Raw genomic sequence first — 111,861 nt, 5'->3', positions numbered from 1 at the left:
GGCCGAGTCGTTGAAGGAGCGGTCGCCGCGACCGCCGACGTCGTAGGCCAGGCCGACCTGGAGCTCGGAGGCGGACTCCTCGCCGCCGCCCTCGCCGCCACCGCCCTCTTCGGCCGCGCTGTCACACGCGGTGAGGGCGAGCACACCGGCCGCCGCGGCCGCGGCGAACCTGACTGTGTTGCTGCGCTTCACTTCTCACTCCTCTTACGCCCTCTCAGCGGCCAGCATTCGCTCGCGACCGACCTGAGTTCTGCAGCCGGACGATATCCGGTGGCCGAAAGTACATCTAACCAACGGGCGGAGTTGTTATGAAGGCGAGAGCGTAGCGACACGGGTCCTTACCCGAAAGTCGACAAGCGTGCGCCCGAAGCGGTCGGCGGTGTTTCGGGATTGTGTTGCGGAGGAGGCGTACCCCGCCCCGACACGGCATTACCACGCATGGCTGCGCTTCCTTCACCGGTTGTCACACCGGCACGTCGGAGGGGCCTGGTCTAGACCGGACTAACCGCGTCGGGCGGCGGGGCTCCGCACGGCGTCAGTCGGCCAGGAAGTCCAGCACGGCCTGCCGGAAGCGGCGGGAGGAGACGGCGTTGGCGTGGTCGCGCCCGGGGACCTCCACGTGCGTGCCGCCGCAGCGCTGGGCCAGGGCCGCGGCGCCCTCGGCGAGCTGGTCCCCGGCGCCCGAGACCAGCAGCACCGGAAGTCCGCTGAGCGGGGGCTCGGCGTCGAAGGGGCGCGAGGCCTGGCCGCGCGCGCAGGCGGCCAGCGCGGCGGGCTCGTTGGAGGGCAGGGCGGCCACCGTGCGGTAGACGCGGTCGAAGGGCGCGTCCCCGGAACCGGGGTCGGACATGTCCGTTCCGGCGAAGGCGTTTTTCGGCCCGAAACCACCGAGAACGACCCGCCTGACGCGTTCGGGAGCGGTCAGCGCGAGTTCCCAGGCCAGGCGCGAACCCATGGAGTAACCGACCACGTCGACCTTGTCCACCGCCAACTCGTCGAGCATGGAGACGAGGTCGGCGACGAAGTGTCCGGGCAGGTAGAAAGCGCTGTCGGTCGGTTTGTCGCTGTTTCCGTGACCGCGCAGATCCGGCCCGATCACCCGTAGCCCGGCCGCCTCCAGGGCCTGCGTCCACCCGGCGGCCCGCCAATTCATGCCGAAGTCGGTGCCGAAACCGTGCAGGAGAAGCACGGGGACCCCGCACTCGCGGCCCTGCGGACGCAAATCCGCATAACGCATTGTCACGCCGCCGGTGAGATCCGCGGACATGAAACCACCCACCATGTTTTCGAAAAGAAAAGGGAAAAACGCGGGTCCCGGCCGGATTTTCCTCCAAATAAGGCGCGCCGGGGGGCGCCCCCGTTCGTGCCTTCCTCCGAACGGGACCCGCGGTCGGCCGCCGTCAGTCCGTCGGGGGCTTGAGCCGCACCCGGCGGGCGGGCCGGGCCTGCTCCTCGGGGACGCGACCCACGATGCCCGCCCGGGGCGCGTCGCCGGAGGCCTGGACCGCGAAGGTCACCAGGGGCGCGCCGACCGGGACCACCTGGTCCTCCTCGGCGTGCAGCTCGACGACACGGCCCGCCTGGGGCGAGGGGATGACCACCGCGGACTTGGTGGTCTCCACCTCCACCAGCGGGGCGTTGCGCTCGATCTCCTCGCCCACGGCGACCTGCCACTCCAGGACGGTCGCCTCGACCAGTCCCTCGCCCAGGTCGGGGAGGGAGAAGGTGATGTTGTCTTCTGCCATGGTCGCTCTAGTACTCCAGGGTCCGTTGCACCGCGAGCAGGACGCGGTCGATGGTCGGCAGGTACTGCGGCTCCAGGGGACCCGCGGGGTAGGGCACGTCGAACCCGGTGACGCGCTGGACGGGGGCGGACAGGTCGCGGAAGCAGTGCTCGGTGACCAGGGCGGCCACCTCCGCGCCGAGCCCGGCGGTCAGCGGCGCCTCGTGCACGACCACGGCCCGCTTGGTGCGCGCGACCGAGGCGGCCATCCCGGCCGCGTCCAGGGGCTTGAGCCAGCGCAGGTCCAGCACCTCCAGTTCCACGCCGTCCTCGGCGGCCAGCTCGGCCACCTGGACGCAGCGGTGCACCATGGCCCCCCAGGCGATGAGGGTGGCGTGCCTGCCCGGACGCACGACTCGGCTGGCGCCGATGGGCTCGCTGGGCTCGCGCAGTCGCACGGGCCTGCGGTCCCAGTAGCGGGCCTTGGGCTCCATGTAGACGACCGGGTCGTCGGAGCGCACCGCCTGGAGCAGGAGGCCGTAGGCGTCGGCGGGGTCCGAGGGCGCGGCGACCTTGAGGCCGGGGGTGTGCGCGAAGAGCGCCTCCAGGCTCTCGCCGTGGTGCTCGGGCGCCTGGATGCCGCCGAAGGAGGGCAGGCGCAGGGTGATCGGCATGGGGGCCGCGCCGCGGGTGCGGTAGTTCATGCGCGCCACCTGGTTGACGATCTGGTCGATCGCGGGATAGGCGAAACCGTCGAACTGGAGCTCGGGGACGGGCCGCCAGCCGTTCATGGCCAGGCCGACCGCCATGCCCATGATGGCGGACTCGGCCAGCGGGGTGTCGAAGACACGCGTGTCCCCGAACTCCTTCTGGAGCCCGTCGGTGACGCGGAAGACCCCTCCCAGGGCGCCCACGTCCTCGCCGAAGACCAGCACGTCGGGGTCCTCGGCGAGCAGGTCCCGCAGGGCGCGGTTGATGGCCTGCTGCATGGACAGCTCGACCTCGGGGGCCTCGGCCGCGGTGTCGGCGCGTTCGATCAGCTCGGTCACAGCTCGACCTCTTCCTGCCAGGTGCGGCGCTGCCGGGTCAGCTCCTCGGTGGTCTCCCGGAAGACGTGGGTGAACAGCTCCGAACCGTCCGGTTCGGGTGCGCTGGCCACCCCGTCGCGGATGCGCTCGGCCTCCTGGCGGGCCTCGGCGTCGACCCGGGCGAGTTCCCCCTCGTCGGCGTGCCCGGCGGCGAGCAGGGCCTCGCGCAGCAGGGTGACGGGGTCGCGCTCGCGCCAGCGCCGGGCCTCGGCGTCGTCGCGGTAGCGGCCGGGGTCGTCGGAGGTGGAGTGGGGCTCCACGCGGTAGGTGAGCGCCTCGATGAGGGTGGGGCCCTCGCCGCGGCGGGCCCGGGCGACGGCCTCGGCGGTGGCCTCGTGGACCGCGCCCGCGTCGTTGCCGTCCACCAGCACGCCGGGCATGCCGTAGCCCTCGGCGCGGGCGCTGACCGAGCCGCCCGCGACCTGTCGGTGGTTGGGCACCGACAGCGCCCACTGGTTGTTCTGGCAGAAGAAGACCACGGGGGCGCCGAAGACCCCGGCGAAGTTCATGGCCTCGTGGACGTCGCCCTCGGAGCTGGCGCCGTCGCCGAAGTAGGCCAGGGCCACGCCGTCGTCGCCGCGCAGCCGCTCGCCCACGGCCCAGCCGACCGCGTGCGGGACGGGGCCGCCGACCACGGCGTTGACGGCGCCGAACCGCGAGGCCGCGACGTCGTAGAGGCCGCCGTGCCACAGGGCGCGGTGGGTGGCCATGTAACCGACCATCTCCACCCCGTAGGCCAGGGCGGAGGCCATCTCCCGGTAGGTGGGGAAGACGAAGTCGCGCGCGGGGTCCAGGGCCGAGGCGCTGGCGACCTGGGCGGCCTCCTGTCCGCGCACGGACACGTAGGCGGGGAAGACGCCCTGGCGCTGGAGGGCGATGGCCTCGGTGTCCAGGTCGCGGGCGGTCCTCATGTGGCGGTACAGGGCACGGGTGAGGTCGGGCGGCAGGTGGCCCACGGTGATGGCGCCCCGGTCCGCCGGCTCGTGGGGTGAGGCGTCCGGACGCACGGCGCCTGCGTCGGGGGCGGTGGCCCCGCGACTTCCGCGAAGCGGGTCCTGGGGCGAGGGCGGGCGGCTGGCGGGCATGTCGAGCGGCTCCCAACGTGGCCCTGCCCCGCGCGGTGGCGCGGTCCGGGCTCCGGGCGGTGTCTGTCCTGTACGCAGATTCTCCGCAAGACTCGACACTTTCGCTAGATATCCGCCGCTAGTTGATACATATGAGGACGAAAATCTACATATAGTCCCCTATCGTCCAGCGCGAACCCCGTTCCACTCGAGAAAACGACACACGGGCCTGTACACCTCACGAACGCCGTCGGACCCCGAGGGGGTGCGAGCCGCGACCGGGAGCGCACGCGGGGTCGCGGCGAGGGGGGTCCACGGTCACGGAACAGCCGCGATCGGCCGCGGCGGGCGCACTTCCCGGCGCCGAGCGCATACGTTCGAGGCACCGGTCATCCGGTCAACGAAACCCCCCGATTCCCCGACACTTGGACCCCACGCAACCCCGCGACAAGAAGTTCTGTCGTGTTCCGGGCCGCGCGGTGTAGGCGCCGCCGGTCCGGGAAACCACCCCATCCAACGACCGCGTCGACCACGAGTACAGTCGGACTCCCGACGCGCCTCCCCCGCCCGTCGGACCCCGCGCCAGGGTCCCCGCTCCCGTCCTCCTCCGGCGCCGCCCCGCGGCGGCCGGAGGAGGTGCCCGAACGCCGCGCATCTCGCCGACTGAGATTCCGATAGACGGAAACAACGTTTACCTGGTAACTCGTTAGCCCCGGTCAACGACGACAGTGAGGGGCTTCGTCCTGAAACAAGAGCACACGAGGAGCACGCACATGGCCATGGGCGACCAGCGGAGGAACGGCCGGCGGCCGGACACGACCGACCAGACGATCCTGAGCGCGCTCGCCAAGGACGCGCGGACCGGGATCACCGAGATCGCCGCACTGGCCAACGTGTCCCGCGCGACGGCCTACAACCGCATCAAGCGGCTCACCGACGAGGGCGTCATCCGCGGCTACTCCGTGGTGACCGACCACTCCAAGATGGGGCTCGGCGTCACAGCGCTCGTCCTCATCTCGGGCAGCCAGCCGGACTGGCGCGCCAACCGGGAGATCCTGTCCTCCTACCCGGAGATCGAGTACTGCTGGTACGTCGTGGGCTCGGCGGACATCGTCCTCCTCGTCCGCGTGGCCAACACCAACCAGCTGCGCGACCTGATCCTCACCCGGCTGCAGTCGCTTCCCGGTGTGACGTCCACCCAGACGCTCACCGTCATCGACGAGGTCGTGCACCGGCCGGTCGTGGAACCCGCCGACGGCGACTGAACGGCGCCCTCAACCCCCGACAGCCACGGTGACCGAGGCCATCAGCTCGGCGAGCAGGTCCGAGCCCAGTGCGCGGGTGGCCGCCACGTCACCGTCCACATCCAGCACCACCTCGACGTAGGCCTTCAGCTTGGGCTCGGTCCCCGAGGGCCTGAGCGTCACACGTCCCCTGCCCTCCAACCGGAAGCGCAGGGCGTCCGTCGGCGGCAGACCCGCGTGTCCGGCGGCGAAGTCGTCCACCCCCACCACCCGCAGGGGACCGAACGCGGCGGGCGGTTCGGCGCGCAACCGCCGCATCGCCGCGGAGATGACCGACAGGTCCTCCACCCGCACCGACAGCTGGTCGCCCAGGTGCAGGCCGTACCGGCGCGCCTGGTCGTCGAGCAGGTCGAGCAGGGTCTGCCCCTGCCGCTTGGCGCGGGCGGCGAGCGCCGCGGCCACCAGGGCCGCGCTGATCCCGTCCTTGTCCGCGACCGGACGGCCGCCGTCGGCGCCCACGCAGTAGCCAAGCGCCTCCTCGAAGGCGAAGACCCGCCGCTGCCCGGGACCGCCCGCGCGCGCCAGCCACTTGAAGCCGGTGAGGGTCTCCTCGTAGTGCACGCCCCGGTCGCGGGCGATCTTGCCGAGCAGGCTGGAGGAGACGATCGAGGCGGCCACCACCCGGTCGGACCCGCTGGTGTGGTCGAGGACGTACTCGGCCAGCAGCCCGCCCACCTCGTTGCCGGTGAGCAGACCGTGCCCGGGGACCGCGAGCGCGAGCCGGTCGGCGTCGGGGTCGTTGGCGATGACCAGGTCGGAACGGTCGGCGGCGCCGGTGGCCAGCGCCATGTCCATGGCGCCGGGCTCCTCCGGGTTGGGGAAGTCCACGGTCGGGAAGTCGGGGTCGGGCTCGAACTGGGCGGCGACCACGGACGGACGGGGGAACCCCGCCCGCTCCATCGCCGCCAGCAGCACCCGGCCGCCCACGCCGTGCATGGCTGTGTAGGTGGTGGCCAGGTCGCGTTCCCCGCCCGGTACCAGCGCGGTGACCGCGTCCAGGTAGCGCTCCACCGCCTCCTCCCCCAGCACCGTCCACCCCTCGCCCAGGGGCAGTCCGTCGACCGGGCCCACCGCGTCGATGGCGGCGGAGATCTCGGCGTCGGCCGGGGAGACGATCTGGGTTCCCGCGTCGGCGCCGCCGCCCGCCTTGGCCGCCCCCGCGTAGACCTTGTAGCCGTTGTCCCGGGGCGGGTTGTGGCTGGCGGTGACCATGATCCCGGCGTCGGCGCCCAGGTCGCGGACGGCGAAGGCCAGGACGGGGGTCGGCAGCGGTCCGGGCATGAGGGACACGCGGTGCCCGGCGCCGGTGAGGACGGCGGCGCTGTCGCGCGCGAAGTCCGCCGAGCGGTGCCGGGCGTCGTAGCCGACGACCACGTGCCCGGGGCCCTCGCCGAGCCAGGCGGCGATCCCCGCGGCGGCCCGCATGACCACCACCCGGTTCATCCGGTTGGGGCCCGCGCCGAGGGCGCCGCGCAGCCCGGCGGTGCCGAACTCCAGGCGGGCTCCGAAGCGCGAGTCCAGGTCGGCCAGCGCGTCGGACCCGCCCCGGCCGGCGCGCTCCACCAGTCCCGCCAGCTCCGCGCGCGTGTCGGGGTCGGGGTCCTGGGCGATCCACTGCCTGGCCCGGGCGAGGTCGGTCATGGGGTTCCCCTCAGAGCTTGGCGGTGATGTCGGCGAGCAGGCGGCCGACCGTTCCGGCGGCGTCGCGGCCGGTGGCCAGCACGTCCTCGTGGTCGAGGTTGGCCCCCGTGAGCCCGGCCGCGACGTTGGTGACCAGGGACAGGCCCAGCACGCGGGCGCCCGCGGCGCGGGCGGCGATCGCCTCCAGCACGGTGGACATGCCGACCAGGTCGGCGCCCATGGCGCTGAGCATGCGGATCTCGGCGGGCGTCTCGAAGTGCGGGCCGGGCATGGCCGCGTACACGCCCTCGGGCAGCGAGGGGTCCACCGAGCGGGCCAGCTCGCGCAGGGCGGGGGTGTAGGTCTCGGTGAGGTCGACGAAGGTCGCGCCGGTCAGCGGGGACCGCGCGGTCATGTTGAGGTGGTCGGCGATGAGCACCGGGGACCCCACCGCGTAGGCGGGGTTGATGCCGCCCGCGGCGTTGGTCAGCACGACCGTGGTGGCCCCGGCCGCCACGGCGGTGCGCACGCCGTGCACGACGGCGTCTGTTCCGTGGCCCTCGTACAGGTGGGTGCGGCCCAGGAAGGCGAGCAGGGAGCGGTCGCCCGCCCTGATGCTGCGCACGGTGCCGCTGTGCCCCTCCACCGCCGGGGGCACGAAGCCGGGCAGGTCGGTGGTGGGCAGCTCCTGGCCGGAGTCGCCGAGCAGGTCGGCCGCGGAGGCCCACCCCGATCCCATGACCAGGGCGACGTCGTAGGCGTCCACGCCGGTGCGCGAGCGCAGTTCGGCGGCGGCCTCCTCGGCGGCTGCCTGGGGTGTGCGAGTCACAGCGGGTCTCTCCGTTCGTTGGCGCCCGGCAAGGGTGCGCGGACGCGGTGCCGTACGCGTGATCCTGCTACCCGCGGCGCGTCCGGGCGGCCCGGACGCGCCGCGGGTGCGGGATCTTCACCGGCGGAACCCCTGTGTCGCACCGGCGGCGGCCTCGGTGCCCCCTAGATCCCCACGGGGTGCCAGACCGTCTTGGTCTCCAGGAAGGGCTTCAGGCGCGCGGTGCCGGGATCGGGGTCGAGCCAGGCGTCCTCGCCGCCGTCGGAGCAGGGGCCGGGGCGCAGCACCCGGGTGAGGGTGTCGGCGGCGGCCCTCTCGAACTCGGCGGCCAGGTCCCCGGCGCCGGTCAGGTCCAGGGCGTTGACGTCGGCGTGCGAGGCCAGGTGGGGTCCCAGTTCCGGCACGCGTCCGGTGAGCAGGTTGACCACGCCGCCCGGCAGGTCGGAGGTGGCCAGCACCTCGGCCAGGTCGATCGCGGCCAGCGGCGCGTCCCCGGAGGTGACCACGACGGCGGTGTTGCCGGTGGCGATCACGGGGGCGAGCACGGAGGTCAGGCCGAGCAGCGGCGCGTTCTGGGGGGCGAACACCGCGACCACGCCGGTGGGCTCGGGCGCGGATTGGTTGTAGTAGGGCCCCGAGACGGGGTTGGCGCCGCCCAGGACCTGGGCGACCTTGTCGGTCCAGCCCGCGTAGTACACCCACCGGTCCACGGCGGCGTCGACCACGCGTTCGGCGTCGGCGCGGGAGAGCCCCTGCGCGGCCACGGCCTGGGCGGTGAACTGGTCGCGGCGCCCCTCCAGCATCTCCGCGACCCGGTACAGGATCTGGCCGCGGTTGTAGGCGGTGCGGCCCGACCAGCCGCCGAAGGCCTTGCGCGCGGCGGCCACGGCGTCTCGGGCGTCCTTGCGGGAGGCGAGCGAGGCGTTGGCCAGGTGCTGGCCGCTGGCGGAGGTCACGGGGTAGCTCCTGCCCGATTCGGAGCGGGGGAAGGCCCCGCCCAGGTAGAGCTTGTAGGTCTTGCGGACCGCCAGCCGGGCGGGCGCGGCGGCGTCGGCCGTGCCCCGCGCGGTCCCGGCGGCCCTGGCCGCGCTCTTGGCGGTCTTCCGGTTCTCGCGCCGCTCAGCCAAGGTAGGCCTCCAATCCGTGCCGCCCGCCCTCGCGGCCGTATCCCGACTCCTTGTAGCCGCCGAAGGGGCTGGTCGGGTCGAACTTGTTGAACGTGTTGGACCAGATCACCCCGGCGCGCAGGCGCTCGGCGGTCCAGAGCATGCGCGAGCCCTTCTCGGTCCACACCCCGGCGGAGAGGCCGTAGGGGGTGTTGTTGGCCTTGGCCACGGCCTCCTCGGGGGTGCGGAAGGTCAGCACCGAGAGCACGGGACCGAAGATCTCCTCGCGGGCCACGCGGTGGGACTGGCTGACGCCGGTCAGGACGGTGGGCGCGAACCAGTAGCCGCTCGCGGGCAGCTCGCAGGCGGGCGACCAGCGCTCGGCGCCCTCCTCCTCACCGGTGCCGGTGAGTTCGCGGATGCGCTCCAGCTGCGCGGCGGAGTTGATCGCGCCGATGTCGGTGTTCTTGTCCAGCGGGTCGCCCAGGCGCAGCTTGGCGACGCGCTCCTTGAGCCGGGGCAGCAGTTCCTCGGCGATCGACTCCTGGACCAGCAGCCGCGAACCGGCGCAGCACACGTGGCCCTGGTTGAAGAAGATCCCCGAGACGACGCCCTCGACCGCCTGGTCCAGGGCCGCGTCGTCGTAGACGATGTTGGCGCCCTTGCCGCCCAGTTCCAGGGTGAGCCGCTTGCCGGTGCCCGCGACCGAGCGGGCGATCTGGCGGCCGACCCCGGTGGAGCCGGTGAAGGCCACCTTGTCGGTGCCCGGGTGCTCCACGAGGGCGCGTCCGGTCTCGCCCGCGCCGGTGAGGATGTTGACCACGCCCGGGGGCAGGTCGGCCTCCTGGCAGATCTCGGCGAAGGCCAGCGCGGTGAGCGGGGTGGTCTCGGCTGGCTTGAGCACCACGGTGTTGCCGGTGGCCAGCGCCGGGGCGACCTTCCACGCGAGCATGAGCAGCGGGAAGTTCCACGGGATGACCTGGGCGGCCACGCCCAGCGGGCGCGGGTCGGGGCCCAGTCCGGCGTGGGCGAGCTTGTCGGCCCACCCCGCGTGGTAGAAGAAGTGCGCGGCGACCAGGGGCAGGTCGACGTCGCGCGTCTCCTTGATGGGCTTGCCGTTGTCCATCGACTCCAGCACCGCCAGTTCGCGCGAGCGCTCCTGGATGATGCGGGCGATGCGGAACAGGTACTTGCCGCGCTCGGCGCCCGGCATCGGCCCCCAGACGGTGTCGAAGGCGCGGCGGGCGGCGGCGACGGCCCGGTCCACGTCGGCGGGTCCGGCGACGGCGACCCGGGAGAGCTCGGTCTCGTCGGCGGGGTTGAGGGTGGTGAGGTGCTCGCCGCCCTCGGCCGGGGTGAAGGCGCCGTCGACGAACAGCTCGTAGTTCTCGCGCAGGGTAACGACGGAGCGGGACTCCGGTGCGGGCGCGTACTCGAAGATCACGGCTCTCAGTCCAGCGTGTAGTAGTCGGGGCCCGGGTAGGTGCCGGTGGACAGCCTGGTGCGCTGCATGAGCAGGTCGTTGAGGAGGCTGGAGGCGCCGATCCGGAACAGGTCGGGGGTCAGCCAGTCGGGACCGGCGACCTCGTTGACCAGGACCAGGTTGCGGACGGCGTCCTTGGTGGTGCGGATGCCGCCCGCGGGCTTGACGCCCACGCGCCTGCCGGTGGCGGCGTGGTGGTCGCGGACCGCCTCCAGCATGACGAGGGTGACCGGCAGGGTGGCGGCCGGGGACACCTTGCCGGTGGAGGTCTTGACGAAGTCGCCCCCGGCCCGGATGGCCAGGTGGGAGGCGCGGCGCACGTTGTCGTAGGTGGCCAGTTCGCCGGTCTCCAGGATGACCTTGAGGTGGGCGGTGCCGCAGGCCTCCTTCACGGCGGCGATCTCCTCGAAGACCTTGAGGTAGTCGCCGGACAGGAAGGCGCCTCGGTCGATGACCATGTCGATCTCGCCGGCGCCGTCGGCGACCGCGCGGCGGGTGTCGGCGAGCTTGACCTCCATGGGCGCCCGGCCGGAGGGGAAGGCGGTGGCCACCGAGGCCACGCCGACCCCGGTGCCGCGCAGCGCCTCGACGGCGGTGGCGACCATGTCGGGGTAGACGCACACGGCGCCCACGCGGGGCACGGTGGTGTCGGCGGGGTCGGGGTGGGCGGCCTTGGCGCACAGGGCCCGGACCTTGCCGGGGGTGTCGGCGCCCTCCAGGGTGGTCAGGTCCACCATGGAGATGGCCAGGTCGATGGCCCGGGCCTTGGCGGTGGTCTTGACCGACCGGGTGGACAGGTCCTGGGCGCGGGCTCGCGCGCCGACCTCGTCCACGCCCGGGAGGCCGTGCAGGAACGCGCGGAGTTCGCGGTTGGTCGCCGCCTCGGGCGCGAATGCGGTGTGGGGCACGGGCACCTACAGCTCGTCGGGTTGCTGGCCTGCCCGTCCGCTGTGGCCAGCGGAAACGGGGCTCGCGGCGCGGCGCGCGGGGAGGTCTTCCCCCAAGGCCGGGCCGTCAGGCAGTCACCCTAACGCCGGGTGGGGCCGCCGTCAGCACCCGTCCGGATCGAGCCGCCCAAGGTTGGAGGAGACTCCAACTCAGCCGAGGAGTTTTCGTCGTCCTTTCCTCCAATCCGGCACGGAGAACCCCCAGAAAAGGGCGTCGGTACCGCTCTGTCGGCTCGGGGACGGACACGTGCGGTCTAGACCGGACCACTCCCTTTTCGCTGCTGGGCCAGATGCGAGACTGGTCCGAATCCTCCCCCCTGCCCGCACCCCGGGCCCGGGAGCCGGAGGAGCGGACCCCGAGGCGACGGGAGCGGTGATGTCGGCCGGAGAGCGGAGCGAGCCACGCGCGGGCGGGGCGGAGCCGGTGCGCCTGGTACGGCTGGACCGGGTCACACCGGAGGCGGACCTGTTGCGGCTGGCCGTGCTGCGCCACCGCCTCCCGCCCGGACAGCGCGGACACGTGCTGCTCCCGGTGACCACCCTGCCCGCCGCCGACGCCGACCCGGCGCGCACGCCCTTCGCCGTCGTCGGTCCGGGAGCCGTCGCCGACGCCGCCGGGGCGCGGGCGGCCTGCGCGGGCTTCGGCGTGCTGGACCGGGCCGTGCACGCGCGCGACCTGGTCCCCGAGCCGGCGCGTGCGGTGCTGCTGCGCGCCTTCTACGTCACCACCGCCTGGCAGAACCGGGGCGTGGGGCGGACCGTGTGCTCCCCTCCGCTGCTGGACCGGTTGGCCGCGCAGGTGGCGCCGGACGCGGCCGAGCTGGTGCTGTGCGTGGACGAGGCCAACCACGCTGCGGCCCGCGTCTACGGCCGCGCCGGGTTCGCCTTCACCGGCCGCCGCTTCGTGGACGCGGCGGGGGGACCGCAGCTGGTGATGGTCCGCCCGCTGGAGCCGGGTTAGGGCGTATGGCGTAGGTGTCCGCTCCGGGTGCGCCCCTGTCCCCGGGATCTCGTACTTATAGCGAGTCCCGACCGTCGAACCTCGCTATAAGTACAAGATCATCGCAGCTCAGAGCTCTTGCGTCACACCAGCGACGTTTTCGGCCGGGCCGTGTCCGGTGCCCACCGGCGGACGCCCTTAGGCTGGGCGCATGGCGGAGTTCCGGATCAGCAGCGACGACGAGCGGGTCGACCTGCGCAGGATGGCGGTGGCCCTGGCCGAGTCCCAGGGGTGGGCGCGCGAGGAGGTCAGCGTCTGGGACAACCGCCGCGGGGAGGTGATCGTGACGGTGGACGACTCCCTGCTGCGCAGACCCGAGGCCGACCCCCTGCACCGCACCCGGCACACCCCCCGCGACGTGCACGACGCCTGCGAAACGCTGCGCCGTGAGGAGGCGTCCCTGCGCCGCGTGGACTTTCGCGCGCTGCGCGACGAGACCGCGCGCTTCTTCTCCGCCGGGTGGACCGTCGCCGACGCGCTGCACGCGCTGGGGCACCGCCCCGACGGCGTGCCGTGGCCGAGCGGCCCCGACTACCAGGGCACCGACTGGCTGCACGCCCGCCTGAAGGCGTGGCGCACCCCCGACGGCGACATCCGGCCCTCCAAGTCGCAGGAGGACGCACAACTGCGGGTGATCAGCCGGGCGGGCCTGCCCATGGACATCGGTCTGCCCGAGGACGCCGAGGTCGCGCAGCGCCCCGTGGCCAGTCCGGCCGTCGCGCGGTCGGCGGCCGACGACGCGCGCAGGCTCATGCGACAGAACGCGCGGACCACCACCGACTCCCTGGCCCACCGGGACCGCACCTCGGCCAGAATCACGCGGGGGGACCGTCGCTAGGACGGCCGGGAGGGCCTCCGTCGGAGGCGGACCTCCGCTCCTCCACCAGGGCGACCATGCCGTCGGCGGCCTCCCCGAGGAGCAGTTCGGCCGGTCCCCTGCCCGCCGTCAGCCGCCACAGGGTGGCGAAGACCAGTGCCCCCAGGACGAAGCCCTCCAGCAGCCACGGCTGGTGCCAGCCGATCCCGCCGGAGGCGGCGATGACCATCGCCAGGGCCAGGATGTGCCCGGTGTAGACGGTCAGCGGCATCCGGCCGACCGAGGTCAGCGGGTACATGAGGACCCGGAAGCGGTCGCACAGGAACATGCACACCACCAGCACCACGAGTCCCTGGCCGACCGCCTCGGCGATCTCGAAGGTGGTGCCGGTGTGGGGCGTGCCGACCGCCAGCCACCACCAGGAGTCGGTGGGCACCTGGCCCGAGAGCGACTGCGTCTCCTCGACCACCGCGGCGCGCACCAGGGCCGCCGTCGCCTCGTCGGTCACCTCCCCGGAGGGAAGGCCGGTCAGTGCGGGGCCGCTGGCCCACACCAAACGGTCCATGCCGCCCATCGGTTCGAGCAGGACCCAGGAGCCGAGGTGGCCGAGCAGGAGCAGGGCCGCGCCGGAGGCCAGCAGGCGCAGCCGCACCGCGGTGGCGGCCAGGTCCAGCCGCCCCAGCGCCATTCCCGCGGTCACGAAGGCCATGAAGGTGATCGCCGGGTAGTAGCCGGTCAGGAGGAACTCGCTGAGCGAGGACAGCGAGGACGTGCGCGGTGAGGGCGGGAAGACGTCGTCGCGCAGCAGGAACGAGAGCGGCGGGCCGAGCACGGCCAGTGCGCCCGCCACCGTCCACAGCGCGCCCGAGCGCAGCTTGACCAGGGGCAGGGCCAGCACGAAGAAGCCCGCGTAGTAGGTCAGGATGATGGCGACCGGGACCCCCATGAGGTCCAGCACCAGGCCCAGCACGCCGATGAGCGCCGCGCGGGTGAGGATGCGCACCGCGGCCCCGCGCAGGCGGTCGCCGCCGACCGGGTCGGTGCGCCCGGTCATCATGGCCAGGGAGGTTCCCGCCAGGAGGGCGAAGAGCGCCGAGGAGTTTCCGCGCACGACGCCGTGCACGTCCCAGGCGTAGCCCTCGGGCGACAGCAGCCCCATGGACTCCACGCCGAGGTGGACGACGAACATCCCGAACACCGCGAGGGCGCGTGCGGCGTCGATGCCGTCGATCCGGCCCCGGCCCGAGGACGGGCCCGCGGGGGCGGCGGAGGTCTCGCCGGACTGGTTCTGTGTCACGCCCGTCAGGCTATGCCGTCGCCCGCTCGGCAACAACGGGCCGGGGCACGTGGCCGGTGGCGGCCACGTGCCCCGGCGCGGTCGCCGTCAGCCCGCGCCCTCGCGCTCCCCGGCCAGGGTGCTGAAGAAGTCGAGCGCCTCGGGGTTGGCCAGGGAGTCGCGGCTGGCGACCCGCTCGGGCCGCTCCCCCATGAGGATGCGCTTGACCGGCACCTCCAGGACCTTGCCCGACAGGGTCCGGGGCACCGCGCCGATGACGCGGACGCGGTCGGGCACGTGGCGGGGCGAGCAGTCGGTGCGGATGCGGCGGGCGATCTCCCGGGGCAGTCCGCCCTCCAGGTCGGCGCCCTCCCGCAGCACGGTGAACAGCTCGATCCGGGAGGAGCCGTCGGCCTGGGGCACGTCCACGACCAGCGCGTCGACGACCTCGTCCAGGGCCAGGACCGCGCGGTAGATCTCACTGGTGCCCATGCGGACGCCGCCGCGGTTGATGGTGGAGTCGGAGCGGCCGTAGATGACCGCGGTGCCGCGGTCGGTGATCGCGATCCAGTCGCCGTGCCGCCAGACGCCCGGGTAGACGGAGAAGTAGCTGTCGCGCAGCCGCTCGCCGCTGTCGTCGCCCCACAGGAACAGCGGCATGGACGGGGCGGGCTCGGTGACGACGAGTTCGCCGACCTCGTTGACCAACTCCCGGCCCTCGGGGTCCCAGGAGGCCACGGCCATGCCCAGGGCCCGGGACTGGATCTCGCCCTCGTGGACGGGCAGGGTCGGGGTTCCGCCGACCAGGCAGCTGCACACGTCGGTGCCGCCGGAGGTGGAGAACAGCCACAGGTCCTCGCCGAACTCCTCGTAGACCCAGGAGAAGGCCTCGGGGCTGAGCGGCGAGCCGGTGGAGCCGATGGCCTTGAGCGCGGACAGGTCGCGGCCCCGGCGGGGGTGGACGCCCTCCTTCATGCAGGAGGAGAGGAACCCGGCGCTGGTGCCGAAGACGGTGACCCCGGCCTCGGCGGCCAGGTCCCACAGGGCGCCCAGGCCGGGGGCCGCGGGGCTGCCGTCGTACAGGACGATGGAGGCCTTCGTCAGCAGCACGCTGACCAGGAAGTTCCACATCATCCAGCCGGTGGTGGTGAACCAGAAGACCCGGTCGTGCTCCCGGGCGTCCAAGTGCAGGTGGAGGTTCTTGAGCTGTTCGAGCAGGATGCCGCCGTGCCCGTGGACGATGGCCTTGGGCAGGCCGGTGGTGCCCGAGGAGTAGAGCACCCACAGGGGGTGGTCGAAGGGGACGGGGGCGAACTCCAGCTCGGCCCCGGCCCCGGACTCCTCCAGCCGGCCCCACGGCAGGGTGCCGTCGAGGGACTCCCCGGGGTGGAGGTAGTCGAGCAGGACGGTGTGCTCGACGGTGGGCAGGGCCGCGCGCAGCTCCTCCACGACGGGGCGGCGGTCGAAGTCCTTGCCGCCGTAGCGGTAGCCGTCCACGGCTAGCAGGACCTTGGGCTCGATCTGGGCGAAGCGGTCGATGACGCTGCGCACACCGAAGTCCGGGGAGCAGGAGGACCACACCGCGCCCAGGGAGGCCGCGGCGTAGAAGGCGGCGGCGGTCTCGGGCAGGTTGGGCAGGTAGGCCACGACGCGGTCGCCGGGGCCCACCCCCAGTTCGCGCAGTCCGGCGGCGATGGCGGCGGTGCGGCGGCGCAGGTCGCCCCAGGTCCACTCGCCGAGGCCGCGCAGTTCGGTGGCGTGGCGGATGGCCACGCGGTCGTCGTCGCGGCCCTCGAAGAGGTGCCGGGCGTAGTTGAGGGTGGCACCGGGGAACCACTCGGCTCCGGGCATGGCGCGCTCGCCCAGGACCCGCTCGTAGGGGGTCTCGGAGCGCACGCCGTAGTACTCCCAGACCGACTCCCAGAAGCCGTCGACGTCGGTGACCGACCAGCGCCACAGGGAGTCGTAGTCGAAGGACGCGGCGGAGGCGTCGCCGAAGGCCCGGACCCCCTTCTCGCGCTCGGCCCATCGGGCGAACGCGACGATGTTGGAGGACGCGGCCCTCTCCTCGTCGGGCTTCCAGAGCACCCGGGGCACGCTGTTCTCCGTCATTGGCCCGCCTTCCCATTCGCACTGTGTTCCGCACGGCGTGTCGCCGACCGTGTGTTGCTGTGAGACCCATCTAACAACACCCCATGTCGGCGGCCACGGCCCGGCCCCCGGGGTGACGGGGGCCGGAAGGCGCGTCGAGTGCGCAGGTCACCGGTGGGGGAACCTGTGTTCGGGACCGACCGCCGGGCGGCCTCGCGGGCGTGGGCGGCCCCCGTTGACAGGGGCCGGAGGCGGGCGGGAGAGCCGGTGACCGGACCTTTGCCGCGCCTTCCGCGGGCGCGGCCCCGGGGGCGCGCCTCAGTCGCCGCGCAGCGCGGCCACCGCGGCCGCCGGGGAGTCGACCACGGGGGAGCCGGTGGCCTCCAGGCGGGCGCGGGACATCAGACCGCTGGTGACGAGGATGGAGCGGGCCCCGGCCTCGCGGGCGGCGCGGGCGTCGTCGTCGATGTCGCCGATCAGCACGACCCGGGCCGGGTCGATGCCCTGGTGTTCGAGGTGGCGCACCAGGTGCTCGGCCTTGGAGTCGTCCTCGGTCTGGAACTGGCGGCCGTCCACCCGGGTGAAGTGCCCGGTCAGGCCGCGCTCCTCGATCAGGGGCACCAAGTGCTCGTGGGAGGCCATGGACAGCAGGGACTGGGTGCCGCCGCCGCGGGTCCACTCCCGCAGGACGTCGGGGACGCCCGCGGTGAGTTCACAGGAGGGCAGCAGCTCCTGGTAGCTGCTGTCGTAGTGCCTCTCGGCCCGCTCCCACTCGCCCTCCTCGAAGACCCGGCCGAGGAGCTCCTCGTAGCAGGGGATGAGGGGGCGGCGGAAGACGGAGCGCCAGTGGTCCAGCTCCACGGGGTCGCGGCCGAACAGCTCGCAAACGGCGTTCACCGCGGCGAGGTTGGCGTGGTTGTCGTCGAGGAGGGTGCCGTTCCAGTCCCAGACGATGTGGGTGCTGTCGTGTCGGTCGAAAGTCGTCTCAGCCATTGACCGCACTTTACGGGCACCGGCACCGGTCGGGGAATGCGTCGTGCGCCACCCCCGGTCCGGCTCCCGCGCCCGCCGTGCGCCTCACCCGGGGCGGGACTCCCCCGCCGGGCTGCCGCCCTCCGCGTCGGCGGGCGCGCCCGTGTCCGTCCCCTGCGGCCCCGCGCCCCGCGCCCCGCAGCGTTCCCGGCGCAGCCGCCGCCCGCGCCGGACCGCCCATACGCCCGCCGCCACCATGAGCGGGAACACGACGAGGACGAGGACGGGCACCAGGAGGGCCAGCAGCGAGGTGACGAAGCTGACGACGTCCTCCAGGAAGGAGGCCACCGGGGCCGCGCACCCCAGGGACACGGAGTTGGCCACCGGCCGGGCCAGGGACTTGACCGCGTGGAAGGCCAGGGAGACGACCACGCCCGCGACCACCGCCCACCAGGAGACCCCGTCCCCGCCCGCGGCGGCGCCGGAGGCGGCCCCGGTGATCTCACCGAGCTCCACCGCGGAGGCCCCCGCGCCGAAGGTGATGCCGCCGGAGGTGGGCCGCACCACGGTCTGGAGGGCGTCGTTGAAGCTGTCGACCGCGGGGATCTTGTCCGCCGCGAACTCCACGACCAGCAGCACGGTGAGGACCACGAGGGTGACGGGGTGCTCGATCCACTGCCAGGACTCCCCCAGCGGGACCAGGTCGGTGAAGCGTGCGAGCAGTCCGACGAGGAGGAGGGGGATGTAGGCGTTGAGCCCGGCCGCGGAGGCCAGGCCCAGCCCGGTCAGTGTGGTGAGCATGCGCTTCCTTCTGTGCTCCCGGGGTGGGACGCCGTGCGGTCGTGCGGTCATCGCCCGGCGCCGCTGTACCCGTGTTGACGCTCGCGGAGCACGCGGAGTTCTCGGTTCGCCCCCCTACTGCCGGTAGTCCTCGACCTCGGAGACCGGACGCGGCTCGGCCTGGTCGGGGTCCTGGTCGAACTCCCTGCGGGCCCTGCGCTGGCGGAGCAGGTCCCAGCACTGGTCGAGCGCCTCCTCGACCCGCTTGATGCGGGCGCGCTCCTGCGGGTCCAGCCCTCCGGCGGTGGAGCGGAGCGCGTGCTCCTCGTCGATCAGTCCGCGGATGGTGGCCATGATGTCGTTCTCGGCGCTGTCAGTCATATCGCCATGGTCGTTTCGGGGCGGGGCCGCGGGCAAGGCCCCCACCCCCGCGTTGCCCAGAGCGGACCGGACGTTTACGCGCGGTGACGGGCCCCGCGCGCGGCACGCACGCCCGCGGGCGCGGCGACCGGTCCCCGTTCGTCTGGGAAACTCCTACTACGGCCGCGTTGGCGGTGAGACGCGCGTCCACGGGGGGCGCACCGGCGGAATGCGTTCCCGGCCCCCGCCGTTGGATACCGCGAGGGGGTATGGTAATGGCATCTGAGCAGGAACGACACGGAAGCGGGAGCATGGCTGCGACCCACGGTTACAGTAACGACAAGCAGAGCCACATCAACCGGCTGCGCCGTATCGAGGGCCAGATCCGCGGGTTGCAGCGGATGGTCGAGGACGACCAGTACTGCATCGACATCCTGACCCAGACGTCGGCGGCCAACAAGGCGCTGCGGTCCTTCGCGCTGTCCATGCTCGACGAGCACCTCAAGCACTGCGTGTCCAACGCGGTGGCCAACGGCGGCGAGGAGGCGGACGCGAAGGTGCGCGAGGCCTCCGAGGCGATCGCCCGCCTGGTCCGTTCCTGACCCCGCCGCTCCCGCCCCCGCGCCCCACCTGCCGCGGCGGGGCGTCGCGGCAGGTCGGCGGGGCACGGCGGTCCGGACCCCGGGGAGTCCGGACGGCCCCCGGTCATTGCACGCCGTAGCGCGCGTGCAGGTTCTCCAGCAGGCGCGCGCCCTCCCGGCGGGAGGTCTCCGCGTCCAGGTAGTCGACCGACTCGTTGGCCACGAACGAGGACGGGCGCCCGCCGTCGGCGAACCCCAGGCGCGAGGTGTCGCCGCCGGTGGCCTTGCGGATCCCCCAGTTGGCCAGGATGCGCGCCCGCGCGGTCGCGGAGGGCACCGCCATCAGGTGGTACCCGCGGGTGACGCCCAGCGCGGGCAGTCCGCTCAGCTCCATCTGCATGACGCGCGCCAGCGCGTCGTTGCCGCTCAGGTCCACGACCAGCCCCATGTCCCGGTGCCGGAACTCCTTCATCGGTCGCCCCAGGACCGACGAGACCACGTTCTCGGCGACGGTGGCCGCCTGGCGCGTGGCGTACTGGGCGGTCGGCGGGCAGTAGTCGCTGTCCTCGTGCGAGAGGTTGGGCACCGCCGCGGCGTCGCCGACGGCGAAGACGTCGTCGAGCCCGGGGACCCGCAGGTCGGCGCCCACCTCCAGGCGCCCCTTCTGGGTGGGCTTGTCCAGTGTCGACATGAGCGGGCTGGGCGAGACGCCCGCCGTCCAGATGAGGGTGCGGCAGGGCAGGGCGCGGCCGTCGGTGAGCACCACCTTGTCGTCGGTCACCTCGCGCACGCTCACCTTGAGCTTGACCTCGACGCCGATGGAGCGCAGCAGGTCGAGCGCCTTGCGGCCGAGGCGGTCGCCGAGCTCGGGCAGCACCTTGGGCGCGATGTCCACCAGGTGCCAGCGGATCACCGAGCGCAGGTCCGGGTAGCGCTCGGCCGCCTCCTGGCACAGGCGCATGAGCGAGGCCGCGGTCTCGACGCCGGTGTAGCCGCCGCCGACGACGACGAAGCGGCAGCGCTCCTCGCGCTCGACCGGGTCGCGGCTGTCGTTGGCCAACTCCAGCTGGGCCAGCACGTGGTCGCGCAGGAGCACCGCCTCGGCCAGCGTCTTGGCGCCGTAGGCGTGCTCGGCCAGGCCGGGGATGTCGAAGGCGCGGGTGACCCCGCCGGGCGCCAGGACCAGGCGGTCGTAGCGGACCGGGGCGAGTTCGCCGGTGGGGCGCCGTACGACGACCACGCGGTCCCCCGGGTCCACGCCGACGGCGTGCCCGGGGACGAACCGGGTCCGCCGGGTCAGCCGGTGCACCGACATGGCGACCGACTGCGGTGTGAGCAGCCCGGAGGCCACCTGCGGCAGCAGGGGGCTGTAGAGCATGTAGTCGTGCGGTGCGACGAGGGCGATGTCCGCCGCGCCCGCCGGGATGCGGCGTTCGAGGTGGCGCAGGGTGTGGAGACCACCGAAGCCCGCGCCGACCACCACGATACGAGGCCGAGACATAGACAGCGCTCCTTCTGACGTGTCGTGGGGCGGGACGGCTGAGTGCGTCCGTTGGGCCGTTGGACGCAGCACTACCCACAAGACCGCGGCCAATGTATGGCCGGGTCGGCGGATCCCGGAGCCGCCACCCGTGACCTGCCGGGGACTTTGCCCGCCGTTGGCGGCTCCTGGGGAGGACGGGGCGGCTCCCCGGACCGGTCCGAAACACCCGTGCGCGGTAGTTCGTGATTTCCGTGACTTTCTGTAACAAGATAATCACGTCACGTACTGACGCTCGACACGAAGGGAGTCGTGAACGCGTATGCGTACGTTCACCAGGATCACCGCCGCGGCGGTACTGGCCGCCGGACTGACCGCCGCCGGTACGGGGGCCGCCGCGGCCGCCGCCGCGGACCAGGACGACTCGCGTCCCGGGGGAGTGCTCGGTTTCCTCTTCGACGGGGTCTTCGGGGAGAACGCCGACCCGCCGGTGGTCGGGGAGGACGACGGCCCGCCGGAGGTCAGCGGGGCCCCGGGGACCACCGCCGAGGAGGCCCCCGTTCAGGAGGCACCCGCCGAGGGGGCCCCGGCGGCTCCGGCGGAGCAGGGCACGGACACGGGCGGCGCCACGGGCGGCATGTAGGACGCGGGCGTGGTGCCGGGGCGGGCCCGCGTGCCCGCCCCGGCCCCCGTCAGGGCCCGAGGCGGATCCGGACGACCCCGGTGCCGCCCAGGTCCAGCCACACGCTGTCGGGTGTGCGCACCAGCCGCAGGACCAGGGTCCGGCACCGCGGGCAGCTCGCTACCAGACCGGGCCCGTCCGTCGTCACGTACAGCTCGGCGAAGGTCCCGCACGCCCCGCACACCGAGCAGCGGCGCTCGGCCGAGGTCAGGTCCACTGACATGATCTCCGAGAGCGGTCCGGCCAGCACGTTGGCGTCCAGGTGCTCCGGTTCCCTCATCCGCCACCTCCACCCGAGCCGAAACGCTCGGTACGCACCCGCCGGGGGTCGTGCCCCAGCGCGACCAAGGCGTCGGCCACCGTCTCCACGAAGCCGGTGGGCCCGCACACGAAGCACACCGGCGCGAACTCAGCGGGGAAGCCGTGCGTGTTGAGCTCGGCCACGCCCAGCCGTCCCGGCCCCCGGAGCGCGCCCTCGGGCGCGCGGCGCGTGTAGGCAAGGAACACGTCGACCCCTCCGTCGCCCGGCCTGTGCGCGCCCAGCTCGTCCCGGTAGTAACGGTCCTCGGGGGTGCGCAGCGAGTACAGCACACGGAACAGGGCCCGGCCGCCCGTCCGGCGCCGCTCGCGCACCATGGCCATCAGCGGGACCACGCCCGAACCGCCGCCCACCAGGACCGCCGGGTCGGGCGACGCGGCGTCCCACACGAACCAGCCGCCCAGCGGACCGCGGACCTCCACCCGGTCGCCCGGCGCGAACACGTCCACCAGGTAGGGGGAGACCTCCCCGCCCGCCACCCGCTGCACGGTCAGCTCGACGCGCTCGCCGTCCGCGGCCGAGGCGATCGAGTAGCCGCGCTGGGCGGTGTAGCCGTCCTCGGCGGTCAGGCGCACGTCCACGTGCTGGCCGGGCCGGTGCCCGGGCCACCCCGGGACCTCCAGGACCAGGGTCCTGGCGCTCGCGGTCTCCCACCGGTCGGCCACCAGCTCGGCGGGCCGCCAGCCCGCCATCAGTCGCCCTGGTAGCGCTGTTCGCGCCACGGGTCGCCGTAGTCGTGGTACCCGGCCTGCTCCCAGAACCCGGGCTCGTCCTCGTCGAGCAGCCGCAGCCCGCGCACCCACTTGGCCGACTTCCAGAAGTACAGGTGCGGGACCAGCAGCCGGGCGGGGCCGCCGTGCTCGGGGGCCAGCGGTTCCCCGCCGAAGCTGTGCACCACCCAGGCCCGGCCGTCGGTGAGGTCCTGGAGCGGCAGGTTGGCGGTGTAGCCGCCGTGGCTGACCGCCAGGGCGTACTCCGCCGCGGTCTCCACCTCCTCCAGGAGGGTGTCCACGCTCACGCCCGCCCAGTCGGTGTCCAGCTTGGACCAGCGGGTGACGCAGTGGATGTCCGCGCGGGGCCGCTCCTGGGGCAGGTCCAGGAACTCGTCCCACGTCCAGGAACGCGTGCCGCCCGCCTCGTCGGCGATCGCGAAGGTCCATTCGGCCGTGTCCACGTGCGGTGTGGGACCGGCCGACAGGACGGGGAAGTCGTGGGTCTCGTACTGCCCCGGGGGCACACGCGAGGGGTCGCCTCCCCTGCGCCCCTGGAAACCCCTGCTCACCACGTTCATGGCGGTCCTCCTCTCCGGTGCCTGGCGCCCTGTCTACCCGGCGGCGGGTCAGCGCAGGGCATGACAGGCACCAAATCCCGGGATGGGCCGACGGGGCACGGCGGGCGCGGAGCACCCGGTACCGGAGGAGCGCTGGGAACGGCGGCCGGAACGGGCTCGGGGCGAACCCTCAGTCGGACTCGGCGGCGGGGACGGTCAGAGCGGCCCGGCCCATCTCCAGCAGCAGCCCCGCCATGTGCCGCCGCGACAGCTCGCCCCGGCTGTGCGGGGTGGAGTTGAGCAGCCCGAACACGGCGTGCACCGCGGCGCGCAGGACGGTGGCCGAGGCGTCGGGACGCAGCTCGACCAGCACCCCCACCCACTGCTCGACGTAGCCGCGCTGGAGGCGGCGCACCCGGCGCCGGTCGGCGTCGGTGAGGTTTCCCAGCTCCCGGTCGTGCACCGTGATCAGGTCGGGCTCGTCCAGGGCGAAGGCGATGTGCCCGCGCAGCAGGGCCTCCAGCGCCTCCTCGGCACCCGACGCCCGCGCCACCAGCTCGCCGCCCCGGCGCGCCAGGCGTTCGCTGACGTCCACCAGCACCGCGCCGAGCAGCTCCTGCTTGCCGCGGAAGTGGCGGTACAGGGCGGGCCCGGTCGTGCCGACGGCGCGGCCGAGGTCGTCGATGGACACCCCCCGGTAGCCGCGCTCGGCGAAGAGCCGCGCCGCCGCGCCCAAGAGCGCCGCGCGCCGCTCGCCCGCGGGTCTGCCCCCCATCCGGACTCCTTCCCCTCCCCCGGTGTCGCGCCGGGCCCTGGACACCCATGTTAGTAGTCACTAACATCCCAGATGTTAGTGAGCATTAACACCCCTCCACGAGAGGACACCATGAGCAGGGCATCTGTGCTCGGCACGGCGGTGGACACCGCCGGGCCCGCGTTCGCCGCCAACGACGCGGCGAACCGCGCCCTCGCCCTGGAGCTGCGCGAGCGGATCGCCACCGCGGCCCTGGGCGGCCCGGAGAGGACCCGGACACGCCACGTCGAGCGGGGCAAACTGCTGCCGCGCGACCGCGTCGACCTCCTCCTGGACCCCGGCTCCCCCTTCCTGGAGATCGCCCCCCTGGCCGCGTACGGGCTCTACGGCGTGGACGGTCAGGACGCTCCCGGCGCCGGGATGATCGCGGGCGTGGGCCGGGTCATGGGCCGCCCGACGGTCGTGGTCGCCAACGACGCCACCGTCAAGGGCGGCAGCTACTACCCGATGACCGTCAAGAAGCACCTGCGCGCCCAGGAGGTGGCGCTGCACAACCGGCTCCCGTGCGTCTACCTCGCCGACTCCGGGGGCGCGTTCCTGCCCATGCAGGACGACGTCTTCCCCGACCGGGAGCACTTCGGCCGGATCTTCTACAACCAGGCCACCATGTCGCGGATGGGCATCCCGCAGATCGCCGCGGTGCTGGGCTCGTGCACGGCGGGCGGCGCCTACGTCCCGGCGATGAGCGACGAGGCGGTCATCGTGCGCGAGCAGGGCACGATCTTCCTGGGCGGCCCGCCGCTGGTCAAGGCGGCCACCGGAGAGGTCGTCACCGCCGAGGAGCTGGGCGGCGGCGACCTGCACTCGCGGGTGTCGGGGGTCACCGACCACCTGGCCGACGACGACGCGCACGCCCTCACCCTCGTCCGGCGCATCGCCGACACCCTCGGCCCGCCCGAACCGCCCGCGTGGGAGGTACGCGAGCCCCGTCCCCCGGTGCTGGACCCCGGGGAGCTGTACGGGGTGGTGCCCGCCGACACGCGCACCCCCTACGACGTGCGCGAGGTCATCGGCCGGATCGTGGACGGCAGCGAGTTCACCGAGTTCAAGGCCGAGTACGGCACGACCCTGGTCACCGGTTTCGCTCACCTGCACGGCCACCCGGTCGGGATCGTCGCCAACAACGGCATCCTGTTCGCCGAGTCCGCCCTCAAGGGCGCCCACTTCATCGAGCTGTGCGACCGGCGCGGCGTGCCGCTGGTCTTCCTCCAGAACATCTCCGGGTTCATGGTCGGGCGGGACTACGAGGCGGGCGGCATCGCCAAGCACGGTGCGAAGATGGTCACCGCCGTGGCCTGCGCCCGCGTTCCCAAGTTCACTGTGGTCGTGGGCGGTTCCTTCGGCGCGGGCAACTACAGCATGTGCGGGCGGGCCTACTCCCCCCGGTTCCTGTGGATGTGGCCCAACGCGCGCATCTCGGTGATGGGCGGCGAGCAGGCCGCCTCGGTGCTCTCCACCGTCCGCCGCGACCAGATGGCCGCGCGCGGGCAGGAGTGGTCCGCCGAGGACGAGGAGGCCTTCAAGGCGCCCGTGCGCGACCAGTACGAGGAGCAGGGCAGCCCCTACTACTCCACCGCGCGGCTGTGGGACGACGGCGTCATCGACCCCGCCGACACCCGCGACGTGCTCGCCATGGCCCTGTCCGCCGCCCGCCACGCCCCGCTGGAGCCGGTGGGCTACGGCGTCTTCCGGATGTGAGGAACCCTTGACCACAACGCCACGCACGAACCCGGGCGTCCGCGGGCCCGCGCGCATCATGGTCGCCAACCGGGGCGAGATCGCGCTGCGCGTCATGCGCACCCTGCGCCGTATGGGCATCAGCCCGGCCACCGTGTACACCGACGCCGACGCGAACGCCCCGCACGCCCTCGCCGCCGACATGGCGCTGCGGGTGGAGCACTACCTGGACGCCGACGCGATCGTCGCCCTGGCCCTGGACTGCGGCGCCACCGGCGTGCACCCCGGCTACGGCTTCCTGTCCGAGAACGCCGGCTTCGCGCGCGCCTGCACCGACGCCGGGCTGGTCTTCATCGGCCCCCCGGCCCCCGCGATCGAGGCCATGGGCGACAAGATCCGCGCCAAGGACACCGTGGCCGCCGCGGGCGTGCCCGTCCTGGGCGGGTTCACCGAGAAGCCCGGGCGGCCCCTGGGCGACGACGAACTCCTGCGCGCCGCCGAGGAGACCGGCTACCCGCTGCTCATCAAGCCCTCCGCCGGGGGCGGCGGCAAGGGCATGCGGTCCGTGCGCTCCCCCGACGACCTGGCGGCCGGTGCGGCGGCCGCCCGGCGCGAGGCGCTGGCCTCCTTCGGGGACTCAACCCTGCTGGTGGAGCGGCTGGTGGAGCGGCCCCGCCACATCGAGGTGCAGGTCGTGGCCGACGCCCACGGCAGCGTCCTGCATTTGGGTGAGCGCGAGTGCAGCCTCCAGCGCCGCCACCAGAAGGTGGTGGAGGAGGCGCCCTCCCCGCTGCTCACCGACGCCCAGCGCGCCACCATGGGCGAGGCCGCCGTGGCCGCCGCCCGCTCGTGCGGGTACGTGGGCGCGGGCACGGTGGAGTTCATCGCCGAGGCGGGGCCGGGCGGCGACCTGTCGTTCTCGTTCCTGGAGATGAACACCCGTCTTCAGGTCGAGCACCCGGTCACCGAGGAGGTCGTCGCGGTGCGCGGCGAGCGCGGCGTGGACCTGGTCGAACTCCAGGTGCGGGTGGCCTACGGGGAGGCGCTGCCCTTCGCCCAGTCCGACGTGTCCTGGATCGGGCACGCCGTGGAGTCGCGGATCTACGCCGAGGACGCCGACCGCGGGTTCCTGCCCACCGGCGGGCCGATCCTGTCCCTCGCCGAACCCCGGGGGCACGAGGTCCGGGTGGACTCGGGCATCGCCCAGGGCGGGCGGATCACCTCGGACTTCGACCCGATGCTCGCCAAGGTGATCACCTGGGGCGCGGACCGCGCCGAGGCCCTGAACCGGATGGACTCCGCGCTGGGCTCCTACCAGCTGTTGGGCTGCGTGACCAACACCGCCTACCTGCGCCGTCTGCTGCGCCACCCGCGTGTGGTCGCCGGGGACCTGAGCACCGACCTCATCGCCTCCGACCCGCCCGCGCCGGCTCCCGAGCGGATCCTCGACGAGGTGTACGCGGCCGCGGCCCTGGACCACCAGCTCGACCTGGAGTCGGAGCCGGGCGCCGACCGCTTCGCCGTGCCGGACGGCTGGCGGATGGGCGGCCCCGCCTGGACCCCGTGGCGGCTGCGGCTCTCCGGGCGCGAGGCCGTCGCGGTCCGGGTGCGCCGTGACGGGGAGCCAGGACGCTACCTGGTGAGCGTGGCGGAGGGGGAACCCGTCGCCTTCGGGGCCCGGCGCTCCGCCGACGGCACCAGGCTCACCGTCACCGACGGCCGCGCCACCCGCACCTACGCGCGCGCCGACGACCCCGGCACCGCGCACCGCTGGCTGGGCTCGGGCGGCGCCGCCTGGAGCCTGCACGAGGAGCCCGTCGCGGCCGCGCTGCGCGAGGACGACGCCGCCGCCGACGGGACCGTGCGCAGCCCCATGCCCGGCACGGTGCTCTCCGTCGCCGTGCGGGTGGGGCAGGCGGTGAGCGCGGGGAGCCCGCTCGCCGTCGTGGAGGCCATGAAGATGGAGCACTCCGTCACCTCACCCGTCGACGGGACCGTCGCGGCCGTGGCGGTGCGCCCCGGCGCGTCCGTGCCCATGGACGCCGTCCTGGTCACCGTCGAACCCGTCCCGAACGCGTCCGCCGACACCCCGTCGGACGCGCCCTCCCCCGCCACCAGCGAGGAGTCGCACGCATGAACCGTCACCAGCTCTCGACCGAACACGCCGACCTGCGGGCCGCCGTGGAGGAGTTCGCCCGCGGCGAGGTCGCCCCGGTCATCGGCGACTACTACGAGCGGGAGGCCTTCCCGTACGAGATCGTCGCCAAGATGGGCCGGATGGGCCTGTTCGGACTGCCCTTCCCCGAGGAACACGGCGGCATGGGCGGCGACTACTTCGCCCTGTGCCTGGCCCTGGAGGAGCTGGCCCGGGTGGACTCCTCGGTGGCGATCACACTGGAGGCCGGGGTGTCGCTGGGCGCGATGCCGATCTTCCGGTTCGGCACCGAGGACCAGAGGAGGGCGTACCTGCCGCGGCTGACCTCGGGTGAGGCGCTGGGCGCGTTCGGACTGACCGAGCCCGACGGCGGGTCCGACGCGGGCGCCACCAGGACCACGGCCCGCCTGGAGGACGGCCAGTGGGTGATCAACGGGACCAAGTCCTTCATCACCAACTCGGGTACCGACATCACCGCGCTGGTGACCGTCACCGCCGTGACCGGGCGCCGGGAGGACGGGCGGCCGGAGATCTCCTCGATCCTGGTGCCCGCGGGCACACCGGGCTTCTCCGTGGGCCAGAAGTACTCCAAGGTGGGGTGGAACGCCTCCGACACCAACGAGCTGGTCTTCGAGGACTGCCGGGTGCCCGAGGCGAACCTGGTCGGCGAGCGCGGGCGCGGGTACGCCCAGTTCCTGCGGATCCTGGACGAGGGCCGCATCGCCATCGCGGCGCTGTCCGTGGGCCTGGCGCAGGGCTGCGTGGACGAGAGCGTGCGCTACGCCCACGAGCGGCACGCCTTCGGCAACGCGATCGGCAGCTACCAGGCGATCCAGTTCAAGATCGCGGAGATGGAGACGCGTGCGCACACCGCGCGGCTGGCCTACTACGACGCGGCCTCGCGCATGCTGGCGGGCGAGCCCTTCAAGAAGGAGGCCGCGGTCGCCAAGCTGGTGGCCTCCAACGCGGCCATGGACAACGCGCGGGACGCCACGCAGGTGTTCGGCGGGTACGGGTTCATGAACGACTACCCCGTGGGCCGCTTCTACCGGGACGCCAAGATCCTGGAGGTGGGCGAGGGCACCAGCGAGGTGCAGAAGATGCTCATCGCCCGCGAGCTGGGCCTGCCCGCCTAAGGTCTGTTTTTTGCACCGGTCTCGGCTTGTGGGGGTCGGTTCGGGCGCCCACGGGGTTCCGGAGGTGCCGGAGACGGGTTCCCGTGGCGGAACCGCGCCGTAGGCGTCGGTTGAGGGTGGTGGCGGGCGACGGGTGGGACGAAGCGGAGCGGAAGGTCCAAAAAAACACTGCCTAGAACCCGTCCGCGGACCCGGGCGCGTGCGCCCTCACGCCCGGGTCCGGTCGGCGGCGTACGGCCTGGCGCGGCCCGGGCCGGGTGATGGAGGGCCGAGGACTCGGGTGGAGCGCCGCGTCGGCGGCTGACGTGCGAGGAGCGGCTGCGGCACGGGCGGGGCGAACGGTGGCCGGTTCCGGACACCCCTCACCCTCCGTGTCCGTCGCATGACCGCGCACCGCCGGGGCCTCGGAGGCGGGAAGGGCCGTGTGGCAGGCGAAGGAGGACCCCCGAGCCGCGCGGAGGAAGGCGTTCGCGCAGGTGGTGACCGGGTGGGGACGCGCGGTGACGGTGACGCCGCGCCCGTTCCGGGTACACCGTGGGCGGACACCGAGAGGCCGCGAACCCCCAGCGTCACCGCGGAACAACAACAAGGGGTGACAAGCACCCGAAATCAACACAGAATGGACCCATACGGCCAGCGCGGGTCCCCGACTTTCCCGACCCGGCCCGCTCAGGACGGGCTCTGCGCGGCCCACGGCCACCTCACATCCCCCAGCCGGAGGAGACATGGAAGGCGTCCTGTCTGTGATCGCGCTGGTCGCCGTCGTCATGTCGGCCGGCACGATCGCGGTCGCCGCGCACTTCCGCAAGGAACGCTCCACCGAGCTGCGCCGATGGGCGCGTGAACGCGGATGGACCTACACCGAACAGCTCCCCAGTCCGCTGGGAGAGGCCGTACTTCCCCGTGCCGCCCTCGGACCGCACCCGCGCGCACAGCACGTGCTCACCGGCCGCCGGGGCCAGCACCTGGTCGTCGCCTTCGAGCAGACCCACACGGCGGGCAGGGGCGCGGAACGGGTCCGCCGCGTCCACCGCGTGGTGGCCGTGCGCACCCCCGGACCCAACGCCGAACTACAGATACTGCGCAGGCGCGACCCGGACGCCTCCGACGACGACTTCGCCGGAGCCTTCCACGCGACGGGCAACGACCCCGCGTTCACCGGGGCCGTGCTCGACAACGTGGTCACCAAGTGGCTGCTGACCGATCCCAGGTCCCGGTCCCTTCCCGTACGCTTCAGCGGGGACTACGTCCTGACGTGGGCGGCCATGCGACTGGATCCCGATCGGGCCGTGACCGCCGCCGACTACCTGATCGCCCTCGTGGAGCGGGTCCCCGCCGAGGCCTGGAAACGGCGCGCCCCCGGCCGCTGAACGGCCTTACGCGCAGGTCCGGGCATCCGGTCCCGCTCCGTGAGGCGGATAAAATTCGCCTTGCCCCCGTAGCAACAAGGAGTACCGCCCTCATGAGTGACCCCAACGCGACGCACCGCATCTCGCGCGCGGACCTGTTCCGCGACGACGAGGAGGAGACCAACGCCCCGGACCCCAACGCGACCGCGCGCATCTCCCGTGCGGACCTGTTCCGCGACGAGGAGGAGTTCCAGGCGCCCGGCGAGCGGCGCTGACCCGAGACGGAGGAGCGCCCACCCGGTCACCCCGGATGGGCGCTCCTCTCGTGTGCGGTTCGGGCACCCACGGGCTTCCCGTTCTCCGGGCGCCCGAACACGGTCCGAAGAGGCCCCGAAGGACCCCGTCTAGCGGCGCTCGCGGACGGCGGCGACGATCTCGGCGACCGCCTCGTCCAGCGGCACCCCGTTGTTCTGCGAGCCGTCCCGGTAGCGGAAGGACACCGCGTTCTTGCTGACGTCCTCGTCACCGGCCAGCAGCATGAAGGGCACCTTCTGCTTCTGGGCGTTGCGGATCTTCTTCTGCATGCGGTCGTCGCTGGCGTCCACCTCGACGCGGACGCCCTCCGCGCGCAGCCTGGCGGCGAGCTCGCGCAGGTAGGGCACGTGCTCGTCGGCGATGGGGATGCCGACCGCCTGCACCGGCGCCAGCCAGGCCGGGAACGCGCCCGCGTAGTGCTCCAGCAGGACGGCGAAGAAGCGCTCGATGGAGCCGAACAGGGCGCGGTGGATCACCACCGGGCGCTGGCGCGAGCCGTCGGCCGCGGTGTACTCCAGGTCGAAGCGTTCGGGCATGTTGAAGTCCACCTGGATGGTGGACATCTGCCAGGTGCGGCCGATGGCGTCCTTGGCCTGCACCGAGATCTTGGGGCCGTAGAAGGCGGCGCCGGCCGGGTCCAGAACCAGCTCCAGGCCCTGCTTCTGCGCGGCCTCGCGCAGGGTCTCGGTGGCCTCCTCCCACACCTCGTCGGTACCGACGTACTTCTCCGGGTCCTTGGTGGACAGCTCCAGGTAGAAGTCGTCCAGGCCGTAGTCGCGCAGCAGGTCGAGCACGAAGGTCAGCAGCGAGTCGAGCTCGTCCGCCATCTGCTCCTTGGTGCAGTAGATGTGGGAGTCGTCCTGGGTGAAGCCGCGGGCGCGGGTCAGGCCGTGCACCACACCCGACTTCTCGTACCGGTACACGGTGCCGAACTCGAACAGGCGCAGCGGCAGCTCACGGTAGGAGCGCCCGCGCGCGTCGAAGATCAGGTGGTGCATCGGGCAGTTCATCGGCTTGAGGTAGTAGTCCTGGCCGCCGTCGAGCTGCATGGGGGGGTACATCCCGTCCGCGTACCAGTCCAGGTGCCCCGACTTCTCGAACAGGGTCCCCTTGGTGGCGTGCGGGGTGTAGACGAACTCGTACCCGTCCTCCTCGTGCCGCCGACGCGAGTAGTCCTCCATGACCCGGCGGACGGTGCCGCCCTTGGGGTGGAAGACCGCAAGGCCCGAGCCGATCTCGTCCGGGATGGAGAACAGGTCCAGCTCGGAGCCGAGCTTGCGGTGGTCGCGCTTCTCGGCCTCCTCCAGGAAGGTCAGGTGGTCCTTGAGGGCCTCCTTGCTCTCCCAGGCGGTGCCGTAGACGCGCTGCAGCTGCGGGTTGGTCTCCTTGCCGCGCCAGTAGGCCGCGGCGGTGCGCATGAGTTTGAACGCCGGGATGACGCGGGTGGTGGGCAGGTGCGGCCCGCGGCACAGGTCCTTCCAGCACAGCTCGCCGGTGCGCGGGTGGACGTTGTCGTAGATGGTGAGCTCACCGGCGCCCACCTCCACACCGGCGCCCTCGGCGGCCTCGGTGGCGCCGCCCTTGAGCCCGATCAGCTCCAGCTTGTACGGCTCGGTGGCCAGCTCGGCGCGGGCCTCCTCGTCCGAGACGACCCGGCGGTCGAAGCGCTGCCCCTGCTTGACGATCTGCTGCATCTTCTTCTCGATGCTCTTCAGGTCGGCGGGGGTGAAGGGCTCGGCGACGTCGAAGTCGTAGTAGAAGCCGTTCTCCACGGGCGGGCCGATGCCCAGCTTGGCCTCGGGGAAGAGCTCCTGGACGGCTTGGGCCAGCACGTGCGCGGTGGAGTGGCGCAGGATCGCCCGCCCCTCCTCGGAGTCGACGGCGATCGGCTCGACGGTGTCGCCCTCGCGCAGTTCCCGGGCGAGGTCGCGCGGCTCGCCGTTGACCAGCGCGGCGATGACGGTCCTGCCGTCGGCCTCCAGAGCCTGGCCCGCCGTAGTGTTCGCCGCCACCGCACGCGGGGTTCCGGCGAGGGTGATGTGCAGCTCAGGCGCGGCGGACAAGGTGACTCCTAGGAAGACGTGGAAGATGTCGAACGCGGACCGGCCGCTGTGCGCGGCCGGGCGTGTACTCCCTCCCGATGCTAGCGGCTTCGGGACGGGGCCGCCCCGGTTGTACACAGGCCGCGCGGCCGGGCTGGTGACGCGGAGGACGTGGTGGGACGGTGGGATTCAGGCGCCGCGGGCCCGGAGTCCGGCCGGGGATTCGGTCAGGGATTCGGACTCTTCTGGGCGTACCCGCGTGAACCGCCCACAGGAGGGGCAGGGGACCAGACAGGGACTGATCTGTCATGGAACGTCACCTTTCGTGGGCCTGTCCACACCCTTACGAAAGGCCATTGATCCCGCTGTCAGGATCGGTGAGAATCAACAGATGCCCTGGCCATCGCCCCCAGTCGACCCGAATGCATCCACTCGCTTCGACCGAATACTGTGAGCGCATGTCACCGAGCCCCACCAATGACCCGTCGGCCCCGGAGACATCCCCCACCCGCCGCACCCGCGCGCGCAGGTGGCGGCGGATGCGGGCGCGGCTGCGCCTCTTCCGCAGGCGCATGCACACGCACCCCGCGCTGCGCCTGCCCTGGAGCGTGCTCGTGGGGACCGTCGGCGTCGTCGTGGTCCTGGCCGGGCTGGTGATGATGGTCGTCCCGGGTCCGGGCCTGGCCTCGGTCGTTCTGGGGCTGGTCATCCTCAGCACCGAGTTCCGGTGGGCGCAGAAGGTGGTGCGCCCCGCCCAGGTGTGGTTCCGCCGCGCCGAGCGGTACGGGATGCGCCTCAAGGAGGAGTTCTTCCGGCGCCTGCGCGCGCGCAGGGCGGTGCGGCGCGGACGCCCCCTGCCGGACACCCCGTCCGACTAGCCCCCTCAAGCCGACCGGGCCCCGGGGGCGGTGACGGCGCGCGGGCGCCGAACGCGAGGGGGTTCGCCCCAGCCGACTGCGCCGGAGCACCCGCGTGAACGGGGCGGGGCCCCGAACCGGAGGGACGGAGCCCGGCGCGAACGAGACCGCGCCCCACACATACGAGAACGGTCCCACCGGGGTACCTACCCCCGAGTGGGACCGTCTCAGAGCCGTGTGGGCGATACTGGACTCGAACCAGTGACCTCGTCGGTGTGAACGACGCGCTCTAGCCAACTGAGCTAATCGCCCTGAGCTTCCTGCCCGCCCTGTCGGCCGGACAAGTAAGACTCTAGCGCACCTTCGGGGGTGCTCGACGCACACGGGAGCCCTCGGCGGACGCCGTTCCATGTGGCGGAGGTCACATTAACCTTTCGAGGGACTCGCGGGAGTGTCCGCACCCACCCCCGATCCCCGCAGTGATAAGGAGTTCCCGCCCCCGTGGACCCGTCGAACACCACCCCTTCATTACCTCCGCGTGACGTGGGACACCCAACATTGGGAAATCTTTGGTTTGTCCTGGTCATTACAGTGACGAAGGATCGTGGCGCCGCACCGCGGCACGCCGGGTCCGTCGCACGGGCGGCGAGACCTCCGGTCCCACCCACCAAGAAAGCCTCCGTACTCACGTCATGTTCCGCGGGAAGCCGCGTTGGAGCCCGTGAGACGGCAACCGACCCGCGCCGCAACAGCAAGGCCGGACGAGAAAAGGTTTGGCGAACATGAACAGTAGCGACACCACTGCCACCGCCGAGCTGGGCCTGCGGCTCGTGGTCCCCGAACGCACGGCGGTCCCCCTGGTCGCGCGCCTGGACTACAGCGCGGACGACCCCTACGCCATACGGGTGGCCTTCCACACCGGCGAGGACAACCCCGTCGAGTGGATCTTCGCCCGCGAGCTACTGACCGTCGGCATCGTGCGGCCGGTCGGCGAGGGCGACGTCCGCGTGTGGCCCTCCAAGGACGACAACGGCGACCGCAGTGTGAGCATCGCGCTCTCCTCCCCCTTCGGCCAGGCCGAGTTCGACACCCAGGTCTCCCCCCTGGCCGAGTTCCTCCACCGGACCTACGAGATCGTTCCGGCGGGCCAGGAGGGCCAGTTCGTGAACCTCGACGAGGAGATCCAGCAGCACCTGCACTCCTGATCGACCTGCGGGCCCCGGGCCCTTCGCGGAGCACTCCCGACGTCTGAGGGGGCGGCGCACCACGCGCCGCCCCCTCAGACGTGTCCGTCCCCGGCTACCGGGATCAGGGGTCGATGTCGGCCGCGGAGCGCTCCGCGAACACCGACGCGGCCTTGGCGGTGACCGGTCCGGGCTCGGCCGACACCGCGCGGCCGTCCACGTGCAGGATCGCCTGCACGTCGCGCCCGGTGGAGGTCAGGAAGGCCTCGGTGACCTCGGGGAGGCGCTCCATGGGCACGTCCTCCTCCTCGCCCCCGAACCACTCCAGGACGAGTTCGCGGGTGATCCCCGCCAGCGGGCCCGCCGACAGCGGCGGGGTGACCAGCCTGCCGTCGAGCACCACGAAGACGTTGCTGCCGGTGCCCTCGCACAGATTGCCGCTCACGTTGCGAAAGAGCGCCTCGCTGGCGCCTCGCTGCTTGGCGTAGGCCAGGGCGCGCACGTTGTCGGCGTAGGAAGTGGTCTTGAGCCCGGCCAGGGCCCCGAACTCGTTGCGCGGCCAGGGGACCGTCGCCACGTCGGCGTGCGGGGCGATCCCGGGGAAGGGCCCCAGCGCCACGATGGCGGTCTGCTCGCCCGGGGCGCGGTCCGAGCCCAGCGGCCCGGCTCCGTCGGTGACCGTGATGCGCACCCGGGCGTCGGACAGCTCCGGGTTGGCCGCCACCGCGCGGGCGACGCCGTCGGCGATCAGCTCCAGGTCGGGTTCGGCCATGCCCAGGCCCTCCGCGGAGCGGGCCAGGCGCCTGAGGTGGCGGGTGAGGGCGAAGGGGCGGCCGCCGCGGGCCCGCACCGTCTCGAAGACCCCGTCACCCACCGTGATCCCGTGGTCGACCACGGGAATGCGCGCCTCGCTCTCGTCGACGACGGTGCCGCGACCGTACCCGGCACCCGCGATCCACACCTTCATCTGCCACCCCCACGTTCTCAAGAGCCCAGGTAGGGCCGGTGTCTGCACGATCCTCCCACCTCGTCGGCGTGTCACGACCCGCTCCTTCCGTAACCTCCGTACGGCGGGTTGACAAGTCCCGTGACCGGCACCGGCCGATGGTCTAGCACCTATGCCCGTTTTGCGGAGGTATCGCGACTGGTCACACGGCTCGACGGCCTGGGCGGCCCACCCGGAATCCACCGTGGTGGCCGGACAGATAAGTTACGAATGACTATCATCTGGGCAACGCTTATGCGGGACCGGTGGCAGCCGAGTTCGGAGCTTTCCCCCAAGGCACCCCGGCGGCGGCCCGCAGTGCGCGTGTCCCACGTCACGCACGACCACTGACAGAGCAAAGAGAGACATGACCCCACCGAGTACCGCCCGCGGAGAGCTCAGCTGGTTGCTGGACGATCTCCTCACGCGTGCCTCCGGTACGCAGCACGCCATCGTCCTGTCCACCGACGGGCTCCTCATGGCCACCTCCAGCGGACTGGACCGTCCCGCCGCCGAGCACCTGTCCGCGATCGCCTCGGGGCTGCACAGCCTCGCGGGCGGGGCGAGCAAGCAGTTCGCCGCGGGCGGCATCCGCCAGAGCATCATCGAGATGGACCGCGCCTTCCTCTTCGTCGCCGCGGCCGGAGAGGGCGCCTGCATGGCGCTGATGTCGGACTCCGACAGCGACGTGGGCCTGATCGCCTACGAGATGAACAAGGTGATCGAGAGGGTCGGCCAGTACCTCTCGGCGCCTCCCCGACCCGACATGCCCTCCTCTCCGGCCCACGTGGAGAAGTAGCTCCCGCCGCCTCGGCGGGTCGGCGGGACCTGCCACGGCGGGGCACGGGTGTGCCCGGTGCGCCCGGCCGATTTCGCGCTTGGCCGGGAATCCGCTAGAGTTCTTAACGCAGCGAGGGGCGCTGACGGGGACAAACCCCGGAAGCCGGACTCGCCGCGCGGACGTGGCTCAGCTGGTAGAGCATCACCTTGCCAAGGTGAGGGTCGCGGGTTCGAATCCCGTCGTCCGCTCGAACGGAAGCGTTCCGCGTCCTCAGGGTCGCGGAGCGGTTCCGGCTCCGGAGTCCGCTCCGGGGCGCACGCGGACGTGGCTCAGCTGGTAGAGCATCACCTTGCCAAGGTGAGGGTCGCGGGTTCGAATCCCGTCGTCCGCTCGGAGAGGCCCGCATGGGTGTCACTCGACAGCCCCCCATCGCGTTCCGGCGGAGTGGCCGAGTGGTTGAGGCAAGGGACTGCAAATCCCTGCACACGGGTTCGATTCCCGTCTCCGCCTCGCATCAAGCTTCACCTCATCCCCCGATGAGGGCGGTTAGCTCAGTTGGTTAGAGCGCTACCTTGACACGGTAGAGGTCACAGGTTCGAATCCTGTATCGCCCACCAGCATCACCGCAGGTCAGAGAGTTTATCTGACATGTGAGTGAAGACCGGTCAGCCCAGACTGGGAGATATCTGGGAGATCGTCTTCGAAGCGGGTTCCTCTCGGAGCCCGCTTTCGCTGTTTCCACGGTAGTGCTCTTCGAGCGTCGGCGCCACGGTGAAGAGCCACTCGCGATCCCGGTCCGTGAGGGCCGTCACGCTCCCCCGCCACCGGTTCTCGAGCACGCTGAGTACACGCCGCTTCATCTCCGGGGTCACATGCTCGTAGACCCGGGCCATCCCCGGCACCCGGTGTCCCAGCCGCGCCGCGCGGGCCACCTCGGGGATCTCGTCCTCGGCCAGCCACGTGCGGTGGGTGTGGCGTCCCTCGTTGAACGTGAACCCCGGCAGCAGCGGACGCCGCCACCGGGCCTCACCGCTGCGGGGGTCACCGTCCCAGACCGGACGCCAGAAGCGGGCCCGGAAGTTGCCCCGGCGCAGCAACCCGCCCCGGGGGCCGCTGAAGAGGTAGTCGTCCTCGCAGTCCTCGATCAGCTCCGTGTAGAGGGTGTCCAGGAACGGCGGGAGCTGGATCCACCGCTTGCCCGCCGGGGTCTTGGGGCTCGGGGCCCTCTCCAGCCTCCCGCCGACCTCGCGCAGCGGTGTGCGCACCGGGACGGCGTGGTTGATCTCGTCGTAGTCGTGCGGTCTCAAGGCGACCAGTTCCGACCAGCGTGCGCCGGTGTAGCCGTTCATCAGCGCCAGCACGAACCCCGCCCTGCCGAAGGTCTCGTGCAGCCGCAGGGCAGCGCGCAGGAACTGGGCCGGGGTGGCCACCTGGCGTTCGGCCTCGTACTCGCCGCTGGTCACCCGGACTCCGCGGGCGGGGTTGGCGGGGATCTTGCGGGCCTTGACCGCGACCTCCAGCAACCGGGAGAAGTAGGCGAAGATCGACGCCACCGAGGGCTCGGCCAGCTCCTCGTGCAGGTCCCTCACCCAGCGTTCGATCTCCAGGTAGTCGTTGAAGACCGCGCCCAGGGGCCAGTCCTCCCACTGGGGCAGGATGTGGCGGTCCAGGTAGGAGCGGTACTTGGCCCGGGTGTTGCCCGCCAGCCGGGCGGCGTCGAAGACCTCCTCGGCGAAGACGCCGAAACGGACCTCGGCCCGGGCGGGGTCGATCCAGGTGTGGCGGCGGATGTCGGTCTCCTGGTCACGGCCCCAGGCCAGGGCCGCTTCCTTGGTCGCGAACCCCGACTCCGAGGCCCAGTCGCCGTTGGGTTTCTTGTACTTCACGCGCCAGGTCCTGCCCCGGCGTTCTGCGTACGCCATGCGTACTCCACTTCTCCGGTGTGTTTCAGGTGGTGCGACGAGCGCGTGGAGGGCCGGTGACGGGGTCGCGGTGGCCGTCGCGGATGATCTGCTCGAGGTCGCTGGAGCTGAAGCGCAGGTGCTTGCCGATGAAGGTGCAGGGCACCTGGCGCGCGGAGGCGCGCCTGCGCAGCCAGGACTCGGGGACTTTGAGCAGTGCGGCGGCCTCTGCGGGAGTGAAGACCTCCAGCTCCGGTCGGCCGCGCTCGTCGCAGCCCGCACGGTAGTGGCGTTTTCCCTGGTGGGGAACGCTTTCGCGGTAGCGCTCTACGTCTTGCCGTTCGGTGCCGATGCTCTGGCGCGGCATGCCGCCTGGTGTGGAGACGTCCCGGTTCACCGACACCCCTCCCCGCCCGGTTCTGCTTCGGTGAGAGCGGTCTCAGTGAGCAGGTGCCGCACGGCAGCGCGCGCCTGCTGCGGCACCACCCCGTTGCCGAGTGCCTGGAGTTGGGCGGTGCGCGGCAGGGCGAGACCAGGGTCGGTGACCCAGCCTTCGGGCAGGCCCATCATCCACTCGACCAGTGCGGCACTCAGCCGGGGCTGCCCCCGATTGCCGGGTTCGGTGGGCGGGGGCGCCGCTCTGCCGAGCACCTTCTCCCACCGTTGGATGGCGGGTTCGTAGGCGCCCCATGCGTACGCGAAAGGCACCGCTGCGGCTTCGGGGTGGGGTCGCTGGTGTGGGTAGCGATGGCCGCGGAGGGCAGTGTGCGGTGCCCGCGTGAATCCCTCTGCCCAGGACTGCCTTTGGTGCCGTCGCTGGCCAGGGGTGTGGGCAGCAGACACTCCGGGGTGCGGCTCCTGGTGTGCGCAGTGCGGATGCGTGCGTACGCGGGGGTGTGGGGCGGGTGGCACAGCACATCGCCGACCCGCACCTGACGTTTCTGTCGCGTGTGCTGATGCGGATCGGAGGAGCCCCGGTGACCGTCGCTGGCGCACGGGGTGGGCAACAACGAAGACGCGTTCGCGGCGGTGGCACGCGCCGATGTCGCAGGCGCGTACGCAACACCAGCTCGCGTCATACCCCGCGCGGGCCAGGTCCGCGAGTACGCGGTCGAGTCCTCGGCCTTTCCAGCGCAGGGCGGCCACGTTCTCCAGCACGAGCAGGCGGGGTCGTAGGTGGCGAACGGCGTCCATGACGTGGTGCCAGACACCAGAGCGTGTTCCTTTCTCGATTCCGGCGCCGCGGCCGGCTGCGCTGACGTCCTGGCAGGGAAACCCGGCGGTGAGCACCTGGGGAGGTTCCACTCGCGTCCAGCGCACCGTTGCCAGGTTTCCGAGGTTGGGGGCGTCGGGGAGCCGGTGCGTGAGCAACCGGGTGACGTGGGGGTCGTTGTCGGCTGTCCAGAGCAGCCGGGCGTTGCCGTTCAGCGCCGCGGCCACGCCCATGTCGAGCCCGGCATAGCCGGTGCACAGGGAACCGATCGTCACCGTGGTGGAACCAGGGGCGGCAAGCTGGTGCGGCGGCAGCGTCGCGGTCATCGGGTGCCGCCTCCGTCCGCTGTGCCGCCGCTGGCAGGACCGTGGCATGCCCACGGCACGCACCCGTCCGGCGCGGCATCGGTGTCGGCGCTCAGATCAACCTGGTCCAAGGGCGTCCGGGAGGGGTGGAGGAAGAAGGTGGTGCCGGGCGGCATGCCGTGCGTTGCCACCTGGGGGCGGCCGTGCCGGACCAAGGTGTCCACCGCGACCGCGTCGGCGAACACGTCCGGCTCCGTTCGCCTCAAACGCGCCCAGGACCGGTTAGAGCGGTGGGGGCATGCCGTACACGACATGTCCGCGGCCGGGTCCAGGCCGTGGTGGAACAGCAGCGCTTGGCAGTCCTGCGCGCTCCAGCCGAGGTCGGCCAGAGGTCGGTGCAAGCGCACGAACGAGGGACCGACGGCAGGCCCCTGATGAGCTTGGCCGGTGCCGGTTCCTATCGCGCACTGGGCCACGATGCCGTCGGGGATCGGGGTGGGGCGGGGGTAGCCGAGCAGGCGGCGGATGCGCTGGGTCAGGGCCATCGCGGTGCTGCGTGCGCACCCTTGGGGAAGGCGTCCCGAGGTTCCGTCGGGGTGGAGGGTGAACAGGGGGAGCAGCGGCATGGGGCTGCGGGGGTTGAGGGTGCGGTGGGCGATCGGCGCGATCTTGACCGCTTCCCAGCCGATGGCGGCCTCGGAGGCGATACCGCGCAAGCGGTCCAGGATGTGGTAGCCGCTGGCCGGGTACCACCCGGTGTCGGGGACGAGCACCGCGTCGAAGGGAGGCAGTGCCCGGTGAGCAGCCAGGAGGAGCAATGCTGCGGCTCCGGGGCTGCCGTCCAGGAGCAGCAACCGCAATCGTGGTTGCGGAGTGGGTGTTCTCATCGCGTGGTCGGCCGGTATCGAACGCCTCTACCCGTCAAGAGGACCGAGGGACCCGATTTCGCTCACTAGCAGTGCACGTAATGCGCACGCAAGGCTATCGCTGGCTGAGGTTTCAGAAGAACAGCGCCGCCGTCAACTCAGACGGCCTTTTCGACCACGAAGAGAGATCGCCGATGGACGAGAGCTACGTGCGCCTGTCAGTGCGTAGGGACCATGTGTGGGTACGCAGTAGAGGTTGCCTGAGGTGGTAGGAACTGCACCTTCCTCCTAAACTCAGAAAACCGCGCCTCCATCGAGGCTCTGTTAGACGAGCGCGACTGTACCGACGCTGAGTCCCTGCTACGCAGACGCAACGGCAGTAAGGCACTCATCGGAGTCATGAACGCGGTGTTGCACAGACTCAGCGACCGAGACCTCAGGCCTATGCCTAGGCAATACAGTCAAGTTGTCCAGTTGTTCGAGCCTAGGAGCCGGGATGTCGGGACACGCCAGCACTGCGCTCACCGACCGTGCTGGCACGGCAATCGTGGAGTTGATCGTCACCCAGGATCTGGGCTGGATCTTTCGGGAACAGACGGTCGTGGACCAAGGCGTTGACGGCCATGTCGAGGTTGCCGTCGAGGGTCACGGGACAGGGCGCTTGATCGCTGTGCAGATCAAGTCGGGCCCCTCATATTTCCGGCGCGTCAAGGGCGGTTGGGCCTTCTATTACTCCGCACGCGAGCGGCAACTGTGGCTCGGCCACGCCCTACCGGTGATGGTCGTCATGGTCGATCTGGACAGCCGGAAAGCTTACTGGCAGCGGATCAGTCCTTCGACGGAGCGGCAGACCAAGAAGGGTTACGCGGTGACGCTCCCCGTGGACCAGACTTTGGACACGGCTGCGGAGGCGTGGGAGCTGGCCGCGAGCGGCTTGGAGCAACGTGCTACCGAGAGGTACGAGGCGAATCTCGAAGTTCTCCCGCCTCCAGTTCGCGGATTGATCGAGACCGAGGGCGCAGGTGGTGCGCAAAGTGAACTCGTCGCGCTGCACCTTGCCGAAGGCCGTGCAAATCCAGCCGGTACTGCACAAGCGCTCATGACCGCACGACCGACGTGGATGCGCACCCAGACTTCCTGGGCCTGGCGCGCGTTGGCCTCTTACTGCGCTAACCACGACGCCATGCGCGAAGCCGCGGACGCACTGGAGATCGCGGCGGAGTCCGGTGGTGATGCATGCGGCGAACGCCTGGCTGCCGCTGCCATTTACAGCGCCGTCCAGGACAGGACCAGAGCAGGCGAGTTGGTGAAGGCGGCCCGAGAACGCGGCGGCGCAGACTTGCTCGTAGCAATCGTCGAGGCCGGGCTTGAACACCCGGAAGGTGATGCCTCTTCGCTGCGTATCGATGCAGTCCTCGCCGCCGGAGGGACGGACATCAGCACGAACGCGACTGCGCAGGCCTTCCTCGCCGAACAGGCGCTCCGAGCTCGTGACTTGGACAGGGCAGCCCGTCATGCCGAGCGCGCGTTGACGCTGGGACCAGAGGCAACCGAAGTCATGGCCCTCGTCGCGCAGATTTACGTACAACGTGCCTTGACCACTGATGCCCAAGTCAACGACATGACACGGGCAGTGGAATTGTTGAGTGCCGCTGTTGAGCAGCGTCGCCAATGGGCGGGGCCCACGCTCGATCTGCTGGTCAGTCTCGCGCGAGTGCTCACGCTACGTGGCGAGCACGGCGCTACACTGCGCTGGCTGCTTCCGCCACCGTATGGAACAGCCAGCTCTGGGGAGGCCAACGATCCGGTCCTGTTGCGGTACGCCCTAGGGGCGGCGCACTGTCACGGTTCCTCTGAACTTGTCGATTCGGTGACGGCTCAGATGACGGGCAGTTTCGAAGATCGGGTTGCACAGGCGCAGCTCGGTCTCCTTAAGCTGACCGAACCAGAGACGAAAAAGTTGTGGTCTGAAGAGCTTTCTCGAGCCGAGGCCGACCAGGATTGGGAAGCGATCGCTCAGGTAGTACATCGTCTTGCCACGTTGGGCGTCGATGTCGTTGATCGTCTCGATCCACTGATGCGTAACGGCATCCTCCCATTGGGCACTCAGCGGTTGCCGAAGGCGGTCCTTGTCCTTCAGCAACGCCCCGAGGAAGGGATAGCTCTGCTGCGTTCCCTGGCTTCTGAGGATGTCAGCGCGGCTGAGTACTTGGTCCAGACACTGGTGTCCATGGGCTATGTCGATAATGCTGCTGAGGCCTGTTCTGCAGCCTTCGAACGGTTCCGAAGTTCTCAGTTCCTGACACAGCGTGCCTTGATCATTTTTGACAAAGACCCGGAGCAGGCTGAAAGTGCCCTGCGGGAGGCATTGAGGATTGAAGAAGCACCTTTTGAGCAGCTTATGCTCGCCACTCGCCTGGCAAAAATCGCGACCGATGCTCATCGGTGGTCAGAAGCAGAGTCAATCCTGTCGACCGCGCTCACATACCAAGATCCTCCTCCGGACGCACTGGTATGGAACCTCACCGAAGTTCAGATCTTCGGAGCTGCTGGGGATCGGGCCGCAGCGACTATTTCCCGTCATCGCCCCCAATGCCGTTCCGAAGCCGAGGCGCGCCTGTGGGCGACTGCGATGATCAACGTCGCATGGGACGACGCCATCGCCTCGGAAGCAATCGCTTTGGCCTCTCGATTCTCTGACACTCCCGATCTGGCAACGGGTCTGCTGACGCATCTCGTCACAACGACCCGCACCGCTACCGATGAAGACACGACTGAACCAGATAGCTCCTACGACGAGAGCAACGTCCTGGAGACGACTCCTACTGATGACCGCCCCATGGTACCTACTGATTTGCACCGACGTGCATTCGAGGTACTCCAAGAGCTGATCGAGACCCACGGCGCGGCCACCGGGGCACAGGTCATCCAGGGCTCCTCGTCCGAAGAAATGATGGGAAAGGTCATTGAGCTGGCTCGAAGCTCCGCGCCACCGGACCTCACCGATCTGCTGAACAAGATCGCTCGCGGCCAATTTCCCGCAGGCGTAGTGGCATTCGTGGCCCGCACCACCTACACCGCAGTGCTAGTACGTCGGGCTGCGGGGCAGCTCGTCGCTGTCGCCGTCAACGACGATGAGCACCAGGGTGAGATTGAGGCTGCGACCAAGGCGAGAGAAGGTCCAGCAGTCGTGGATCTCTCAACTCTGCTCGTGCTCTCCCAGCTCTCAGATGCAGACATCCTCACTGGTCAGGTTTCCGCCATGCTTCTGCCTCGCATGGCTAAGCAAGATGTGCTGCGAGCATCAGTCGAAGCGCAGAGCCTGGGAGCAAGTACGGGCAGGCTGGGATGGGACGGTCGTTCCGGGCGTCCAGTCTTCTACGAACAAACTGGTGAGGAATACCGCCTTGTGCGCGAGCGCACCGAGGCGATGGAAGCTATGGTCCGGCGTACATTGGTCAAGGACGTAACTCCGTCGACGTTGTTCGGGGACGTGTCGGACATGATTCGAAATGCACCATGGACGGCCGCGATCGAGCTGGCAGCGCAGGAAGGTGTGCCTCTGTGGTGCGACGACCTCGCGGTGCGTCAACTTGCTCGGAGTATCGGTGTTATGGCCTTCTCCACTATGGCTATGGCCGAAGTGCTACGTGACTCGCGACTTCAGTCAGCAGCAGGGACTGATGAGATCGACGGGGCAGTCCAATTCGCAGCACGTGTCACGGAAGAGCTGCTGGCTGAGTACGTAGTCGACATCCCAGTCACCTTCGAGCAACTTACCGCTCAGGCATCAGCAGACGGCTGGGTTCCTGCAGCAGCTGCTTGGGCGATCTCTCGACCCGCTTGGTGGGGATGGCAGGAGGATCCGATCAATGAACTCCTGCAGCTGTATGCGACTATCAGAGAATCTGATGCGACACAACTTCCTGAATGGCAGTATGCCGCAATGTTGGGGGCCGCTCGATGGAGGTCAACCCCTGAGGAAATTAGCCGCATTTTGGCAATCCTTGCACTTCTCGGATGGGACCATAATGTCAACGACGAACCGGTTTTCGAAGATCTCGCCAAGAGCTGCCGCAACGCCCGTCGCGTCGCCAGAGATTTCGAAGATGCCGGCGATCCAATGCTAGCCCTCCCCGCAGCTCGTGCATTTTTAAGCGAGGCTGGAGTCGTCAGGTCTGAGGAAACTGTGCGTGCACTTATTGCTGAGCTAGGCTCTCCCCAATTTGAAGCCTGAGCGTTTCACGCTGAACCAATTTGAGACCAACCTGCACCATGGAAAAATTCTATGCATATTCAGCACCCAGAAGACCAAAAGACGATCAATCGCGCAGCAATAATTAACAAAAACGTGATGCACCAACAAAGACTAAGTCGAGGATAAAGCTAAAAATTCTTCCCTTCTTGGCGCCCTCACAGGACTCCTTTACGCAGGCCAGGGTGCTAATATCCTGCTGATTTTCTGCTCATTTGTTGCGAATCAAGTTGTGCTCCATGGAAACCCCGACACGAAGGGAGTTGCCATGCTGCACGACCAAGAGCGGCCCTTTGAGGTGCTGCGGCGTTCGGTGGAACTGATCACCTGCGGCTCTGGGCAGCCGACACTGCCGACCTGGGATCTGGACGAGGTCGACGCCCGGCAAGTGAGCGCTGCCCAGGTCATAGAGCTGTTGCGTCACGCCCCTCAGGAAGTCACTGACGCCCTCTGGCACCGCCTTTTCGCCCGTTCCCGGGCAGGCGAGGCGACCTGGACGGTGATCGCGGCCGGAGCGATGCTGCCGCGCATGGTGGTGGCCTGTTCCCGGTACGCGCGGGTTTCCTCCCAGCACATCCCCGACGTGGAGGCGGAGATGCTGACCGCGTTGCTGGAGCAGGTACGGTCCCTACCCCTTGAGGCAAGCGATGTGGGAGCGCGGCTGTGGTCGGCGGTGGCCAACACCGCCAACCGGTACGGCTACCGCCACGCCCGCGACGTGTACCGGTGTGTGGAGTACAACCCCAACGCGCACGCCACCGACCAGGCCGCCGACGGGCGAGGGCCGGTGACCGTCTTGGCCGATGCCGTTCTCACCGGAGCCCTGTCCCCGGTGGAGGCCGACCTGATCGCCCGCACCCGGCTGGAGCGCAGCACCCTGGCCCGAGTCGCCGAGGAACTGGGGTTGACCTACATCACCGCACGTCGCTGGCGCCGCTCGGCCGAGGAGAAGCTGACGGCCGGCCTGGAAGAAGAGAAGTCCACGGAGACGATGAGCGCTATCGCACCCTGAATTCCTCTTGATGGGTGAGGAGGGATCTCTCCTCACCCGCAGAGGAAGCACGGCAGCCGGGGCGGAGCAGGTATCGAGCGCCTACCGATACAGCCTTTGAGTGAAAGGAGGGATCGGCCCTCCGCCCCGGCCCTTTGGTTCGCGTGCCTTCCCTGCTTTCTGCGGGGTCTCACCGAATCGAGGTGGCGATCATGAAAGCTCTCAGGAGATGTCTTCGCCCAGTCCTGGTGGTCGGCGTGGTGACCGTGAGCGTCGTCCTGGCCTCAGCCGAGTTGTGGCCCGCATGGGCGCAGGAGGCCGAGGATCCGGGTGTCACTGACCTGGACGCCGTCATCACCAACATCCGCAACTGGATCGTCGGGTTGCTGGTGGTGCTGGCCACGCTGCTGCTGACCATCGGCGGGCTGCGCTACCTGCTCGCCGGCGGTGACCCGGGTGAGGTCAACAAGGCCAAGGACACCCTCAAGTACGCCGCGCTGGGCTACCTGGTGGCGATCCTCGCACCGATCCTGGTGCAGATCCTGCGCGGGTTCGTGGGGCTGTGATGAGACCGCGCCCGTGGGCTGTGGCGGTCCTGGTTCTCTCCCTCAGCGGCGTGGTCCTGGTCGGATCACCGACAGGCGCCGAGGCCGCACCGGTCCCCGCAGACGTCCCCGAAGAGCCGGGTGAGTCCGCGCCGACCGACCCCGAGGAGTGCGGAACCTTCGACTACGGCTGCCGGGTCTCGGTCGGCTTCTACGTGTGGGTGGCCGACTTCGTCGCGGAGAGCGTGGAGTTCACGATCACGCTGGCGGCACTGCCCGCGCTGTCCACCCCTGCCCCGACCGACGGGGTCAGGACCGCGTGGAGTGAGGTGCTGGCCGTCACCAACAGCCTGTACCTGCTGGTGGTCGTGGCTGCCGGGGTTTTGCTGATGAGCTACCAGACCGTGCAGACCTCGGCCGGGCTCAAGGAGCTGCTGCCCCGGGTGGTGTTGGGCTTCGTGGGCGCGAACACCTCGTTCCTGCTCACCGAGATGATGCGTGAGCTGGCCAACGGCATCGCGGTGACCATGCTCGATGGGGCCGCCACCGTCGACAACATCACCGAGACGCTCGCCCGGGTGCTGGGTGATCCCGGTGGTGAAGCACTCCTCGTGCTGCTGTTGATGCTGATCGGTTCGTTGCTGGTCTTCTTCTTCATGCTGGCGGCGATCGTGCGGATCGTGTTGTGGATCCTGCTGACCGCCATCGCCCCGCTCGCGCTGGCCTGTCACGCGCTCCCCCAGATCGACGGCCTGGCCCGCCTGTGGTGGCGGGCGATGGGCGCCCTGATGGTGATCCAGATCGCCCAGGCCCTGGTGCTGCGCCTGATGGTGGTGCTGTTCCTGTCGCGAGACGCCGCCCCGGACTTCGTCGAGGCGGCCCAGGGCGTCATGGACGTCCTGTTGATCATCTGCTGCATGTACGTGCTGGTGCGCATCCCCTTCTGGGCGTTCAAGCAGGTGTTCAACTACCAGAAGTCGCCCCTGGTCAAGGGGACCAAGCTCGCGGCCAGCCTGCTGGTCTTCCGAGGCCTGGGCAGGGCGTTCGCCGCGAAGAAGACCGCCGGGACCGCTGCCGCCTCCCGGGCAGCGAGCCGCGCACCCGCCACAGCGGCAGCGCCCGCCCCCACCCGTGCGTCACCGCGGTGGCGTCAACCCGAGCTGTCGAACTTCTCCGCACGGTTGCCGTATCGGCAAGATCCGCTGCCCGGGATCGACCGGCGGATCGACCGCCCTCAGCAGGCGCGGCTACGGGAGCGGCGCCGCTACCACCAGCCCGAGCTGACCCCTCCCCGGCAGATGCCGCCTCCGCGGTGGCGTCAGGAGCCGTTGCCGCAGTGGCAGGAGCCCACTCCCCGGCAGGAGATGTTGCCCGGAGCCCGCAACCTGCCACCGCCCCGGCCGCGACCACGCCCTCGGCAGCCCGCGTTGTTCGATCCCCCAACCCGTTCCCGCCCTCGGAGGAGGCCCTGAGTGTCACGTGTACGTATGCCCGCCGATGTGGAGCGCGAGGACAAGATCCTCGCCGGACTCACCGCCCGCCAACTGGTGATCATCGGCGTTCCGGGGATCGGCCTGTGGGCCGCCTACTCGGTGCTCGGCCACCTGGTGTCCCCGATCGTGGTCGTGGTCGTCGCGGTTCCGGTCATGGGCGCGGCGGTGGCCGCGGCACTGGTCCAGCGCGACGGGTTGAGCCTGGACCGGCTGATGCTGGCCGCGTTCCGGTTCGCCCGCTCCCCCAAACGCCGAGCAACCGGTGCCGCCCCCGCAGCGCCCCTGCCCTCCTGGGTCGGCGCCACCACACCACCGTTGCCCTCACCGCTGAACCTGCCCCTCCGGTCCGTCTCCGACGACGGTGTGGTCGACCTGGCCGAGCACGGCTGCGCCGTATTGGTGTCGTGCTCGACGGTGAGTTTCGCCCTGCGTACGCCCTCGGAGCAGAACGGGCTGGTGAACGGTTTCGCGTCCTACCTGAACTCGCTCAACACCCCGGTGCAGTTCCTCATCCGGGCGGAGTCGATCCGTCTGGACCCGTTGGTGGACGCGCTCGACCAGGCCGCGCCGAACCTGCCGCACCCGGCGCTGGAAGGCGCCGCTCGCGACCACGCCGACTACCTGGCCGTGCTGTCCCAGTCCCAGGACCTGCTGCGGCGCCAGATCGTCCTGGTGCTCACCGAGCCCGGGGATGCCTCCCACGGGGCCGTCTCGGTGCGGCGCCGTGCCGAGGACGCCGTGCGTGGCCTGGCCTCCGCTGGTTCACGTGCTCGTGTGCTCACTGGGCCGGAGGTCTTCGCTGTGCTCGCCTCGGCTGCTGACCCTTCCAGCCGTCACGTACCACCCGCTGGGCTGGCTGGCTTGGACACGGTCATCACCGGCCCCGCCACCGCTCAGGAGCCGTAATGCGTAACCGCCGGAAGCCCCAGACCTCGGCAGGTGGGCCTGTACCCGCTGAGGTGGAGGTCGCCGTCCGCCATCTGCGTGTGGGAGGCGGGGTGAGCGCGTCCTGGGCGATCACTGGCTATCCCGCCGAGGTGGGTCACGGGTGGATGGAGCCCCTACTGACTTACCCGGGGCGGCTTGACGTGTCCTTGCACATCGAACCGATCCCTGCGCAGACCGCCGCCGACCGGCTCAGGCGACAGATGTCGAAGCTGGAGGCTTCCAGCCGCACCACGGCGGAGAAGGGGAAGCTGGAGGACTTCGAGGCGGAGGTGGCCGCCGAGGATGCCCGGGAGATGGCTGCCTCGTTGGCCCGAGGTGAGGGCAAGCTGTTCCGGGTCGGGCTCTACCTCACCGTCCACGCTCGCACGGAAGAGGAATTGGCGGAGGAAGTCGACCACGTCCGCTCCCTCGCCGCCTCCATGCTGCTGGATGCCCGCCCCGCCTCCTACCGCCAACTCCAGGGGTGGATCTCCGGGCTGCCCCTGGGTGTGGACCTGCTGGACCAGCGGCGCAGCATGGACACCAGCGCTCTGTCGGCCGCGTTCCCCTTCGCCAGCCCGGACCTGGCCGTACAGACCAGCGAACGGGCGGTGCTCTACGGGCTCAACGCCACCTCCTCGGGCGTAGTGGTCTGGGACCGGTGGGCGTCCGACAACTACAACTCGGTCGTGCTCGCACGTTCCGGCGCGGGCAAGTCCTACTTCTGCAAACTCGACCTACTGCGCTCCCTGTACACCGGGGTCACCGCCGCGGTCATCGACCCCGAGGACGAGTACACCCGTCTCACCCGCGCCGTGGGCGGAACGGTCATCAGCCTGGGAGCACCGGGTGTCCACCTCAATCCGCTCGACCTAGCCCTGGACGCCTCCGCGCGACGCGACGCGGTATCCAGGCGTGCGCTGTTCCTGCACACCTTGATGGCGGTGATGCTCGGCGGTGCTCTGTCCGCACGGCAACGTTCCGCGCTGGACCGGGCTCTGGTGGCCGCCTACCGAGCTGCTGGGATTACCGCTGACGCCTCCACCTGGTCCCGGTCCGCGCCGCTGCTGGCGGATCTGGTGGCCGCTCTGGAAGCCGACTCCGACGAGCACGCCCAAGACCTGGCGATTCAGCTCCAGCCATTCGTGAACGGGTCCTACTCCGAGCTGTTTCGTGCTCCCACCACCCAGCGCCCGACCGGCCACCTGGTGTCGTGGTCGCTGCGTCAACTACCCGACGAACTCAAAGCGGTCGGCACACTGCTGGCGTTGGACTCGATCTGGCGGACCGTGGCCGATGCCACCCCTGATCACCCGCGCATGGTGCTGGTGGACGAGGGATGGATCCTGATGCAGGAGCCCGAAGGCGCCCGGTTCCTGTTCCGGCTGGCCAAGGCCGCACGAAAACGCTGGACCGCGTTCGGTCTGGCCACCCAGGACGCCGCGGATGTGCTCGGCAGCGAACTGGGCAAGGCGATCGTCGCCAACAGCGCGACGCAGATCCTGATGCGACAAGCGCCTCAGGCCATCGCCCAGGTCGCCGACGCCTTCGCCTTGTCGGAGGGCGAGCAGCAGTACCTGCTCACCGCCTCCCCCGGCGATGCCCTGCTGTGCAGCGGCGCGGATCTGCGGGTGGCCTACCGGGTGGTGGCCAGCGACGCCGAACACGCCCTGGTCACCACCGACCCCGCCGAGCTGGCCTCGACCCGTCCCGAAGAGAACACCCCGTTCGCGGGCCTGGCAGACGAGGACGAGGAGGACCTGCTGTGAGCGGCTGGCTCATCGACCTCGGAGAGTTGCCCGCGACATTGGGGGCCGCCATCACCGGATGGGCGTTCTCCTTCGGTTTCACGCTCGCAGCGGCTGTCCCGCCCGCCGTGGTCGGCCTGGTTCTCGTCCGCTACGTCCTGGGGTGGGCGCGGCAGTGGCGGTGGCGGAACGCTGCCCGCCTGGTGGAGATCCTGCCCCCGCCACGCAGCGATCTGGCCGGGGCCGAGGACCTGTGGCGTCAGATGCTGGGCACGTTGCGTCCGCTCTGGAAGCGCCTGCTGTTCGGGCAACCGCATCTGGTGTGGGAGTACTCCATGAGCGTGTACGGACTGCGCATCCGCATGTGGGTGCCGGGGCCGCTTCCGCCCGGCATGGTGGAGCGAGCGATCTCCTCGGCCTGGCCCGGGGCCTCGGTCACCGTCCGCACCACCGCGAGCCCGCGCCGGGATGTGTTCTCCCACGCCGGTGGAGTGCGCCTGGCGCGCCCGGACCATTACCCCCTCAAGCACCAGTTCGAGGAGGACCCGCTGCGCGCCTTGATCGGAGCGGCTGGGGACCTGTCCAAGGACGAGGAGGTCCTGGTCCAGGTGGGAGTGCGTCCGGTCACCGGGCGCCGACTACGACGGGCCAATCGCGCGGCGGCGTCGCTGCGCTATGACTACACCCCGCGCGGCAACGTGTTCGACGTCCTCACCCCGGGCCAGCACCGAGCAGCAAGCCTGTTGGCGCTGCGTCCCGAGGCCGGGCGTGAGATCCAGGCGATCCTGAACAAGTCCACCCAGCCCCGCCTGGCGACTCAGATCCGCTACCTGGTCACCTCCCCCGGGCGCGACGGTGCTTCCCGTCAGCGGCGGCGCGGGAGGGCGCACGCCGTGGCAGCGGCCTGGGCGGTGTTCAGCGGCCACAACTACTACCAGCGCCGCCGGGTGTGGGTCCTGCCCCGATACCGGGCCGAGGCGCGCGTCATGGGCTCCGGCGACCTGCTCACGGCGCGGGAGTTGGCCGCCGTCGCCCACCTTCCGTTGGACGAGACGGTTCCCGGGCTGCAACGGGCACCCGCTCGTTCGGTGCCGCCTCCGCCCCAGGTGGCCACCGACATGCCCCAGGCCCGGGTGCTGGGGACCGCCGAGCAGAGCGAGCGGCGCACCGTGGCCCAGCGCACCGCGGACGCGCGCCAGCACACCCACATCATCGGCGGCACCGGCGTCGGCAAGACCACGCTGCTCATGGGCATGGCCTTGGACGACATCGCCAAGGGGCGCGGCTGCGTGATCATCGAGCCCAAGGGCGAATCCGATCTGCTGCTCTCCCGGATGCCGGAATCGGCCCTGGAGCGGGTGGTCCTGATCGACCCGGACGACGACGCACCTCCGCCGAGCCTGAACGTGCTCGGCGGCTCCGATCCGGTGCGCACCGCCGACCTGGTCACGGGTATCTTCTCCCGGATCTACCGCGAGTCCTGGGGGCCGCGCACCGACGACATCCTGCGCTCGTGCTGCCTGACCCTGTCGGCCACCCCGCAGGCCTCCCTGTCCAACGTCCCCCGGCTGCTGGAGAACGCGAGTTTTCGCCGCCGCGCCACCGCTCACCTGGACGGTGATTCGGTGCTGGCCGGGTTCTGGCGCTGGTACGAGGGTCTGTCCGACCAGGCTCGTGCTCACGCGACCGCGCCGCTGCTGAACAAGCTGCGCGCGGTGTTACTGCGCGACTTCGCCCGTGACCTGCTGGCCGCGCGCCCACGCGAGGCGCTGGACCTGCCCGCGCTGCTGGACTCCGACGCGGTGATCATCGCCCGTCTGCCCAAGGGGGTGGTGGGCGAGGACACCTCCGCACTTCTGGGGTCGCTGGTGTTGGCCCAGACCTGGAGCGCCGTGCTGTCCCGGGCGCGCCAGCGCGAGGCCGAGCGCCGCGACATCGGCATCTTCCTGGACGAGGCGCACAACTTCCTGACCCTGCCCTACGGGCTGGGGGACATGCTCGCCGAGGCACGCGCCTACCGGGCAGGGCTGGTGATCGCCCACCAGGACCTGGCCCAGCTCCCCCGGGACCTGCGCGAGGCGACCAGCACCAACGCCCGCTCCAAGGTCTTCTTCGATCTCAGCCCCGAGGACGCCCGGGCGCTGGTGCGCCACGTCCATCCCGAACTCACCGAGCACGACCTGTCCCACCTGGCCCGCTACCAGGCCGCCGCCCGCCTGGTGACCCACGGGGCGCTGTCCCCGGCCTTCACCCTGCGCACCCGACCGCTCCCGCCACCTGTGCCGGGGCGCGCCACCGCCGTGCGCAAGGCCGCCCGAGCCAACCGCACCCGACCGTGACCGCCACTCCTCCTGGAGGTTCCGACCGTGTCCGTCATCCTGCGCCCCAACCACCGCGACCCCATCCGCCCCCGCAGCTCCCCCGAGGTGATCAAGACGCTCGCCCGGCGTCTGACCGACCGCGACCGCCACCTCATGCGGTTGATCTGGCGCCACCGCGTGCTCACCACCGACCAGCTCACCGCGCTGGGGTGGAACTCCTACAACACCGCCAAGCAGCGCCTGGCCACCCTGTACCGGCTCCGCGCCCTGGACCGTCTCCGGCCCTGGCAGCCGCGCGGCGGCTCCCCGTGGCACTACGTGCTCGACTCCCCCGGCGCGGAGATCCTGGCCGCCGACGAGGGCATGACCCTGCGCGAGTTCGGCTACCGCCGCGACCGGGTGCTGGCCAACGTCACCAGCACTCAGCTCTCCCACACCCTGGGCATCAACCAGGTCTTCACCGACCTGTACGCCCACGCCCGGGAGAAGAGCCACGACGCCCATCTGCGGTGGTGGACCGAGGGAGAGTGCGCCGACCTGTGGGGCGACATCGTACGGCCCGACGGCGCCGGGGTGTGGACCGTGGGGGACGCGTCGGTGTCCTTCTTCCTGGAGTTCGACAACGGCACCGAGCGGCTGCGCCGCCTGTCCGCCAAGCTCGACGCCTACCACGAGCTGGCCGCGGCAGCCGTGCACGGAGTCGTGCTGTTCTACCTGCCCTCCCGCAAGCGCGAGGCCCACATCCGCCGCGCGCTGGGCGCCACCACCCCCGTGCCCGTGGCCACCGCGGTCCACGGTGACCACCCCGCCCGCCAGGTGTGGACCCGTCTGGACGACCCGCACCTGCGACCCCGGCACCTGACGGGGCTGGTCGAGGAAGAGGCTCATCAACCGGCCCTGTTCGACTGGAGGGAGGCACGTGGCTAGCTTCGGCTGCGGGCTCACCCTCGGCGTGGGCGTCCTCCTCGCCCCCGCACTGCTGATCTCGGTGGCGCTCTCCGCCGTCGACGCCCCCACCAGGATGGCACCCAAGCAGGTGGAGGGCATCGACCCAACCTTGCTGGACGCCTACGCGCGCGGACCCACCCTCCTGAAAGGCGAGGAGTACGCCCACTGCACCGGCATGCGCTGGTCCGTCCTGGCCGGGATCGGAGCGGTGGAGTCCGACCACGGCGCCAGCGTCGACATCGCCCCCGACGGCACCACCGACCCGCCGTTCGTCGGTCCGCGCCTGGACGGCTCCGGGGTCGGTGGCAACCTCACCCCCCACTACGACACCGACGACGGCAGGTGGGACGGCGACACCGAGTACGACCGGGCGGTGGGGGTCACCCAGCACCTGCCCGCGAACTGGGACAGGTACGGGGTCGACGGCAACGGAGACGGCCGGGCGGATCCGCACAACGTCTACGACTCCGTCGCCAGCACCGCGGTGGAGCTGTGCCAGAGCTCCCAGGGCGCACCCGTGGACTTCTCCGGTCGGAGCGATCTGGAGGAGGCTCTGTTCCGGTACAACCCCGCCGACTGGTACGTGGACGAGGTCATGGCCGAGGTCGACCGCTACGACCGGTTGTCTGCCGGTGCCGGAGCTGGAGGGGGCAGCGAAGCCGGTCAACGGGCGGTGGAGTGGTCCCTGGATCAGCTCGGTAAGCCCTACGTCTGGGGTGGCTCCGGGCCGGACGCCTTCGACTGCTCAGGGTTGGTCATGCGCGCTTGGGAAGCCGCTGGCGTCTCCATCCCCCGTGTGACCACCGACCAGTTCGCCCACGGCGCCCGCGTCGGCCTGTCCCAGGTCCAGCCAGGAGATTTGCTGTTCTACAACGTCGGCCCCGGCCCTCAGCCAGGGCACGTGACCATGTACGTCGGCGATGGGCAAATGATCAACGCCCCCTCCAGCGGCAAGGTCGTGCGCCTCGATCCGGTCGATATGCCCTACTACGCGAATGCGTTCGCTGGCGCTGTCCGACCGACGTCCTCCCGCTGAACCATCCCCGCGTGCGCGGGGAGCAGGCACAGGACGACCAGGACGAGGCCGCGGTCAAGGGACCATCCCCGTGTGCGCGGGGAGCAGACGAACAGCCGCTACGGACCCGCACCCGGAGTGGGGCCATCCCCGCATGCGCGGGGAGAAGATGTCTCACCTTGTCTCGTTCCTGGACAGGCCAAAGCCTCCGATAAACCAAGTATGAGACAGTTCTCAGAACGGTGGCTCGTCACTGAACCCACCGAAGCCTCCACCGGTTGGTTTGGGCGGAGGAGTGTAGTCCCGCATGGTCCCGTGCATGTAGTCCGTGACGCCACGAGCGTCAGCCCAGAACCGGCGAAAGAGCATGCGTGCGGGCTCTGGGTCAGGATCAGGCTCGTAATCGTTTATGTCTTCGGTGTGCACTACTAGCCGGTCGGGGTTAAGGCTGGCCATCGTCGACAGCCCGAGAAAGACTGCCTCGGCGTTCTGCCAGGTGTGAGGCACGGTCTTGCCGATGAGCATCTTACGCACCGTCTCCTTGCTCGCGGCCCCCTCCTGCGGAGGCGCGTCCTCAGCTGCCTGACTCACCGCCTCCATCGTCGGCATCCCGGCATCGACCCACAAGCGGAACAGCGTCTCCATGAACCTGCGTTGCGGCCCTGGAGGCAACTCCTTCTGCGAGGGCATCCGGATCGACCTCACCATCCCGAAACTCCTTTGGGCAACCTTCAGCAAGCAGAAACAAGCTAGGACAAGCGTAAACGATCTCTGGCTCTGACAAGCACTACAGGGGCCGCCTCATGCTCTCGATCAGTCCGGAGAAAGCGGGCGGAGCATCGGGGTGTAGCTGCTTTCAGGCTTGATAGTGACCGGAAGCCCCGGTGTGAAGGGAGTGAAGATGATTGAGGTGCGCGCTGCACTCATCCTGTTGGGCAGCACGGGGTGCGGTGTCCTCGCAGGGACACTGCGGTTGGCGGCAGGGGCTTCCTGGCCCGATGCTCTGTTGGCTGCCGGTGCCGCGTTCGGGGCAGCAGTGGGCATCCTGACACTGGTGGTCAGGAGCGACCGTTCTTCAGACAGATCCTGATCCGGCCTTAAAACCCCAGATGAGGCAGCGGAAGCCGTCCCCGCGCGCGCAGGGAGTAGCCGACCTCTTTCGCGAGGTCGTCGATCTCGGCGGGATCATCCCCGCGTGCGCGGGGAGCAGTCACGCTCGGCCTGGACGGCGCTACGTATGAGAGGGCCATCCCCGCGTGCGTGGGGAGCAGGCCATCCACCACCCGGTCCCGACCCGGGACACGGGGCCATCCCCGCGTGCGCGGGGAGCAGACTTCATGACCTGCGGCCCTACCAGAGGAAAGCAGCCGTTTTTCCAGCTTCCTGAGAACGGATATTTCCCCTCCCTGCCAAGGCAGTCCTTGAACTCTTCCTACCGCAGACCAGGCTTGTCCCACCAATCAGTTAGGGCACAACTACCATCGTGCAACGCTGGAAAACCGCACGCGACGGCGCGCACCTTCCAGAGGACCCCAGCACAGCCCTGTGACATTAGTACAGCGACGGCACAACTGCGACGCCTCTGGTTCGTACATAAGACGGACTTTCCCGCACAGGACGCACAAGAAGTGCCTGTCTCCGGTCGCGTTGGACTCCGAAGACAGGCACGAGCAAAGGTGTTCACTCGGCGGGGCGAATCCGCACCCATCGACCGTGCAGCCAGGCTTCGGCTCGGACCGCCTCCGGCTCCAGTTCCACAGCGGCACACACGTGGAGTGCAGCCCCGGGAGGCACGGGACCGTTCGCTCCGACGCTGTGCAGCTTCGGCGGACCATCGCGGAAGAAGGACCGCATGAGAACGCGCTGCTCCCCCTGGGCTGCCTCGACCTCTTGCTGATAGTGGCGCTCGGCCACGAGCAGGTCCCACACCTGCGCTCGGGGCAGCGGCTGGTCGTCGCCGTCTCGGCACTGGTCGGCGAACCGCTCCAGAACCCGGCACTCTGCCTTGGGCATTTCGAGCCTCACGAAGTCACGGCGTGCGCTGAGGGTGATGACTCCGAGCGTGCGCCCTGCGTTCTTGACGACAGCGGACACCCCCTCGCCTCTCCCGGTGGGCGTGACGTAGGTGACCCGAACGTCAGTGTGGGGAACCTGCAACCCGGTGTGGGGAAGCGTGATCATGATGTCTCCTAAGCGGTGTGCTGCTGGTCGGGGTGGACCTGCGTCCAGACGTCACCGGTCCACAGCTCAGCGCGGGCCGCGTCGGTCGGGAAGGAGCGCTTCCGTACGGCGCACACGGCAGCCGGATAGTCCGGGTAGGAGGCGGCGATGTCGAGGAGTTCCGCGTGTGCGGGGAGACCAGAGGCGTCGATGACCCGCAGCAGGTAGCACCGCCGACGACCGGCGTCGCGAACCGCGAGTTCCCAGTCGTGTTCCGCGATGAGGTGGTCGAGCACGGTGGCTTCGGTGAGACCGGGGTTGAACAGGGCGGTCTGCATTGCGAAGGACCACACGACGTAGGCGGCGCGCTGGTCGACCGCGACGAACCGGGTCGGGCCGTTGTGGGTGTTGGTGGTGTGGCCCAGGAGCGTACGCCGCTGCCGTACGGTCGCGATCTCGATCGCGTCGCGCCCCGAACCGATCCGCTGGGTAGTGGTGACGTGGACGTGGGTCGGGGGCACACGCAGGCCGGTGTGGGTCAGCGTGATCATGGGTTCTCCCTTCGTGGAGGTAAGGGGAGTGCGTGAGGTGCTGGCAGCGTGCGCCAACCTGCCCGCACCCCCTGAGCGGTGCGTACGCACGGGCGGGCTCGTGACCGAGTTCGCGAGGACCCGGTGGCGGCCTGAGTTGGAGCCCGCCCGTCTGCGCGAGGAGGCAGGATTCGGGCTTTGCGCGCGAGTGCGTACGCACGGGTTGTTGCGTTACCGTGGGAGCGGTCGATCTCTCTGCTAGTCACTTAGAGGTCACGACCGGGGGTTGGCCGGACGCAGTCCGGCCAACCCTTCGTCGTGCTCGGGGCTCGGTGCGCGTTCCCTAGACGGTCAGGTTCGGGACGTCGATCAGGTGGGCGCGCCGCTCCACCCGCTTCCAGTCCGGTGCGGTCTCGCGGTCCCAGTCCACGAACGCCATCGGCCGGTGGACGAACGCCTGTCCGGCCCCGGAGTCGGGGTGCCAGGAGGTGAGGGCGAGCAGGCCGACCGGGGTGATGACGTAGGCCCACTCGATGAACACCGGGTCGCACCTCTTGGGGTCGACGGGGCACCGGCAGGTGAGGACCTGTTCGGTCTCCTCGCGCCGCCCGTGGCAGTAGCACTGCGGGTAGAGGTCGTGGTCGGGGTCGTCCAGGTTCCGGAATCCGGTGTGCTCGAAGTGGCCGCGCTCGAACGGTCGGGAGCTGTGGGAGCGGATCAGGGTGGACCATCCGGCGGGGTGGTCCTTGACCAGCACCTGCGCCATGGCTTCGTGGTCACGGTCGAAGGTGTCGTGGTAGAGCCGGAACAGCTCGGCTCCGAGTCCGGTGGGGTAGGAGTCGAAGTGGTGGTAGCGCCCCCACCAGCCCTTGCCGGTGGTGTTGGGCAGGGCGATGGCTCCGCGCGTGCTCACGAGTCGGTCCCCTTCCTCAGCTGGTCGGCGATGTCGGCTGCGGTGTTGAGCTGGTTCGCCAGGTGCCGAGCGCTGTCGGGCGGCAGCGGCACCAGGTGGGCGAGCTGCCCGGTGGGGCACAGCCACGCCATGACCTGGTGGGTGTCGGGTTGCACGGAGGCGCCCACCGTGGGCGCGCTGGATAGGCTGGACATGCCGTATCTCCTCGTTCAGCGATGTGGTGTCGTTGGTTGTCGGTGGTGCGGTGGGGGCTGACCTGCGCCTACAGGTCAGCCCCGGCTCATCTGGTGGGGTGGTGCCTCACTGTGAGCCCGTGCGGGGTGCTAGTCGTCGGCTTCCTCGGTGCGGTGGAACTCGACCCATCCCCGGTCGCCCATCCACAGTTCGGCGCGCACCGCTTCCTTGGGCAGCGTCAGTCGGCCGATGGCGCGACGTGCGCCGTCGTAGTCGGGCGGCGCGGTGTGCGTCAGGGCGAAGCGGATCATGCCGGGGACGTCGATGCGGGTGAAGTAGCGCACCAGGTACTCACGCGCGCGCTCCGCCGTAGCGACGTCACGTGCGAACTCGTACTCGTTGGCGAGGTCGTCCAAGACGAACTCCTCGTTCATGGGCTCGCCGTTGTGGTCGCGGCAGGCGGAGACGAAGATGTCCACGACGTCGCGGGCCTTGGGGGTCTGAGGGTGGAACTGGGTCGCTCCGCCGTTGCCCTCGTTGGCGATGGTGCCGAGCTTGCTCCCATCGGCGCGCAGGACGGCCGACCAGGCGATGCCGCAGCCCACGTCGACCTGCTTCAGGCTGGTGACGCGGATCCGGTCGGTGGGCACCCGCATCTGGGTGTGCGTCAGCGTGATCATGTGTGCTCCCTTCGGGTGGGGTGGCCCGGAGCCCGCTGTTGGCGGGTCCGAGGGGTCTAGTTGTCGCTGCACAGCACCGAGGTTCGGCCCGCAGCCAACTTCCAGCGGGCGAAGAACTCGGTGTCGGCGGTCATGGCCGTGGCGAGCCGTTCGGCCAAGGCGTCGGTGGCCTCTTCGCCGGAGGCGGCCACGCACAGGGCGTTCACCAGAGCGCCGCTGTCGTAGGTGTCGACGTCGCTGCTCAGGACCACGACGGCACCGCATCGCGTGAACGGTGCGGGTGCGGTCATCGCGTCGGTGAACCGCGTCAGAACGGCGTACTGCTGGTTCTGGTCCAGCGGTGTGGTGGCGTCGGGTGCGAGCGCGAATACTTCCACGGTCAGCACAGCCACGGTCGTTCTCCTTTCCGTGCGTGGGGCGCGCTGCGCGCCCCGGTCGGCGGGGTTCAGGAAACGGTCTGCCGGGCGTGTTCGACCAGGTGTGCGGTGATCTGGTCTGCCACGGCCATGACCTGTTCCGCAGAGGTGTGGGCCGCGTCGGTGTTCTCGGCCCACCCGGCGACGTAGGGCACGGAGTAGGCCAAGGTGTCCAGCCCCATGACCGTGCTGACCAGGCAGGCCACCGATTCGGCCTCGACTTCGCGCCGTTGGCGGGTCAGACCGGTACGGGTGTGGTGGTCGCACAGGATGTGTGCCAACTCGTGTGTGAGGGTCTTGAGCGCCTGTGCGGGATCAACGGTGTCGCGTACGCGCACGGTGCGGGTGTGGTAGTCGACGTAGCCGTAGGCGTCACCGCAGTCGCCCCGTTCGAGCGTGTATCCGCGCGTGGTCACCATGGCGGCCACCTGGTTCCACAGGTCTTCGGGAGCCGCGCCTCGGAGTTCTACGGGTACGACGTCGACCGGATCCGGCAACGGTTCTCCGTCGGTCTGGGAGACGTCGAAGACGGTTTCGACGGTGAAGCCGCGCACCTGGTAGCGCGCTCCGGTGTCGTCGGTCTCGGTGGTGTCGCTCTCCTCGGTCACGCGGTAGCGGACTGGGGCGAGGATACGGATACCGCGTTCTCCCCGGCGCACGTGGCGACCGGCTTTCAACCAGGCTCCGAACGCGCGCACGTCGCGCGCGCCGGGGTGCTGGGACAGGATCAGCACCAGGTTGTTGACCGAGTAGCGACGCAGCCACGCACGCGAGGTGAGCATGTCGCGCCAACCGTCGCTGCTGACCAGGTCGGCCACGGCGGTGTTCAGCCGTTCCTGCACCTGTGCCAGGCGCTGACGCCGTTCTTCTGGAGTGAGTTTCTTGGACTTGCGGGGGGACATGGGACTCCTCTCCGGGGTGCGTGGTGTGTCTCAACTGCGGTCACCGGCCACAGGTGCGTCTGCGGCCCCTGAGCGTCGTTGAGCGCGCCACCAGCGGATCCAGCGCTGTCCGGGCAGTGGTGTGTGCTGGTCGCTGCGTACAGCGCAGCGACCAGCACCACGGGCTAACTGGTCAGCCGTCGGGGCATGACCAGGTGGCGAAACGCCGTGGGGTCGCTCAACCCGTCGGGGTTGTCGGTCAGCACGCACGGCCTGTCCGGTGCCTGGAGGTGCAGGGTGACGGACTCTCCGGTGAAGGTGTTCAGCGCGTCGGCGAAGAAGTGGTGGTCGAGTCCGAGCGTGAGGTCGCTGGCACCGCTGGTGCGCGCCGACAGCGCGCGGGTGCGCACGTGCTGCGCTCCCTCTCCCAGGTAGGGGGACACCCGCACCGAGCCCGCTGCCACCGTGACCGTGACCGGGCTGTTCTTGTGCCCCTTGGCGGCGAGCACAGCGGCGGCCCTCTCGGTCTGGGTCACCAGTTCGGCGCGGTCGACCACCACCGTGCCGGGCGTGGTGGTGGGCAGGATGTCCTTGTACGTGACGAACTCGCCGTCGTTGTGCAGGCGCGCCACCACCGACACCGGGCCGCTTTCGATCGAGACCAGGTCACCGAACGGGCCGGGGCCGCTGCCGAGTCGGATGTCCTCTCCGAGCTTGGGCAGAATCTTGCCCAGCAGCGCACCGTCGATCAGCGCGCCGTTGTCGGGGGCGGTGTCGGTGACGACGTGCGCGCGCACGTGTGCGACCGCCAGCCGGTAGCGGTCGGTCGCTGCCAGTGTGAGCCCGCTGTCTGCGACGTCGATCTTCATGCCGGTGATCAGGGGAAGGGTGTCGTCGCGTCCCACGGCGCGCAGCACCCGCTTGGACTCGGTGACGAACCGGTGGCCGTCCACGTGCGCGAACACGGGCGGGGGCTTGGGCAGGTCCGGGTAGTCGGACACGGGCAGCAGTTCCATGGGCATGGCGCTGTCCGCCAGTTCGACCGTGGCGAACTGGCGGTCGCGCACGCGCACGGTCACCGGCAGGTGGTCCGCGTCGCGCTTGCGCATTCCCTTGGTCATGGCGTTGACCAGCTTGGACAGTTCGTGGTGGGAGACCAGCACGCGCCCGGGCGTGTTCACGGCGTCGGGGATGCGCACGGTCACTGCCGCGTCGTAGTCGAATCCGCGAACCAGCAGGTCACTGCCGTCGCTTTCGAGCAGCGCACCGGCCAGAACGGGCACGGACGGACGCGTGGTGACAGCGACGCCCACCGTGGCCAACGCGTCTACCAGGGTGGCGCGCGTGGTGGTGAACACACCGGTCATGGTGCGCGTGGTGTCGGTGGTGTGTGTCCTTTCCAGAACCGAGGTCATGTTTCCTCCCAGGAAACGAATCGGGTGTGTGGTCCGAGGATTCTTGGCCCCGGTGACAGGCCACAGGACAAACGTGCTGCGGCCCACCGTCACGGCCAGAATCAGAACGGCTCGCAGAGCATCCCGAAGCGCGGACCGAGCGTGATCCGAACTTCCGGTTCGGGAGCGATGTAGCCCCATCCCTTCCGGTCGGAGGGAACGACGCTGTACAAGTCGATATAGGCGTCTTCGGGAACGTGCGCGAACAGGGTTTTTCCGCTGTCCGCCGAACGTGTGGACACCGTTTCGTCTTCGCTCAGGGTCGGATAGGACACGTCGCAGATGCCGGAACCGGTGACGCGCTGCCTCAGCTTGCGCCCCGCGTCCGCGCGCGAGGTGAACGCTTCCCCTTCGCTGCCGACGTCACCGAACGGGTGATAGGGGCCGCCATGGAAGAATCCGACGTAGAGGACACGCATTTTCGTGGCTCCTTTCGTTGGCTTTTGCTAGGTCGGCAGTGGGCAGCACGCACAGGACACGGCGCGCGCTGCCGGACAACCGGCCTAGAGCCACACTCGACACAGACCCTGGTGTCGCGTGGTGGTGACCGAATATCCAACGTCGGGAATCACCGTGCGCCCGTCGTTACGCAACCAGGCGATAGGGGTCTGATAGGAGTACACGACGTACGAGATTCCGGGGTTTTCGCAGTCGGAACGGTAGACGTCCACCCATTCTGCGGGCAAGCGACCCGTTCCCCGGGGAGCGTACGCATGGGCGCGCATGGCACCGTACGAATGGAACGGAGAGCGGGAGCGCAGCAGCCCGAACGGCCCTCCGACATCATGGCGAATGGAAGCAATAGCCATTGTGTTGATCTCCTCTGCTAGTCACTACTAGATATACCCACAATGGCCAACTCAATAAACCCGAACTCGGCAATTAATTCAGCGCCACAAGCCCCCACGGAGACAGGGAAAACCACACACAGACAAGAAGCCACAAAGAAGAAATGAGCAAGACAAAATAAAGACTTACAAAGGATAGAAAGAAAGGGGTCAAGGAGCAAAGATAGCGATAAATACAACGAGAGAAATCACGCCATCATCCACCCGTAGAATTTTCTGAAGCCGCACGCGGCACCAGTCGGGTGAAGCGCCGACGCCCCTCATGCACCCGCCGACCTGCGGTTACTCTTACGCAAGGGGTAGCCATCCAGGAGGGCTGGGGGTGGGGCGGGGTTCATGGCCGCCCTGAGGGCTAGTCGGGAAAGAGGAAAGCAAAAGGACAAGGCGAAGGAGTCCAAACAGAGAAAAGAAAACGCCATCAAAGAGAGACAGGGCCGGGGCAATGTCCCTACTCTGCACCCTGGAGCTTGATCTCGTGGTTTTTTCGCACGCGCGCGGCGGATGCGGAGTCGCCCTTTTCATCGTACCGCCTGGCTAGCTCCTGGGTGGCATCAAAGGAAGCGGGGTCGATCTTGATCGCCCTGTTGAGCATGGAGATCGACCGGCGTGTTTCTACTTCCTTGGAGCATTCAGTCAGTGCTTCGACAAGGCGGTTTCGGATTCTTTCCCGGATTGCCTCGGCCCACAGGTAGTCGGCCTGTTCAGCGAAGTCTCCGTCCGCCAGGGCCGCAGCGCTGGTCGCGAGTACCGCTGCATCCTCACCGTCGGCGTCGTCCAGAAGCTGTTCCACCCGCCACAGATCGCACACCACCAGGTCGGGGTTGAGTCGGTAGAGGTCGCCGTCGTGGATGATGACCGCGGTCGCGTCCTCGCCCAGGAGAGGACGGCAGGCGGTGCGCACGGAGGTGCAGGCGTCGTGCCAGCGCCTGATGGCGCGGTGTCCGGTGTCCTGGGGCCACATCGCGTCGACCGCGGCCTCCAGCCTCACCCCCGCTGGGTGGGCGGCCAGGTAGCTCAGGACCTCGTATGCGGCTCGGCGATGCGGGCGGACCTGGTGGCCGTGGACGGCCAGGGTGATGCGGCCGAGCACGGTGACGGACACCGCGCCTGCGGACGCCTCTGCCTGGTGGGATGTAGAGGCTTCCACACCGGGCTCGGGTTCCGGTTCGGGCTCTTCGGTCTCGTCTGCCGCGTCAGCGTCTTCTGTGTCCTTGGTGTCTTCGATCGGTGTGTCGTGGCGGGTGAGCAGGGCCCGATACAGCTCGGATGAGGTGGTGGTGGCCCAGTGGTGGCCCACCGCTTCAGCGAAGGGGGCATCGGCTGTGGTGATGACGCCGTGGGCGTCGATGCTCATGGTCGGGCCGTCGTCCTGGGGCCAGGGGCCGAGCAGGATCGCGTGGAGGGGTGCGTTCGGGGTGTGGGCGAGCAGGGAGGTGACTTCCGTGGCCACGCCTGCGTCCGCGCGGGCCAGCAGCACGAACTGCGGTCCGCCGGGGGGTGCGGCGTCCTGGTCTTCTGTGTCGTCGTGTTCGTCGGCGGCGCGGTGCCGGGCGAGTACTTGGAGCTGCAGCAGTGTCAGGGCGTCCTCAACACCGTCGGTCACCATGATGGAGGCGTCCTCGTCGAGCTGGGGTAGGCGCCGTGTTTCGTCCAGCAGAGCGTGCAGGTCACTGTTGGGCACGACGACGGTGAGGGCGCTCTCGCTGTGGTCCAGGGCGCGGGTCAGGAGCGTGCGAGCAGCGCCCTCGGCGCCGGGGCCGGTGATGCCGAGCCCGGGTGCGCGGGCCAGGTCGATCATCGCCAGTTCGGGACGCTCGTCTTCCGCGTCCTCGTCGGTGTCGATCGGTGCGCTTGGCGACAGGGGTGCCTCGGCGGTGTGGTGTGCGGCTTCGGCTTGGTCGTGCGCGTCGGTGGAGGCTTCGTACGCGTCGCTGGAGTGCTGTGGTTGGCCGCGGCGGCGTTCGAGGGCCATGCCGGCCACCACCCCAGCGGTTCCGGTGGTCATGGCCAGGATGAGGCCGCCGGGCAGGGAGAGTCCGACCGCGGGAGTGGAGGTCTCCTCGGGAGCGTCCTCGTTTTCCGGATCGTGGTGTGCTGGCGGGGTGTCCGGTGCTGGGGGCGGGGTGAGGAGCACGCTGTAGGAGATCTCTACGCGGCGTTGCTCGGCGTCATCGGCTGAGTCGATGAGTGCTCGGTCTCCTTCTCCTTCGGCGCGCACGGTGATCTCTTCGCCCAGGTGCGTACGCAGCTGCTCCGCGACCGTTTCCGCGCGTCGCTGGGACAGGTCGAGGTTGTAGGCGGCATCGCCTGCGGCGTCGGTGTGGCCGGTCACCACCACGGGGATCTCCTCAGATCCGTGCTGGTCGATGAGTTGGGCGATGGCCTGTACGTCTTGGCGCATCGGCTCGTTCAGCTCGGCGGAGTCGTAGCCGAAGGAGTCGATGGTGCGGGAGCGGTCGATGAGCACCGGCTCCTCGACGTCCCGCTGGTCCGCCTCCGTTCCGGCCAGGTCCTCGGCTACGGGTTCGGCGGGGGCTTCGGAAACCGTGGTGGCCGGAGCTGCGGCGTGGGCGGCGGCCGGGTACACGGCGATGGTGCCCAGGGTGGTGGCGGCGAGCATCTGCAAGGGGCGTAGCAGCCGGAGCCGGGGCGGGCGGTGGCGAAAGCGCCCTATCGCTTCGGTGATCACGACTGCCAGGTACAGGCTCCACAGTCCCCACAGGGCCAGGATCAGCAGGGCGGCGCCCACACCCTGGGGCAGGCGTGCGCTGCGCAGGTGCACCTGCACGCTGGTCCAGGACAGGTCGAGGACGGGCCAGGTCAGGAGCGTGGCCAGCCACGGAAGTCCGGCCAGGAGGGCGAGGGTGGTGGCGAGTGCGGCGAGCTGGCGAAGGCGTGGGTGTGTCATGGGTGCCTCAGGGCGTGGTGGGTTCGGTGAGCGGTGTGGCGCTCGCTGTTGCGGATGCGGTGCGCGCGGCGAGCGGGAGCAGGCGGAAGGTGTAGGTGCTCTGGGCGGTGACGGTGACCACGTCGCCGTTGACTGTCGCGGTGCCCCGCACTCCGGCGTCGGCGAGGAAGGCGTTCGCGGCCGTGGTCGCGGCGGTGGGGTCCAGGGTCACGGTGCCGTCGGCCCGGTAGGCGGCCAGGTCGATCTGCTGGGCACCGGCGCGGGCGGCTTCTTGGGCGAGCTGGAGGTTGTGGTTGCGCTCCCTGAGGGCTGCGCCGACGTCGAAGACGAGGGCGACCAGCAGCAGGAGGGCGGTGGCCATGATGACCAGGAACGCGGTGGCCTGCCCGCGGTCGTCGCGGAGGGTGGGGCGTCTCATGGTGTGCTCCGGTAAGTGTCGACCACCGAGGAGGCGGTGCCCTCGATGGTGCGTGTGCCGGGCAGGTGCAGGCCGACCAGGTCGGACAGGTTCGCGTGGCAGGTCAGGGTCACGTCCACGGTCGCGCCGGGGGTGAGTCCGCCGGTGTCCACGGTCAGGTCGTGGGTGGCGCAGCTCAGAGAGTGCGTACGCACCGCTTGGGTGGCTGCGGTTTCGGCCGCTGTGTGGGCGGCGGCGGGGGTGCGTTCCAGGGTGGCGGCTCGGGCGGCGGCGTGTGCTGCGGCGTCGGCGGCCATGCCCGCGCTCACCAGCCGGTGGGCGAGCAGCACCAGCATCGCGATCAGGATGAGAACGGGGGTGAGCAGCGCCAGCTCCGCCGACGCCGACCCGCGGTCTGCTGCGTTGTCGTGGCGGTTCATGGTGGGCCTGTCCCGGGGGTGTGGTGTTCCACGGGTCCGGAGACCGTGGCGTTCACGGGCCAGTCCAGGCCGGGGATCATCGTGGGCACGTGCGCGGACACCTGGACCGTGGCGGTGGTGTCGGTGCGTTCCACGGTGATGTCCAGGCCGTGGAGGAGGTCGCCGCGCAGTTGGGTCGCGACCTCGGTGGCGCGGGTGTGCCCGTCGGTTTCGGTGGCCTCCACCGCCCGGGCCGCGGCCTGGCCGTGTTGGGCGATGGTCTGGGAGATGTGGGCGGCGTGCGCCCACAGGCCGATCTGGACCACGAGCACCAGCAGCAGGAGCATGAGCGGGGTGGCCACGACCAGCTCGGTGCTGCCGCGGTCCCGGTCGGGATCGGCAGAGGACGGGGTGAGGCCGCGCATCGGGGCTATCCGAGGGTGATGGATCCGGCCCATCCCAGGACGGCGTCGGAGATCAGGGCCAGGGCTCCGACGGCGAGGATGACCAGGGTGGCGATCACGGCGACGGCTTCGGTGGAGTAGCCGTCATCGGCGTGTGGGCGGGGACGATCGGGTCGGTTGAGGAAGGGAAACATCGTCTCCTCCGATGCGCTTTCACAGGCTGGTGAGGATCAGGTGCAGGGCGGGATAGCCGATGAGGATCAGAAAGCCCGCGAACAGGAGCACGGTCGGCAAGCTCATGCGTTCGGTGGCCGACTGGGCTTGTGCTTCCAGTTCGGCCAGGTGTTGCGTACGCAGGGACGTGGCCTTGGCGGCGAGGCTGGCGCGGACCCGGGCGCCGTCGGCTCCGGCCAGGCGCAGGCTCGCGGCCAGCTCGGTGGCGGCGGGAACGTCGTAGCGCTCCCCCAGCTCTTCCAGGGCCGTCCAGGCGGGTTCGTGTCGGATGGTGGCGGTGTACAGGGCGGTGCGGATGCGGCGCATGGCCCAGGTGTCGCTGGCCCGGGTGGCGTCGTCCAGGGCTCCGGTGACTCCGGCGCCTCCGGCCAGGGAGATGACGACCAGGTCGCAGACCGCGGCGATGGTGTGGCGCATCTGTTCGGAGCGCTCCCTCGCCTGGTCGCGTACCTCCAGGTCGGGAGCCATCCACAGCACCGCGGCGAATACGACCCAGACGAGAGCGCCGAACACCGGTGAAAACGCCAGTCCCAGAGCGGTCAGGACGGTGCCGATCACAGGAGGAGCGACCAGGGTGAGCGCCGCCATGGCGGCTTTCTGGGAGAGGTAGCCGGGCACGTCCCGGTCGCAGGCGGCCAGACGGCGGCGTGTGCGCTGGGTCGGTAGGCCCAGGGCGGACAGCAGGGGAACTCCGGGGGAGCCGAGTCTGCTCGACCATCCGGGGCGTTCGGCGGACTCGGTTGCGGGCTCGGAGACCGCGGTCGTGGGCTCTTGGAGGAGTTCGGCCAGGGAGGGCCGGGATAGGCGGGGCAGCAACGCGAACCACAGCCCTGCGGCGAGCATGCACCCGCCGGCGACGGCAAGGAGGAAGGTGTTCACGAGACCACCTCCGGCTCTGCCTTCTCACGGGCCAGCACCCGGGGGCCCAAGCTGGTGCGGGTCAGGCGGGCGAGCCACACCAGGCCCACCGCCCACAGTGCACCGATGCCCGCCAGGACGAGCTGGCCGATGCCGGTGTTGTAGGGGGCGAGATAGTCGGCGTTGACCAGAGCCAGGCCCACCGCCAAAGCCAGGGTGGTGGCGGCGATGATCCGCGCGGAGGTGCGCACCCGTGCCCGGGTCGCGGCGATGCGCACCAGCATCGCGGCCTGTTCCCGGGCGGCTTGGGCCAGGCTGGACAGCAGCGCGCCCAGATCGGCAGCGTGGCGGCTGGCCACGCTGGACAGCGCGGCCACCACCAGATCCGCGGTGGGCACCTGCACCCGAACGGCGAACTCCCGCAGCGCTTCCTCGGGCGGTGTCCCCCGTTGGAGTTGTTCGGCCAGATGGGCGACGTCGGCACGGATCGGCTCGGGAGCGGTGGGGACGGTGTGGGCGATGGCCTGGTGCAGGCCCGCCGCTCCGGCCATGAGGTCGCGGATCTGTTCGGCCCATCCGGCGACCGCGTCCACCTGGGCGACACTGCTGGCGTGCTCGCGGTCGGGGCCCAGCAGGCGCGGCAGCCACCACATCCCGGCCGCCGCCAGGAGCCCCGCGACCGGCCACCCGGTGAGGAGGGCGATCAGGACTCCGCCCGCCACGGTGGAAGCCGCCCGGAGCACCCGGGCGCGGGGCATCGGTGTCCGTCGCACACGTGCACCTGCGTTCCGGGGAAGGTGCTGCACGCCGGTGAGCAGCAGCCAGGCCCCGGCTCCCAGCAGCAGACCGCCCGCTCCCCCGAGGACCAGTGCCGCGGTCATCGTCGGTGTCCGTTCACGGTGTTCGGGGCGGCCATGAGCCGGGCCACGTCGAACCCTTCGGAGTGCAGCGCCCGGGCTGTGTCCGGGCTCGGTGGCGCGGCGGGTGCTCTCTGGCCGTGCTCGTGGCGGTAGATCTCGTTGGAGACCACCTGGGTGCCGTCCGCGCCGACCACCTCACGGACGCTGGTGACGCGCCGCCCTCCCGTCGGGGTGGCGGACAGGTGCACCACCAGGTGCACCGCCGCCGCGACCAGCAGAGAGGTCGCCTCCAGCGGAAGCCGGTCCGAAAGGGCCGCGTACGCGCCGAGCTTGGTGAACGCCCCTGCGCTGGAGGCGGCGTGCAGGGTGGTCAGGGAGCCGTCGTTGCCCTGGGACATGGCGGTCAGCAGCGGCACGGTCTCGCTGCCGCGGGTCTCGCCGACGATGACGCGATCGGGGGACATCCGCAGCGCGGCGCGGACCAGGTCGGCGACGGTGACCTCGCCCCGGCCCTCGGTGTTGGGCGGGCGGGCGTGCAGGGCGACGGCGTCCGGGTGGGCGGTCTCGTCGCGTTCCAGGGCGAGTTCGGGCACGTCCTCGATGGTCACCACCCGCTCCTGGGGCGGGATCTCCGTGGCCAGGGCCCGTAGCAGGGTGGTCTTGCCCGCGCCGGTGCCGCCGGTGATGACGATGTTGCGCCGCGAGCGCACCGCAGCGCGCAGCAGGTCGACCAGGGTCTGGTCGAGGGTGTCCAACCGTCGCAGCTGGCCCAGGCCGGTGGTGTGGTAGCGGTGGCGGCGGATGGAGACGGCGGGCTGGTGGGAGACGTCGAGGATGGCGTTGAGCCGGGAGCCGTCGGCCAGGGCCATGTCCAGGATGGGAGCGGCCGGGTCGAAGCGCCGCTCCCCCATCGGGGAGTCGGCGGCGATCCGCCGTACCAGGGCCACCAGTTCCTCGGGGCCGTCCACGATCGCGGGAAGCCGCTCACGCCGTCCGTCTGCGTAGCGCACCCACACCCGGGTTCCGGTGAGGTTGACGTTCTCGATCTCGGCGTCCTCCAGCAGGGCCTCCAAGGGGCCGAGCCCGCACACCCGCGCCAACACCTGCCGGGCGATGGCCTCCTCAGCGTCGCCGTCCAGCACCGGCTGTCCGAAGGCCAGCGCACGGCTGGCCCTCTCATCCAGCACCTGGCGGATGACCCTGCGGGCCAGAGCCCGGTACTCCTGCCCCGCGACCGGATCGGTGTCCGCGGCGTGCGCGCTCAGGCGCCGGGTCGCTTCCACGGTGACCTGGCGTACGTGGGAGGCCGTCGTCTCGTCGCTCATGGCACCTGCCCGAGGAATCGCGCCACCGTCGGATCCACCCGTTCCGTACCGGCCGGTTGTGTCTGCTCTGTGAGGGCGCGGCCGAGAGCGCGCGCCTGTCTGATGAGAGGGCGCCGGTCCAGGCGCGCCACCTCACCCCGCCCGCTGAGGAAGGCGGCGGTGCGCGCGTCCTGCGGCACCTTCGCCCATACGGGCAGTCCCACCGCCGCGCTGATCTCCGCGCTGCCCCGGGATGGATCGACCACAGCCAGCCCCAGGCGGGGGCAGCGGGTGCGCAGGCCCGCCGCGGACTCCTTGGCACGTTTCAGGTGCGCGACATCGCCCGGGACCACCAGCACCGCCGCGTCCGCCGCCTCCAGGAAGGCCGCAGGTGTCGCCTCCGGCAACACCCGGCCCAGGTCCACGACCGTCACGTGATCGCCTTTGAGGGCCTTGGGATTCTGGGCCAGCAGACCGACCGCTCCGGCGGTGCGGTCGGCTGTGGAGGGTGCCACGCACACCCGCACACCGCCCGGCAGCACCTGGGAGACCGCCGCGGTGTCGATCCTCTCGTGGTCCTGGCCGCTGCGGTTGGCCGCCGCCAGGTCCACCAGACCGGGCCAGACCGGAAGGCGCCACCACGCGGCGACGTCACCGCCGGAGGCGTCCGCCTCCACCATCCACACCGGATCAGGGGCGGGCCAGGTGCTGGCCAGCGCGAGCGCCAACGTGGTGACACCGGGAGCACCAGACAGGGAGAACACCGCGACCAGCATCAGTCGCCTCCAGGCGGGGTCTGCACCAGGGAGACCTCATCCTCGGCGGCAGCCCGGGCGAGCTGGGCGGCGTAGGTGCCGTCCACCACCAGGTCCACGTGCACCTCACCGCCCACCTCCTCGGTCAGCGGGGTGAGGCTCTGCACCTGCGCGGGAAAGGACGCGGTATCGCTGCTCTCCCCCGTGAGGACCACCGTCACCTGCGACCCCGTCCGTACCGAGGAGGGCACCCGCCCCGAAGCGAGTTGAACGCTGGCCGTGGCCTGCCCGGAGGCCAACTGCTCTCCGTCCGCGCCCAGAACCGCATCCGACAGCAGAGCGCCCTCGGTGACCGCAAGGGTGAGCGTGGTACCGACCACCTGCTCGACGTCGGAGGCCGTCGGCAGGCTCTCGGCCCCGGCCAGTTCGACCACCCGCACGTCGGCGGCGGTGACCACGTGCCCGGCCGGAAGGTCACCGGCCGCCACCAGCACCGGGGAGCGCTGGTCCACCTGGCTGAGCGCGACCACCACCGCACTCGCCCCGGCCACCATGAGCGCCACCGCGACCACCGCTGACCGCCAGCGACGAGTAGCCCGGCCCGACAGACGAACCGGATCGTCCTTGTCCCTGCCGTTGGTTCGGGTGTCGGCTGTGGTCACCATGGTGTTCGCCTTTTCATGTCACCACTCCGGAGGACTCGACCACCCGCACCGTTGTGGACGTCTCGGTGGTCAGGGCGGGAAAGGTGCCGCCCTCACCGTCGGAGCTGGACCACTCCACCTGCCACGACAGGCTGGCGGTCACCTTGTAACCGCTGCTGATGGAGGTGAAGGTGTGCCCGCAGTCCGGAGAGGACTCCGCCGGGTCATGGACATCGGGATCGTAGGCAGTACCGGGGCCCTCGCACTCCACGGTCGTGCCGTCGCCCATCGACCAAGAGAGCGACGCCGGAGTGGCGGTCACCGTCACCGATCCGCCGGGCACGCTCGCGGTGGCCGTCTCCTCCTGCCAGGCGTCCGAGGAGATCCACATCCACACCGGAACCCGCACCAGCACCGGGGCGTCCGCGCTCGGCGACATCGAGATCTCGGGAGAGGAGAGCTGGAACGCCGCGCGGGCCGCGTACGCCAGGGCCTCGAAGTCGACCTCCTCCTCGGCCTCGTCGGCGCCGCCGCCGACCGTGGCACTGCACCGCGCCGAGAGGCCGTCGACCTCGCACGCGGGCTCGGACGAGGCCGATGCCGTACCGTCCGATCCGCCCTCGGGAGCGGGTTCTCCCCCGCTCTCCGAACCGCCGGGGTTCTCTTCTCCGGACTCGGCGGAGACGTCGCATCCGGGTCCGCCCGCGGACCCGCACTCCACCTGGCCTCCGAGGAAGTCCGGATCTGCCCAGGCCAGACCCGGAACCGCGAGAAGCACCATCGCGGCACCAGCGGCAATGAAAGGGGTTTTCAGTCGATCATTCATCGCAGGATCCGATTTCCCAGATCCGCAGGTCGGAGACCTTCCAGGCGAGCCCGTCGAAGGAGACGCCCGCGTCCACACGCCGGAGCAGAGGTGATTCCGGTGATGGCTCCACAAGTTCTCCGGAGTCTGCGTTTTCCCGGAGCCAGGCAGTGGAGTCCATGCAGTCCTCGATCTCCACGTGGGTGTCTTCTATCGAGACCACCTCGGGGGAGAACTCCGGCGAGCCCCGGGCGACCACGCCCTCGTCAGCCTCCGCGATCAGACCGTGTTCCACGAGCGCCAGAGCGTCTCCGCTGGCGTACAACTCCAGGTCGGAGTAGTCAGGCTCCTCGTTGCGGGCCTCTTCCACCAGCACGTTCCACATGGAGTCGTAGGCCTCAAGCGCAAGGTCCTCGCCTGACTTCTGCTCAGAGGGCGCTGGTGACTCGCTGGGCGCGGGGGCGGGCTCGCTCTCCTGCGGGGTACAGCCGACGAGGAGTCCCCCCAGCACGATCACTCCCATGGTGTGGAGCCTCATCGCACCTCCAGGGCATCATCAGTTCCTCACCTGGAGTGACGAGAGTAGTGCTGTAGATCACATATTCCAATGCGCAATCATTATCGAACGCAGAACCGTTAGCTATCCCTCACCAAAAGGTAAGGTCCCACAACGAATTTCGCGTCACAAACCTCGCATTTCACCCGACCCTCAAGAGACACCGGAACAAGAAAAAGGCATCTCGCTCACGACAGGAGCGAGATGCCTTCGACCGGCAGGCGGAACCTGTTCGCGGCCGACGAGTCCGACGGAACGGCGGGCTGACCCCTCAGGATGTGGTGCGCTGTGTTCCCGCCAGCAGGGCGGTCCACTCCGCGGCGGGGAAGGCCAGGTGGCCCAGCTGGCGGTACTTGGTGTCCCGGACCTGGACCACGGAACCGTCCGCACGGCACTCGACGCAGTCTTGGTGCCCGCCGCCGCTGTAGGACGACTTGCGCCACGTCTGCTCAACCATGGTCCAACCTCGCCAACTCTTCCTGGAGCAAGTGCAGCGACTCCTGAGGGGAGAGCGCCACAGCCTGCGCGTCACTGAGCAGTACCCGGAAGCGCTGTACCGCCTGCGGATCGTCCAGCAGTCGGCCCGAGTACGCCGACTCGACATACACCACTTCCGGAGCCGAAGAGGAAGCTATCAGCTTGAACGTACCGACGAGCCCGGCATGCCAACCCGTGGTCACGAGCTGGATGGAGATCCGCCGGTCCTGGATGAGGTCCACTACCCGCCGCAGTTGCTCGGCCATGAGCTCCGCATCGGAGTTCGGTCGGCGCCGCAGCACGGCCGCGTCGATCACCGCCCGGTACACGGTGGCGGAGGAGGCGAACCTCTGGGCTCGGGCAAGGCGCGAGCGGACGCTGCTCTCGACCTCGTCCGGCGTCATCCACGGGGAGAACACGCGCACCGCGGCGTAGGCGTAACTCTCCACCTGGAGCACGGACGGGAACAGGTTCGTCTGGACCTCCATGATCGACACGGCGTCCCGTTCCACCTGGTCCAGGTCGTCCAGCCAGACCGGTTCGCCGTCACCGCTGAGCTGGCCCCAGAATCTCTCGAGTCGCCCGTCCGCGCCCAGAACTCGGTCCAGCTCGGTCACGAGCTTCAGGTCGGGAGAGCGCTCTCCGCGTTCGATGTTGCCGATGTGCCCCTGGCTCACTCCGACCTGCTTGCCCAACCGCTCCTGCGTGTAGCCGCTCGCGCGGCGACGGCGGCTGAGTTCCCGGCCGAAGCGAGCGTTCGCCTCCGGGTGCTGTTCCTCCATGCCTCCAGTGAAACACAGATTATTTCAAGCGAACACAGCACAATCCAACTTAATCGCTGGATGGGCATGGCCTGTGTTTTCAGGGTTTCAACAGCCACAGTTGGACACAAGTCAGCCCCGCGACGGTGTGGGCCGTCCGGGGCACGGCCAACAGAACGGAGCTGTTGACGATGCCCAGCCTAGCGAAACGGCGTCGCTCCCGTCGGGTGCGCACCTACGTCATCGGGGTCGCGCCCGCCCGCCTCTCCCCCGGAGCGATGACGACGGGAGGCGACCGATGGACGTAGTGGAGAGCGTCCTGGCCAACGACGGCGAGGAGTTCGACCGGTGGGTGCGAGACAGGCACGCGACGGTCACCGTCGCCGAGGAGGACTGGGAGTGCGTCACCCTCGAAGCCCGCGCGGACGTGTCCGGCGCCGGTCAGCAGCGCTGCCGGTACACCTACCGACTGCCGCCCGCCATGGCCATGCGTCGGCTGCACAACACCTTCGTCGTCGGTCTGGAACACCCCGATTCGGACGGAGGCCGATGCCTGCACGTGCGGTTGGTGCGCCCGGGGTTGGCGTTCGAGACCTGGGAGGTGGGCAAGCAGCAGGCGGTCCTGGTCGCGATGGCCCGGGTGTGCCTTGAACGCCGGGCCGTGTGCGGAGCGACCTCAGCCAACCTGAGGTCCTACGTGGTGACCAAGGTCCTCGACTGGCGCGGATAGCTCCTCACGCGACGGGTCCGCTCGGTGCCACACCGGGCGGACCCGCCTGCCCCGGCGAGGAGAAGAAGCACCAGCCCAGTCCATGCCGTGGAGTCCCAGAATCGATCGATTCAATGAATCTTCCGCACGTCAGAAGACGGGTGTCTCTCAGAACGAGGGCTCGCCCGAGACAGGCGTACCCAGCACGGCCGCGCTCGAGGCCCACGCCAGCGCTGCCTGCGCCCTTGCCGATACCCCCATCCGGCTCCAGTGGAAGATGACGTGGTAAGTCAGAACACGGCGCAGGCCTCGCTCCAGCCTTCCCGCTCGAGCAGCCGATCCGAGTGGGATTCCCGCGCCGCGGAAGCCCTCAGCCCAGTTCGCAGCGAGCTCCGCTGCTCCACCAGGGCCGAAGAGGGAACCGGAGGAGTCAACAGCGGACCTGGCGGCTTGCGGAACCAGCTCCAGGGGCGTTCAGGCCTTACGGCCCATCCCGCAGTACTCGTCAGCAGCGGTGGGCAACGTACCGCCGACGTCGATCTGGGAACTGCGCCACTCCAGCGCGGGCACCACCCCGGGCTCGACCAGCTCCAGCCCCGCGAAGTACTCACCGATCTGCTCCGGTGAGCGCAGGATGTACGGCAGAGGCGCGTCGGCGTTCCACGCCTCCGCCGCCCGCCGCATCCCCTCGCTGGTGTCGGTGCTGTCGGCGACCGCGAGGAAGCTGCCCGTGGGCAGCCGTTCCGTGTACGAACGCACCAAGGACACCGCCCTCTCGTGCGTGTGGTGGCCCAGGATGCCCAGCATCGTCAGGCCCACCGGACGGGTCAGGTCCAGCGTCCGCGACGCCGCCTCCAACACGACCTCGGGATCGTGCACGTCGGCGTCGACGTAGTCGGTGGCGCCCTGTTCGGTACCGGTGAGCAGGGCGCGGGCGTGCGCGAGGACCAGCGGGTCGTTGTCCACGTAGACCACGCGCGCGGCCGGGTTCACGGACTGGGCGATCTCGTGGGTGTTGTTGTGCGTGGGCAGCCCCGTGCCCAGGTCCAGGAACTGGTCGATGCCAGCCTCTCCAGCCAGGTGGGTGACCGCGCGCAGCAGGAAGGTGCGCTGGGCGCGCGCCACGTCGACCATCTCCGGGAAGTCCTTGAGGATGAGGTCGCCCAGGGCCCTGTCGGCGGGGTAGTTGTCCTTGCCGCCCAGCCAGTAGTTCCACACTCGGGCGGAATGGGGGACGGAGGTGTCGATGGGAGGTGGGGTGGTCATGGGAACCATGCTCCAGGTGGGGGGTGGGGAAGGGGCCACGACCCTCAGGTGCTTCGTCCTGAGAGACCGAAAACGCGGGAAACAGGGGGGTTCCGCGGTCGCGGTGCGGCACCGGTGGCGATTGTAGTACTGCGTCCCACTCCGGCAAGCCTCATGTCGCGAGGCTTGGTTCGTTCGGGTGCGGACACGGATCCACTCGTCTACCGGGGTGTCTTGTGCCGGGTGTGATGGTGCCTTCAGAAACGCTCGTGGAGCCATGCCAACAGTTCAGCGATGGTCTGTCCAGGAGCGTTCCGGAGGTCTTCCAGCGTCACCATTCGGGTTCGCTCATGTGGGGCTTCAGTATGGATCGCCGACGTGAACAGGTCGTACGCCTGCCCAGGGGACAGCTCGCGGCCGTCGTGGTGGAACACGAAGCGGTTCCGGGCAAGGGACGAGGACACCTGCTCCTGAGAGCGGTCGATGTGGACGTAGCGCATAGCCGAACCGAAGAGGTGTTCGAGCTGGCGAATCCTGAAGGCGTTGAAGGGCGACTTGGTAAGGAACCGCCGCCTGTTGAACTCTCGGGTGTGAGCGTCGATCGCGCACCGGAGCAGTCGTTCGTCGCTGATGGTGGCGGGCAGGATGTCGTAGGCGTGGCCCTTGCGGTGCCGATAGGTCGGCACCGCTCGGGCGTAGACGTCCTCGGCCTCGTACGGCATCACCAGGCCCGGGATGATCCGGGTGGCCTTGTTGTCCACGTGGAGAACGTCATCGGACATCGCTTCGAACAGTCGCCGTTGGGGAACCCCGAGGTTGCGCGCGGGCCATGCCCAACACGTGACCGTGGTGAAGTAGGCGAACCTGCGTGTACGGGCCAGCAGGTTGTGCAGGTGGCTGGTACCCGACCGCGGGGCCCCGAGGACGCAGACGATCTGGTCCGGTCGCACCGGAGCTTCCGTTCGAGACGGCATGAAGGGTCTTCTGGCCCGGAGCTCTGCATTGGTGTCGATGCCCTCCACTGCTGCGACCGCGGGATCAAACGCCAGGGGTTCTCCGGTGTTCCTGATGCTGTTGAGGTTCGCGGAGACGTAGCCCAGTGCGGCCTGAGAGGGTATCCGCCCTTCGACGAAGCGTTCCTCCAGGACTTCGGCCAGCACGTAGTGACGGTGATCGCCGCTGAATCGGTACAGCCTGGTACGAAACAGTGCCAGGTCGACTCCGACGGGGTCCGGGTGGTGGAGTTGGTCCATCAGCACGGGGATCATGTCTACTGCCTTTCCGGCTCTTCGTCTGGGGCCGTGATCAGGACTCGGCTGCTCCAGCGGTGGCGGTACCCGTTGCGACCGAGGTAGGGCCTGGTGAACAGGGCATGGATCTCCAACCAGGTGTCGAGCTCTTCCCACGTGCACGGATTCACCGGTCCTTGCCCCTCTTCGGCTGCCTGTCGGTACGAGGCCAGTGCTTCGCGGTAAACCGAACGTTCCAGCGAGCCGTAGGTCATGGCCGCGCTGACCAGGAGCTTGGCCAAGTCATAGCCGAAGGGTGCGAGGGTGAGGTCATCGAAGTCCACGAGGACCGGACTCGTGTTCCCCATGAGCACATTGCGGATGTTGCAGTCCTTGTAGAAGGCCGCCGGGCGACGGGCTGCCTGGGTGATCATGGATACCGCGACGTCGTACTGCCGCTCGCTGATGGCACCGTTCCGTCTGTGTCGTCTCAACCAGCCCACACGCGGTTCCACGAACGAAGCCAAGAGCACACCGTTCGACGTGGAGAACGGGGTGTCCAGGTTGGCCGCGTGCAGTTCCTGTTTGAACGCCTCGGCGTGAAGACTTCCAAGGAGCGCCGCCACATCAGGGACATCGGCGGCGTGGCAGTGGGCCCCGTCGACGCGCGCGAAGACCAGCTTTTCGGATGTGACCTCCAGGAGGTCAGGGACCGGGGCTTTCAGGGAGGCGAGCCAGCGGTGGTGAGCGGCGGCTGCTCCGGCACTGCCCTGGCTCGGATACTCCTTGGTGAAGGTCTCAGCCACGCGGGCCCCCTACCAGATAAGTGACGGTGGAGGAGGCCTCGATCGATGTGGGGCACCCTCGGCGCCGTAGTTCACGGGCCAGCTCACGCGCGGTTCCGGCGAATGGGTACTTTGGCGTCGTCACCAGGTACTGGGCCAGATGCTCTGGAGTGTCGAACCGGAAGACGTGCCTTTCGTGCAGGAGCTGCCGCACGTCGAGGACCGGGGCCGCGATGTCGGCGATGTTGGTGCTGTGCACCGACGAGTACAGACTGGGGCGCCCCGTGTCATCGGAGAGCAGGCTGAGATCGGTCAGTAGTTGGTCGAGTTCGCTGTAGCTGTCCGCCGACTTCGTCACCGCGATGAACAGGCCGTCTTCGCGCAGGCAGCGGTTAGCCTCCGCCATGGCTGTGGCCGGATCGGGTGAGTGGTAGAGGCAGAAGGCCGCGACGGCCGCGTCGAAGGTGCAGCTACCGAACGGCAGTCGGTGGAGGTCGGCGGAGAGCGCGGCGCACGGTCGGCCTTGGGGAAGTCGTGCTCTGGTCGTGGCGGCCAAGGCCGGTGACAGGTCCAGGGCCACCAGCGCCGCGGGGCTGAGTTCGGTCAGGGCTCGGCTGGTTGTTCCCCGTCCGCATCCCACGTCGAGTATTCGGGCCTGGTGAAGCGGAACGGTGAGTCCGTCTCTGAGCAGGCGTGCCAAGACGTCGACGACCGGTGTGCCCTTGATACGGGCAGTCAGCAGGGCACGGGTGCGTGAGGCCAGCCTGTCAGGCTGGGTGTACAGGTCGCCGCGGATGCGCGCGGGGTCGAGGAAGGGATGCTCAATGGAAGGCACGGACAGCCTCCCGAATGCTCAGTCCTCGGTGTTCGCGGTGCGAATGATCCGCTCGACCAGCTGGTTCGCGGCCCGGCGTGAGCGGACGATGTGCACGTCCGCGTGTGTGCCGTGTTCGAGGATGAGATTGCGCACCCGAGGCCCCATGGTCTTGCGGAAGTTCCACACGTACTTGATGAACCCCCAGTGGATGCGGTCGTAGACCCCGGTCGCGTCGTCCTGTCCCCCGCCGTGCTTGATCCGTCGCTGAGCGATACCGGCCAGGCAGGTGAGGGGGTGGATGTCGAGAAATATCACCGTGGTGGCGCGCCGGAGCCTGATCGGCAGTGTGGAGGCGAAGTTCCCGTCGATGACCCAGCGGTCCCTGGCGACCAGGTCCTCTTGCAGAGCGACGAACTTGTCCTTGGGCAGGGTGTTCCACTCGTCGTCGTAGTAAAGGACGTCCAGGTGGGTGACCGGAGCTTCCAGGGCTGCTCCGAGTCGACGGCCGAGCGTGGTCTTGCCGCTGCCCCCGCAGCCGATGATCGCGATCCTCATAGGTCTGAACGCTACTCCACATAGGTCGGTCGGGTGAGGTGGTCAAGGTTTCCCCTTCAGGCCGTCGTCGGCTCGGACGGAGCATGCACTAGCAGGCCCTGGTCGAAGTCGAAGCGCACGTCACGCCCGTGTCCGGCGACCTCGGCGCAGGACAGGTAGACCCGCCCGTCGGGTGCGATCTCCAGCTTCTCCACGACGTCCTCTGGAGCGGGGCACCGGTCGGGAAGGAGGATGTGGCGGTTGATGTCCATACCGCTCAGGTCCATTGCGGCGAGGTGGTCGTACAGGCGTCGGGCCTGTGCCCAGGTGACGGGTTCCACGGTGGTGTCGCGAGCGTTGCCCACCGTGCGCAGTCGGTGCAGGACCAGCTCGTGTGCTCCCAGCGCGTGGAGCCTGCGCGCCAGCAGTGGGACGGTCGTGATGTTCTGCGCCGTCAGGGTGCAGGTCGCTCCGAAGGGAAGCCGGACGCTGTTCGCCCATGCGATGGTGTCGAAGGCCGCGGTGAAGGAGCCAGGGCGGCGCATCCGGTCATGGGTTTCCGCGGTCCCGCCGTCCAGGGAGACCCTGAGCAGGTCTAGGTGGGCGCGGCATTCGGTGAGCACCTGGCGGCGTTTGTAGGCGTTGGTGCAGATCTGTGTGGTGAAGCCCAGGTCCCTGGCTGCGGCGAGAAGTTCGGGCAGATGCGCGTAGAGCAGGGGTTCTCCGCCGAGGAAGCACACCTGATGGCAGGAGAAGCGGGTGGCGAAGTACTCCAGGGCACCGATCGCCTGAGGCAGGGTGAGGGACTCCGGGCGGTCCAGGTCGCTGCCGTGATAGCAGTGGCCACAGCGGAAGTTACAGCGGAACAGCAGTTCCAGGTACAGCTTGTCGACGCGCTGCACCTGTGGAAGAGGAGTGGTCTGGGAGCGGGTGCTCATCCTCGGGCTCCTTCGCGGTGGGTGTTCGTCAGGGCGAGGCGGGATTCGATGACCGGCGTCTGCCGGGAGAGCCGGAAGGGCTCCAGGCGTTCCAAGCAGGCCGCGATCAGCCGCGAGTGACGGTCGGTGCCCGCGATCTGTGTGAGGTGGCCGATCAGTCGGGTGACTTCGGCGCCGTTAGTGACGATGAGGTCTGCGGGGAGTACCTGTTCGACACCGCGGATGTCGGCGGGGCCGATGGGCAGGCATCCGGCGAGTACGGCCTCGAAGAGGCGTTGGGTGAACTGCCCTTGAGTCCTGTACCGGTCGGGGGCCAGCAGCACGGTGGCCAGGGATCGCCGGTGCAGGGCTTCGACCTCGGTGAAGGGACGACGTCCGGCGAAGGTGACGTGTGGCCAGGCCCCGGTGCGGGTCCACTTGCCAGCGACCAAGTGTCGGTAGCGCTGAGCGGCTGGGGCGAAGAAGCGGGTGAAGGCGTCGTCCCGGTCGTACTGGTTGCCCGTGTAGACCAGCGGCAAGTCCCTATGAATTTGGGCGAGACGTTCGGGATCCGCCGTATCCAGAGCACTGTCCTGGACGGGGAACAGGAGTCGACGTGCCCCTCTGCTCGGAAACAGGGAGGCTTCGCAGACAGTGACGGCGTGGTGGGTGCGGAGTGGATCGGTTGTGGGCAGGCGCAGGTCCTTGTCCCACAGCAGGGTGGGTAGACCGAGTCTGTGCACGTAGGCGTCGACAAGATCCGTCTGACGGTGCAGGTCACAGGCGTGCATGGGGGTTGGACATGGTGTGGTGTTGCGCCCGGGGACGGGCCAGCGCCATTCGAGAATGAGGGCGTCAATCCGGGGAAGGCCGTCGTGCCAGGTGTAGGCACCGGTGAAGTTCTCCCCTGCCTCGATGTGGTCGCGATTGGGTTGGAGGAAGACGATACTGTGCCCGCGATCCACCAAGCCGTCGATGAGGACGCGGCGGTGACTGCGCCCTCCGTCAGGGGTGTCCGTCACGCCGTTGCCGAGGAAACCCCAGAAGCTGTAACCGATCCTCATGTCTTCTCCACCCACCACTGTTCGAGCAGCAGGGCGTCCAGTCCGGATGTCTGTAGACAGTCCAGGGCCATTTCCGGGGTGCCGCAGATGGGTTTGCCCTTGATGTTCAGGCTGGTGTTGATCAGCACGGGCACTCCGGTCAGTTCGGCGAAAGCGGTCAGCACTTCGGCGAGGAACGGATTGTGCTTGCGGGTCAGTGTCTGAACGCGGGCGGTGCCGTTGGCGTGCACCACGGCCGGAATGGTGGTTTTGGCCAACGGGGTGACGCCGCTGGCGATCGACATGAAAGGGGAGGGCTGGCCGAGCGTGAAGTAGTCCGCGGCCTTGTCCTCCAGCACGACGGGGGCGAAGGGCCGGAACGGTTCGCGGAACTTCACGGTCGCGTTGAGACGGTTGACCACCTCGGGGTGGAGCGGTGAGGCAAGGATCGACCGGTTGCCCAGGGCGCGCGGGCCTGCTTCCAGGCGGCCCTGGAAGAGACCCACGATCCGTCCGTCCGCGAGTTGGCGGGCCAGGTGCTGCACGGGGTCGGTGATGCGCCGAGCAGAGAGCCCTTCACGCGGTCGACTGTCCAGAGTGATCTCGGGATAGTCGGGACCGAGGTAGCAGCGACGCGCTGTCCCGCTGGCCAGGGTCCCGGTGGTTTCGGCGTAGAGGGAGAGCGCGGCTCCAGCCGCGGTACCCGCGTCTCCTGGAGCGGGAGGAACCGCGACTTCCTCGAATCCGCATTCGCGCACGATCGCGCCGATCGACACGCAGTTCATCGCCACCCCGCCGCCCACGCACAGCAGTTGTTCCCCTGTCAGCTCCCGGGCTCTGCGCGCGAGGTGGACCATGGTCTGCTCGGTGCGTTCCTGCAAGGCCGCGGCGAGGTCGGCGTGCACGTCCAGGAGCGGGGATCCCTCGGTGCGTGGAGGGCAGGTGGCGGCGGTGAACACCGGTGAGAGCCGGGGATAGCGGCTGGAGATGACCCGCAGGGGGAAGAGAGCGGAGTCGAGAGAGAAGCCGTTCTCGGTCAGGCGGATGGCCCGTCGGAAGAGGGCTCGGAAGCGCGAGGGGTCACCCAGCGCGGCCAGGGCCATGACCGTTCCCTCCTCGTCCCCGCGACGCCACCCCAGGTGTTGGGTGACCGCCCCGTAGGCGTAGCCGAGGGAGGCGGGATCACTGATCCGCGCGACCGGCTCATAGATGGCCCGGTCACCGTCCAGGCTCACTCTGGCGATGGAGGTGGTCGTGGTCTCCCCGAGGGAGTCCACGATCAGCACGGCGGCGCTGTCGTAGCCGGAGGCGGCGAACGCGTAGATGCCGTGGGCACGGTGGTGTTCCACCCCTGTGACACGGGCTCGGGGAAAGGTGTCTGTCAGGGCGGACAGGCGTTCAGAAGCCCGACGATGAACCCTCGCGAAGCTGGTGGCTCGGGGCAGCGCCCTACGCCGGGCTGTTTTATGAAGGAGGTACCGCAGGCTGGAGGGGATCGCGTTGCGGTACAGGCCCGGGTCGAAGTTGTAGGCGATCGAGGTGACGTCGTCGGCCGTGAGGTTCGCGCGTGTCAGCAGGTAGTCGATGGCGTGACGAGGGAAGGCACGGGTGTGCTTGTCCCCGTTGAGCCGTTCCTCCTCCACCAGGCCGACGAGTTTGCCGTCGCTGATGAGCGCGGCGGCCGAGTCATGCGTTCCCGAGCACAGGCCGAGGAGCACAGGTGTCGTCACTGTCCCTCCTTCCAGACGAGCGGCGCGCGAGGTGCTCGTACCAGTGGGTGAGCGCCATCCCCAGGTCTCCCGGGATCGCTTGGGCCCCCTGCTGGGCTTCGTGGCGTTGATTCGTCTTCCACTGCTGGTAGCTGCGCATGATCTGGGAGAACGCTCCCCAGCCGGGGTGCGCGAGCCCGCCGTCCTGGGCGTGAGCGAGGGTCGCGTCGAAGTCCTCCCAAGCCAGTACGAGCGGGAGGCCTCTGGGGCTGGAACGCGGATCGCTGGGAAGCTCGGCGGCGCTCTCCCAGTGCTCGGCGTACAGGTGGAGGGAGTCGACGTGGTGGTGGTATTCGCCCAGTTCAGCGCCGATCCAGTGCGCCATGAGCTCGTGCAGGATCGAAAAGGTGAAGATGTCGTAGCAGAACCCCAACCACAGGTCCTGGCTCCGCATGGTGGTGTGCATCTGCAACCGGCCCTCGCGTACGAAGAACCGGAAGTTGAGGGTGCAGGGGATGTCCTTGTTCGGCACGACGTCGCAGGCGGGGTCGTAGATCTGGATGACGGCGCGCCGGGTGTCGGGATCCTCCAGGAGCAGACGGCGGGCACGGTCCAACTGGTCGACCTCTCCCCTCCACTTGCGCAGTCGCGGGCCGTAGGCACCGCGGAGGAGCCCGTTGTCCGCGAACTCCGCCAGACGGCGGTTGTAGTCGAAGATCCATGCCCCGTCGCTGCCGGAGAGGATCCAGACCGCTTCAGCCACGGCGAAGGCCGGATTGAGAAGCCGGACCGGGGGCAGCGACACCAGCCTGCGGCGAGGTTCGGCGATCACGAGATGGGCCCCAAGGATCTCCTTGGTCGCGGATCCGCGTGGGGACACGAGATCGCCTTGGGCCAGAACCGTGTGCGCGGCGGACGTGAACACCTCGTTCGCCGATCCGCCTCGAATCGAGATCACAGGGCGCCCCCGGTGGCGGTCGCAGCGATGCGCGAACTGACCGTGTGCACGGTGGCATCGGCGTGGTAGCACTCCCAGTGCTCGGCGATCCCTTCGGCCAGGTCGGTGCGTGGTCGGTAGCCCAGCAACGCGTACGCCTCGCTCAGGTCCGCCTCAGAAGCGGTGACGTCTCCCGCCTGGCTTTCTCCGTGATGCACCCGGATGGGCGCCCCGATTACGGATTCGGCAACGGCCAGGACCTCGGAGACGCTGGCGCTCCGTGGGCCCGCCACGTTGACCACGTGCGAGCCCGTGAGCGGACGAGTACCGGCCAGGACCGTCGCCTCAACGGCATCGTCCACATAGGTGAAGTGCCGCCTCTGAGAGCCGTCTCCGAACACCGTCACGGGGTGCCCCGTGTGAGCGGCTTGGAGTATGCGAGACATCAGCATCGTCGGACGCTGGTACGGACCGTAGACGGTGAAGTAGCGCAGAATGCAGGCGTCGAAGCTGGACACCTCGGCATAGGCCAGGGCCAGCCGCTCAACCGCGAGTTTGGAGACCCCGTACGGCGACACCGGTTGCGGAAGGTCCTCAATACGTGATGGCCGGACCGTGGAACCGTAGACGCTGGAGGACGAGGCGACGACGACCCGTCGGACGCCGGCCTCACGACACGCCTCCAGCAGCCGCTGCGTCCCAAGGATGTTCGCATGCACGTAGTCGGCGTAGCGGCTGCCCCACGACTCACGGACCCCGCTCACGCCCGCGAGGTGGAAGACCGTGTCCACGTCTCGCAGAAGCGGAACCAGCTCGTTGACGGCCAGGTCGCACTGCCGGAACGAGAAATCGCCCTCCGTGCTGATGTCCGTCGCACCGCAGCGGAAATCCGCTTCCCGGGGCACGGGCACCTCGTCAAGACCGACGACCTGATAGCCGTCCCGCGCCAGACGTGCCACGAGGTGGGAACCCACGAAGCCGCTGGCTCCTGTGACAGCCCTTCTCCAGGGCCTTTGCCCGCCGGTCATCGGACCGGACCTTCCAACACCCTCACATGAACTCCTGTAGCCGTTGCTCGGTCGTTCGCCAACGGCAGCAGTGTTCCGCCCGGGATCGCGTCAACCTATGCGCGCACGCATAACCTTCGCGTTCGGATTATGCGCGGCGTTCGATTCACTGCCTTTGAACAGGTTCGATAACCCGACAGCAAGGTGCCGTTTTCCCAGACAGGAGCCGGGAGGGCAGCCGCGGCCGGGCGGAGCGTTTTCGCGCCCGGGCACAATGAGGTACGGACAAGGCGGCCGACTCGGGTGGGGAAGACCAAAGGCATGATCCGTTCCGTGGTGTTCGATGTCGGCGGGACCCTGCTGGACGACACCCGCGAGTGGGCGCGGTGGGCGGACTGGATCAACGTCCCCCGGCACACGTTCTCCGCCGTCCTGGGCGCGGTGACCGCCGAGGGCCGCGACAACGCCGAGACCTTCGACTACTTCCGGCCGGGCTTCGACCTCGCACGGGAACGGCAGCTGCGCGAGGAGGCAGGACAGGGAGAGCTCATCGAGGAGGTGGACCTGTACCCGGACGTACGCGCGGGGCTGCGCGCGCTCCGTGACGCGGGTGTCTGGGTGGGGATCGCCGGCAACCAGACGGCACGGGCCGGAGAACTGCTCCACGGACTACATCTGCCGGTGGACGGCATCGCCACGTCGGGTGAATGGGGGGTCGCCAAACCCGACCCCGCGTTCTTCGTCGAGGTCATCGCCATGGCTCCCGGCGCGCCCGAGGAGATCGTGTACGTGGGCGACCACCGCGACAACGACGTCCTCCCCGCCCATGCCGCCGGCCTGCGGACCGCTCTGATCCGGCGCGGCCCGTGGGGGCACCTGTGGGCGAACGACCCCCAGGTCACCAAACGCGTGGACTGGGTGATCGACTCGGTACACGACCTCCCGGCTCTGCTCTCCGAGGCCTGAAACCCACTGTGCGCCGCGCCAGGGGCCCTTACAGTGGCAGCGTGGCCGAACCCTCTCCCTCTCTTACGGCTGAGACCGCGCTGCGCACCGCGGCCCGCACGGCAGCCGAGTTCTCCTGGTCGTACCTGGACGCACACATCCTCGGGCCCGTGGGTGAGAACGCCTCCGCGCTACTCCCCCGCGAGCAGCTCGTCCTTCGTATCTGTGCTGGTAGCAGCTATGACCGGGCGCGACGGGAGCTACGTCTGGCCAGGTGGCTGCACGACAGCGATGTCCCCGCCGTCCAAGCGGTCAACGGCATGGACGGCCCCCTTCTGCGTGAAGGTTGGGCGATCACCGTGTGGAAGTACGTTCCGGGCGTCCGACCAGCATCGCCCGATGTCATCGGCACGGTCCTACGTCGGCTGCATGAGCTGAAGGACCCTCCGGACACGGAGCTTCCGTCCTTGGACCCCCTCGACGGGACCGAGGACTACATCGACCAGTCGTACCTGGAACCCGGGGAGAAGTCTTTCCTCCGCCACCGGCTCGATCGCCTGCGTAACGCCTACGTGCATCTGGAGCCCGTGCTTCCTCCTGGTCCTGTCCACGGCGACGCCCACCGCAAGAACATCGTGCAGGACCAGAACGGGAAACCGGTGGTTCTCGACCTTGAGCGCTTCAGCAACGGGCTTCGCGAATGGGATCTCGTCGTGGCAGCGGTGTACGAGCGCTTGGGCTGGTACACCGCCGCCGAGTACGCGGGGTTCGTCACGGCCTACGGCTGGGACGTCCGGGAGTGGTCGGAGTTCGAGACCATGGCCGCGGTTCGGGAGCTGCGGATGACGGCGTGGTTGTGTGCCCGCACCGGACGGGAGCCGCACCTTCTGCCCGAGGCTCGAAGCCGCATCGCTTCCCTGGACCAGGCCTGCGGCCTCAAGCGGTGGCAGCCCGGAACCTGACTTCAGGGCCGCGCCAACGGAGAGTCGACGAGGAACTCCTGGAACTCCCGTACGGGGCGGGTCGTGGCATAGGGTTCCAGGCTGGCTTGGAAGCGCGTGATGTAGGCGTGGACGCGGGCCGAGCGCAGTCGGCTGGCAGCCTCGATGGTGTGCCGCGCGACCGTGCAGGCGGCTTCGATGTCCTTGGCCGGGGTCATCAGGTGAGCTCCCGCCCGTACCAGACCGGCGAAGGTACGACTGCGCCGGAAGCTGGTGGGTGCCAGCGCGATAGACCTCTGTGCGTGTTCGACCGCCTGTGGACCTCGTCCAAGGTCGTGGAAGCAGTGCGCGAACTCGTCGGCCATCTCGGAGGAGTTGAAGTACCCCATCCAGGCGGGTTCCTGTTCATTGTCGATAGCGGCGAAGGCGTTCTCCATCTCCTTCAGCGCGCTGGCGCAGGCGCGTTCCTCTCCAAGGGAGGCCAGTCCTCGGGCCTCCATGGCGGCGAGCATGGCTCGGATAGCGGGGGTGGCCTGGGCACCGGTACCGGCCTTGGCGGTACGGGCGAGATCGACCGCGCTGCGGAAGTCACCGAGGAAGTTGGCCTGGTGGCTGAGTAGGGCGAGCGCCTTCGCCCCCAGCAGGCGGTTCGACCCAAGGTGGGCCAGGTTCAGGGATTGGAGGAAGTAGCGGCGGCCCAAGGCGTGCAGCCCCGCGTCATAAGCCATGGCTCCCGTCTTGGCGGCGAAGCGAGCGCTCGCGGAGAAGAGCGCTCTGCCCACCTGTGGGGTGAAGCGGCCCCGCAACAGGGGTGCGACCTCACTGGTCAGGTACTGGACGGCTGCGGTTCGTGCGTGTCCGCCTCCAAACTCATGATCCAGAGTCTCGAAGAGGTCGCAGGCTCGCGTGATGGCGTGGACGTCGTCCTCGGTGACGTTGAGCTGGGCATCGGCTTCGGTACCGATGAGGGCTGGGGGTGCGACCAACCACCGGAGCAGGGGCGTGCTCAGGCGTTCCGCCTGCATCATGGGCCAGTTATCAGGAATGCGCTGTGAAAGATCGGCGTCCCACAGCGTTCCTGCCTGTCTGACCGCTTCCTGCACGGATTCGGTGAACAGATCAGCATCCGAGGAAGCGCGGTCATCAGTCATCCGCACGGTAGGAGCCGCAGAAGGCAGTGTCTCCAGAGGTGCGCCGAGTCCCCGCAGGGCTTCTATGGCCTTGCGACGGTCGGTGAGTCCCTTCCCAGCCTCAGCCCGGGTGATGGTGCTCTGCGCCACTCCACACATGCTCGCCAGCGCTTCCTGCGTCAGCGAAGGCACTCGGCGTCGAAGGAACCGCACCACTGCCCGGGCGTCGCGTTCCCGGACCGCGTCGACCATCTCCGGGTCCTGCCACACCCAGGCCGGAATGCAGTGGCACGCTCCTCGCCCGTCATGGCGCGGGCGTCCGCAGTTCCCGCACATCGGAGCCTCCTCCGTCACCTGGGGGCGTAACGAGACGCCCTCACAGTAGCGGTGAATCCGATTCCTTTTCAGCGCCTTCGGAAACCAGCCAGGTGCGCCAGGAGAGCTTTCTCCTCGTCATGACCCGGAAATCGAACGGCACGCATTATTCGAACGCCGCGCTTAACCTCGCACGCATAGGTTCTCCCTCCGAGCGAAACCACACTGCCGTGTATGACCGCAGCAGCAACAGGGACAGAGCGTTCCCACCTCTGGTCCGCCCCTGACACGACGTACCCGGACGGGGAGCAACGCGACCGTGCCCTGGTGCAGGCGCTCGTCCAGCTTCTGGAGGACACCCGGGCGCTGGGCGGCGTGGTGTTCGGCCGCGACGGGCTGCACCTGGCCCGCGCCGGGATGGACCAGGTCCAAGCCGAGCGGGCCACCGCCGCACTCAACGGCCTGCACCTGTTCTCCAGGGAAGCCGGACGCCAGCACAAGCGGGGAGAAGTGGAAACCGTGCTGGTGCGCTACCGGAGCGGCGCGGTCGTGATCGCCCCGCTCACCGACGAGGCCACAGCAGCGCTCGTGGTGGACGATGCGGCGTCGTTGCGTGAGACGGCCCGTGCCCTGACGCTGTTCGCCGGATCCGTCCAGCACCTCCTCCCGCGCCAGCCGCGCCCGTTCATTCACCAGGCCAGCGGAGACGAGGGGCGGGGATGAGCACGATCGCACCCGCACCGCTGACGGTGCGGCCCGGTACACGGGTGCTCATGGACACGTTGGTGCGGGCCACTCCGTCCATACCGGCTTCCTACCAGCCCGACCTGCCCGAGCCGGCCGTCTCGGTGTGGCGGCTCTGCCTTGATGCGGAGCACCCCGTGACGGTCGCCGAACTCGCGGCCCGGTTGGGCTTCTCTCCGGCGTTGGCCGGTGTGCTGGTCTGCGACCTGGCCCAGGTGGACCTGCTTCGGATCGTGCGTTCTCCCGCGCTGGCGGCACGTCTGCGTTCGTGGGCCTGCGGTGGGCCGGCCGAGGGCCCCGTTCCGCGCGTGGCCAAGCTGCTCGTCGTGGGAGGCCAACCCGAGCAGGTGCGCCGATGTCTCGCGCACCTGACCAGGAGGGAGCCCTTTCCTCTAGACCCGGGGTGCGGTGTGGATGTCGCGGTGGCCCGGATCGCTGAGGACCTGCACCTGCTGGGGCTCGGTGTGGCGGTGGAGGCGCACCACCCGTCATGGGCGGACCTGTGCCGGGACGCCTTCGGAGCCCTGGTGATCGCCGACCCCACCGAGCCCGCTCACACCGCGGACCGGATCGCGGTCCTGCGCGCTCTGGGAGTCACGCTGGTGGCTCTGGTCCCCGTACACGACGGCGCGGAACCCACCCCTGAACAACTCCGCGCAGCCGCAGGCCTGGCCGATGACGTTGACCCGGTGGTGGCCGCCGATCTGGGCTCGTCCACCGCCAGCGCCGAAGGGCTGATGGACCTGTGCACATACCTGGAGAACGGAGGCCACCGATGAACCAGCCCCGTGCGGTGATCTTCGGCTCCGGGCACTCTGCCCTGACGTTGGGCACCGGGCTGTTGGCGGACGGCTGGCGCGTGGACGTGTTCACCCGCCACTCCACCCCCGAACTCCTGGGCGGCCCGGCCGGGCTCACCCAGATCACCCTGCCGTCGGTTCGCGCGGCCGAGCGCTCCCTGGGGCTGGACCTGTGGGCCGCCACCGCGCCGAAGGCGCAGAGCGTGCGCATGGCGATGGCCTCCGCGGATCGGCCGTGGGAGTTCAGGGCCGAACTACCCGCGGCGGCCACCGCCGTCGACCACCGGCTGAAGACCGCGTACTGGTTGCAGCGCTTCGAAGCGCTGGGCGGCGGGGTCTACGTCAAGACCTGCACCGTCGCGGACGTGGCCTCCTTCGCCGCCTCCGGGATGTATGACCTGGTCGTGGTCGCCCCCGGTGTGGACAGCGACCTGGGCCGACTCTTCGCCCCGGATGAGCGCCGTGTCGGCGGTGCCACGGACCGGGTAGCGGTACAGGTGCACCTGGACGGGTTCGACCGTGCCCCTGGGGACGCCGACATCCAGGTCATCACCCACCCGGAAGGAGAGGTGCTGGTCTACCCGGCGCTGACGCACGACGTGCTCAGCCCGAGCCAGGTCCGGGAGCTGTCGGGGGCTGGCGAAGCCCCTGTCGACGTCGCGCCCTTCTGGGCGGTGTGTGTACAGGTGCTCGCACGCCCTGGCACGGACCTGGACCCCACGCCCGCTCTGGGCCAGAAGGCGAACGCCGCCACCGCGGCGGGACTGCCTTCCCGGCACGGCCACCACGCGCGCAACGCCTGGAACCATGTGCTGCCTCGTCTAGGAGTGCTGGCGCCCGACGTGGCCGAGCAGTGCGCCAAGGCCAGCGTGGTTCCCCGCTCGGAGCTGGTACGCCACATCCGCCCCCGGGTACGGCACCCGGTCGCCGTTGTGGGCGGAACGCCGGTTCTGGGCATCGGCGACGCCACGGTGACGGTGGAGCACGCCTCCGGTCAGGGAGCGGGGGCTTCCGTTCTGGTGGCCACCACCGTCCGCGACCAGATCCGGCAGCAGCGCCACCTCAACGGCCCCTTGGACGGAGACTTCCTCACCGGAGCGTGGGAGGCGTACTGGGCTCGGCACGGCCAGTACACCAGCGGCTTCGGCGAGTTCGTCACCGGCTACTGGAACGGCTCTCTGCCTGGGGCCCTGCTGACGGCCTTCGCCGAGACCGTGGCCATCCCTGAAGGCGCCAACGCCTGGGCCGCCGGACTGGACGACCCCGCGCGCATGGCCCGCCTCCTCTCGCCCTGACCCCTTTTCCCTCACCCCCGGCACGAAGGACCTGCTTCACCATGCCCGAAAACGCCTCCCCTCCGAGATCCACCCCCAACCCGAAGCTGTACAGCCACCGCAACCTCCAGCGGTACCGCCGCTTGGTCGTGGGGCTGTCCCACCGGCTCGCGTGGAAGGTCGACAACACCGCGATCGCGGCCCTCTATGCCCGCCACTTGGCCGCCTCGCACCTGGAGGTCGGCCCGGCCGACGGCCACTTCCTGGTCAACGCCCCCGACCCCGTCGGCCCGGATGGTGTGCCGCTCTCACCGCGTCTGCGCCAGATCCACCTTCTGGACCTGCACGCGGCACCGTTGGAACGGTGTGCGCGCTTGCTGGGCGAGCGCGCCCAGGTGAGCACCCATCAGCACGACGTACTCTCCCGTCCGTGGCCGCTGACCGACGAGGCGGTGGGGTCGGTGGCGATGTTCCATGTGCTGCACTGCGTCGAGGGCGCCTCGCTGTTCGCCAAGCACACGCCCTTCTCCGAGATCGCCCGGGTTCTGGCGCCCGGCGGGGTGTTCATCGGCTCCACCCTGCTCGGCTTGGAGGATCCCTTCACCCGCAACAACTGGCTCGCCCGCCGGTTGCAGCGTGTCTACAACAAGGCCGAGCCGACCGTGCTCAACAACCACGGTGACCGGTTCGTGGAACTCCGGCACATGCTGAGTCTGCACTTCACCGACGTGCAGGTGAGCGTCATGGGAGCGGCCGGGGTGTGGGTGGCGAAGGGGCCGCGCCGATGACCACCACCAACCGTGAACCCGTGGCGATCGTCGGCATGGGATGCCGCCTCCCCGGCGGCATCATCTCCCCAGCTGGCCTGTGGGAGGCGCTGCTCGAAGGACGGGACTGCGTCACCCGCATCCCCGAGCACCGGTGGAAGCAGATGGTTAAGCACCTGCACCCCGACCAGGTCCCCGGCCAGCCGTTCCCCGCCGGGGTGGTCGACGTCGACGCCTTCGACCGGGAGTTCTTCGGCATCGGCCCGGACGAGGCCGCGGAGATGGACCCCCAGCAGAAGCTCCTGCTGGAGACCATCTACGAAGCGCTCGCCGACGCCTCACTGCGCCCCTCCTCGCTGGCTGAGTCGGCGACGGGGGTGTACGTGGGGGCGGCCAGCACCGACCAGGCCAGCGTGAACTTCGGTGCCGGGCACCGGGCCGGAACTCATACCGGTTCCGGGGCCGGGATGGCGATCCTGGCCAACCGCGTCTCCTTCCTGCTGGACCTGTCGGGACCGTCGCTGACCTTCGACACCGCCTGCTCCTCCTCGTTGACCGCGTTGCACTACGCGGTGCGCGACCTGCGCGCCGGAGCGGTGGAGACCGCGGTCGTCGCCGGAACCAACATCCTCACCAGCCCGGTCATCACCGCCAGCTTCGTCGAGGCCGGTGTGCTCGCCTGGGACGGGCGGTGCCGCCCCTTCGACGCCCAGGCTGCCGGGTACGTGCGCTCGGAGGGCACGGTGGTGCTCGTCCTCACGCGCGCCGAGCGGGCGCGCGAGCAGGGGCGTCGGGTGTGGGCGCAGGTGGCCGGGACCGCCATCGGCCACGGAGGCGCCTCCCGGCACCTGCTGCGCCCGCGCGCCGAACGCCAAACAGCGGTGATCCGCCAGGCCCTGGCCGATGCCGCCGTCCACCCGGACCGGGTGGGGTGGGCGCAGGCGCACGGCACCGGCACCCGCGCCGGGGACCGTATCGAGGCGATCGCCCTCGCCGAGGCTCTGGGCCGGGGCACGCCTGTGCCGGTGGGGTCGGTCAAGGCCGCGCTGGGCCACCTCGAAGGCGGCGCCGGAGCGCTGGGGGTGATGGTCGCCGCGCTGGCCGTCCACCACGGCCAAATCCCGCCGACCCTGCACCACCGCACCCTGCGCCACCGGTTGGAAGGGCTGGTGCGGGTGCCCACCACCGTGGAGGACTGGCCCACGGGTGAGGACCCCGGGCAGGAGAGGACCCGTGTGGCCGGGGTGAGCAGCTTCGGGTTCGGTGGCGCGAACGCCCATGCCGTCATCACCCAGGTGCCCGCAGTGGAGCCGCCGTTGGAGCAGGATCCGATGCCGTTGCCCGAGACCGTGCTGGTCTCCGCGCACAGCCCGGCCGCGCTCGCCTCGGCCGCCGAACGCCTGGCTGAACGCGCCCCGCAGGGCCGATCGGTGGGCACCGTCGCCGACACTTGCCTTGCTCACGGCCCCCACCACCGGCACCGGGCCGCTGTGGTCGCCGCCGACCTGGGCACCCTGGTCCAGGGACTGCGCAGCATCCAAGACGGCGCACCCAACGCCGACGTGGTCGACCCTGGCCGCGCGGCTGACCTCCGACCACAGACGGTGTTCGTCTACACCGGGCACGGCGGCCACCACCCGGACGCCGGAGCCGAACTGCTGCGCGTACCCGCCTTCGCCCACGTTCTCCACGAGGCCCGGGAGAAGCTGGCTGAGCACACGGGCTATCCGGTGTGGGAGCCGGGCCAGGGCATCACGTCCTTCACCGACGCCCAGCACTGCACCTTCCTCGCCCAGGTCGCGCTCACCGCGCTGCTGGCCGACCGCGGCATCGTCCCAGACCTGGTTCTGGGGCACTCGGTCGGGGAGATCGCCGCCGCCCACACCGCCGGGGCCCTGCCCCTGGATTCGGCCGCGCGGGTGCTCGCCCACCGCAGCCGCCTGCTGGGCGGGCTGACCGAGGCGGGCGGACTCTTGGCCGTCCGCGCCGGGGTCGAGGAGACCGGTGAGTTCTTGGCCGCCTACGACGGGCGGGTGTCCATCGCCTCCTACAGCGCTCCGCGGGTCCAGGTCGTCGCCGGACCACACGGGGACCTGCTGCACCTGCACGCCGCCCTGGACTCCGAAGGGGTGTGGAGCAGACCGGTGGCCGATGTCATCCCCGCCCACTCCCCCGCTGTGGATCCACTCGTCTCCGCACTGGAACAGGCCCTGTTCGGGCTGCGTGTCCAGGCGCCCCGGGTACCGATCATCTCCACCGCCTACCCGCACGAGGGCACGGCCGAGGCGGAGATGTGGGGGACGGCGTACTGGGCCGCGCAGGCCCGACAGCCGGTGCGGTTCACCGACGCTCTCCACCGAGCCGTTGACATCCCCGGCGGGCCGATGGTGTTCGTGGAGATCGGGCCGCGGACACTGCTGGTCGAGCACATCGCCCACACACTGGGCGATACCGTCCACCGTCCTGTGGCCGCCACCGCCGATCCCACAACGTTCGCCCACGCGATCGGAGAGCTGTACACCCGCGGCGTCACTCCCACGGGACCAGCACATCGCGCCCATCCGGACCTGGTCATCGCCCCGGGCTGGGACCGCACCAGGGCATCAACGGCGGGGACCGTGCCCGGACAGGTCCCAGCACCCACGCCTGACGGGGTGGCGGAGCACCTGACCGCCGAGGTTTGCCGATTGCTTCATCTGCCTGATGGGTTGGACATGACGGCGTCCTGGACCGAGCTGGGTTTGGAGAGCCACCAGCTCCTTCAGCTGACCTCCCGGCTACGCCGCGTTCCGGCCTGGCGACACGTGAACATCCGGCTGTTCCTGCCCAGTCGCCCTCTGTCCCGGGTCGTGGAGGACCTCCAAGCCCTGTTTCCGGCTCCTTCGACCCTTTCCGCCGGGCGCCCGTCCGTTCTCCCCTGATCCCGGAGCGGCGCCCCAGGGGTGTCCCCGCTCAGCTGGAAACGGGCGGGGGCACCCCCACACTCTTCAGGACCACGCCATGTCCCTCTCTTCCGACACCCGCGCGGCCTGTCGCCGCACCGACATCGACCCCGACACCCTGTTCGTCACAGGCCGCGCCCAACGCGAGGTCACCCGTATCTGCCGCAGCTGCGCGATACGCCTGCCGTCCCTGCCTGAAGCCCTGAAGAACCAGGAAGAGCACGGGATGTGGGGCGGCATGACCGCACGCCAGCGCCGCCAACTCCTCCAGCAACACCCGACCGACTGGGAGCAGGCGATCACCACCCCGGTCCCCGCCATGACAGGAAGACGATGACCGAGCCGTTGAGTGCGCAGGAGCTGTCGAGCGCTCCCGCCATCATTCGCCACCTGGCCGCCCACGGGCGCCGCGCCACCGTGGACACCACCATCACCGCGTGTTCACACGGGTACCGCGTCACCATCTCCTCCGCCAAACAGGACCGCCGCATCCAGGCGCACCTCATGCGGAAGGGACGCCGCTGGTGGCAGGAGCTGGCCTTCTTCGAGGGTGATACCGAAGTGGACGTCGAGGGCGGGCTCGCGGAGATGATGCGCCTGCTCAGCAAGGCCGGTGACCGGGTGGGCTCCCCAGTCGCGAACACCCGTCACCTGGGCACCAACCCCACTCTGGCCACGCGTTCGCACACCATCATCCGCGTTTGAGCAGGGCTACCACGCCGGAGCTACCGGCATGGACGACCTGCACCTGGTGACCACCGTGGGTGACCTGCTCACTCAACCGTCTGGCCAGGGGCCAAGCATCGACGGCGTCGCCCGCCCGACTTGCAACCGTCTGATCCTGCACACCTGGCTCAACGGGGTCCTCATCGCCGCCAAGACGACCGCAGTCATACCTCTGGAAACGGTCGACCTGCTCTTGTCTTGTCTTCTGCCCCACGTCCTGTGCACCCCGAGGAGAGCCATGCCGACCAACAGCACGCCCTTCCGACTCGCTGTGGTCAACATCAAGGATGGTGGTATTCGGCATCCGCTCGGCATGGACCACGTGCTGACGGAGTTGTTCGCGACCGTCAAGGCCCCGCCAACCGCAGTCGTAGTCACCGAAGCCCGCGACTGGGACAAGAACGGCACCCGGCTCGGACTACGAGCCACCAGCGTCCTGGCCGACATCTTCGGCCCCCGCTATCAGATCCGCATCGGCCACCTGGAGCGCGCGCCGGTCCCGCCCGCAATCATCTGGAATCCGGACCAGCTTGCCCTGATCCGGTGGGACGTCCCCTCCAGCACCCCGAACAACTCCGACGTGTGGAACCGAGCGATCTTCGAAACCGCCTGGTGGGACAGCCCGCTCACCGTCATGGCCGCCCACTGGCACCCGTGGGACCGCACCAATCGGCTGCACTCTGCCCTGACCGCCTCCGGGCTGCTGGGGCCCGAGAGGTTCGCCATTCTCGCCGGGGACTTCAACTGCTCCCCCAGCGGAGACTCCGCCCTGTGGCCGTTCACCGACTTCACCCAGATGCCAATTCACCAACGCCACCACAAGGGGTGGCAGCCCAACGGGCCGTCGGGCCCGTGGGCAGCACATACCGCACCCCTGGACCACCTACTCGGTACCTGGGATCCCGCCACCAGAGCTCGCGTGGGAGGTATCGGGTGGCATACCGCGGTCGAGGTCGCATGGGAGCTGCGCGGTCGCCCCACCGGGCTCTTCCCCGCCACGGTCAATGACGGCATCGACTTGGGCGGAGGAATGGTCATCGATCACGCCCTGCTCAGTCCGGCACTGGCTGAGACCGTACTGCCTGAGGAGACAGCGGTCCATCTGCCCAGAGGAGCGATGGTCAGTGACCACCGGCTTCTCACGACCGCACTACAGGCAAGGTCGTCCCTGCGCACCTGAGGATTCTGTCGGTGAACATGCGCACGGCGCTCTACTCACCCCCGGCGACACCACCGACGGCCGCTGAAGTCCCATGGCTGCGCTGATACGCGACCCGGTGCCCGAGCAGCGATGTGCCGGCCCTGCAGCAAGCACAGCGGGTCTCCTGGAGATGCGGCTGTCGGCACAGGGGATCGGCGTGCCCTGCACCGCGTCACCGTTTCGGCACCCCGCCCGACGGTCGCTGCTCCACTTTCGATATCGTCCTCCGATATCGGACCACGTCAGCAGAGACGGAGCAGCCACCCGTGAACACACCGCCGACACCCCCGACGGTTCGGCGACCGTCGCCCGCAACCCCAGCACCGGACGTGGTGGGGATGGTGTGGAGATGAACGGGTCAACCGAGAAGAAGGTTACTGCCGCCGCCGGACTCGGGACCGTCGGCGAGGTGTTCCGAGTCTTCCTCACCTTGGGCCTGACCTCGTTCGGCGGGCCGGTGGCGCACTTGGGCTACTTCCGGGAAGCGTTCGTGGTGCGCCGCAGCTGGCTCACCGAGTCCGACTACGCGGACCTGGTGGCGCTGTGCCAATTCCTGCCCGGACCGGCCTCCAGCCAGGTCGGCATGACCATCGGGCTGCGCCGGGCCGGGTACGCGGGGATGGCCGCCGCGTGGGTGGCCTTCACCTTGCCCTCGGCGATACTGCTGGTGGCCTTTGCGCTGGGCGTGCAGGCCGTGGGAGCCGAGCCCGGGGCCGGATGGCTGCTCGGGCTGAAGGCGGCGGCGGTGGCCGTGGTCGCACACGCCGTGGTGGGCATGGCCCGAAGCCTGGCCTCCGGAAAACGCCAGGCCGCGATCGCGGTGGCCGCTCTGGTGCTGGTCCTGCTCCTGCCTTCGGCTCTGAGCCAGGTCGTGGCGATTCTCGTGGGCGGTGTACTGGGCCTGTTCTGTCTGCACACGACCGCGTCCACCCAGGACGGTACGGACGGCGGCGGGGTCGGTGTGAGGCGCGGGACCGCGCTGGTGTGCCTGGGAGTGTTCGCCGCCCTGCTGGTGGCTCTGCCCGTGTTGGCGACGCTGCCAGCCAATCCCGCCGTAGGAGTGGCGGACGGCTTCTACCGAGCGGGGTCGCTGGTCTTCGGTGGCGGGCATGTGGTGCTGCCGCTGCTGGAGGCCGAGGTAGTGAGCAGCGGAGCCGTGGACCACGAGTCCTTCCTCGCCGGGTACGGCGCGGCACAGGCCGTGCCCGGACCGCTGTTCACCTTCGCCGCCTACCTGGGCGCGCTGATGCCCGTAGCCGGAAGCCCGCTGCTGGGCGCAGCGATCGCCCTGGCCGCGATCTTCCTGCCCTCGGCGCTTCTGGTCGTGGGCGCACTGCCGTTCTGGGAGCGGCTGCGCACCGCGCCGCGCGCCCGCGGCGCCATGGCCGGAGCCGGTGCGGCAGTGGTGGGGATCCTGGCCGCGGCCCTGTACGACCCGGTCTTCGTCCAGGGCGTGGTCTCCTCCGGCACGATGGCCGTGGCCGCGGTTGCGTTCGTGGCTCTCTCTGTGTGGCGCCTGCCTACCTGGGCGGTCGTCCTGGTGGCCAGCGCGGCCGGGTTCGTATTCCTGTAAGCGGCCACGGCGCGGTCCGGGTCGCGGTACCAACCCCGCTTCACCATTCCCCGGCGCGATCCGTTGTGGGGATCCGTCCGGTGCCCCGACGCAGCAGCTTGGGCGCGAGAAAGAGCAAGACCACGGCCAGGAGTGCGACGACTAGGCCGATCCAGTTGCCCGCAGCCAGCGCACGGCCGCCGAGTGAGCCGGCCAGGGTTCCGCAGACCGCCCACAGAGCGGCGCCGACGGCGGAGTAGAGGACGTAGCGGCCCAGCGGGTAGGCCAACATGCCAGCGGTGACACTGAAGGCGGTCTGACCGCCGGGGACGAATCGGGAGGCGGCGGTGCCCGGGCCGCCGTAGCGCTCGATCCGGCGCTGGGCCCAGCCAGCCGCGCGTCGACCGCGCTCTCCCCGCTCCAGTCGGGTCAGAGCACGCCAACCCAGGAGTCAGCCGCACAGGTAACCGACACCGTCACCGGCCAGTGATCCCACCGCGCCGCACACGCCCACGGCGAGGATGTTGAGGCGTCCGGCACCGGCCAGCGCCCCGGCCGTGAAGATAGCGGCCTCGCTGGGCAGCGGCGGGAACACCGCCGAACCTGCCAGACACACGATGAGGACCGGGCAACTGAGCGGAGTACCGGCGGCGACGGCGTCCAGCGGGTTCACGCGCCGCCCCGACGCGGTCCGGACGTCCCCACGCCATCCGGCGGATCCGTTCCTTTCAGGACTCGGGACCGGTCGTTCCCGCCATGCCGCCTCATCAGAGCGTGCCTGACCGAAAACACACGGCAGCTACCCATCGCTTCACGATATCGACTCGCGTTATTTTCGCTTACCCGAGCCAGCACGCACTCAACCACCACTGGTTTTCCCCTCGCCGCCGCTGGCGGCGAAGAAAGCGCTCACCGGGGTTCCTCAGTGCCCAGCACCTCGCGGGCCAGTTCCCTGAGCGCCGCGCGATCCTCGGCCAGTACCTTCCTCCCGGCCTCGGTGGCGCGGTAGACCCGCCGCGTGCGGCCCTCCACCACCCGCTGCTCGGACACGAGCAGGCCGTCGGACTCCAGACGGTGCAGGGTGGGGTACAGCGTGCCCGGGCTGATGTCGTAGCCGTGGGTGGCCAACTCCCGCGTCATCCAAGCACCGTGGATCTCCTCCTCGGCAGCGTGGTGCAGGATGTGCAGCCGCACCGCCCCACGCATGAAGTCGCGCATGCCTCGCCTCCTCGAACACTGTGCTGCGCGCACCCTATATCACGAGCCCGATATCGGGATCAGATACCGGGCCGAGGCTGCTGTTCACTCCCTGGACATCCGCGCGAAGCTGTCCGTAGATATCGTCCTTCGACATCGTGATCCGATATTTGGAGGCGATCAGCGTGATCATCCATACATCCACCCTCGACGCCGTCATCGACACCCTGGTCGCCCGCCACCCCGAAGTCGACCCCGCACAGGTCGCCGCCTGCGTGTACGCCACCTACGACGCGCTCAAGAACGGCGCTACCATCACGACCCACCTGATCACCCTCACCCAGAGCCGCGCGCACAAGGAGCTCGTCAAGGCTGCAGAAAGCGCCCAGGGCGCGACCGATCGCACCGCCTGAGGAAGCTTCGCGCGCCAGGGACCCACCACTGCCGCAGCCCACGCTGCTCCGCCCTGGACACCCAGGACCCGAGTGATCCACGAGTCGAGACCATCGAAGGGCTCACGCCCCAGGGATCCGTGCGCGAAGCCGCGACCGAAGGCGGAGAGGTGGACCCGCAGACGGAACCGCTCCTAAACCCAGCGCGGGGCGAACGAACGGCAGAGGTGACCGAATTAGGAGGTCGGGCAGCGGGGGCCGTCGACGCAGGGAGCCTCTCTAGGCTCAGTGCCCTCCTCTGGGCTCCGTCGCTCCAGCAGGACGGTGTCGCGCCAGATCCCGTGGTGGCGGGCAACGCGCTCGCGCACGCCCACGGTGCGGTAACCCGCCTGGTGGTGCAGGGCCAGGCTGGCCCGGTTCTCGGGGAAGATCGAGGTCTGGAGCGTCCACAGTCCGGCGGTGTCGGCCTCGGTGACCTGCCGGTACAGCAGCGCCTTGCCCACGCCCCGGCCGCGCGCGTCCTCGGCGACGTAGACCGAGGTCTCGGCCACCCCGGAGTAGACCTCGCGGGCGGAGACGGGCGAGGCGGCGGCCCAGCCGACGACGCGGCCGTCCGACTCGGCGACCCACCGGTGGTCAGGCATCCATCTGCCCTTCAGGTCCTCGACGGCGGGCACCTGTGTCTCGAAGGTGGCGTGGCCGGTGGCGACGCCCTGGGCGTAGATCTCCCGGACCGCGTCCAGGTCGGCGTCGGCCATGGCGCGGGTGGTGACGTCGGCGGGCAGGTCGGTGGGGCAGCACGGACGGGCGGTGAGCATGCCCATCACCGCGTCGGCGGCGTGCGGCAGGCCCGTGCAGCAGGCGGGATTGACCGTCACCCGTGTCGAGGTGCCCGCCTTGGTGAGGGTCACGAACCCGACGTCGGCGAGCTTGCGCAGGTGGTGGGAGACCGTGGGTTGGCGGACCTCCACCATCTCGGCGAGTTGCCCCACGCTGACCGAGCCGGGGGTGGTGGCGATGGCGTGCAGGAGCTGGACGCGCATGGGTTCGGCCAGGCAGGCGAACCAGGCGGCGTAGGTCTCGGCGTCGGCTTGAGGGAGTTCGGGAGTGGTGCGCTCAGGCTGTATCACGGTCATACTTCACATTATCGACCACGATCTATGGTTGCGTCCATCGGCAGACATCGATAGGGTCCTGTTTCATAGACACTAGTCAATGAAAGAGGTGTGTCATGGGTGGCAAGCATCCGGTCGTGGTGATCGGAGCCGGTCCGGTAGGGCTGGCGACAGCTGCGGAGTTGGTCGCGCGCGACCTGCCGGTCCTGGTCCTGGAGAAGGGGAACTCCGCCGGTGCCGCCGTGTCCGATTGGGGCCACGTGCGCCTGTTCTCGATGTGGCGCGACCTGGTGGACCCGGCCGCGGAGAAGCTGCTCACCGCCACCGATTGGCGGCGCCCGGACGACGCGGGCTACCCGACCGGCCGCGAGTGGGTCGAGGCCTACCTCGCTCCCCTGGCCGGGGCCCTGGGCGAACGGGTCCGCTTCGGCGCCGAGGTGACCGGCGTGAGCCGCATGGGCCGGGACCGGGTCGTGGACGCCGGACGCGGGGAGCAGCCCTTCACCGTGCGCCTTCGCACCGACCGGGGCGAGGAGCGGATCCTGGCCCGCGCGGTGGTCGACGCCTCCGGCACCTGGGGCACGCCCAACCCGGTGGGCGGCGACGGGCTGCCCGCACTGGGCGAGTCGACGGCCGCCAAGCACGTCTCGTACCGCATTCCCGACACCGCCGCCCCGACCGAACGGGCCCGGTACGCGGGCCGCACCACGGCGGTCGTGGGCAAGGGTCACTCGGCGCTGACCGCCCTGGTCGCTTTGACCTCGCTGGCCGAGCAGGAGCCCGGAACGAAGGCGTTGTGGGTGCTGCGCCGCGGAGAGGTCGGCGACGCCTTCGGCGGCGGGGCCGCCGACCAGCTGGCCGCGCGCGGCGCCCTGGGACAGCGCGCCCGCGAGGCCGTTCAGGCCGGGCACGTCGAGGTGGTGACCGGGTTCCGCACGGCCGAGGTCCGCACGGAGCAGGACGGACGTCTCGTACTGGCCGACGAGGACGGCCGGGAGCTGGACCCCGTGGACGAGGTGGTCGCCCTCACCGGATTCCGCCCCGACCTGTCCTTCCTGTCCGAGATCCGCCTCGGCCTGGACAGCGCCCTCCAGGCACCGGTGGAACTCGCCCCGCTCATCGACCCCAACCAGCACTCCTGCGGCACCGTCTACCCCCACGGAGCGCAGGAGCTCTCCCACCCCGAGGAGGGGTTCTTCCTCGCCGGGATGAAGTCCTACGGGCGCGCCCCGACCTTCCTCGCCCTGACCGGCTACGAGCAGGTCCGCAGCGTCGCCGCCCACCTGGCCGGGGACCGCGAGGCCGCCGCCCGGGTGGAGCTGGTCCTGCCCGAGACGGGGGTCTGTAGCGGCGGAGGCCTGTCCGAGGAGCCGGACGCGGCGGTCGAGAGCGGCGGCTGCTGCGGACCCACGCCCGAAACCGCAGAGGAGCCCGCAGCCGAGCAAGGTGGTTGCTGCGGCGGCTTGGCCGTCTCCGAGGCGCCGGTGATCTCTCTCGGCGAGAGCCGCACCGTGCCCTCCCAGGAGGCGGCTGCGTCCGCCGGAAGCGGCTGCTGCTCCACATCGGTTCAGCAGGTCGAGCTGGGTGAGCCGGACCGGGTCTCGTGACACCTGTGTCCAGTCGGGTCTCCGGCGCGTCCGCACCCGCCGTGGTCGGTGCGCGCCGAGGCCTGGCGGTCCTGTGTGTCACCGTCACCGCCAGCTACGGGGCCTTGTTCTACGCCTTCCCCGTCCTAGCTCCGAGCATCACCGCCGACACCGGGTGGTCCCTGACCACGGTGACCGCGCTGTTCTCCGCCTCCCAGGTCATGGCGGGGTTGACAGGTATCCCAGTGGGGCGCTGGGTCCAGGCCCGGGGCCCGCGCCCGGCAATGGCGGCGGCGGCTCTGCTCGCGGCTCCCGCCGTGGCGGCCATAGCTCTGGCCCCGAACCTGTGGGGCTTCGCCGTCGCGTGGCTGGTGGCGGGAGCCGCGATGGCTGGGCTGTTCTACCCTCCGGCCTTCGCCGCCCTGACCCACTGGTACCGGCAGGACAAAGTGCGAGCTCTGACCGCGTTGACCCTGGTCACCGGGCTAACCAGCACCATCTTCGCTCCATTGACCGCACTACTGGAGGGAGCGTGGGGCTGGCGAGGCGCCTATCTGGTGCTCGCGGCCATCCTGCTCCTCGTGGTGGTGCCCTTACACGCTTTCGCCCTACCCCGAGGCCTATCTTCCGAGAACGATGGCTATTCGGGCGGCCAGAAGAAGGATGTGCGCTCTGTGGTGCGCAGCCGCGCCTTCTGGGCCCTCACAGCGGCTCTGCTCCTAGGGTCCTTCACCATGTACGCGGTCGTGATCAACATCGTCCCTCTGCTGAAGCAACAGGGATTCGGCACGACGGAAGCGGCCTGGGCCCTGGGTATGGGTGGCGTGGGACAGGTGCTCGGCCGTCTGGTCTACGCGCCCCTAGAACGGAGGACCGGCCCGGTTCTGCGCACTGCGGCCGTTCTGGGTGCCTGCGCGGTGACCACTCTCCTTCTGGCTCTGACCCCTGGCCCTCTGGGGTTGGTCCTGGTCGTCGCCGCCCTAGCGGGCATGGCACGTGGCATCCTCACCCTCCTCCAGGCCACCGCGGTAGCCGACCGGTGGGGAACGGAGCACTACGCCACCCTCAACGGCGTCATGCACACCCCGCTGATGTTGGCCGTCGCGGTCGCGCCCTGGGCTGGCGCCGCCCTGGCTGGTCCCCTGGGCGGATACCCGGCGGCGTTCGCGGCACTGGGAGCGCTGGCGGCACTCGGCGCGTTGACCGCCCTAGCCACTCGCACCGAGCGGGTTGTCACCTCTTCTTGATCCTCCCCTCGAGGTGCGCGCCCTCGCCAGAATGAAAGAGCCTCTGTTATGGACGACGTTCCCCTCGCCGTCATCGGTGCTGGCCAGGCAGGTCTGGCCACCGCCTGGGCCGCCAACCGGCGCGGTCTGCGCCCCCTTGTGCTGGAGGCGGCCGACCTGCCGGGCGGCTCGTGGCCGCACTACTACGACAGCCTGTCCCTGTTCTCCCCCGCCCGCTTCTCCTCCCTGCCCGGACACGCGCTACCGGGCGATCCGGAGCGTTATCCGCGCCGGGACGAGGTGGTGGACTATCTGCGCGACTACGCCTCGCACCTGGACGCGGACCTGCGCTGCGGCCAGCGGGTGAAGCGGGTCGAGCGCGACGGGCACGGGTTCACGCTCACCACCGCCGACGGCTCCCGGGCGCGGGCCGCAGTGGTGGTCGCCGCCACCGGCGGCTTCACCCGACCCCATCGCCCCGACCTGCCGGGGCTGGCGGACTTCACCGGGACCGTCCTGCACGCCGCTGAATACCGTGTCCCCGAGCCCTTCACCGGCCAGCGCGTCGTGGTGGTCGGCGGCGGCAACTCCGGAGTCCAGATCGCCGCGGAGCTCGCCGACGTGGCCCGGGTCAGCCTCGCCACCCGGGCACCGGTGACCTGGGCGAACCAGCGGCCCCTGGGCCGGGACATCCACTGGTGGTTCACCCGCAGCGGTCTGGACGCCGCCCCGCTGCGCGGCGTCTGGGAGAAAGGTCCGACCCTGGTCAACGACGACGGCCGCCACCGTGCGGCCTTCACCACGGGCAACCCCGACCGGCGGGAGATGTTCACCCGACTGGAGGGCGGAAAGGCGGTGTGGGCGGACGGCGCGGTGGAGGAGGTGGACACCGTTCTGCTGGCCACCGGGTACCGGCCCGCACTGGGTTACCTCTCCCCCACAACGGCGCTGGACTCCCGCAGGCGTCCGCTGCACCGCGGTGGGATATCCACCACCGTGCCAGGGCTGGGGTACGTGGGACTCGAGTTCCAGCGCAGCTTCTCCTCGGCCACCCTGCGCGGAGTCGGACGCGACGCCCGACACGTCGTGCGACGACTCCTCGTCGGAGTGCGCCGATGAGGGAAACATCTGCTTCCGTCCAAGGAACGCACGCTAAAAGGGCCAGCCCGGACCGAATCACACACCATGGAAAGAAGAGGACCATGCAACAGACAGAAGCGACCACTGGAGCGGAAGCGGTCAGCTCTGAGGAGGAGAAGACGGTTTCCCTGCGTCACCTCAGCGCCGCCAGGCGCCGGGCGCTACGGACCCTGTGCGACGACGGACCAGCCTCGGCCCAGGACGTCGCCGACATGTGGCGGCACAGCACCCCACTCACGGCGCGGGCCCACCTCATCGCACGGCTGCTGTGGGTGCTGGAGTCCCTGGACTACGCCGAGCCCACTGGTGCGCCGGGGGTTTACCGCGCCACCGCGCGCGGTGCACGGGCCCTGCAGTGGCACTGAACGCTCGGCCCCCTCACTTCGTCCCAGGCCGCGCCTCACGCTCAAGCTCCTGGATGATCTTCGCGACAGTCGCCTTGGCCGTGCGCGCCGCACCGATGAGGGTGGCCGAGGCAGGGCCTGTCCAATCGCCGTAGCCCAACAGGTGCAGGCGGGGTTGGGCTACGACCCTGGTCCCCTCCACAACGACCCTGCCCCGTTCGTTGACGAGACCCAGGGAATCGAGGTGGCGCAACACCGGGTAGAACCCCGTGCACCACACGATCACGTCGCACTCCACCGTGCTGCCGTCGGCCCAAGCCATACCGGTGTGGGTGAGGCGGTCGAACATCGGCTCAGCTTTGGTGTCTCCGCGTTTGCGGGCCTCGCTCACGCTCGGCACCACCACGATGTCTCCCAATTCCGCAATTCCCCCGGGGTGGGCTTCTCCTCGTTCAGCCGCTTTCTGCGAGCCTGTGGCGAGAGCGAAGAGAGCCCTACCGTCGACATCGTCAGGCAGGAACCGGGGCGGACGCGAGGTGATCCAGGTGGTCCGCGTAACTGCGGATACCTCAGCCAGGATCTGGGCCGCCGAGTTACCTCCGCCTACCACCGCGACGTGCCGCCCGACGAACTCTTCGGGGCGGCGGTAGTCCACCGTGTGGAGCTGCTCGCCCTCGAAGACGTCACGGCCTGGGATGTCTGGGATGTGGGGCGCCCGCCAAGTGCCGGTGGCGCTGATGACATACCGGGCTGACCAGGTGTCCCCATCGGTGACCAGTCTCAGTCGGCTCCCCGCCCGCTCGACCCGACGCACGTGCACCGAGCGCCGGACCGGGAGAGCATAACGGCGCTCGTACTCGGTCAGATACCAGGCCACGTGCCGCGCGCTCGGGTATTCTTGCCCCTCCTCAGCAGGCATCCACCAGCCGGGCAGCATACTGTGCGCGGCCGGGGAGAACAGCCGCAAGGAGTCCCAGTACTCGGGCCAGGACCCTCCCGGTTCCTCACGGTCGTCCAAAATGACGAAGTCGGCCTTGGCTCGGCGCAGAAAGTACCCGGCCGCCAGTCCGACCTGTCCGCCGCCGATGACCGCGACGTCGACCAGGTGTTCCATCCATCCTCCCGGTGATCACGTGAACGGGGCCCGCTTATCTGCGGGCCCCATGGACGAGCCCGCTACCTCCGCTCCGGGGCGAAGCGCCGGCGCCAGGCCAGGGACACGTACACCAGGGCGATGAGCACGGGCACCTCGATCAGCGGACCCACCACCCCGGCCAGGGCCTGGCCCGAGGTGACGCCGAAGGTCGCGATCGCGACCGCGATGGCCAGCTCGAAGTTGTTGCCCGCCGCCGTGAAGGCCAGCGTCGCGGTGCGGTCGTAGTCCATCCCGGCCGCCTTGCCGAAGGCGAAGGTGCCGAACCACATGAGGGCGAAGTAGGCCAGCAGCGGCACCGCGATGCGCGCCACGTCCAGCGGTTGGCTGGTGATCCGGTCCCCCTGGAGGGCGAAGAGCAGCACGATGGTGAACAGCAGCCCGTACAGCGCCCACGGGCCGATCCGGGGCAGGAAGGCCGACTCGTAGCGCTCGCGGCCCATCCTGCGCTCACCGATCCGGCGGGTGAGGAACCCCGCTATGAGGGGGATTCCGAGGAAGATCACCACGTTGAGCGCGATGAGCCAGGGGGAGGCGTCCAGGCCGCCGGTGTCCAGGCCCAGCCACCCGGGCAGCAGGTCCAGGTAGAACCAGCCCAGCAGACCGAAGACCAGCACCTGGAAGACCGAGTTCAGCGCGACCAGCACTGCGGCGGCCTCGCGGTTACCGCAGGCCAGGTCGTTCCAGATGATGACCATCGCGATGCAGCGGGCCAGGCCGACGATGATCAGGCCGGTGCGGTACTCGGGCAGGTCGGCCAGGAAGATCCAGGCCAGCGCGAACATCACCGCGGGGCCGATGAGCCAGTTGATCACCAGGGAGGAGACCAGCAGCCGGGTGTCGCGGGTGACGGTGTCCAGCCGGTCGTAGCGGACCTTGGCCAGCACCGGGTACATCATGACCAGCAGGCCGAGCGCGATGGGCAGGGAGATCCCGCCGACCTCCATGGCGGCCAGGAGTTCGTTCAGCCCCGGGACCAGGCGCCCCAGACCCAGGCCGACGGCCATGGCGAGCAGGATCCACACCGCGAGGAACCGGTCGAGGAACGACAGTTTCGCGACGACGGACCCGCCCGTACCGCTGGTGGTCCTGTCGGTCGAGGCCATCAGCAGGGCCTCCTGTTCGCGGCGGCGCCGCTGGAGCGGGCGGTGGCGGCGAGCCCGGCCAGGGCCCCGGAGAGGTCCTCGATCCGGTCCGGACGCAGCCGGTAGTAGGTGAACCGGCCGCAGGGCTCGGTCTCCACCACCCCCGCCTCGCGCAGGATCCGCAGGTGGTTGGACAGGTTGGTCTGGCGCGCCCCGGTCTCCTCGACCAGGTGCGTCGTACACAGGGTCTCCCGGGCGAGCAGGGTCACGATCCGCAGCCGGAGCGGGTCTCCCAGAGCCCTCATGAGGTCAGTGTCGACTGATATCAGCATGCGCTGATACTATCTCATCAACCGAGGCTGATGAATTGCCGAACGGCCTCTTCTCTCGCAGAGGAATCCAGAGTATGGCCACCCCTGAGCCGCAGTCGCTCCTGCACGAGCGCGTCAATGTCGGTGCCGCACGCCTGGCCACTCGTCACCAGGGCCGTTTCTCCATCGAGACCGTGCAGGCACTCATCCTCGACTCCTACCAGCGCCTGGCCGCCACAGCCCGGGTCATCACTCACCTGAACGTCCTGGCCGAACGTCTGGCTACCGAACGCCTGGACGCCCTCGCCTCCATCCAGCAGGTTTCTCATGACCGGCCACCCCGCGTGCTGTTCGTGTGCACGCAGAACTCCGGGCGCTCCCAGATCGCCGCCGCCCTGCTGGCTCACCGTGCCACGGAGCCGATCACCGTCTCCTCCGCGGACACCGAACACGTTGCGGACGTGGAGCCGAACCTGGCCAGGGTTCTACAAGAAGTGGGGGTGGACCTCGGCCCGGCCTACCCCAAGCCGCTGACTCAGGAGGTCGTGGAGGCAGCCGACGTCGTGGTGACCCTGGGCTGTGGGGACGCGTGCCCGGTCGTGCCCGGCAAGCGCTACCTGGACTGGCCCACCGCTGATCCCCACGGCGCCTCCATCGAGGACCTGCGCCACATCCGCGACACTATCAACACACATGTCGGCGGCCTCGTGGCCTTCCTGGCCTCGCCGTCCATCACCGCTGAAACGAAGTAGAGGCAGTACCCATGACCAGTTCCGACAAGCCGTCCGTCCTGTTCGTGTGCGTCCACAACGCGGGCCGCTCCCAGATGGCCGCCGCCTGGCTGTCCCATCTGGCCGGGGACCGCGTGGAGGTCCGCTCCGCCGGGTCCGCGCCCGCCGACGCGCTCAACCCCGCCGTGGTCGAGGCCATGGCCGAGGTAGGCGTCGACATCACCGGCCAGCGGCCCAGGATCCTCACCACCGAGGCCGTCGAGGCCTCCGACGTGTGCGTGACCATGGGCTGCGGCGACACCTGCCCCGTCTTCCCCGGCAAGCGCTACCTGGACTGGACCCTGCCCGACCCCGCCGGTCAGGACGTGGCCGCCGTCCGCCCCATCCGCGACGAGATCAAGAAGCGCGTCGAGGAACTGGTCAAGGAGCTCTCCACTCAGGAGTGAACAGGGCAGCTGGAATAGCACATAGCGGGTTCTTGGACCGCCCAGTCGCCCCACGCCACCAGAGAAGTACTCCGAGCCCTGCTCGAACTCGGAAGAACTCGTGGCCAGCAGCGGCAGGCACGGGCCACAGTGGCGGCGTTGAGGACCTCTTGCGCTCCTTCTCCAGCCCACGTGAGGCGATGTTCAGGGTGTACTGCTGATCGACGGTAAACCGGTGAGAATGGCCGGTCACGGTCTCTTCTGGTGTCGGACAGTGGGCGCGAGCCGCTCGATGTGACCGCTGATCTGAGTGAAGGCGTCCTCGAAGGCGGTGGCGGTGTCCGCCCGTATCGGGTCGGGAACCGACCAGTGCAGACGATCGCGGGCGGGAGGGAGTTCCTCGTGAGCGCTGTCGCAGACTGCCACGATCAGGTCGCCCTCGCGCAGCACGTCATCCACGTGGGCGGGGGTTCGGGACCCGATTCGCAGACCGTGACTGCGGGCTGTGGTCAGCGCGCCTTCGTGGACGCGAGGGCCGGGATGGGTACCGGCCGATGCTGCGGGGACCGGGCTGTGGTGTTCCCACAGCGCGGCGGCCAGTTGGGAGCGGGCCGTGTTGTGGGTACACACGAACACCACGCGGGGCGTGTTCAGGAGGGGGGCCAGTGTCAGGGCTGTGAGCGCCTCAGGGCGAAGGCGAATGTAGACCCGGCGCTGGTCCGCTTCGGAACGGACACGGGTGATGACATCAGCCTCCTCCAGGATGCGTAGGTGGTAGGCGACGAGGTTAGAACGCATGCTCAACAGTTCGCCCAGTTCGGTGGGGGAGGCGTCGCCTGTTCGCAGGACGTCGGTGACGGCCAGGCGGGCGCTGTCCGCCAGCACCGCGTGCAGCCTGGCCCGGCGTTCCAAGGCAAGCTCAGCGTTCATCGGGTCAACATTCACAGGGTGAACATACGGGGACAAGCCCTCGCTCCTTCTCTTCGCTCGAAGCCCGTCTGGGATTCGATACCTGCTCTGAAGTGCGCCATGCCTGTTGCGCGGGAACCACAACGCTTCCGACGCGCTCGCTCGTCGCCATCCGCCTTCGACACGGCCTCCCAGACTCGGTCTGAACGCCCGGCTGTCTTCGGGCGACAGGGGTCCCCCATTCCGGGAGAGCCCAGTCGGGTCCGGCCTGCGACGGTGAAACCCGGAACGCCGGCGTTCGTTCCCCAGAACTTTCGAGCCAAGAGGATGAGCGACAGCGGGAAGCGCCGGACCCAGAACGGGACCGAGGCGAAGTCCGCGAACGGCTACCCCTCGCCCACACCGATATCCTAATCCGCCGACACGGCAGGGGAAAGGACGGGAGACATTGCCGCGCAGCGCAACTGCTCCAGCGAACGCGCTCCGCGTGCTTTCTCGTTCACCGTTGAGACCGCGGTGCCGCGCGGCACGTGGCACCGATGCAGAATCGGCCGCCCCAAATCCTCTGCCTCGACGGCCTTCTCGATCCCAAAGGGAGCGATAACCCTTTTCTTGGCTAGCCGAAGTGGGACAGTCGGCACTTGCTCATCGAAGGAGGCTCTTTTTGAGAGCCACGAAATCAGCCCCGGCTTTGCGCGAGGCTGTCTTTGTCCCCAGGAAAAACCGAAGGCAGCAGAAGCCGGGGAGCCGGATTCGCCCGCCCCGGAGAACCTCTCATACCACTTCCTCGCCCGACAGGCCTCCAGCAGAGATGGAAATAGGTAACAGCAGTGGACCTGATTCGTCAATGGAATAAAATGTGAACCATGTCACATGAAACTTTGGTCGCTGCCGCGACCCGTGCTTGGCAACGCCACCTGGAAGCATATTGAACATACTCGTGCTTCTAGTTTCGCCCTCCCCGCTCAGTGGTGGCTCTTTCGCCACTCCGAGGCGTACCCCATGGCGGGAATCAGATACTGGAAATCGTTCCGCACGAGGGACGGAAAAGCCCGACCAAGCTCTCTTGGCCGGGTTCCGATCCGTGTACACCGGTCGTCAGGTGCTGGCGCTCGCATGGGTCGGCTGATCCCCGCGGCTCTCCAGTAGGGAGGCGATGACATTCCAGTTCACGGCACAAGCGCGCGCGACCGCCGCGATTCTGGCTGCCTGGTGCGGGGGGATGTGTTCGACGAGGTCGGCCTCATCGTGGCGTATGACGCGGGCCTCGAGCCAACGAATCATCGTGCGGCCCTCGTCGTTGTACCGGAGAGTGGGATCCCTCTTGAGCGAGTCGAGCACAACCCCGAGATCGATGGGTCGGACCTCGGCGGAGCGCTGCTTCGTGCCTTTCATCCTTGCACTGACCTGTTCGTTCAGCTCGGACGCAGCCGGATGGTCAGCCGTGGTCAACGCGTCGCCGACCGCATCGCCTCTCGTCCCGGGCGCGAAGGTGTCATCGCTGGATTGGGGATTGTCCTCACCTCCCATCCGGTCACGGATGTCCCGCACCGTCTCCATGGAGACACAGGCTAGCCTGGAGATTTCCCGAAGTGATGCCTCCGGGTTCTGCGACAGGAGGTCAGCAGCCCTTCGGTGTTTTTCGTCGGGGTTGACGACCCGGACACGGCCGTCGAGCCCGACTCGAACCGCAGATTGGACAGCGGGGTCGGTTGAGGCGCGGCGCAGGGTACCGACCGTCTTTCCGGACAAGCCGACCCTGGCGGCGATCGCTCGGTCCGACCATTCGGGGTGACTGGCCAGGATCTTCTTCGCGGACTCCCTACGGTCGGCCAGAGTCAGAGGAAGCCCATGTCGGATGTTCGCTTCAACCGCTGTGAGAAAACAGTCAGGGACCGAGCCGTCGAAGTAGACCACCTCGATGG

The 111,861-nt window shown here is 69.7% G+C and carries 111 protein-coding genes, 5 tRNA genes and 1 pseudogene (2 of these 117 only partly in view); 45 read left to right on the top strand and 72 right to left on the bottom strand.

From position 1 onward, the window contains the following. The 5 genes from KGD83_RS09420 to KGD83_RS09400 form a co-directional block, all read right to left on the bottom strand. Nucleotides 1–192, bottom strand: partial view of a BMP family lipoprotein gene (locus tag KGD83_RS09420; RefSeq protein WP_212643430.1) — the start only. It extends 864 nt beyond the left edge of the window; the window shows 192 of its 1,056 coding nt (coding positions 1–192); it begins with the start codon at nt 190–192; the stop codon falls past the left edge of the window. Between the two features lie 343 nt (nt 193–535). Further along, nucleotides 536–1,237 (bottom strand): alpha/beta fold hydrolase, encoded by a 702-nt coding sequence (locus tag KGD83_RS09415; protein WP_212644349.1) that lies wholly within the window; start codon nt 1,235–1,237, stop codon nt 536–538. A 163-nt stretch (nt 1,238–1,400) separates the two neighbouring features. Next, complete coding sequence (locus KGD83_RS09410; RefSeq protein WP_212643429.1) at nt 1,401–1,745, bottom strand: biotin/lipoyl-containing protein; 345 nt, start codon at nt 1,743–1,745, stop codon at nt 1,401–1,403. Between the two features lie 7 nt (nt 1,746–1,752). After that, nucleotides 1,753–2,772, bottom strand: coding sequence for an alpha-ketoacid dehydrogenase subunit beta (locus KGD83_RS09405; RefSeq protein WP_212643428.1), 1,020 nt, complete (start codon nt 2,770–2,772; stop codon nt 1,753–1,755). Further along, on the bottom strand, nt 2,769–3,767 hold the full coding sequence (locus KGD83_RS09400) for a thiamine pyrophosphate-dependent dehydrogenase E1 component subunit alpha (RefSeq protein WP_212644348.1): 999 nt from the start codon (nt 3,765–3,767) through the stop codon (nt 2,769–2,771). The genes KGD83_RS09405 and KGD83_RS09400 overlap by 4 nt, the downstream gene beginning before the upstream one ends. Nucleotides 3,768–4,648: 881 nt before the next feature. On the opposite strand from KGD83_RS09400, the gene KGD83_RS09395 reads away from it, so the two are divergent. Next, on the top strand, nt 4,649–5,140 hold the full coding sequence (locus KGD83_RS09395) for an Lrp/AsnC family transcriptional regulator (RefSeq protein ID WP_047869398.1): 492 nt from the start codon (nt 4,649–4,651) through the stop codon (nt 5,138–5,140). Between the two features lie 9 nt (nt 5,141–5,149). On the opposite strand, the gene KGD83_RS09390 is transcribed toward KGD83_RS09395, so the two are convergent. From KGD83_RS09390 to deoC, 5 genes are all read right to left on the bottom strand, one after another. Continuing rightward, nucleotides 5,150–6,820, bottom strand: coding sequence for a phospho-sugar mutase (locus KGD83_RS09390; protein WP_212643427.1), 1,671 nt, complete (start codon nt 6,818–6,820; stop codon nt 5,150–5,152). A gap of 10 nt (nt 6,821–6,830) precedes the next feature. Next, complete coding sequence (locus tag KGD83_RS09385; RefSeq protein ID WP_212643426.1) at nt 6,831–7,628, bottom strand: purine-nucleoside phosphorylase; 798 nt, start codon at nt 7,626–7,628, stop codon at nt 6,831–6,833. Nucleotides 7,629–7,792: 164 nt separating this feature from the next. Next, nucleotides 7,793–8,755: an aldehyde dehydrogenase family protein gene (locus KGD83_RS09380; RefSeq protein WP_212643425.1), complete on the bottom strand. Its 963-nt coding sequence runs from the start codon at nt 8,753–8,755 to the stop codon at nt 7,793–7,795. Beyond that, complete coding sequence (locus KGD83_RS09375; protein WP_212643424.1) at nt 8,748–10,178, bottom strand: aldehyde dehydrogenase family protein; 1,431 nt, start codon at nt 10,176–10,178, stop codon at nt 8,748–8,750. Before KGD83_RS09375 ends, KGD83_RS09380 begins: the two co-directional genes overlap by 8 nt. 5 nt (nt 10,179–10,183) lie before the next feature. Further along, on the bottom strand, nt 10,184–11,131 hold the full coding sequence (deoC, locus tag KGD83_RS09370; protein WP_212643423.1) for a deoxyribose-phosphate aldolase: 948 nt from the start codon (nt 11,129–11,131) through the stop codon (nt 10,184–10,186). 409 nt (nt 11,132–11,540) lie between these two features. Here deoC and KGD83_RS09365 point away from each other — a divergent pair, with 409 nt between their 5' ends. Beyond that, nucleotides 11,541–12,125 carry a GNAT family N-acetyltransferase gene (locus tag KGD83_RS09365; protein ID WP_212643422.1) on the top strand — a complete coding sequence of 195 codons (585 nt, stop codon included), beginning with the start codon at nt 11,541–11,543 and terminating at the stop codon, nt 12,123–12,125. A 190-nt stretch (nt 12,126–12,315) separates the two neighbouring features. Next, entirely contained in the window at nt 12,316–13,002 is a 687-nt protein-coding gene (locus KGD83_RS09360; RefSeq protein ID WP_212643421.1) for a hypothetical protein, read from the top strand. On the opposite strand, the gene KGD83_RS09355 is transcribed toward KGD83_RS09360, so the two are convergent. From KGD83_RS09355 to KGD83_RS09335, 5 genes are all read right to left on the bottom strand, one after another. After that, complete coding sequence (locus tag KGD83_RS09355) at nt 12,980–14,278, bottom strand: heparan-alpha-glucosaminide N-acetyltransferase domain-containing protein (RefSeq protein WP_212643420.1); 1,299 nt, start codon at nt 14,276–14,278, stop codon at nt 12,980–12,982. The genes KGD83_RS09360 and KGD83_RS09355 overlap by 23 nt on opposite strands. 87 nt (nt 14,279–14,365) lie before the next feature. Then, nucleotides 14,366–16,369 (bottom strand): acetoacetate--CoA ligase, encoded by a 2,004-nt coding sequence (locus KGD83_RS09350; RefSeq protein ID WP_212643419.1) that lies wholly within the window; start codon nt 16,367–16,369, stop codon nt 14,366–14,368. A gap of 297 nt (nt 16,370–16,666) precedes the next feature. Then, on the bottom strand, nt 16,667–17,341 hold the full coding sequence (locus tag KGD83_RS09345; protein WP_212643418.1) for an HAD family hydrolase: 675 nt from the start codon (nt 17,339–17,341) through the stop codon (nt 16,667–16,669). A gap of 84 nt (nt 17,342–17,425) precedes the next feature. Next, nucleotides 17,426–18,121, bottom strand: a complete 696-nt coding sequence (locus KGD83_RS09340) for a DUF4126 domain-containing protein (RefSeq protein ID WP_212643417.1) — start codon at nt 18,119–18,121, stop codon at nt 17,426–17,428. A 114-nt stretch (nt 18,122–18,235) separates the two neighbouring features. Next, complete coding sequence (locus KGD83_RS09335) at nt 18,236–18,481, bottom strand: DUF2630 family protein (RefSeq protein WP_212643416.1); 246 nt, start codon at nt 18,479–18,481, stop codon at nt 18,236–18,238. 290 nt (nt 18,482–18,771) lie between these two features. On the opposite strand from KGD83_RS09335, the gene KGD83_RS09330 reads away from it, so the two are divergent. Continuing rightward, nucleotides 18,772–19,062 (top strand): metal-sensitive transcriptional regulator, encoded by a 291-nt coding sequence (locus KGD83_RS09330; RefSeq protein WP_047869300.1) that lies wholly within the window; start codon nt 18,772–18,774, stop codon nt 19,060–19,062. A gap of 103 nt (nt 19,063–19,165) precedes the next feature. Here the strand turns inward: KGD83_RS09330 and KGD83_RS09325 are convergent, their stop codons facing one another. Beyond that, nucleotides 19,166–20,542, bottom strand: a complete 1,377-nt coding sequence (locus tag KGD83_RS09325; protein ID WP_212643415.1) for an NAD(P)/FAD-dependent oxidoreductase — start codon at nt 20,540–20,542, stop codon at nt 19,166–19,168. Between the two features lie 301 nt (nt 20,543–20,843). Between KGD83_RS09325 and KGD83_RS09320 the strand changes: the two genes are divergently transcribed. After that, nucleotides 20,844–21,164 (top strand): hypothetical protein, encoded by a 321-nt coding sequence (locus KGD83_RS09320; RefSeq protein WP_212643414.1) that lies wholly within the window; start codon nt 20,844–20,846, stop codon nt 21,162–21,164. Between the two features lie 49 nt (nt 21,165–21,213). On the opposite strand, the gene KGD83_RS09315 is transcribed toward KGD83_RS09320, so the two are convergent. The 4 genes from KGD83_RS09315 to KGD83_RS09300 all read right to left on the bottom strand — a co-directional run bounded on the left by KGD83_RS09315 (nt 21,214) and on the right by KGD83_RS09300 (nt 23,567). Then, nucleotides 21,214–21,483 carry a DUF6510 family protein gene (locus tag KGD83_RS09315; protein ID WP_047869297.1) on the bottom strand — a complete coding sequence of 90 codons (270 nt, stop codon included), beginning with the start codon at nt 21,481–21,483 and terminating at the stop codon, nt 21,214–21,216. Then, a complete protein-coding gene (locus KGD83_RS09310) occupies nt 21,480–22,214 on the bottom strand; it encodes a ferredoxin reductase (RefSeq protein ID WP_212643413.1) in 735 nt (244 codons plus the stop codon). The genes KGD83_RS09315 and KGD83_RS09310 overlap by 4 nt, the downstream gene beginning before the upstream one ends. Then, on the bottom strand, nt 22,214–22,813 hold the full coding sequence (locus KGD83_RS09305) for a sulfite oxidase-like oxidoreductase (RefSeq protein WP_212643412.1): 600 nt from the start codon (nt 22,811–22,813) through the stop codon (nt 22,214–22,216). Before KGD83_RS09305 ends, KGD83_RS09310 begins: the two co-directional genes overlap by 1 nt. 169 nt (nt 22,814–22,982) lie before the next feature. Next, nucleotides 22,983–23,567, bottom strand: a complete 585-nt coding sequence (locus tag KGD83_RS09300; RefSeq protein ID WP_212643411.1) for an SACE_7040 family transcriptional regulator — start codon at nt 23,565–23,567, stop codon at nt 22,983–22,985. 126 nt (nt 23,568–23,693) lie between these two features. On the opposite strand from KGD83_RS09300, the gene KGD83_RS09295 reads away from it, so the two are divergent. From KGD83_RS09295 to KGD83_RS09275, 5 genes are all read left to right on the top strand, one after another. Then, nucleotides 23,694–25,304, top strand: coding sequence for a carboxyl transferase domain-containing protein (locus tag KGD83_RS09295; protein ID WP_212644347.1), 1,611 nt, complete (start codon nt 23,694–23,696; stop codon nt 25,302–25,304). A gap of 7 nt (nt 25,305–25,311) precedes the next feature. Next, complete coding sequence (locus KGD83_RS09290; RefSeq protein ID WP_212643410.1) at nt 25,312–27,420, top strand: ATP-binding protein; 2,109 nt, start codon at nt 25,312–25,314, stop codon at nt 27,418–27,420. Continuing rightward, nucleotides 27,417–28,574 (top strand): acyl-CoA dehydrogenase family protein, encoded by a 1,158-nt coding sequence (locus KGD83_RS09285; protein ID WP_212643409.1) that lies wholly within the window; start codon nt 27,417–27,419, stop codon nt 28,572–28,574. The genes KGD83_RS09290 and KGD83_RS09285 overlap by 4 nt, the downstream gene beginning before the upstream one ends. Before the next feature lie 725 nt (nt 28,575–29,299). Continuing rightward, nucleotides 29,300–29,944: a hypothetical protein gene (locus KGD83_RS09280; RefSeq protein WP_212643408.1), complete on the top strand. Its 645-nt coding sequence runs from the start codon at nt 29,300–29,302 to the stop codon at nt 29,942–29,944. Nucleotides 29,945–30,036: 92 nt separating this feature from the next. Continuing rightward, nucleotides 30,037–30,198 carry a hypothetical protein gene (locus KGD83_RS09275; protein ID WP_174547456.1) on the top strand — a complete coding sequence of 54 codons (162 nt, stop codon included), beginning with the start codon at nt 30,037–30,039 and terminating at the stop codon, nt 30,196–30,198. Nucleotides 30,199–30,327: 129 nt separating this feature from the next. Here the strand turns inward: KGD83_RS09275 and thrS are convergent, their stop codons facing one another. Further along, entirely contained in the window at nt 30,328–32,301 is a 1,974-nt protein-coding gene (thrS, locus tag KGD83_RS09270; protein ID WP_212643407.1) for a threonine--tRNA ligase, read from the bottom strand. A 518-nt stretch (nt 32,302–32,819) separates the two neighbouring features. Between thrS and KGD83_RS09265 the strand changes: the two genes are divergently transcribed. Then, the gene (locus KGD83_RS09265; RefSeq protein WP_212644346.1) at nt 32,820–33,158 is read left to right on the top strand and encodes a PGPGW domain-containing protein; all 339 of its coding nucleotides are present in this window, start codon (nt 32,820–32,822) and stop codon (nt 33,156–33,158) included. 217 nt (nt 33,159–33,375) lie between these two features. On the opposite strand, the gene KGD83_RS09260 is transcribed toward KGD83_RS09265, so the two are convergent. Then, nucleotides 33,376–33,449 (bottom strand) — tRNA-Val (locus tag KGD83_RS09260). A gap of 470 nt (nt 33,450–33,919) precedes the next feature. On the opposite strand from KGD83_RS09260, the gene KGD83_RS09255 reads away from it, so the two are divergent. Beyond that, complete coding sequence (locus tag KGD83_RS09255) at nt 33,920–34,342, top strand: SsgA family sporulation/cell division regulator (RefSeq protein WP_013154284.1); 423 nt, start codon at nt 33,920–33,922, stop codon at nt 34,340–34,342. A gap of 103 nt (nt 34,343–34,445) precedes the next feature. On the opposite strand, the gene KGD83_RS09250 is transcribed toward KGD83_RS09255, so the two are convergent. Next, entirely contained in the window at nt 34,446–35,288 is an 843-nt protein-coding gene (locus KGD83_RS09250; protein WP_212643406.1) for an aminotransferase class IV, read from the bottom strand. Nucleotides 35,289–35,673: 385 nt separating this feature from the next. Between KGD83_RS09250 and KGD83_RS09245 the strand changes: the two genes are divergently transcribed. The 5 genes from KGD83_RS09245 to KGD83_RS09225 all read left to right on the top strand — a co-directional run bounded on the left by KGD83_RS09245 (nt 35,674) and on the right by KGD83_RS09225 (nt 36,704). Then, nucleotides 35,674–36,105 (top strand): roadblock/LC7 domain-containing protein, encoded by a 432-nt coding sequence (locus KGD83_RS09245; protein WP_013154286.1) that lies wholly within the window; start codon nt 35,674–35,676, stop codon nt 36,103–36,105. 157 nt (nt 36,106–36,262) lie between these two features. Continuing rightward, nucleotides 36,263–36,335: transfer RNA gene (locus KGD83_RS09240), tRNA-Gly, on the top strand. A gap of 70 nt (nt 36,336–36,405) precedes the next feature. Further along, nucleotides 36,406–36,478: transfer RNA gene (locus tag KGD83_RS09235), tRNA-Gly, on the top strand. A gap of 47 nt (nt 36,479–36,525) precedes the next feature. Continuing rightward, nucleotides 36,526–36,597: transfer RNA gene (locus tag KGD83_RS09230), tRNA-Cys, on the top strand. A gap of 30 nt (nt 36,598–36,627) precedes the next feature. Beyond that, nucleotides 36,628–36,704: transfer RNA gene (locus KGD83_RS09225), tRNA-Val, on the top strand. Between the two features lie 48 nt (nt 36,705–36,752). On the opposite strand, the gene KGD83_RS09220 is transcribed toward KGD83_RS09225, so the two are convergent. The 4 genes from KGD83_RS09220 to KGD83_RS09205 are packed head-to-tail and all read right to left on the bottom strand — an operon-like array spanning nt 36,753 to nt 40,366. Next, a complete protein-coding gene (locus tag KGD83_RS09220) occupies nt 36,753–38,009 on the bottom strand; it encodes a tyrosine-type recombinase/integrase (protein WP_249352251.1) in 1,257 nt (418 codons plus the stop codon). A 25-nt stretch (nt 38,010–38,034) separates the two neighbouring features. Beyond that, nucleotides 38,035–38,385: a helix-turn-helix domain-containing protein gene (locus tag KGD83_RS09215; RefSeq protein ID WP_249352249.1), complete on the bottom strand. Its 351-nt coding sequence runs from the start codon at nt 38,383–38,385 to the stop codon at nt 38,035–38,037. Further along, entirely contained in the window at nt 38,382–39,527 is a 1,146-nt protein-coding gene (locus KGD83_RS29090; RefSeq protein ID WP_212643405.1) for a DNA cytosine methyltransferase, read from the bottom strand. The genes KGD83_RS09215 and KGD83_RS29090 overlap by 4 nt, the downstream gene beginning before the upstream one ends. After that, complete coding sequence (locus tag KGD83_RS09205) at nt 39,524–40,366, bottom strand: hypothetical protein (RefSeq protein WP_249352247.1); 843 nt, start codon at nt 40,364–40,366, stop codon at nt 39,524–39,526. Before KGD83_RS09205 ends, KGD83_RS29090 begins: the two co-directional genes overlap by 4 nt. A 502-nt stretch (nt 40,367–40,868) precedes the next feature. On the opposite strand from KGD83_RS09205, the gene KGD83_RS09200 reads away from it, so the two are divergent. From KGD83_RS09200 to KGD83_RS29025, 9 genes are all read left to right on the top strand, one after another. Next, nucleotides 40,869–44,609 carry a DUF4365 domain-containing protein gene (locus KGD83_RS09200; RefSeq protein WP_256448852.1) on the top strand — a complete coding sequence of 1,247 codons (3,741 nt, stop codon included), beginning with the start codon at nt 40,869–40,871 and terminating at the stop codon, nt 44,607–44,609. A 286-nt stretch (nt 44,610–44,895) separates the two neighbouring features. Further along, nucleotides 44,896–45,639: a sigma-70 family RNA polymerase sigma factor gene (locus KGD83_RS09195; protein WP_212643403.1), complete on the top strand. Its 744-nt coding sequence runs from the start codon at nt 44,896–44,898 to the stop codon at nt 45,637–45,639. 191 nt (nt 45,640–45,830) lie between these two features. Next, nucleotides 45,831–46,184, top strand: coding sequence for a pilin (locus KGD83_RS09190; protein WP_249352245.1), 354 nt, complete (start codon nt 45,831–45,833; stop codon nt 46,182–46,184). Further along, on the top strand, nt 46,184–47,635 hold the full coding sequence (locus KGD83_RS09185) for a hypothetical protein (protein ID WP_212643402.1): 1,452 nt from the start codon (nt 46,184–46,186) through the stop codon (nt 47,633–47,635). Before KGD83_RS09190 ends, KGD83_RS09185 begins: the two co-directional genes overlap by 1 nt. Continuing rightward, nucleotides 47,636–48,562, top strand: coding sequence for a PrgI family protein (locus KGD83_RS09180; RefSeq protein ID WP_249352243.1), 927 nt, complete (start codon nt 47,636–47,638; stop codon nt 48,560–48,562). Next, a complete protein-coding gene (locus tag KGD83_RS09175) occupies nt 48,562–50,352 on the top strand; it encodes a VirB4 family type IV secretion system protein (protein WP_212643401.1) in 1,791 nt (596 codons plus the stop codon). Before KGD83_RS09180 ends, KGD83_RS09175 begins: the two co-directional genes overlap by 1 nt. Continuing rightward, nucleotides 50,349–52,670 carry a type IV secretory system conjugative DNA transfer family protein gene (locus KGD83_RS09170; protein WP_212643400.1) on the top strand — a complete coding sequence of 774 codons (2,322 nt, stop codon included), beginning with the start codon at nt 50,349–50,351 and terminating at the stop codon, nt 52,668–52,670. The genes KGD83_RS09175 and KGD83_RS09170 overlap by 4 nt, the downstream gene beginning before the upstream one ends. A 27-nt stretch (nt 52,671–52,697) precedes the next feature. After that, nucleotides 52,698–53,579 (top strand): replication-relaxation family protein, encoded by an 882-nt coding sequence (locus KGD83_RS09165; RefSeq protein ID WP_249352239.1) that lies wholly within the window; start codon nt 52,698–52,700, stop codon nt 53,577–53,579. Further along, a complete protein-coding gene (locus tag KGD83_RS29025; protein WP_275956954.1) occupies nt 53,572–54,636 on the top strand; it encodes a C40 family peptidase in 1,065 nt (354 codons plus the stop codon). The genes KGD83_RS09165 and KGD83_RS29025 overlap by 8 nt, the downstream gene beginning before the upstream one ends. Nucleotides 54,637–54,849: 213 nt before the next feature. Here the strand turns inward: KGD83_RS29025 and KGD83_RS09155 are convergent, their stop codons facing one another. The 24 genes from KGD83_RS09155 to KGD83_RS09040 form a co-directional block, all read right to left on the bottom strand. Next, nucleotides 54,850–55,323, bottom strand: a complete 474-nt coding sequence (locus KGD83_RS09155) for a hypothetical protein (RefSeq protein ID WP_212643399.1) — start codon at nt 55,321–55,323, stop codon at nt 54,850–54,852. A 972-nt stretch (nt 55,324–56,295) separates the two neighbouring features. Next, a complete protein-coding gene (locus KGD83_RS09150; protein WP_212643398.1) occupies nt 56,296–56,796 on the bottom strand; it encodes a hypothetical protein in 501 nt (166 codons plus the stop codon). Nucleotides 56,797–56,804: 8 nt separating this feature from the next. Beyond that, a complete protein-coding gene (locus tag KGD83_RS09145; RefSeq protein ID WP_212643397.1) occupies nt 56,805–57,326 on the bottom strand; it encodes a hypothetical protein in 522 nt (173 codons plus the stop codon). 322 nt (nt 57,327–57,648) lie between these two features. Further along, the gene (locus tag KGD83_RS09140; RefSeq protein ID WP_212643396.1) at nt 57,649–58,218 is read right to left on the bottom strand and encodes a hypothetical protein; all 570 of its coding nucleotides are present in this window, start codon (nt 58,216–58,218) and stop codon (nt 57,649–57,651) included. Beyond that, nucleotides 58,215–58,412, bottom strand: a complete 198-nt coding sequence (locus KGD83_RS09135) for a hypothetical protein (RefSeq protein ID WP_212643395.1) — start codon at nt 58,410–58,412, stop codon at nt 58,215–58,217. Before KGD83_RS09135 ends, KGD83_RS09140 begins: the two co-directional genes overlap by 4 nt. Nucleotides 58,413–58,541: 129 nt before the next feature. Then, a complete protein-coding gene (locus KGD83_RS09130; protein ID WP_212643394.1) occupies nt 58,542–59,072 on the bottom strand; it encodes a hypothetical protein in 531 nt (176 codons plus the stop codon). Between the two features lie 56 nt (nt 59,073–59,128). Beyond that, the gene (locus KGD83_RS09125) at nt 59,129–59,464 is read right to left on the bottom strand and encodes a hypothetical protein (protein ID WP_212643393.1); all 336 of its coding nucleotides are present in this window, start codon (nt 59,462–59,464) and stop codon (nt 59,129–59,131) included. Nucleotides 59,465–59,517: 53 nt separating this feature from the next. Then, nucleotides 59,518–60,390, bottom strand: a complete 873-nt coding sequence (locus KGD83_RS09120) for an ArdC-like ssDNA-binding domain-containing protein (protein WP_249352237.1) — start codon at nt 60,388–60,390, stop codon at nt 59,518–59,520. Nucleotides 60,391–60,554: 164 nt separating this feature from the next. Continuing rightward, a complete protein-coding gene (locus tag KGD83_RS09115; protein ID WP_212643392.1) occupies nt 60,555–61,784 on the bottom strand; it encodes a DNA polymerase III subunit beta in 1,230 nt (409 codons plus the stop codon). A 101-nt stretch (nt 61,785–61,885) separates the two neighbouring features. Beyond that, nucleotides 61,886–62,242, bottom strand: a complete 357-nt coding sequence (locus tag KGD83_RS09110; protein WP_212643391.1) for a hypothetical protein — start codon at nt 62,240–62,242, stop codon at nt 61,886–61,888. An 877-nt stretch (nt 62,243–63,119) separates the two neighbouring features. Further along, nucleotides 63,120–65,579 (bottom strand): OmpA family protein, encoded by a 2,460-nt coding sequence (locus KGD83_RS09105; RefSeq protein ID WP_212643390.1) that lies wholly within the window; start codon nt 65,577–65,579, stop codon nt 63,120–63,122. A gap of 7 nt (nt 65,580–65,586) precedes the next feature. Next, nucleotides 65,587–65,997, bottom strand: a complete 411-nt coding sequence (locus KGD83_RS09100; RefSeq protein WP_212643389.1) for a pilus assembly protein TadG-related protein — start codon at nt 65,995–65,997, stop codon at nt 65,587–65,589. Then, nucleotides 65,994–66,416 carry a TadE/TadG family type IV pilus assembly protein gene (locus KGD83_RS09095; RefSeq protein WP_212643388.1) on the bottom strand — a complete coding sequence of 141 codons (423 nt, stop codon included), beginning with the start codon at nt 66,414–66,416 and terminating at the stop codon, nt 65,994–65,996. Before KGD83_RS09095 ends, KGD83_RS09100 begins: the two co-directional genes overlap by 4 nt. Further along, nucleotides 66,413–66,820: a pilus assembly protein gene (locus tag KGD83_RS09090; protein WP_212643387.1), complete on the bottom strand. Its 408-nt coding sequence runs from the start codon at nt 66,818–66,820 to the stop codon at nt 66,413–66,415. The genes KGD83_RS09095 and KGD83_RS09090 overlap by 4 nt, the downstream gene beginning before the upstream one ends. Nucleotides 66,821–66,825: 5 nt before the next feature. Continuing rightward, nucleotides 66,826–66,993: a hypothetical protein gene (locus tag KGD83_RS09085; RefSeq protein WP_190394705.1), complete on the bottom strand. Its 168-nt coding sequence runs from the start codon at nt 66,991–66,993 to the stop codon at nt 66,826–66,828. A gap of 19 nt (nt 66,994–67,012) precedes the next feature. After that, nucleotides 67,013–67,912, bottom strand: a complete 900-nt coding sequence (locus KGD83_RS09080; protein ID WP_212643386.1) for a type II secretion system F family protein — start codon at nt 67,910–67,912, stop codon at nt 67,013–67,015. Beyond that, nucleotides 67,909–68,772 (bottom strand): type II secretion system F family protein, encoded by an 864-nt coding sequence (locus KGD83_RS09075; protein WP_212643385.1) that lies wholly within the window; start codon nt 68,770–68,772, stop codon nt 67,909–67,911. Before KGD83_RS09075 ends, KGD83_RS09080 begins: the two co-directional genes overlap by 4 nt. After that, nucleotides 68,769–70,076 (bottom strand): CpaF family protein, encoded by a 1,308-nt coding sequence (locus tag KGD83_RS09070; RefSeq protein WP_212643384.1) that lies wholly within the window; start codon nt 70,074–70,076, stop codon nt 68,769–68,771. The genes KGD83_RS09075 and KGD83_RS09070 overlap by 4 nt, the downstream gene beginning before the upstream one ends. After that, nucleotides 70,073–70,831 carry a hypothetical protein gene (locus tag KGD83_RS09065; protein ID WP_212643383.1) on the bottom strand — a complete coding sequence of 253 codons (759 nt, stop codon included), beginning with the start codon at nt 70,829–70,831 and terminating at the stop codon, nt 70,073–70,075. The genes KGD83_RS09070 and KGD83_RS09065 overlap by 4 nt, the downstream gene beginning before the upstream one ends. Beyond that, entirely contained in the window at nt 70,831–71,475 is a 645-nt protein-coding gene (locus KGD83_RS09060) for an SAF domain-containing protein (RefSeq protein WP_249352235.1), read from the bottom strand. Before KGD83_RS09060 ends, KGD83_RS09065 begins: the two co-directional genes overlap by 1 nt. Before the next feature lie 13 nt (nt 71,476–71,488). Further along, nucleotides 71,489–72,235, bottom strand: a complete 747-nt coding sequence (locus tag KGD83_RS28515; RefSeq protein ID WP_249352233.1) for a hypothetical protein — start codon at nt 72,233–72,235, stop codon at nt 71,489–71,491. 37 nt (nt 72,236–72,272) lie between these two features. Further along, the gene (locus tag KGD83_RS09050) at nt 72,273–72,797 is read right to left on the bottom strand and encodes a hypothetical protein (protein ID WP_212643382.1); all 525 of its coding nucleotides are present in this window, start codon (nt 72,795–72,797) and stop codon (nt 72,273–72,275) included. Between the two features lie 289 nt (nt 72,798–73,086). Then, nucleotides 73,087–73,272 carry a DUF397 domain-containing protein gene (locus KGD83_RS09045; RefSeq protein ID WP_212643381.1) on the bottom strand — a complete coding sequence of 62 codons (186 nt, stop codon included), beginning with the start codon at nt 73,270–73,272 and terminating at the stop codon, nt 73,087–73,089. Next, entirely contained in the window at nt 73,265–74,074 is an 810-nt protein-coding gene (locus KGD83_RS09040) for a helix-turn-helix domain-containing protein (RefSeq protein WP_212643380.1), read from the bottom strand. The genes KGD83_RS09045 and KGD83_RS09040 overlap by 8 nt, the downstream gene beginning before the upstream one ends. A 277-nt stretch (nt 74,075–74,351) precedes the next feature. On the opposite strand from KGD83_RS09040, the gene KGD83_RS09035 reads away from it, so the two are divergent. Next, the gene (locus KGD83_RS09035; RefSeq protein WP_212643379.1) at nt 74,352–74,783 is read left to right on the top strand and encodes a hypothetical protein; all 432 of its coding nucleotides are present in this window, start codon (nt 74,352–74,354) and stop codon (nt 74,781–74,783) included. A 453-nt stretch (nt 74,784–75,236) separates the two neighbouring features. Here KGD83_RS09035 and KGD83_RS09025 read toward each other — a convergent pair whose 3' ends face one another. The 10 genes from KGD83_RS09025 to KGD83_RS08980 all read right to left on the bottom strand — a co-directional run bounded on the left by KGD83_RS09025 (nt 75,237) and on the right by KGD83_RS08980 (nt 85,006). Further along, complete coding sequence (locus KGD83_RS09025; protein ID WP_212643378.1) at nt 75,237–76,028, bottom strand: SAM-dependent methyltransferase; 792 nt, start codon at nt 76,026–76,028, stop codon at nt 75,237–75,239. A 236-nt stretch (nt 76,029–76,264) separates the two neighbouring features. Continuing rightward, the gene (locus tag KGD83_RS09020; protein WP_212643377.1) at nt 76,265–77,275 is read right to left on the bottom strand and encodes a sulfotransferase; all 1,011 of its coding nucleotides are present in this window, start codon (nt 77,273–77,275) and stop codon (nt 76,265–76,267) included. Nucleotides 77,276–77,277: 2 nt separating this feature from the next. Next, entirely contained in the window at nt 77,278–78,042 is a 765-nt protein-coding gene (locus tag KGD83_RS09015; RefSeq protein ID WP_212643376.1) for a phosphotransferase, read from the bottom strand. Beyond that, on the bottom strand, nt 78,035–78,856 hold the full coding sequence (locus KGD83_RS09010) for a class I SAM-dependent methyltransferase (RefSeq protein ID WP_212643375.1): 822 nt from the start codon (nt 78,854–78,856) through the stop codon (nt 78,035–78,037). The genes KGD83_RS09015 and KGD83_RS09010 overlap by 8 nt, the downstream gene beginning before the upstream one ends. An 18-nt stretch (nt 78,857–78,874) precedes the next feature. Beyond that, nucleotides 78,875–79,393: a P-loop NTPase family protein gene (locus KGD83_RS09005; RefSeq protein ID WP_212643374.1), complete on the bottom strand. Its 519-nt coding sequence runs from the start codon at nt 79,391–79,393 to the stop codon at nt 78,875–78,877. Nucleotides 79,394–79,449: 56 nt separating this feature from the next. Further along, entirely contained in the window at nt 79,450–80,310 is an 861-nt protein-coding gene (locus KGD83_RS09000) for a radical SAM protein (protein WP_212643373.1), read from the bottom strand. After that, nucleotides 80,307–81,353: a hypothetical protein gene (locus KGD83_RS08995; RefSeq protein ID WP_212643372.1), complete on the bottom strand. Its 1,047-nt coding sequence runs from the start codon at nt 81,351–81,353 to the stop codon at nt 80,307–80,309. Before KGD83_RS08995 ends, KGD83_RS09000 begins: the two co-directional genes overlap by 4 nt. Next, complete coding sequence (locus KGD83_RS08990; RefSeq protein WP_249352231.1) at nt 81,350–83,062, bottom strand: carbamoyltransferase family protein; 1,713 nt, start codon at nt 83,060–83,062, stop codon at nt 81,350–81,352. The genes KGD83_RS08995 and KGD83_RS08990 overlap by 4 nt, the downstream gene beginning before the upstream one ends. Continuing rightward, on the bottom strand, nt 83,019–83,966 hold the full coding sequence (locus KGD83_RS08985; RefSeq protein WP_249352433.1) for a thymidylate synthase: 948 nt from the start codon (nt 83,964–83,966) through the stop codon (nt 83,019–83,021). The genes KGD83_RS08990 and KGD83_RS08985 overlap by 44 nt, the downstream gene beginning before the upstream one ends. 29 nt (nt 83,967–83,995) lie before the next feature. Next, complete coding sequence (locus KGD83_RS08980; protein WP_256448851.1) at nt 83,996–85,006, bottom strand: NAD-dependent epimerase/dehydratase family protein; 1,011 nt, start codon at nt 85,004–85,006, stop codon at nt 83,996–83,998. Nucleotides 85,007–85,306: 300 nt separating this feature from the next. On the opposite strand from KGD83_RS08980, the gene KGD83_RS08975 reads away from it, so the two are divergent. Next, nucleotides 85,307–85,951, top strand: coding sequence for an HAD family hydrolase (locus KGD83_RS08975; RefSeq protein ID WP_249352229.1), 645 nt, complete (start codon nt 85,307–85,309; stop codon nt 85,949–85,951). 41 nt (nt 85,952–85,992) lie between these two features. Further along, nucleotides 85,993–86,892 (top strand): phosphotransferase enzyme family protein, encoded by a 900-nt coding sequence (locus KGD83_RS08970; protein WP_212643369.1) that lies wholly within the window; start codon nt 85,993–85,995, stop codon nt 86,890–86,892. A gap of 2 nt (nt 86,893–86,894) precedes the next feature. Here KGD83_RS08970 and KGD83_RS08965 read toward each other — a convergent pair whose 3' ends face one another. Next, a complete protein-coding gene (locus KGD83_RS08965) occupies nt 86,895–87,857 on the bottom strand; it encodes a hypothetical protein (RefSeq protein WP_212643368.1) in 963 nt (320 codons plus the stop codon). 204 nt (nt 87,858–88,061) lie between these two features. Further along, nucleotides 88,062–88,253, bottom strand: a pseudogene (locus KGD83_RS29085) (helix-turn-helix domain-containing protein); the annotation flags it as partial. 297 nt (nt 88,254–88,550) lie between these two features. Here KGD83_RS29085 and KGD83_RS08960 point away from each other — a divergent pair. The 9 genes from KGD83_RS08960 (at nt 88,551) to chrA (ending at nt 98,343) form a co-directional block, all read left to right on the top strand. Next, nucleotides 88,551–89,039, top strand: a complete 489-nt coding sequence (locus KGD83_RS08960) for a roadblock/LC7 domain-containing protein (protein ID WP_212643367.1) — start codon at nt 88,551–88,553, stop codon at nt 89,037–89,039. After that, a complete protein-coding gene (locus KGD83_RS08955; RefSeq protein WP_212643366.1) occupies nt 89,036–89,839 on the top strand; it encodes a DUF742 domain-containing protein in 804 nt (267 codons plus the stop codon). Before KGD83_RS08960 ends, KGD83_RS08955 begins: the two co-directional genes overlap by 4 nt. Next, nucleotides 89,836–91,155: a hypothetical protein gene (locus KGD83_RS08950; protein WP_212643365.1), complete on the top strand. Its 1,320-nt coding sequence runs from the start codon at nt 89,836–89,838 to the stop codon at nt 91,153–91,155. The genes KGD83_RS08955 and KGD83_RS08950 overlap by 4 nt, the downstream gene beginning before the upstream one ends. 41 nt (nt 91,156–91,196) lie before the next feature. Further along, on the top strand, nt 91,197–91,922 hold the full coding sequence (locus tag KGD83_RS08945; protein ID WP_212643364.1) for a methyltransferase domain-containing protein: 726 nt from the start codon (nt 91,197–91,199) through the stop codon (nt 91,920–91,922). After that, nucleotides 91,919–94,822 carry a type I polyketide synthase gene (locus tag KGD83_RS08940; protein ID WP_212643363.1) on the top strand — a complete coding sequence of 968 codons (2,904 nt, stop codon included), beginning with the start codon at nt 91,919–91,921 and terminating at the stop codon, nt 94,820–94,822. The genes KGD83_RS08945 and KGD83_RS08940 overlap by 4 nt, the downstream gene beginning before the upstream one ends. Nucleotides 94,823–94,901: 79 nt before the next feature. Beyond that, entirely contained in the window at nt 94,902–95,180 is a 279-nt protein-coding gene (locus tag KGD83_RS08935; RefSeq protein WP_212643362.1) for a WhiB family transcriptional regulator, read from the top strand. Further along, on the top strand, nt 95,177–95,548 hold the full coding sequence (locus tag KGD83_RS08930) for a hypothetical protein (RefSeq protein ID WP_212643361.1): 372 nt from the start codon (nt 95,177–95,179) through the stop codon (nt 95,546–95,548). The genes KGD83_RS08935 and KGD83_RS08930 overlap by 4 nt, the downstream gene beginning before the upstream one ends. 28 nt (nt 95,549–95,576) lie before the next feature. Then, on the top strand, nt 95,577–96,749 hold the full coding sequence (locus tag KGD83_RS08925; RefSeq protein WP_249352227.1) for an endonuclease/exonuclease/phosphatase family protein: 1,173 nt from the start codon (nt 95,577–95,579) through the stop codon (nt 96,747–96,749). Nucleotides 96,750–97,119: 370 nt separating this feature from the next. After that, nucleotides 97,120–98,343 carry a chromate efflux transporter gene (gene chrA, locus KGD83_RS08920; RefSeq protein WP_212643360.1) on the top strand — a complete coding sequence of 408 codons (1,224 nt, stop codon included), beginning with the start codon at nt 97,120–97,122 and terminating at the stop codon, nt 98,341–98,343. A gap of 40 nt (nt 98,344–98,383) precedes the next feature. On the opposite strand, the gene KGD83_RS08915 is transcribed toward chrA, so the two are convergent. The 3 genes from KGD83_RS08915 to KGD83_RS08905 form a co-directional block, all read right to left on the bottom strand. Then, nucleotides 98,384–98,746: a DedA family protein gene (locus KGD83_RS08915; protein ID WP_256448863.1), complete on the bottom strand. Its 363-nt coding sequence runs from the start codon at nt 98,744–98,746 to the stop codon at nt 98,384–98,386. Nucleotides 98,747–98,773: 27 nt separating this feature from the next. Then, nucleotides 98,774–98,995: a DedA family protein gene (locus KGD83_RS08910; RefSeq protein ID WP_212643359.1), complete on the bottom strand. Its 222-nt coding sequence runs from the start codon at nt 98,993–98,995 to the stop codon at nt 98,774–98,776. A gap of 236 nt (nt 98,996–99,231) precedes the next feature. Then, nucleotides 99,232–99,540 carry a PadR family transcriptional regulator gene (locus KGD83_RS08905; protein WP_212643358.1) on the bottom strand — a complete coding sequence of 103 codons (309 nt, stop codon included), beginning with the start codon at nt 99,538–99,540 and terminating at the stop codon, nt 99,232–99,234. Between the two features lie 137 nt (nt 99,541–99,677). On the opposite strand from KGD83_RS08905, the gene KGD83_RS08900 reads away from it, so the two are divergent. Further along, nucleotides 99,678–99,932 (top strand): three-helix bundle dimerization domain-containing protein, encoded by a 255-nt coding sequence (locus KGD83_RS08900; protein WP_212643357.1) that lies wholly within the window; start codon nt 99,678–99,680, stop codon nt 99,930–99,932. A 215-nt stretch (nt 99,933–100,147) separates the two neighbouring features. Here KGD83_RS08900 and KGD83_RS08895 read toward each other — a convergent pair whose 3' ends face one another. Then, complete coding sequence (locus KGD83_RS08895) at nt 100,148–101,047, bottom strand: helix-turn-helix domain-containing GNAT family N-acetyltransferase (protein WP_212643356.1); 900 nt, start codon at nt 101,045–101,047, stop codon at nt 100,148–100,150. Nucleotides 101,048–101,142: 95 nt separating this feature from the next. On the opposite strand from KGD83_RS08895, the gene KGD83_RS08890 reads away from it, so the two are divergent. The 4 genes from KGD83_RS08890 to KGD83_RS08875 all read left to right on the top strand — a co-directional run bounded on the left by KGD83_RS08890 (nt 101,143) and on the right by KGD83_RS08875 (nt 105,343). Further along, nucleotides 101,143–102,633, top strand: coding sequence for an FAD-dependent oxidoreductase (locus tag KGD83_RS08890; protein ID WP_212643355.1), 1,491 nt, complete (start codon nt 101,143–101,145; stop codon nt 102,631–102,633). Beyond that, on the top strand, nt 102,630–103,859 hold the full coding sequence (locus tag KGD83_RS08885) for an MFS transporter (protein ID WP_212643354.1): 1,230 nt from the start codon (nt 102,630–102,632) through the stop codon (nt 103,857–103,859). The genes KGD83_RS08890 and KGD83_RS08885 overlap by 4 nt, the downstream gene beginning before the upstream one ends. Nucleotides 103,860–103,907: 48 nt before the next feature. After that, nucleotides 103,908–104,957, top strand: coding sequence for a flavin-containing monooxygenase (locus KGD83_RS08880; RefSeq protein ID WP_212643353.1), 1,050 nt, complete (start codon nt 103,908–103,910; stop codon nt 104,955–104,957). A gap of 83 nt (nt 104,958–105,040) precedes the next feature. Beyond that, nucleotides 105,041–105,343 carry a hypothetical protein gene (locus tag KGD83_RS08875; protein ID WP_212643352.1) on the top strand — a complete coding sequence of 101 codons (303 nt, stop codon included), beginning with the start codon at nt 105,041–105,043 and terminating at the stop codon, nt 105,341–105,343. A gap of 13 nt (nt 105,344–105,356) precedes the next feature. Here KGD83_RS08875 and KGD83_RS08870 read toward each other — a convergent pair whose 3' ends face one another. The 3 genes from KGD83_RS08870 to KGD83_RS08860 form a co-directional block, all read right to left on the bottom strand. Beyond that, entirely contained in the window at nt 105,357–106,436 is a 1,080-nt protein-coding gene (locus KGD83_RS08870; RefSeq protein WP_212643351.1) for an ArsO family NAD(P)H-dependent flavin-containing monooxygenase, read from the bottom strand. Between the two features lie 62 nt (nt 106,437–106,498). Then, a complete protein-coding gene (gene arsB / locus KGD83_RS08865; protein WP_212643350.1) occupies nt 106,499–107,581 on the bottom strand; it encodes an ACR3 family arsenite efflux transporter in 1,083 nt (360 codons plus the stop codon). Further along, entirely contained in the window at nt 107,581–107,865 is a 285-nt protein-coding gene (locus KGD83_RS08860; protein WP_212644330.1) for an ArsR/SmtB family transcription factor, read from the bottom strand. Before KGD83_RS08860 ends, arsB begins: the two co-directional genes overlap by 1 nt. Nucleotides 107,866–107,966: 101 nt before the next feature. Between KGD83_RS08860 and KGD83_RS08855 the strand changes: the two genes are divergently transcribed. Together KGD83_RS08855 and KGD83_RS08850 are read left to right on the top strand one after the other, a co-directional pair. Next, the gene (locus KGD83_RS08855) at nt 107,967–108,623 is read left to right on the top strand and encodes an arsenate-mycothiol transferase ArsC (protein ID WP_212643349.1); all 657 of its coding nucleotides are present in this window, start codon (nt 107,967–107,969) and stop codon (nt 108,621–108,623) included. A gap of 11 nt (nt 108,624–108,634) precedes the next feature. Next, nucleotides 108,635–109,048: an arsenate reductase ArsC gene (locus KGD83_RS08850; RefSeq protein WP_212643348.1), complete on the top strand. Its 414-nt coding sequence runs from the start codon at nt 108,635–108,637 to the stop codon at nt 109,046–109,048. Nucleotides 109,049–109,276: 228 nt separating this feature from the next. Here KGD83_RS08850 and KGD83_RS08845 read toward each other — a convergent pair whose 3' ends face one another. Further along, complete coding sequence (locus tag KGD83_RS08845) at nt 109,277–109,957, bottom strand: arsenate reductase/protein-tyrosine-phosphatase family protein (protein WP_212643347.1); 681 nt, start codon at nt 109,955–109,957, stop codon at nt 109,277–109,279. 1,077 nt (nt 109,958–111,034) lie between these two features. Further along, nucleotides 111,035–111,861, bottom strand: partial view of a ParB/RepB/Spo0J family partition protein gene (locus KGD83_RS08840; protein ID WP_212643346.1) — the 3' portion only. Its footprint extends 202 nt past the window's final position; the window shows 827 of its 1,029 coding nt (coding positions 203–1,029); the start codon falls outside the window, past its right edge; the stop codon is at nt 111,035–111,037.

Source organism: Nocardiopsis akebiae (genome assembly GCF_018316795.1).
Classification (GTDB): domain Bacteria; phylum Actinomycetota; class Actinomycetes; order Streptosporangiales; family Streptosporangiaceae; genus Nocardiopsis; species Nocardiopsis dassonvillei.
The sequence above is the reverse complement of the archived record's forward strand: the minus strand, read 5'-3'. Positions and strand labels throughout refer to the sequence as shown.

Bases quoted from the DNA above. Each gene is read 5' to 3' on its own strand.
- KGD83_RS09115 (WP_212643392.1), bottom strand. From the start codon at position 61,784: ATGACCTCGGTTCTGGAAAGGACACACACCACCGACACCACGCGCACC.
- KGD83_RS09330 (WP_047869300.1), top strand. From the start codon at position 18,772: ATGGCTGCGACCCACGGTTACAGTAACGACAAGCAGAGCCACATCAAC.
- arsB (WP_212643350.1), bottom strand. From the start codon at position 107,581: ATGGCCTCGACCGACAGGACCACCAGCGGTACGGGCGGGTCCGTCGTC.
- KGD83_RS09195 (WP_212643403.1), top strand. From the start codon at position 44,896: ATGCTGCACGACCAAGAGCGGCCCTTTGAGGTGCTGCGGCGTTCGGTG.
- KGD83_RS09350 (WP_212643419.1), bottom strand. From the start codon at position 16,369: ATGACGGAGAACAGCGTGCCCCGGGTGCTCTGGAAGCCCGACGAGGAG.
- KGD83_RS09175 (WP_212643401.1), top strand. From the start codon at position 48,562: ATGCGTAACCGCCGGAAGCCCCAGACCTCGGCAGGTGGGCCTGTACCC.
- KGD83_RS09090 (WP_212643387.1), bottom strand. From the start codon at position 66,820: ATGCGCGGCCTCACCCCGTCCTCTGCCGATCCCGACCGGGACCGCGGC.
- KGD83_RS28515 (WP_249352233.1), bottom strand. From the start codon at position 72,235: ATGGTGCTTCTCGCGGTTCCGGGTCTGGCCTGGGCAGATCCGGACTTC.
- KGD83_RS09335 (WP_212643416.1), bottom strand. From the start codon at position 18,481: ATGACTGACAGCGCCGAGAACGACATCATGGCCACCATCCGCGGACTG.
- KGD83_RS09395 (WP_047869398.1), top strand. From the start codon at position 4,649: ATGGCCATGGGCGACCAGCGGAGGAACGGCCGGCGGCCGGACACGACC.
- KGD83_RS09000 (WP_212643373.1), bottom strand. From the start codon at position 80,310: ATGAGCACCCGCTCCCAGACCACTCCTCTTCCACAGGTGCAGCGCGTC.
- KGD83_RS09100 (WP_212643389.1), bottom strand. From the start codon at position 65,997: ATGAGACGCCCCACCCTCCGCGACGACCGCGGGCAGGCCACCGCGTTC.
- KGD83_RS09345 (WP_212643418.1), bottom strand. From the start codon at position 17,341: ATGGCTGAGACGACTTTCGACCGACACGACAGCACCCACATCGTCTGG.
- KGD83_RS09200 (WP_256448852.1), top strand. From the start codon at position 40,869: ATGTCGGGACACGCCAGCACTGCGCTCACCGACCGTGCTGGCACGGCA.
- KGD83_RS09150 (WP_212643398.1), bottom strand. From the start codon at position 56,796: ATGATCACGCTTCCCCACACCGGGTTGCAGGTTCCCCACACTGACGTT.
- KGD83_RS09415 (WP_212644349.1), bottom strand. From the start codon at position 1,237: ATGCGTTATGCGGATTTGCGTCCGCAGGGCCGCGAGTGCGGGGTCCCC.
- KGD83_RS08950 (WP_212643365.1), top strand. From the start codon at position 89,836: ATGAACCAGCCCCGTGCGGTGATCTTCGGCTCCGGGCACTCTGCCCTG.
- KGD83_RS09300 (WP_212643411.1), bottom strand. From the start codon at position 23,567: ATGGGGGGCAGACCCGCGGGCGAGCGGCGCGCGGCGCTCTTGGGCGCG.
- KGD83_RS09045 (WP_212643381.1), bottom strand. From the start codon at position 73,272: ATGGTTGAGCAGACGTGGCGCAAGTCGTCCTACAGCGGCGGCGGGCAC.
- KGD83_RS09265 (WP_212644346.1), top strand. From the start codon at position 32,820: ATGCGGGCGCGGCTGCGCCTCTTCCGCAGGCGCATGCACACGCACCCC.
- KGD83_RS09025 (WP_212643378.1), bottom strand. From the start codon at position 76,028: ATGACCACCCCACCTCCCATCGACACCTCCGTCCCCCATTCCGCCCGA.
- KGD83_RS09310 (WP_212643413.1), bottom strand. From the start codon at position 22,214: ATGGCGGGCTGGCGGCCCGCCGAGCTGGTGGCCGACCGGTGGGAGACC.
- KGD83_RS09220 (WP_249352251.1), bottom strand. From the start codon at position 38,009: ATGGCGTACGCAGAACGCCGGGGCAGGACCTGGCGCGTGAAGTACAAG.
- KGD83_RS09135 (WP_212643395.1), bottom strand. From the start codon at position 58,412: ATGTCCAGCCTATCCAGCGCGCCCACGGTGGGCGCCTCCGTGCAACCC.
- KGD83_RS09035 (WP_212643379.1), top strand. From the start codon at position 74,352: ATGGACGTAGTGGAGAGCGTCCTGGCCAACGACGGCGAGGAGTTCGAC.
- KGD83_RS09315 (WP_047869297.1), bottom strand. From the start codon at position 21,483: ATGAGGGAACCGGAGCACCTGGACGCCAACGTGCTGGCCGGACCGCTC.
- KGD83_RS09255 (WP_013154284.1), top strand. From the start codon at position 33,920: ATGAACAGTAGCGACACCACTGCCACCGCCGAGCTGGGCCTGCGGCTC.
- KGD83_RS09245 (WP_013154286.1), top strand. From the start codon at position 35,674: ATGACCCCACCGAGTACCGCCCGCGGAGAGCTCAGCTGGTTGCTGGAC.
- KGD83_RS08940 (WP_212643363.1), top strand. From the start codon at position 91,919: ATGACCACCACCAACCGTGAACCCGTGGCGATCGTCGGCATGGGATGC.
- KGD83_RS08890 (WP_212643355.1), top strand. From the start codon at position 101,143: ATGGGTGGCAAGCATCCGGTCGTGGTGATCGGAGCCGGTCCGGTAGGG.
- KGD83_RS09070 (WP_212643384.1), bottom strand. From the start codon at position 70,076: ATGAGCGACGAGACGACGGCCTCCCACGTACGCCAGGTCACCGTGGAA.
- KGD83_RS09020 (WP_212643377.1), bottom strand. From the start codon at position 77,275: ATGATCCCCGTGCTGATGGACCAACTCCACCACCCGGACCCCGTCGGA.
- KGD83_RS09410 (WP_212643429.1), bottom strand. From the start codon at position 1,745: ATGGCAGAAGACAACATCACCTTCTCCCTCCCCGACCTGGGCGAGGGA.
- KGD83_RS08870 (WP_212643351.1), bottom strand. From the start codon at position 106,436: ATGGAACACCTGGTCGACGTCGCGGTCATCGGCGGCGGACAGGTCGGA.
- KGD83_RS08925 (WP_249352227.1), top strand. From the start codon at position 95,577: ATGGACGACCTGCACCTGGTGACCACCGTGGGTGACCTGCTCACTCAA.
- KGD83_RS09145 (WP_212643397.1), bottom strand. From the start codon at position 57,326: ATGATCACGCTGACCCACACCGGCCTGCGTGTGCCCCCGACCCACGTC.
- KGD83_RS08955 (WP_212643366.1), top strand. From the start codon at position 89,036: ATGAGCACGATCGCACCCGCACCGCTGACGGTGCGGCCCGGTACACGG.
- KGD83_RS09275 (WP_174547456.1), top strand. From the start codon at position 30,037: ATGAGTGACCCCAACGCGACGCACCGCATCTCGCGCGCGGACCTGTTC.
- KGD83_RS09005 (WP_212643374.1), bottom strand. From the start codon at position 79,393: ATGAGGATCGCGATCATCGGCTGCGGGGGCAGCGGCAAGACCACGCTC.
- KGD83_RS09130 (WP_212643394.1), bottom strand. From the start codon at position 59,072: ATGATCACGCTGACGCACACCCAGATGCGGGTGCCCACCGACCGGATC.
- KGD83_RS09250 (WP_212643406.1), bottom strand. From the start codon at position 35,288: ATGAAGGTGTGGATCGCGGGTGCCGGGTACGGTCGCGGCACCGTCGTC.
- KGD83_RS09390 (WP_212643427.1), bottom strand. From the start codon at position 6,820: ATGACCGACCTCGCCCGGGCCAGGCAGTGGATCGCCCAGGACCCCGAC.
- KGD83_RS09325 (WP_212643415.1), bottom strand. From the start codon at position 20,542: ATGTCTCGGCCTCGTATCGTGGTGGTCGGCGCGGGCTTCGGTGGTCTC.
- KGD83_RS09050 (WP_212643382.1), bottom strand. From the start codon at position 72,797: ATGAGGCTCCACACCATGGGAGTGATCGTGCTGGGGGGACTCCTCGTC.
- KGD83_RS08930 (WP_212643361.1), top strand. From the start codon at position 95,177: ATGACCGAGCCGTTGAGTGCGCAGGAGCTGTCGAGCGCTCCCGCCATC.
- KGD83_RS09085 (WP_190394705.1), bottom strand. From the start codon at position 66,993: ATGTTTCCCTTCCTCAACCGACCCGATCGTCCCCGCCCACACGCCGAT.
- KGD83_RS08905 (WP_212643358.1), bottom strand. From the start codon at position 99,540: ATGCGCGACTTCATGCGTGGGGCGGTGCGGCTGCACATCCTGCACCAC.
- KGD83_RS09120 (WP_249352237.1), bottom strand. From the start codon at position 60,390: ATGTCCCCCCGCAAGTCCAAGAAACTCACTCCAGAAGAACGGCGTCAG.
- KGD83_RS08855 (WP_212643349.1), top strand. From the start codon at position 107,967: ATGGCCACCCCTGAGCCGCAGTCGCTCCTGCACGAGCGCGTCAATGTC.
- KGD83_RS09060 (WP_249352235.1), bottom strand. From the start codon at position 71,475: ATGGTGACCACAGCCGACACCCGAACCAACGGCAGGGACAAGGACGAT.
- KGD83_RS08980 (WP_256448851.1), bottom strand. From the start codon at position 85,006: ATGACCGGCGGGCAAAGGCCCTGGAGAAGGGCTGTCACAGGAGCCAGC.
- KGD83_RS29090 (WP_212643405.1), bottom strand. From the start codon at position 39,527: ATGACCGCGACGCTGCCGCCGCACCAGCTTGCCGCCCCTGGTTCCACC.
- KGD83_RS09365 (WP_212643422.1), top strand. From the start codon at position 11,541: ATGTCGGCCGGAGAGCGGAGCGAGCCACGCGCGGGCGGGGCGGAGCCG.
- KGD83_RS08945 (WP_212643364.1), top strand. From the start codon at position 91,197: ATGCCCGAAAACGCCTCCCCTCCGAGATCCACCCCCAACCCGAAGCTG.
- KGD83_RS09095 (WP_212643388.1), bottom strand. From the start codon at position 66,416: ATGAACCGCCACGACAACGCAGCAGACCGCGGGTCGGCGTCGGCGGAG.
- KGD83_RS08875 (WP_212643352.1), top strand. From the start codon at position 105,041: ATGCAACAGACAGAAGCGACCACTGGAGCGGAAGCGGTCAGCTCTGAG.
- KGD83_RS09075 (WP_212643385.1), bottom strand. From the start codon at position 68,772: ATGACCGCGGCACTGGTCCTCGGGGGAGCGGGCGGTCTGCTGCTGGGA.
- KGD83_RS08960 (WP_212643367.1), top strand. From the start codon at position 88,551: ATGACCGCAGCAGCAACAGGGACAGAGCGTTCCCACCTCTGGTCCGCC.
- KGD83_RS08895 (WP_212643356.1), bottom strand. From the start codon at position 101,047: ATGACCGTGATACAGCCTGAGCGCACCACTCCCGAACTCCCTCAAGCC.
- KGD83_RS08975 (WP_249352229.1), top strand. From the start codon at position 85,307: ATGATCCGTTCCGTGGTGTTCGATGTCGGCGGGACCCTGCTGGACGAC.
- KGD83_RS08995 (WP_212643372.1), bottom strand. From the start codon at position 81,353: ATGAGGATCGGTTACAGCTTCTGGGGTTTCCTCGGCAACGGCGTGACG.
- KGD83_RS09285 (WP_212643409.1), top strand. From the start codon at position 27,417: ATGAACCGTCACCAGCTCTCGACCGAACACGCCGACCTGCGGGCCGCC.
- KGD83_RS08935 (WP_212643362.1), top strand. From the start codon at position 94,902: ATGTCCCTCTCTTCCGACACCCGCGCGGCCTGTCGCCGCACCGACATC.
- KGD83_RS09340 (WP_212643417.1), bottom strand. From the start codon at position 18,121: ATGCTCACCACACTGACCGGGCTGGGCCTGGCCTCCGCGGCCGGGCTC.
- KGD83_RS09110 (WP_212643391.1), bottom strand. From the start codon at position 62,242: ATGCGTGTCCTCTACGTCGGATTCTTCCATGGCGGCCCCTATCACCCG.
- chrA (WP_212643360.1), top strand. From the start codon at position 97,120: ATGAACGGGTCAACCGAGAAGAAGGTTACTGCCGCCGCCGGACTCGGG.
- KGD83_RS09190 (WP_249352245.1), top strand. From the start codon at position 45,831: ATGAAAGCTCTCAGGAGATGTCTTCGCCCAGTCCTGGTGGTCGGCGTG.
- KGD83_RS09155 (WP_212643399.1), bottom strand. From the start codon at position 55,323: ATGGTGAGGTCGATCCGGATGCCCTCGCAGAAGGAGTTGCCTCCAGGG.
- KGD83_RS09040 (WP_212643380.1), bottom strand. From the start codon at position 74,074: ATGGAGGAACAGCACCCGGAGGCGAACGCTCGCTTCGGCCGGGAACTC.
- KGD83_RS09305 (WP_212643412.1), bottom strand. From the start codon at position 22,813: ATGAACGTGGTGAGCAGGGGTTTCCAGGGGCGCAGGGGAGGCGACCCC.
- KGD83_RS09320 (WP_212643414.1), top strand. From the start codon at position 20,844: ATGCGTACGTTCACCAGGATCACCGCCGCGGCGGTACTGGCCGCCGGA.
- KGD83_RS09105 (WP_212643390.1), bottom strand. From the start codon at position 65,579: ATGACACACCCACGCCTTCGCCAGCTCGCCGCACTCGCCACCACCCTC.
- KGD83_RS08880 (WP_212643353.1), top strand. From the start codon at position 103,908: ATGGACGACGTTCCCCTCGCCGTCATCGGTGCTGGCCAGGCAGGTCTG.
- KGD83_RS09185 (WP_212643402.1), top strand. From the start codon at position 46,184: ATGAGACCGCGCCCGTGGGCTGTGGCGGTCCTGGTTCTCTCCCTCAGC.
- KGD83_RS08845 (WP_212643347.1), bottom strand. From the start codon at position 109,957: ATGAACGCTGAGCTTGCCTTGGAACGCCGGGCCAGGCTGCACGCGGTG.
- KGD83_RS09065 (WP_212643383.1), bottom strand. From the start codon at position 70,831: ATGCTGGTCGCGGTGTTCTCCCTGTCTGGTGCTCCCGGTGTCACCACG.
- KGD83_RS08860 (WP_212644330.1), bottom strand. From the start codon at position 107,865: ATGAGGGCTCTGGGAGACCCGCTCCGGCTGCGGATCGTGACCCTGCTC.
- KGD83_RS09360 (WP_212643421.1), top strand. From the start codon at position 12,316: ATGGCGGAGTTCCGGATCAGCAGCGACGACGAGCGGGTCGACCTGCGC.
- KGD83_RS09280 (WP_212643408.1), top strand. From the start codon at position 29,300: ATGGAAGGCGTCCTGTCTGTGATCGCGCTGGTCGCCGTCGTCATGTCG.
- KGD83_RS08850 (WP_212643348.1), top strand. From the start codon at position 108,635: ATGACCAGTTCCGACAAGCCGTCCGTCCTGTTCGTGTGCGTCCACAAC.